This window comes from Streptomyces sp. NPDC059499, from assembly GCF_042749285.1.
In the GTDB taxonomy this organism is placed as follows: Bacteria; Actinomycetota; Actinomycetes; order Streptomycetales; family Streptomycetaceae; genus Streptomyces.
Genome location: NZ_JBHYTT010000013.1, coordinates 45,549 through 158,715, shown reverse-complemented (window position 1 = coordinate 158,715; position 113,167 = coordinate 45,549). Strand labels below are relative to the sequence as shown.

The 113,167-nt window shown below is 70.6% G+C and carries 99 protein-coding genes and 1 riboswitch (1 of these 100 running past the window's edge); of the genes, 30 read left to right on the top strand and 69 right to left on the bottom strand.

Annotated features, from left to right (window positions below):
* On the bottom strand, nucleotides 1–416 hold the 5' end (the start) of the coding sequence (locus ACFW9O_RS27190) for a peptidoglycan DD-metalloendopeptidase family protein (RefSeq protein WP_384612904.1). Its footprint begins 526 nt before the window's first position; only the first 416 of its 942 coding nucleotides appear in the window; its start codon is at nucleotides 414–416; its stop codon lies off the left edge, out of view.
* A 4-nt stretch (nucleotides 417–420) separates the two neighbouring features.
* Nucleotides 421–579, bottom strand: a riboswitch (cyclic di-AMP (ydaO/yuaA leader).
* Nucleotides 580–1,000: 421 nt separating this feature from the next.
* Between ACFW9O_RS27190 and ACFW9O_RS27185 the strand changes: the two genes are divergently transcribed.
* Nucleotides 1,001–1,813 (top strand): tyrosine-protein phosphatase, encoded by an 813-nt coding sequence (locus tag ACFW9O_RS27185; protein ID WP_384612902.1) that lies wholly within the window; start codon nucleotides 1,001–1,003, stop codon nucleotides 1,811–1,813.
* Nucleotides 1,814–1,822: 9 nt separating this feature from the next.
* On the opposite strand, the gene ACFW9O_RS27180 is transcribed toward ACFW9O_RS27185, so the two are convergent.
* From ACFW9O_RS27180 to ACFW9O_RS27090, 19 genes are all read right to left on the bottom strand, one after another.
* Nucleotides 1,823–1,996, bottom strand: coding sequence for a DUF6126 family protein (locus ACFW9O_RS27180; RefSeq protein ID WP_351181541.1), 174 nt, complete (start codon nucleotides 1,994–1,996; stop codon nucleotides 1,823–1,825).
* A 62-nt stretch (nucleotides 1,997–2,058) separates the two neighbouring features.
* On the bottom strand, nucleotides 2,059–2,739 hold the full coding sequence (locus ACFW9O_RS27175; protein WP_384612900.1) for a helix-turn-helix domain-containing protein: 681 nt from the start codon (nucleotides 2,737–2,739) through the stop codon (nucleotides 2,059–2,061).
* A gap of 59 nt (nucleotides 2,740–2,798) precedes the next feature.
* On the bottom strand, nucleotides 2,799–4,196 hold the full coding sequence (locus tag ACFW9O_RS27170) for an aspartate aminotransferase family protein (protein ID WP_384612898.1): 1,398 nt from the start codon (nucleotides 4,194–4,196) through the stop codon (nucleotides 2,799–2,801).
* Nucleotides 4,193–6,103, bottom strand: coding sequence for a 1-deoxy-D-xylulose-5-phosphate synthase (gene dxs / locus ACFW9O_RS27165; RefSeq protein ID WP_384612896.1), 1,911 nt, complete (start codon nucleotides 6,101–6,103; stop codon nucleotides 4,193–4,195). The genes ACFW9O_RS27170 and dxs overlap by 4 nt, the downstream gene beginning before the upstream one ends.
* 26 nt (nucleotides 6,104–6,129) lie before the next feature.
* A complete protein-coding gene (gene ispG / locus ACFW9O_RS27160; RefSeq protein WP_384612895.1) occupies nucleotides 6,130–7,296 on the bottom strand; it encodes a flavodoxin-dependent (E)-4-hydroxy-3-methylbut-2-enyl-diphosphate synthase in 1,167 nt (388 codons plus the stop codon).
* Nucleotides 7,297–7,300: 4 nt separating this feature from the next.
* Nucleotides 7,301–8,320, bottom strand: a complete 1,020-nt coding sequence (gene hpnH / locus ACFW9O_RS27155) for an adenosyl-hopene transferase HpnH (protein ID WP_351170352.1) — start codon at nucleotides 8,318–8,320, stop codon at nucleotides 7,301–7,303.
* Between the two features lie 6 nt (nucleotides 8,321–8,326).
* On the bottom strand, nucleotides 8,327–8,977 hold the full coding sequence (locus ACFW9O_RS27150) for a 1-hydroxy-2-methyl-2-butenyl 4-diphosphate reductase (protein WP_384612893.1): 651 nt from the start codon (nucleotides 8,975–8,977) through the stop codon (nucleotides 8,327–8,329).
* Nucleotides 8,977–10,989: a squalene--hopene cyclase gene (gene shc / locus ACFW9O_RS27145; RefSeq protein WP_384612891.1), complete on the bottom strand. Its 2,013-nt coding sequence runs from the start codon at nucleotides 10,987–10,989 to the stop codon at nucleotides 8,977–8,979. Before shc ends, ACFW9O_RS27150 begins: the two co-directional genes overlap by 1 nt.
* 104 nt (nucleotides 10,990–11,093) lie before the next feature.
* On the bottom strand, nucleotides 11,094–12,197 hold the full coding sequence (locus ACFW9O_RS27140; RefSeq protein ID WP_351170343.1) for a polyprenyl synthetase family protein: 1,104 nt from the start codon (nucleotides 12,195–12,197) through the stop codon (nucleotides 11,094–11,096).
* The gene (gene hpnE, locus ACFW9O_RS27135; protein WP_384612889.1) at nucleotides 12,194–13,576 is read right to left on the bottom strand and encodes a hydroxysqualene dehydroxylase HpnE; all 1,383 of its coding nucleotides are present in this window, start codon (nucleotides 13,574–13,576) and stop codon (nucleotides 12,194–12,196) included. The genes ACFW9O_RS27140 and hpnE overlap by 4 nt, the downstream gene beginning before the upstream one ends.
* Nucleotides 13,577–13,709: 133 nt before the next feature.
* A complete protein-coding gene (gene hpnD / locus ACFW9O_RS27130) occupies nucleotides 13,710–14,630 on the bottom strand; it encodes a presqualene diphosphate synthase HpnD (protein ID WP_351170337.1) in 921 nt (306 codons plus the stop codon).
* Nucleotides 14,631–14,659: 29 nt separating this feature from the next.
* A complete protein-coding gene (hpnC, locus tag ACFW9O_RS27125) occupies nucleotides 14,660–15,580 on the bottom strand; it encodes a squalene synthase HpnC (RefSeq protein ID WP_384612887.1) in 921 nt (306 codons plus the stop codon).
* Nucleotides 15,581–16,001: 421 nt separating this feature from the next.
* A complete protein-coding gene (locus ACFW9O_RS27120) occupies nucleotides 16,002–16,787 on the bottom strand; it encodes an ABC transporter ATP-binding protein (protein ID WP_351170331.1) in 786 nt (261 codons plus the stop codon).
* Nucleotides 16,780–17,709 (bottom strand): ABC transporter permease, encoded by a 930-nt coding sequence (locus ACFW9O_RS27115; RefSeq protein ID WP_351170328.1) that lies wholly within the window; start codon nucleotides 17,707–17,709, stop codon nucleotides 16,780–16,782. The genes ACFW9O_RS27120 and ACFW9O_RS27115 overlap by 8 nt, the downstream gene beginning before the upstream one ends.
* A 105-nt stretch (nucleotides 17,710–17,814) precedes the next feature.
* Nucleotides 17,815–18,687, bottom strand: coding sequence for a glycosyltransferase (locus ACFW9O_RS27110; RefSeq protein ID WP_351170325.1), 873 nt, complete (start codon nucleotides 18,685–18,687; stop codon nucleotides 17,815–17,817).
* 8 nt (nucleotides 18,688–18,695) lie between these two features.
* Nucleotides 18,696–19,475, bottom strand: a complete 780-nt coding sequence (locus ACFW9O_RS27105) for a CDP-alcohol phosphatidyltransferase family protein (RefSeq protein WP_384612884.1) — start codon at nucleotides 19,473–19,475, stop codon at nucleotides 18,696–18,698.
* Nucleotides 19,453–20,514, bottom strand: a complete 1,062-nt coding sequence (locus ACFW9O_RS27100) for an iron-containing alcohol dehydrogenase family protein (protein ID WP_351170319.1) — start codon at nucleotides 20,512–20,514, stop codon at nucleotides 19,453–19,455. The genes ACFW9O_RS27105 and ACFW9O_RS27100 overlap by 23 nt, the downstream gene beginning before the upstream one ends.
* Entirely contained in the window at nucleotides 20,502–21,239 is a 738-nt protein-coding gene (locus ACFW9O_RS27095) for a phosphocholine cytidylyltransferase family protein (protein ID WP_351170316.1), read from the bottom strand. The genes ACFW9O_RS27100 and ACFW9O_RS27095 overlap by 13 nt, the downstream gene beginning before the upstream one ends.
* Nucleotides 21,236–23,011 (bottom strand): DUF5941 domain-containing protein, encoded by a 1,776-nt coding sequence (locus ACFW9O_RS27090; RefSeq protein WP_384612993.1) that lies wholly within the window; start codon nucleotides 23,009–23,011, stop codon nucleotides 21,236–21,238. The genes ACFW9O_RS27095 and ACFW9O_RS27090 overlap by 4 nt, the downstream gene beginning before the upstream one ends.
* A 284-nt stretch (nucleotides 23,012–23,295) precedes the next feature.
* Between ACFW9O_RS27090 and galE the strand changes: the two genes are divergently transcribed.
* The 4 genes from galE to idi all read left to right on the top strand — a co-directional run bounded on the left by galE (nucleotide 23,296) and on the right by idi (nucleotide 27,585).
* Nucleotides 23,296–24,279, top strand: a complete 984-nt coding sequence (gene galE, locus ACFW9O_RS27085; protein WP_384612882.1) for a UDP-glucose 4-epimerase GalE — start codon at nucleotides 23,296–23,298, stop codon at nucleotides 24,277–24,279.
* 164 nt (nucleotides 24,280–24,443) lie between these two features.
* Nucleotides 24,444–25,385, top strand: a complete 942-nt coding sequence (locus tag ACFW9O_RS27080) for a cation diffusion facilitator family transporter (RefSeq protein ID WP_384612880.1) — start codon at nucleotides 24,444–24,446, stop codon at nucleotides 25,383–25,385.
* A gap of 205 nt (nucleotides 25,386–25,590) precedes the next feature.
* The gene (locus tag ACFW9O_RS27075; RefSeq protein WP_384612879.1) at nucleotides 25,591–26,844 is read left to right on the top strand and encodes a GNAT family N-acetyltransferase; all 1,254 of its coding nucleotides are present in this window, start codon (nucleotides 25,591–25,593) and stop codon (nucleotides 26,842–26,844) included.
* Between the two features lie 147 nt (nucleotides 26,845–26,991).
* Complete coding sequence (gene idi, locus ACFW9O_RS27070; RefSeq protein WP_351170304.1) at nucleotides 26,992–27,585, top strand: isopentenyl-diphosphate Delta-isomerase; 594 nt, start codon at nucleotides 26,992–26,994, stop codon at nucleotides 27,583–27,585.
* Between the two features lie 21 nt (nucleotides 27,586–27,606).
* On the opposite strand, the gene ACFW9O_RS27065 is transcribed toward idi, so the two are convergent.
* Together ACFW9O_RS27065 and ACFW9O_RS27060 are read right to left on the bottom strand one after the other, a co-directional pair.
* Nucleotides 27,607–28,062, bottom strand: a complete 456-nt coding sequence (locus tag ACFW9O_RS27065; RefSeq protein WP_351170301.1) for an ATP-binding protein — start codon at nucleotides 28,060–28,062, stop codon at nucleotides 27,607–27,609.
* A gap of 148 nt (nucleotides 28,063–28,210) precedes the next feature.
* Nucleotides 28,211–28,798: a DUF308 domain-containing protein gene (locus ACFW9O_RS27060; RefSeq protein WP_351170298.1), complete on the bottom strand. Its 588-nt coding sequence runs from the start codon at nucleotides 28,796–28,798 to the stop codon at nucleotides 28,211–28,213.
* Between the two features lie 80 nt (nucleotides 28,799–28,878).
* Here ACFW9O_RS27060 and ACFW9O_RS27055 point away from each other — a divergent pair, with 80 nt between their 5' ends.
* A complete protein-coding gene (locus ACFW9O_RS27055; RefSeq protein WP_384612877.1) occupies nucleotides 28,879–29,664 on the top strand; it encodes an enoyl-CoA hydratase/isomerase family protein in 786 nt (261 codons plus the stop codon).
* Here the strand turns inward: ACFW9O_RS27055 and ACFW9O_RS27050 are convergent.
* Complete coding sequence (locus tag ACFW9O_RS27050) at nucleotides 29,651–30,286, bottom strand: DJ-1/PfpI family protein (protein WP_384612876.1); 636 nt, start codon at nucleotides 30,284–30,286, stop codon at nucleotides 29,651–29,653. The genes ACFW9O_RS27055 and ACFW9O_RS27050 overlap by 14 nt on opposite strands.
* 48 nt (nucleotides 30,287–30,334) lie before the next feature.
* Entirely contained in the window at nucleotides 30,335–31,291 is a 957-nt protein-coding gene (locus ACFW9O_RS27045) for a GlxA family transcriptional regulator (protein ID WP_384612874.1), read from the bottom strand.
* 136 nt (nucleotides 31,292–31,427) lie between these two features.
* On the opposite strand from ACFW9O_RS27045, the gene ACFW9O_RS27040 reads away from it, so the two are divergent.
* The 5 genes from ACFW9O_RS27040 (at nucleotide 31,428) to ACFW9O_RS27020 (ending at nucleotide 38,139) form a co-directional block, all read left to right on the top strand.
* On the top strand, nucleotides 31,428–32,291 hold the full coding sequence (locus ACFW9O_RS27040; protein ID WP_384612873.1) for a hypothetical protein: 864 nt from the start codon (nucleotides 31,428–31,430) through the stop codon (nucleotides 32,289–32,291).
* A 75-nt stretch (nucleotides 32,292–32,366) separates the two neighbouring features.
* Nucleotides 32,367–32,495, top strand: coding sequence for an LPFR motif small protein (locus ACFW9O_RS27035; RefSeq protein WP_351170283.1), 129 nt, complete (start codon nucleotides 32,367–32,369; stop codon nucleotides 32,493–32,495).
* Nucleotides 32,496–32,644: 149 nt separating this feature from the next.
* Nucleotides 32,645–35,134: a Tex family protein gene (locus tag ACFW9O_RS27030; RefSeq protein WP_384612871.1), complete on the top strand. Its 2,490-nt coding sequence runs from the start codon at nucleotides 32,645–32,647 to the stop codon at nucleotides 35,132–35,134.
* A 520-nt stretch (nucleotides 35,135–35,654) separates the two neighbouring features.
* On the top strand, nucleotides 35,655–36,647 hold the full coding sequence (locus tag ACFW9O_RS27025; RefSeq protein WP_351170277.1) for a LacI family DNA-binding transcriptional regulator: 993 nt from the start codon (nucleotides 35,655–35,657) through the stop codon (nucleotides 36,645–36,647).
* 178 nt (nucleotides 36,648–36,825) lie between these two features.
* Nucleotides 36,826–38,139 (top strand): pectate lyase, encoded by a 1,314-nt coding sequence (locus ACFW9O_RS27020; protein ID WP_384612869.1) that lies wholly within the window; start codon nucleotides 36,826–36,828, stop codon nucleotides 38,137–38,139.
* A gap of 96 nt (nucleotides 38,140–38,235) precedes the next feature.
* On the opposite strand, the gene ACFW9O_RS27015 is transcribed toward ACFW9O_RS27020, so the two are convergent.
* On the bottom strand, nucleotides 38,236–39,876 hold the full coding sequence (locus tag ACFW9O_RS27015) for an ABC-F family ATP-binding cassette domain-containing protein (protein WP_384612868.1): 1,641 nt from the start codon (nucleotides 39,874–39,876) through the stop codon (nucleotides 38,236–38,238).
* An 84-nt stretch (nucleotides 39,877–39,960) separates the two neighbouring features.
* Nucleotides 39,961–41,007 (bottom strand): oxidoreductase, encoded by a 1,047-nt coding sequence (locus ACFW9O_RS27010; RefSeq protein ID WP_384612866.1) that lies wholly within the window; start codon nucleotides 41,005–41,007, stop codon nucleotides 39,961–39,963.
* A 111-nt stretch (nucleotides 41,008–41,118) separates the two neighbouring features.
* Here ACFW9O_RS27010 and ACFW9O_RS27005 point away from each other — a divergent pair, with 111 nt between their 5' ends.
* Nucleotides 41,119–42,042, top strand: a complete 924-nt coding sequence (locus tag ACFW9O_RS27005; protein WP_384612991.1) for an FAD-dependent oxidoreductase — start codon at nucleotides 41,119–41,121, stop codon at nucleotides 42,040–42,042.
* Nucleotides 42,043–42,055: 13 nt separating this feature from the next.
* Here the strand turns inward: ACFW9O_RS27005 and ACFW9O_RS27000 are convergent, their stop codons facing one another.
* Both ACFW9O_RS27000 and ACFW9O_RS26995 read right to left on the bottom strand, forming a co-directional pair.
* A complete protein-coding gene (locus ACFW9O_RS27000; RefSeq protein ID WP_351170262.1) occupies nucleotides 42,056–43,792 on the bottom strand; it encodes a BCCT family transporter in 1,737 nt (578 codons plus the stop codon).
* 73 nt (nucleotides 43,793–43,865) lie between these two features.
* Nucleotides 43,866–45,200, bottom strand: a complete 1,335-nt coding sequence (locus tag ACFW9O_RS26995; protein ID WP_384612864.1) for a M14 family metallocarboxypeptidase — start codon at nucleotides 45,198–45,200, stop codon at nucleotides 43,866–43,868.
* Between the two features lie 207 nt (nucleotides 45,201–45,407).
* Here ACFW9O_RS26995 and ACFW9O_RS26990 point away from each other — a divergent pair, with 207 nt between their 5' ends.
* Nucleotides 45,408–46,463 (top strand): LacI family DNA-binding transcriptional regulator, encoded by a 1,056-nt coding sequence (locus ACFW9O_RS26990; RefSeq protein ID WP_384612863.1) that lies wholly within the window; start codon nucleotides 45,408–45,410, stop codon nucleotides 46,461–46,463.
* Here the strand turns inward: ACFW9O_RS26990 and ACFW9O_RS26985 are convergent.
* Nucleotides 46,426–47,328 (bottom strand): oxygenase MpaB family protein, encoded by a 903-nt coding sequence (locus tag ACFW9O_RS26985; RefSeq protein WP_384612861.1) that lies wholly within the window; start codon nucleotides 47,326–47,328, stop codon nucleotides 46,426–46,428. The two genes, ACFW9O_RS26990 and ACFW9O_RS26985, sit on opposite strands and share 38 nt — an antisense overlap.
* The gene (locus tag ACFW9O_RS26980) at nucleotides 47,325–48,224 is read right to left on the bottom strand and encodes an oxygenase MpaB family protein (RefSeq protein ID WP_384612859.1); all 900 of its coding nucleotides are present in this window, start codon (nucleotides 48,222–48,224) and stop codon (nucleotides 47,325–47,327) included. The genes ACFW9O_RS26985 and ACFW9O_RS26980 overlap by 4 nt, the downstream gene beginning before the upstream one ends.
* A 102-nt stretch (nucleotides 48,225–48,326) precedes the next feature.
* On the opposite strand from ACFW9O_RS26980, the gene ACFW9O_RS26975 reads away from it, so the two are divergent.
* Genes ACFW9O_RS26975 through ACFW9O_RS26960 form a run of 4 tightly spaced genes read left to right on the top strand, consistent with a single transcriptional unit; the run spans nucleotide 48,327 to nucleotide 52,819 of the window.
* The gene (locus ACFW9O_RS26975) at nucleotides 48,327–48,947 is read left to right on the top strand and encodes a DUF6230 family protein (protein ID WP_384612856.1); all 621 of its coding nucleotides are present in this window, start codon (nucleotides 48,327–48,329) and stop codon (nucleotides 48,945–48,947) included.
* 13 nt (nucleotides 48,948–48,960) lie between these two features.
* Complete coding sequence (locus tag ACFW9O_RS26970) at nucleotides 48,961–50,472, top strand: DUF6114 domain-containing protein (RefSeq protein ID WP_384612855.1); 1,512 nt, start codon at nucleotides 48,961–48,963, stop codon at nucleotides 50,470–50,472.
* Between the two features lie 32 nt (nucleotides 50,473–50,504).
* Nucleotides 50,505–51,383: an oxygenase MpaB family protein gene (locus ACFW9O_RS26965; RefSeq protein ID WP_384612853.1), complete on the top strand. Its 879-nt coding sequence runs from the start codon at nucleotides 50,505–50,507 to the stop codon at nucleotides 51,381–51,383.
* A complete protein-coding gene (locus tag ACFW9O_RS26960) occupies nucleotides 51,380–52,819 on the top strand; it encodes an aldehyde dehydrogenase family protein (RefSeq protein WP_384612851.1) in 1,440 nt (479 codons plus the stop codon). The genes ACFW9O_RS26965 and ACFW9O_RS26960 overlap by 4 nt, the downstream gene beginning before the upstream one ends.
* 6 nt (nucleotides 52,820–52,825) lie before the next feature.
* Here ACFW9O_RS26960 and ACFW9O_RS26955 read toward each other — a convergent pair whose 3' ends face one another.
* On the bottom strand, nucleotides 52,826–53,458 hold the full coding sequence (locus tag ACFW9O_RS26955; protein ID WP_351170239.1) for a TetR/AcrR family transcriptional regulator: 633 nt from the start codon (nucleotides 53,456–53,458) through the stop codon (nucleotides 52,826–52,828).
* 101 nt (nucleotides 53,459–53,559) lie between these two features.
* Between ACFW9O_RS26955 and ACFW9O_RS26950 the strand changes: the two genes are divergently transcribed.
* Nucleotides 53,560–54,723: an acyl-CoA dehydrogenase family protein gene (locus tag ACFW9O_RS26950; RefSeq protein WP_384612849.1), complete on the top strand. Its 1,164-nt coding sequence runs from the start codon at nucleotides 53,560–53,562 to the stop codon at nucleotides 54,721–54,723.
* Between the two features lie 6 nt (nucleotides 54,724–54,729).
* On the opposite strand, the gene ACFW9O_RS26945 is transcribed toward ACFW9O_RS26950, so the two are convergent.
* Together ACFW9O_RS26945 and ACFW9O_RS26940 are read right to left on the bottom strand one after the other, a co-directional pair.
* Nucleotides 54,730–55,206 (bottom strand): macro domain-containing protein, encoded by a 477-nt coding sequence (locus tag ACFW9O_RS26945; protein WP_384612847.1) that lies wholly within the window; start codon nucleotides 55,204–55,206, stop codon nucleotides 54,730–54,732.
* A 42-nt stretch (nucleotides 55,207–55,248) separates the two neighbouring features.
* Complete coding sequence (locus ACFW9O_RS26940) at nucleotides 55,249–57,081, bottom strand: AMP-dependent synthetase/ligase (RefSeq protein ID WP_384612845.1); 1,833 nt, start codon at nucleotides 57,079–57,081, stop codon at nucleotides 55,249–55,251.
* Nucleotides 57,082–57,246: 165 nt separating this feature from the next.
* Here ACFW9O_RS26940 and ACFW9O_RS26935 point away from each other — a divergent pair, with 165 nt between their 5' ends.
* On the top strand, nucleotides 57,247–57,981 hold the full coding sequence (locus ACFW9O_RS26935; protein ID WP_384612844.1) for a MerR family transcriptional regulator: 735 nt from the start codon (nucleotides 57,247–57,249) through the stop codon (nucleotides 57,979–57,981).
* 19 nt (nucleotides 57,982–58,000) lie between these two features.
* Here ACFW9O_RS26935 and ACFW9O_RS26930 read toward each other — a convergent pair whose 3' ends face one another.
* The 5 genes from ACFW9O_RS26930 to ACFW9O_RS26910 are packed head-to-tail and all read right to left on the bottom strand — an operon-like array spanning nucleotide 58,001 to nucleotide 64,800.
* Complete coding sequence (locus ACFW9O_RS26930; protein WP_384612842.1) at nucleotides 58,001–60,172, bottom strand: 3-hydroxyacyl-CoA dehydrogenase NAD-binding domain-containing protein; 2,172 nt, start codon at nucleotides 60,170–60,172, stop codon at nucleotides 58,001–58,003.
* A gap of 39 nt (nucleotides 60,173–60,211) precedes the next feature.
* Entirely contained in the window at nucleotides 60,212–61,426 is a 1,215-nt protein-coding gene (locus ACFW9O_RS26925; protein ID WP_384612840.1) for an acetyl-CoA C-acetyltransferase, read from the bottom strand.
* A 50-nt stretch (nucleotides 61,427–61,476) separates the two neighbouring features.
* Entirely contained in the window at nucleotides 61,477–62,619 is a 1,143-nt protein-coding gene (locus ACFW9O_RS26920) for an acyl-CoA dehydrogenase family protein (RefSeq protein ID WP_384612838.1), read from the bottom strand.
* 1 nt (nucleotide 62,620) lies between these two features.
* Nucleotides 62,621–63,655, bottom strand: coding sequence for an LLM class F420-dependent oxidoreductase (locus ACFW9O_RS26915; protein WP_384612836.1), 1,035 nt, complete (start codon nucleotides 63,653–63,655; stop codon nucleotides 62,621–62,623).
* The gene (locus ACFW9O_RS26910) at nucleotides 63,655–64,800 is read right to left on the bottom strand and encodes a CaiB/BaiF CoA transferase family protein (RefSeq protein WP_384612834.1); all 1,146 of its coding nucleotides are present in this window, start codon (nucleotides 64,798–64,800) and stop codon (nucleotides 63,655–63,657) included. The genes ACFW9O_RS26915 and ACFW9O_RS26910 overlap by 1 nt, the downstream gene beginning before the upstream one ends.
* Nucleotides 64,801–65,005: 205 nt before the next feature.
* On the opposite strand from ACFW9O_RS26910, the gene ACFW9O_RS26905 reads away from it, so the two are divergent.
* Nucleotides 65,006–66,196, top strand: a complete 1,191-nt coding sequence (locus tag ACFW9O_RS26905) for a saccharopine dehydrogenase family protein (RefSeq protein ID WP_384612832.1) — start codon at nucleotides 65,006–65,008, stop codon at nucleotides 66,194–66,196.
* A 43-nt stretch (nucleotides 66,197–66,239) separates the two neighbouring features.
* On the opposite strand, the gene mmpA is transcribed toward ACFW9O_RS26905, so the two are convergent.
* Both mmpA and ACFW9O_RS26895 read right to left on the bottom strand, forming a co-directional pair.
* Entirely contained in the window at nucleotides 66,240–66,386 is a 147-nt protein-coding gene (gene mmpA, locus ACFW9O_RS26900) for a morphogenic membrane protein MmpA (protein ID WP_384612830.1), read from the bottom strand.
* A gap of 142 nt (nucleotides 66,387–66,528) precedes the next feature.
* Nucleotides 66,529–67,191 carry an endonuclease V gene (locus ACFW9O_RS26895; protein WP_384612989.1) on the bottom strand — a complete coding sequence of 221 codons (663 nt, stop codon included), beginning with the start codon at nucleotides 67,189–67,191 and terminating at the stop codon, nucleotides 66,529–66,531.
* A gap of 71 nt (nucleotides 67,192–67,262) precedes the next feature.
* Between ACFW9O_RS26895 and ACFW9O_RS26890 the strand changes: the two genes are divergently transcribed.
* Nucleotides 67,263–67,562, top strand: a complete 300-nt coding sequence (locus ACFW9O_RS26890) for a YciI family protein (protein ID WP_384612828.1) — start codon at nucleotides 67,263–67,265, stop codon at nucleotides 67,560–67,562.
* Nucleotides 67,563–67,568: 6 nt separating this feature from the next.
* Here the strand turns inward: ACFW9O_RS26890 and ACFW9O_RS26885 are convergent, their stop codons facing one another.
* On the bottom strand, nucleotides 67,569–68,660 hold the full coding sequence (locus ACFW9O_RS26885) for a WD40/YVTN/BNR-like repeat-containing protein (RefSeq protein WP_384612826.1): 1,092 nt from the start codon (nucleotides 68,658–68,660) through the stop codon (nucleotides 67,569–67,571).
* Between the two features lie 182 nt (nucleotides 68,661–68,842).
* On the opposite strand from ACFW9O_RS26885, the gene ACFW9O_RS26880 reads away from it, so the two are divergent.
* The 3 genes from ACFW9O_RS26880 (at nucleotide 68,843) to ACFW9O_RS26870 (ending at nucleotide 72,280) form a co-directional block, all read left to right on the top strand.
* On the top strand, nucleotides 68,843–69,256 hold the full coding sequence (locus ACFW9O_RS26880; RefSeq protein ID WP_384612824.1) for an SsgA family sporulation/cell division regulator: 414 nt from the start codon (nucleotides 68,843–68,845) through the stop codon (nucleotides 69,254–69,256).
* 248 nt (nucleotides 69,257–69,504) lie between these two features.
* On the top strand, nucleotides 69,505–71,151 hold the full coding sequence (locus tag ACFW9O_RS26875) for an ABC-F family ATP-binding cassette domain-containing protein (protein ID WP_384612822.1): 1,647 nt from the start codon (nucleotides 69,505–69,507) through the stop codon (nucleotides 71,149–71,151).
* Between the two features lie 154 nt (nucleotides 71,152–71,305).
* On the top strand, nucleotides 71,306–72,280 hold the full coding sequence (locus ACFW9O_RS26870; RefSeq protein WP_384612820.1) for an acyl-ACP desaturase: 975 nt from the start codon (nucleotides 71,306–71,308) through the stop codon (nucleotides 72,278–72,280).
* 22 nt (nucleotides 72,281–72,302) lie between these two features.
* On the opposite strand, the gene ACFW9O_RS26865 is transcribed toward ACFW9O_RS26870, so the two are convergent.
* Entirely contained in the window at nucleotides 72,303–75,689 is a 3,387-nt protein-coding gene (locus ACFW9O_RS26865; RefSeq protein WP_384612818.1) for a hypothetical protein, read from the bottom strand.
* Nucleotides 75,690–75,762: 73 nt separating this feature from the next.
* Here ACFW9O_RS26865 and ACFW9O_RS26860 point away from each other — a divergent pair, with 73 nt between their 5' ends.
* Entirely contained in the window at nucleotides 75,763–76,650 is an 888-nt protein-coding gene (locus tag ACFW9O_RS26860) for a chitosanase (protein ID WP_384612816.1), read from the top strand.
* A 79-nt stretch (nucleotides 76,651–76,729) separates the two neighbouring features.
* On the opposite strand, the gene ACFW9O_RS26855 is transcribed toward ACFW9O_RS26860, so the two are convergent.
* The 8 genes from ACFW9O_RS26855 to ACFW9O_RS26820 all read right to left on the bottom strand — a co-directional run bounded on the left by ACFW9O_RS26855 (nucleotide 76,730) and on the right by ACFW9O_RS26820 (nucleotide 83,741).
* A complete protein-coding gene (locus ACFW9O_RS26855) occupies nucleotides 76,730–76,987 on the bottom strand; it encodes a WhiB family transcriptional regulator (RefSeq protein WP_351169763.1) in 258 nt (85 codons plus the stop codon).
* 75 nt (nucleotides 76,988–77,062) lie between these two features.
* Nucleotides 77,063–77,860: a VOC family protein gene (locus ACFW9O_RS26850; RefSeq protein WP_384612814.1), complete on the bottom strand. Its 798-nt coding sequence runs from the start codon at nucleotides 77,858–77,860 to the stop codon at nucleotides 77,063–77,065.
* Nucleotides 77,861–78,081: 221 nt separating this feature from the next.
* On the bottom strand, nucleotides 78,082–79,155 hold the full coding sequence (locus tag ACFW9O_RS26845; protein WP_351169757.1) for an LLM class flavin-dependent oxidoreductase: 1,074 nt from the start codon (nucleotides 79,153–79,155) through the stop codon (nucleotides 78,082–78,084).
* Nucleotides 79,156–79,160: 5 nt separating this feature from the next.
* Nucleotides 79,161–80,078, bottom strand: a complete 918-nt coding sequence (locus tag ACFW9O_RS26840; protein ID WP_384612812.1) for an ABC transporter substrate-binding protein — start codon at nucleotides 80,076–80,078, stop codon at nucleotides 79,161–79,163.
* Nucleotides 80,079–80,855: an ABC transporter ATP-binding protein gene (locus ACFW9O_RS26835; RefSeq protein ID WP_351169751.1), complete on the bottom strand. Its 777-nt coding sequence runs from the start codon at nucleotides 80,853–80,855 to the stop codon at nucleotides 80,079–80,081. It abuts the gene before it with no gap.
* A complete protein-coding gene (locus ACFW9O_RS26830; protein ID WP_384612810.1) occupies nucleotides 80,852–81,691 on the bottom strand; it encodes an ABC transporter permease in 840 nt (279 codons plus the stop codon). Before ACFW9O_RS26830 ends, ACFW9O_RS26835 begins: the two co-directional genes overlap by 4 nt.
* On the bottom strand, nucleotides 81,688–82,701 hold the full coding sequence (locus tag ACFW9O_RS26825) for an NrtA/SsuA/CpmA family ABC transporter substrate-binding protein (RefSeq protein WP_384612808.1): 1,014 nt from the start codon (nucleotides 82,699–82,701) through the stop codon (nucleotides 81,688–81,690). The genes ACFW9O_RS26830 and ACFW9O_RS26825 overlap by 4 nt, the downstream gene beginning before the upstream one ends.
* Nucleotides 82,698–83,741: an ABC transporter substrate-binding protein gene (locus tag ACFW9O_RS26820; protein ID WP_384612806.1), complete on the bottom strand. Its 1,044-nt coding sequence runs from the start codon at nucleotides 83,739–83,741 to the stop codon at nucleotides 82,698–82,700. Before ACFW9O_RS26820 ends, ACFW9O_RS26825 begins: the two co-directional genes overlap by 4 nt.
* 492 nt (nucleotides 83,742–84,233) lie before the next feature.
* Between ACFW9O_RS26820 and ACFW9O_RS26815 the strand changes: the two genes are divergently transcribed.
* Together ACFW9O_RS26815 and ACFW9O_RS26810 are read left to right on the top strand one after the other, a co-directional pair.
* A complete protein-coding gene (locus ACFW9O_RS26815; RefSeq protein ID WP_384612804.1) occupies nucleotides 84,234–85,016 on the top strand; it encodes an IclR family transcriptional regulator in 783 nt (260 codons plus the stop codon).
* A gap of 97 nt (nucleotides 85,017–85,113) precedes the next feature.
* Nucleotides 85,114–87,291, top strand: a complete 2,178-nt coding sequence (locus tag ACFW9O_RS26810; RefSeq protein ID WP_384612803.1) for a DEAD/DEAH box helicase — start codon at nucleotides 85,114–85,116, stop codon at nucleotides 87,289–87,291.
* 25 nt (nucleotides 87,292–87,316) lie between these two features.
* On the opposite strand, the gene ACFW9O_RS26805 is transcribed toward ACFW9O_RS26810, so the two are convergent.
* Nucleotides 87,317–88,306, bottom strand: coding sequence for a multicopper oxidase domain-containing protein (locus tag ACFW9O_RS26805; RefSeq protein ID WP_351169736.1), 990 nt, complete (start codon nucleotides 88,304–88,306; stop codon nucleotides 87,317–87,319).
* 221 nt (nucleotides 88,307–88,527) lie between these two features.
* Between ACFW9O_RS26805 and ACFW9O_RS26800 the strand changes: the two genes are divergently transcribed.
* Nucleotides 88,528–91,026 carry a ThuA domain-containing protein gene (locus ACFW9O_RS26800; protein WP_384612801.1) on the top strand — a complete coding sequence of 833 codons (2,499 nt, stop codon included), beginning with the start codon at nucleotides 88,528–88,530 and terminating at the stop codon, nucleotides 91,024–91,026.
* Nucleotides 91,023–93,260: an OmpL47-type beta-barrel domain-containing protein gene (locus ACFW9O_RS26795; RefSeq protein ID WP_384612799.1), complete on the top strand. Its 2,238-nt coding sequence runs from the start codon at nucleotides 91,023–91,025 to the stop codon at nucleotides 93,258–93,260. The genes ACFW9O_RS26800 and ACFW9O_RS26795 overlap by 4 nt, the downstream gene beginning before the upstream one ends.
* Nucleotides 93,261–93,274: 14 nt before the next feature.
* Here ACFW9O_RS26795 and ACFW9O_RS26790 read toward each other — a convergent pair whose 3' ends face one another.
* A complete protein-coding gene (locus ACFW9O_RS26790; protein ID WP_384612797.1) occupies nucleotides 93,275–94,345 on the bottom strand; it encodes an ABC transporter permease in 1,071 nt (356 codons plus the stop codon).
* The gene (gene ligD, locus ACFW9O_RS26785) at nucleotides 94,342–95,352 is read right to left on the bottom strand and encodes a non-homologous end-joining DNA ligase (protein ID WP_384612987.1); all 1,011 of its coding nucleotides are present in this window, start codon (nucleotides 95,350–95,352) and stop codon (nucleotides 94,342–94,344) included. Before ligD ends, ACFW9O_RS26790 begins: the two co-directional genes overlap by 4 nt.
* Nucleotides 95,353–95,440: 88 nt before the next feature.
* On the opposite strand from ligD, the gene ACFW9O_RS26780 reads away from it, so the two are divergent.
* Nucleotides 95,441–96,502, top strand: coding sequence for an ATP-dependent DNA ligase (locus tag ACFW9O_RS26780; protein ID WP_384612795.1), 1,062 nt, complete (start codon nucleotides 95,441–95,443; stop codon nucleotides 96,500–96,502).
* A 3-nt stretch (nucleotides 96,503–96,505) separates the two neighbouring features.
* On the opposite strand, the gene ACFW9O_RS26775 is transcribed toward ACFW9O_RS26780, so the two are convergent.
* From ACFW9O_RS26775 to ACFW9O_RS26700, 16 genes are all read right to left on the bottom strand, one after another.
* The gene (locus tag ACFW9O_RS26775) at nucleotides 96,506–97,714 is read right to left on the bottom strand and encodes a lytic transglycosylase domain-containing protein (RefSeq protein WP_384612793.1); all 1,209 of its coding nucleotides are present in this window, start codon (nucleotides 97,712–97,714) and stop codon (nucleotides 96,506–96,508) included.
* Nucleotides 97,715–97,736: 22 nt separating this feature from the next.
* Nucleotides 97,737–98,486 carry a hypothetical protein gene (locus ACFW9O_RS26770; RefSeq protein ID WP_384612791.1) on the bottom strand — a complete coding sequence of 250 codons (750 nt, stop codon included), beginning with the start codon at nucleotides 98,484–98,486 and terminating at the stop codon, nucleotides 97,737–97,739.
* 44 nt (nucleotides 98,487–98,530) lie between these two features.
* The gene (locus tag ACFW9O_RS26765) at nucleotides 98,531–99,061 is read right to left on the bottom strand and encodes a nuclear transport factor 2 family protein (protein WP_384612789.1); all 531 of its coding nucleotides are present in this window, start codon (nucleotides 99,059–99,061) and stop codon (nucleotides 98,531–98,533) included.
* Nucleotides 99,062–99,075: 14 nt separating this feature from the next.
* Complete coding sequence (locus tag ACFW9O_RS26760; RefSeq protein WP_384612787.1) at nucleotides 99,076–99,678, bottom strand: hypothetical protein; 603 nt, start codon at nucleotides 99,676–99,678, stop codon at nucleotides 99,076–99,078.
* Entirely contained in the window at nucleotides 99,675–100,196 is a 522-nt protein-coding gene (locus ACFW9O_RS26755) for a hypothetical protein (RefSeq protein WP_384612785.1), read from the bottom strand. The genes ACFW9O_RS26760 and ACFW9O_RS26755 overlap by 4 nt, the downstream gene beginning before the upstream one ends.
* Nucleotides 100,193–101,452, bottom strand: a complete 1,260-nt coding sequence (locus tag ACFW9O_RS26750; RefSeq protein ID WP_384612783.1) for an MCE family protein — start codon at nucleotides 101,450–101,452, stop codon at nucleotides 100,193–100,195. Before ACFW9O_RS26750 ends, ACFW9O_RS26755 begins: the two co-directional genes overlap by 4 nt.
* Nucleotides 101,449–102,591 carry an MCE family protein gene (locus ACFW9O_RS26745; RefSeq protein WP_384612781.1) on the bottom strand — a complete coding sequence of 381 codons (1,143 nt, stop codon included), beginning with the start codon at nucleotides 102,589–102,591 and terminating at the stop codon, nucleotides 101,449–101,451. Before ACFW9O_RS26745 ends, ACFW9O_RS26750 begins: the two co-directional genes overlap by 4 nt.
* On the bottom strand, nucleotides 102,588–103,745 hold the full coding sequence (locus tag ACFW9O_RS26740) for an MCE family protein (RefSeq protein ID WP_384612779.1): 1,158 nt from the start codon (nucleotides 103,743–103,745) through the stop codon (nucleotides 102,588–102,590). Before ACFW9O_RS26740 ends, ACFW9O_RS26745 begins: the two co-directional genes overlap by 4 nt.
* Nucleotide 103,746: 1 nt before the next feature.
* Nucleotides 103,747–104,763 carry an MCE family protein gene (locus ACFW9O_RS26735; protein WP_351169697.1) on the bottom strand — a complete coding sequence of 339 codons (1,017 nt, stop codon included), beginning with the start codon at nucleotides 104,761–104,763 and terminating at the stop codon, nucleotides 103,747–103,749.
* Entirely contained in the window at nucleotides 104,760–105,791 is a 1,032-nt protein-coding gene (locus ACFW9O_RS26730; RefSeq protein ID WP_384612778.1) for an MCE family protein, read from the bottom strand. The genes ACFW9O_RS26735 and ACFW9O_RS26730 overlap by 4 nt, the downstream gene beginning before the upstream one ends.
* Nucleotides 105,788–107,089: an MCE family protein gene (locus ACFW9O_RS26725; RefSeq protein WP_384612776.1), complete on the bottom strand. Its 1,302-nt coding sequence runs from the start codon at nucleotides 107,087–107,089 to the stop codon at nucleotides 105,788–105,790. The genes ACFW9O_RS26730 and ACFW9O_RS26725 overlap by 4 nt, the downstream gene beginning before the upstream one ends.
* Nucleotides 107,089–107,886 (bottom strand): ABC transporter permease, encoded by a 798-nt coding sequence (locus tag ACFW9O_RS26720; RefSeq protein WP_329214935.1) that lies wholly within the window; start codon nucleotides 107,884–107,886, stop codon nucleotides 107,089–107,091. Before ACFW9O_RS26720 ends, ACFW9O_RS26725 begins: the two co-directional genes overlap by 1 nt.
* A 9-nt stretch (nucleotides 107,887–107,895) precedes the next feature.
* Nucleotides 107,896–108,750 carry an MlaE family ABC transporter permease gene (locus tag ACFW9O_RS26715; RefSeq protein ID WP_384612774.1) on the bottom strand — a complete coding sequence of 285 codons (855 nt, stop codon included), beginning with the start codon at nucleotides 108,748–108,750 and terminating at the stop codon, nucleotides 107,896–107,898.
* Nucleotides 108,747–109,730 (bottom strand): ABC transporter ATP-binding protein, encoded by a 984-nt coding sequence (locus tag ACFW9O_RS26710; protein ID WP_384612773.1) that lies wholly within the window; start codon nucleotides 109,728–109,730, stop codon nucleotides 108,747–108,749. Before ACFW9O_RS26710 ends, ACFW9O_RS26715 begins: the two co-directional genes overlap by 4 nt.
* Nucleotides 109,731–110,442: 712 nt before the next feature.
* Nucleotides 110,443–111,387: a hypothetical protein gene (locus ACFW9O_RS26705; RefSeq protein ID WP_384612771.1), complete on the bottom strand. Its 945-nt coding sequence runs from the start codon at nucleotides 111,385–111,387 to the stop codon at nucleotides 110,443–110,445.
* 84 nt (nucleotides 111,388–111,471) lie between these two features.
* Nucleotides 111,472–113,034, bottom strand: a complete 1,563-nt coding sequence (locus ACFW9O_RS26700) for a DUF6801 domain-containing protein (protein WP_384612770.1) — start codon at nucleotides 113,032–113,034, stop codon at nucleotides 111,472–111,474.
* Nucleotides 113,035–113,167: the final 133 nt, after the last annotated feature.

Below are 113,167 nucleotides of genomic sequence, written 5' to 3'. Positions count from 1 at the left end.
GCGGCCTTGGAAGGCGCGGACTCCGTGGTGGAGCCAGATGCCTTGACGCCGAGGGTCAGCTTCATGCCCGGGAAGATCAGGCTCGGGTTGTCGCCGACGACCTCACGGTTGTCCTTGTACAGCTTCTCCCAGCCGCCCTTGACCTTCTTCTCGGCCGCGATCTTCGCCAGATAGTCACCGGCGACCACGGAGTAGGTCTTGGTGGCGCCGTGCTTCTTCGCCACGGAGGCGGCAGGCGCGTGGTGGGCCGCACTGGCGGCCGCCGGCTTGGCGGCGGGCGCGGACTGCTCGGCGGCGAACGCGCCGGTGGCGCCGATCAGCGGAAGTGCGAGGACGGCGCCGCCGGTCCCTGCGGCGAGGACGCCGCGGGAGATCGGGCTGGCCTTCGTACGACGGTGCTTACCCTTTGCGGGCATGGGGAATTCCTCTCCGGCGCCTGCGAGGTGAGCTGTCGGGTTCGGACTGGAGATGCCCGGCCGCGCTGAGCGCGTCTTGACCCCAAGCCGTTCCGGATCACTCCGGTCGGCGGCTTACCTGGTTCCCCCGCTCCTGCCACACGTGAGTCGGTGCGGATTCCGGGCGGCGGCAGGATTTGGCGTTCCGTCCGGATTGACCGTGACCGTAAGCGAGTCAGGACGCCGGGAACAAGCCACCGGTTGCGTACCGGAATGGGCGATTCAATTCCGGTTCCGAATTCCGGTCACACTCCGTGGATTACGGATCTTGGCTTTCCGCACGGCGTAAGGATTACCTCTCGGCAGTTTCGCCACACACCGTCACGGATATGATCCCGCTCACCTGCCACACCCCATCTCCCGCGCAAGCGGGGCATGTTCTGCTAAATGCACTAATACGGACATGTCATGCTCGCGGGCCGCCGGTCACCCCGGCCGGGAAGGCATCGAAGGGCGAAACGATTGCCCGATGAATCCATGTCGTATCGTCGCGGGCGTGCCCCCGTCGGCGAGCGGCGCCGACGCCAGACACTCCAGGAGTCCTTGTGACGCAGCAGCTGCCAGAGGTTCCGTCGACAGACGTCGAGCTGACCGGGGTCCGCAACTTCCGCGACGTGGGCGGTCTGCCGACCACGGACGGCGGCAGGGTGCGCCACGGGCGCCTCTACCGCAGCGGCCACCTGGCGCACGCCACCGAGACGGACACGGCATTCCTGGCCGGACTCGGCCTCCACACCGTCTTCGACTTCCGCAACGCCGCCGACCACAAGCTCGACGGTCTCGACGTGGAACTGCCTGGTGTCCGGAATGTCAGCATTCCGCTCTCCGACCCGGCCGACGGCGCCGAGTTCTGGCGACTGGTGCGCGACGGCGACATCCAGCAGCTGCGCTCGATCCTCGCCGACGGCAAGGGGACGGCCCGCATGATCGCGTCGTACCGGTCGATCATCACCGACCGCACCGCGGAGCACAGCAGGGTGCTGCACGCGCTGGCCGAGGACAGCGTGCCGGCGCTGATGCACTGCGCGGCGGGCAAGGACCGGGCCGGCCTGTCGATCGCGGTATCGCTGCTTGCCGTCGGCGTCGAGAAGGAGGCCGTCGAGGCCGACTACCTCAAGTCCAACGACGCGCACCGCCGCTACAAGGTGCGGCGCAGCGACACGTCGTCGGCGGGGATGTCGGACGAGGTGTTGGAGCTCCTCAACCCGCTCTTCGGCGCGCATTCCGACTACCTCGCCGCCGCCTTCGCCGCGATCGAGGAGACCTGGGGCGGCACGGACCGCTACCTCAGCGAGGGGCTGAAGCTCGCGCCCGAGACCCGCGAGAGGCTGCGCGAGCGCCTCGTCGAGAAGGCGTAGCGCAGGCGGTCAGCCTTTGCCCGCCACGGTGAACAGGAGAAAGAGGAAGGCCGCGACGACGTGGCCGGCCACCAGATAGGCGACGAGCCGGATGACCACACCCCGGGGCATCTTCCGCTCCTGCGTGTCCTTGGTCTCCCGCGGGCGCGGGGTGAGCGGGTCGTAGTGCTCCGAATCGGACATGGCAGTCCTCTCTTTCGGCTCTCGGGCCGAGGTGTGCGGCAGGTGCGGTGGGGCGTGCGTGGTCAGCGAAGGTGCGTCCCGTTGCCCAGGCACAGCTCGGCCGAGGGGCTCTGCAGCAGGGTGTGGACGAAGAGCAGCTCGGCGCCCCCGCGGTCGAGCGCCGCGATCCGGTGCGGGGTGAGCGAGTCGAAGTGCGCGCTGTCCCCCGGCCCGAGGTCGTGCACGGTCTCCCCCAGACCCACCCTCAGCCGCCCGTCGAGGACATACAGCCATTCCTCGCCCGGGTGCACGCGTACGAGATCACTCTGGGCCCCGTGGGGGACCCGGACCCGCAACGCCTGCATCGCCCGGCCGGAGCCACCGGCCTGCTGGTACATCCAGCCGTCGGCCTCAGCACCACCCGAGGTACCACCCGGGCCGGCGCCCGGAGCTCTTCCCGGGGTCCCTCCGGGCGCGCCGCCCGGAGCGCCCGCGAACGGGCCGCCGCGGACGATGGCGTCACGCTCGGGCGGCATTTCTCCGAGGAGCTCGGAGACCGTCGTACCGTAGATACGTGCGAGCCCGAGCAGCATCGGCAGTGAGGGCTGCCTGCGGCCCGTCTCGAGCCGGGAGAGGTGCGCCGGGGAGAGATCGGCCCGCCGGGCGGCGGTCTCCAGGGTGAGACCCCGGTTGCGGCGCAGGTCGCGCAGGCGCGGCGCGATTCCGGGCAGCTCGTCGGCCGCCCCTCCGTCAGGAGGATTCATGACTCCATTGGGCCAGGATCTTTCCTCGGAGGCAAATTTCTTGCCTCCGAGGCAAAGCATCAACGGTTGGCGACAGCCTGCTTGACCAGCGTCCTGCCGAAGTCCCACATCAGCCCGCCCCCGCTGTGCGCGTCGTCCATGACGGCCGTGAAGGCGGCCACGAAGCGGTCCACCTCGCGCTCACCGATGACCAGCGGGGGGATCAGCTTGATCACTTCCAGGTGGTCGCCGGAGACCTGGGTGAGGATCCGGTGCTTCTGCAGCAGGGGCACGACCACCATCTGGGCGAAGAGGCCCTTCCTGGCCGCCTGCAGCATGGTCCAACGGCTGCGGAGTCTCAGCGAGGAGGGCCGGCCGAACTCGATCCCGATCATCAGCCCGCGCCCGCGCACCTCGTGCAGCAGCTCGTAGCGGCCGACGAGCGCGGCGAGCCGCTCACGCAGCAGGTCACCGGTGCGGCGGGCGTTCGCGACCGTCTCCTCGTCCTCCATCACCGCGAGGACCGCGAGCCCTGCCGCCATGGCCTGGGCGTTGGAGCCGAAGCTCGCCGAGTGCACGAGCACGCGGTCCATGGAGGAGTAGACGCGTTTGAAGATCCAGTCCTTGCCGAGCGTCGCGCCGACCGGCACGTATCCGCCGGAGAGCGCCTTCGCCACACAGACGAGATCGGGTTCGACACCCTCCTCGTGCTGGTACGCGTAGAAGTCGCCGGTCCTGCCCAGTCCGGTCTGCACCTCGTCGACGATGAGCACCGCCTTGTGCCGGTGCAGCAGCTCCTGCGCGGACCGCAGGAACCCCGGCGGCGAGGCGTGCACCCCCTTGCCCTGGATCGGCTCCACCACCAGGCCGGCCACGTCCCCGCGCTTGAGCTCGCGGCGCAGGGCATCCAGGTCGCCGAGGGCGATCGCCGTGTCGGGCAGCAGGGGTGCGAAGCCGTCCCGGAACCCCGCTTCGCCGTTGACCGAGAGCGAGCCGGTCGTCAGACCGTGGAAGGCATGGCTGCAGTAGAGGATCCGGGGCTTTCCGGTGGCGTAGCGGGCGAATTTCAGCGCGGTCTCGACGGCCTCGGTGCCGCTGTTGCCGAAGAACACCCTGTCCAGATGGGGGCTGTGCGCCAGCAGCCGCTCGGCCAGGAGTCCGGGCAGCGGCTGGCAGTCGAAGCGGGTGAGGTCGGCGAGCGAGGCGTCGAGGACGTCGTGCAGGGCCTTGCGTACGACGGGGTGGTGCCGGCCGAGCCCCATCACGCCGAAGCCGGCGAGCATGTCGAGGTAGTCGTTGCCTTCCGCGTCCCAGAAGTACGCGCCCTCGGCCCGCTCGTAGACCTTGTCGAAGCCGATGGTGCGGAGCATGCGCGGCAGTTGGTGGTTCAGATGCCTGGCATGCAGCTCGTAGCGCTCGGCACCGCGTTCCGCGAGGAGCCGCGCCAGATCGAAGCCCTTGGGTCCGTCGTCCTTCATGGCCTGTTCTCCCTCGGCACCACGTGTTCCGACCCTGGCTTCCGGCCGGCGAGCGCCGCACCGATCCGTCCGGCGATCTCCACGGGAGTGAGCCCGATATCGGCCAGCACCTCACCCCGCTTGGCGTGCGCCAGGAACTGCTCGGGGATGCCGAACGTCCGCAGCGGTACGTCGATTCCCGCATCCCGCAGTGCCTGCCCGACGGCCGAACCGACGCCGCCTGCCCGGCTGTTGTCCTCCACCACGGCCACCAGCCGGTGCTGCGCGGCCAGCGCGGGCAGTTGTGCGTCGACCGGTTTGACCCAGCGCGGGTCGACGACCGTGCACCGGATTCCGGCTCCCGCGAGCAGGTCGGCCGCGTGCAGACAGACCTGGGCGAGCACACCGACCGCCACCAGCAGGACGTCGGGGTCGTCGGCCCGGTGCAGGACGTCCATGCCGCCGATCCGGCCGATGGCCACGACCGGCTCCCCCACCGACTCCTTCGGGAAGCGGATCACGGTCGGCGCGTCATCCACGTCGAGGGCCTCGCGCAGTTCCTCACGCAGCCGGTCGGCATCGCGCGGTGCCGCGATCCGCAGGCCGGGAACCACCTGCAGCAGGGACATGTCCCACATGCCGTTGTGCGAGGGGCCGTCGACGCCGGTCACACCCGCCCGGTCGAGCACGAAGGTGACGCCGCACCTGTGCAGGGCGACATCCATCAGCAACTGGTCGAAGGCCCTGTTGAGGAAGGTGGCGTAGACGGCGACGACCGGATGCAGACCGCCGGTGGCAAGCCCCGCGGCGGACACGGCCGCGTGCTGCTCGGCGATCCCGACGTCCCAGACCCGGTCGGGGAACCTCTCGGCGAAGCGGGTCAGCCCGACGGGGTGCAGCATCGCCGCGGTGATCGCGACGACGTCCGGTCGTTCGGCCCCGATCCGTGCGATCTCCTCACCGAACACCGAGGTCCAGGAAGGCGCCGCGGGCACCACGAGCGGCTCGCAGGTCAGCGGGTCCATCGCGCCGACCGTATGGAAGCGGTCGGCGTCGTCGGCCAGCGCGGGCGGGTAGCCGCGGCCCTTCTCGGTGATGCAGTGCACCAGGACCGGACCGTGGAAGCGCTTCGCCCGGTTCAGTGCGGACTCGACCGCCGCGGTGTCATGTCCGTCGACAGGGCCCACGTACTTGAGCCCCAGATCCTCGAACATGCCCTGCGGGGCGAAGGTGTCCTTGAACCCCTTCTTCGCACCGTGCAGCGACCCGTACAGCGGCTGCCCGATGACCGGTGTCTGCTGGAGCACTCCCTTGCCCCAGTTCAGGAAACGCTCGTACCCGTCGGTCGTACGGAGGATGGCGAGGTGGTTGGCGAGGCCGCCGATGGTCGGGGCGTACGAGCGTTCGTTGTCGTTCACCACGATGATCAGCGGACGGTCCTTGGCCGCGGCGATGTTGTTGAGCGCCTCCCAGGCCATGCCGCCGGTGAGTGCCCCGTCGCCGATGACCGCGACGACGTGGCCGTGGCCGCCGAGCACCTCGTTGGCCTTGGCGAGTCCGTCGGCCCAGCCCAGCACGGTGGACGCGTGGGAGTTCTCGATGACGTCGTGCTCGGACTCCTCCCGGGAGGGATAGCCGGACAGCCCGCCCTTGCTCCGCAGCTTGGAGAAGTCCTGACGTCCCGTCAGCAGCTTGTGCACATAGCTCTGGTGCCCGGTGTCCCACAGGATGCGGTCGACAGGTGAGTCGAAGGCCCGGTGCAGGGCGATGGTGAGCTCGACCACCCCCAGGTTGGGCCCCAGATGGCCGCCCGTCCTTGTGACGGCCCGGACCAGGAACGTCCTGATGTCACCGGCGAGTTCGTCGAGCTCCGGTCCGCTCAAGTCCTTGAGATCCTGCGGCCCCTTGATGGATTCCAGCATCGTCACGCTCGGGCCCCCTCTCTGGTCCTGTTTCAGCTCACGGTCACGGCCGGAGCCCCTGAGGGGACTCCCGCCTCCTCCATACCGTCGGCGATCTTCATGGCTTCCTCGATGAGGGTCTCCACGATCTTCGACTCCGGCACGGTCTTGATGACCTCGCCCTTCACGAAGATCTGGCCCTTGCCGTTGCCGGACGCCACACCCAGGTCCGCCTCACGCGCCTCGCCGGGGCCGTTCACCACACAGCCCATCACCGCGACACGCAGCGGAACCTCCATGCCCTCCAGCCCCGCACTGACCTGGTCCGCCAGCTTGTACACATCCACCTGCGCACGCCCGCACGACGGACACGACACGATCTCCAGCCGCCGCTGCTTGAGGTTCAGCGCCTCGAGAATCTGCAGACCGACCTTGACCTCCTCGACCGGAGGAGCCGACAGCGACACCCGGATCGTGTCCCCGATCCCCTCCGAGAGCAGCGCGCCGAAGGCCACCGCGGACTTGATCGTGCCCTGGAACGCGGGACCGGCCTCGGTCACACCCAGGTGCAGCGGGTAGTCGGACTGCGCGGCCAGCTGACGGTAGGCGTTCACCATCACGACCGGGTCGTTGTGCTTCACCGAGATCTTGATGTCACCGAACCCGTGCTCCTCGAACAGTGACGCCTCCCACAGCGCCGACTCCACGAGAGCCTCCGGTGTCGCCTTCCCGTACTTCTTCAACAGCCGCGCGTCCAGCGAACCCGCGTTGACACCGATACGGATCGGCGTGCCGGTGTCACCGGCCGCCTTCGCGATCTCCTTGACCTTGTCGTCGAACTGCTTGATGTTCCCCGGATTCACCCGCACCGCCGCACAACCCGCGTCGATCGCCGCGAACACGTACTTCGGCTGGAAATGAATATCCGCGATCACCGGGATCTGCGACTTCCGGGCAATCGTCGACAGCGCGTCCGCGTCATCCTGCGTCGGACACGCCACCCGCACGATCTGACAACCCGACGCCGTCAGCTCCGCGATCTGCTGCAACGTCGCACCGATGTCCGACGTACGCGTCGTCGTCATCGACTGCACCGACACCGGTGCGTCCCCACCGACCGCCACCGACCCGACCTGGATGCGCCGCGAACGGCGGCGCACCGCGAGCGGCCGGGCCGGCAGCTCGGGGAGACCCAGTGCGACTGGCTCTCCAGTGGTCATGACGTCACCGGTTCCCGCCGACGGTCTCCCGCATCGCTCGCAGGGATTCCTTCAGGGACCCCATCGTGGCGAGTACGGCGGTGGGCTCGTAGCCGCAGTGCGCCATGCAGTTGGCGCAGCGCGGGTCCTTGCCCCGGCCGTACTTGTCCCAGTCGGTCTCCTCGATGAGCTCGCGGTACGTCGGCACGTACCCGTCGCTCATCAGATAGCAGGGCCGCTGCCACCCGAAGAGCGAGTAGTTGGGAATGGCCCAGGCCGTGCACGGGAAGTCCGCCTTGCCCTCCAGGAAGTCGAGGAAGAGCGGCGAGTGGTTCAGCCTCCAGCGGTTCCGGTTGCCACCGGCGAAGGACTTCTTGAAGAGCTGGCGGGTCTGTTCGACGCCCAGGAAGTGCTCCTGGTCGGGCGCCTTCTCGTACGCGTAGGCGGGCGAGATCATCATCTCGTCGACCTTCAGTTCGTCATTGAGGTAGTTGAGGACCTCGATGACGGTCTGCGGGGTGTCGGTGTTGAAGAAGGTGGAGTTGGTGGTGACCCGGAAGCCGAGTCGCTTGGCCTCCTTCATCGCCTCCACCGCCTCGTCGAACACACCTTCCTTGGCGACCGATTCGTCGTGGCGCTCGCGCAGTCCGTCGATGTGCACGGCGAAGGCGAAGTACGGCGACGGCGTGAACTTCTCGAGCTTCTTGCGCATCAGCATGGCGTTGGTGCAGAGGAACACGTACTTCTTCTTCGCCACCAACTGACGCACGATCTCGTCGATCTGAGGGTGCATCAGCGGCTCGCCGCCGGCGATGGACACCATCGGTGCACCTGATTCGAGCACCGCCCCGACCGCCTGGGCGACGGGCATGCGCTGCTTGAGCACCCCGGCCGGGTGCTGGATCTTGCCACATCCCTCGCACGCCAGATTGCAGGCGAACAAGGGCTCCAGCTCGACAATCAGCGGAAATTTGTCCCGCTTACGGATCTTCTGTTCGATGAGATACGTCGCAACCTTGATGGACTGACGGAGCGGCATGGCCATCTGGGCTCACCTCCTGGGGAGCAGCAAAGATCGGTGCCATTCATGGAAAGCCGGAAGGACAGCACGAAGAACGCGGAAAGCCGATATTCCACCGCGCACTGTGCCGATGCGGACGAGCTCATGCTCCGGAGCGTCCACGACCACCCGTACGGCCGCAACCGGGCGTGACCCGCTCCGCACAGCGGTGCGGAGCGTGACGGCGGATTCCATGTCGACCGCGATGGCGCCGGTGGCCCGGAGCGCCGCACGCTCCGGGCCCCGCACGACATGGCCGGAGCCGGTCAGCGGGCCCGTGTGGACCTTGCGTCCCGGCACGGCCCTGGCCAGGGCATCGACCAGGAGACCGGTGCCCGTGCAGGCCGTGGTGCCGCCGGGGTCCCGGGTCTCCTCGGCCACCACGAGGTCCCCGGGGTGCATTCCCGGGACAAGGCCGGCACAGAAGCCGGAGGCGATGACCGCGGCGCCTCCGGCTCCGTCCCGGCCCAGCGCACGCAGGACGGCGCTCTCGGCGGCCTTGGGGCCCATTCCCGTCCTGATGACGGTCACGGGCCCGGCGCCGCCGCCCCTGGCGCTGCGCAGGGCGAGGTGCTCGATGCCCAGTGCGCAGGCGATCAGCAGCGGCGTGACGGGGCCGGGCGGCCCCTGGGCATCGCCCATCAGGCCCCCTTGCCCGCACCGGCGCCGCCGATGGTGCCGTTCACGAACGGGTCTCCGTACACGTACCGCCCGAGTGCGGTGAGGGGGAAGACCTGCCGGTAGAGGTGGTAGTTGATGGAGAAGTCCCAGGGGAAACCGGTCCCGGTGAAGTACGGCTCGTCCCACGAGCCGTCCGCCTGCTGGGTCTCGGCCAGCCAGGCGATGCCGCGTTCCACGGACCTGCCCTCACGCTCCCCGGCGGCGAGGAGCGCCAGGAGCGCCCAGGCCGTCTGGGAGGCGGTCGACGTGCCGTGGCCGATCCACTTCTCCTCCTGGTAGGAGCGCAGGTCCTCGCCCCAGCCGCCGTCGTCGTTCTGGACCGACTCCAGCCACCCGACTGCCCGGCGGACCGATGGGTGGGCGGCCGGCAGCCCCGCCGCGACGAGGGCGGGCACCACGGACCCGGTGCCGTAGATGTAGTTGACGCCCCATCGGCCGAACCACGCGCCGCTCGCCTCCTGTTCGGCGAGCAGCCACTCGATGCCGCGCCGGGTCCGGGGGTGGCCGGAGCGTCCCTCGATGGCGAGCATCTCCACGACGTGCCCGGTGACGTCGGCGGACGGCGGGTCGATGACCTCGCCGAAGTCGCAGAACGGAAGCCGGTTCGGGAAGGGACTGGTGTTGTCCGCGTCGAAGGCGCCCCAGGCTCCGTTGCGGGACTGCATGCCGAGGCTCCAGCGGACCCCGCGTTCGATGGCGGCCTCGAGCCTGGCGGAGTCCGGGTGCCGGACGCGGCGCAGCGCCAGCACCACCTCCGCGGTGTCGTCGATGTCGGGGTAGTTGTCGTTGTGGAACTCGAACGCCCAGCCCCCCGGGGCGAGTTCGGGCTTGCGTACCGACCAGTCGCCGGGTCGTACGATCTCCTCGCCGAGCATCCAGTCGGCGGCCCTCACGAGCGCGGGATGGTCGGCGGGCAACCCGGCGTCGGCGAGCGCGATGGTGGCGAGGCAGGTGTCCCAGACCGGCGACTGGCAGGCCTCGATCATGCGGGCGCCGTCCTCGCGCCACACGGTGAACCGGTCGAGCGAGGCGAGTCCGGCCTTCATCACCGGGTGGTCGAGGTCGTAGCCCAGCAGATGCAGGGCGATGACGGAGTACACGGCGGGCGGCTGGATGCCGCCCCAGCAGCCGTCGTTCTCCTGGCGCTCGATGATCCAGCGGGCCGCGGCGTTCATGGCGACGCGGCGCAGCCTGCGCGGGGCGACCCGGTGATAGGCGTGCAGCGCCTTGTCGAGACGCTGGAAGACACCGTCCCAGCTGGCCACCGGCGCCATGCGCCCCGGCGGGTTCGGGTGCTCCGGGTCGCTGTGCAGCTCGTCGAGGGTGAACGGGGCGGGACGTACCGGCCGTTTCGCGGAGACGATGGTGAGCGGGACGATGGTCTGGCGGGCCCAGCAGCCGAAGTCGTAGATGTTGAGCGGGACCCACTTCGGGAAGAACATCAGCTCGGGCGGGAGCTCCGGCAGGTCGTCCCACTTCCACCAGCCGAAGAGGGCGAGCCAGATGCGCGTGAAGACCCGGGCCGCCGCGATGCCGCCCTGTTCCCGGACGAAGCGTGCCGCCCGGATCATGTGCGGGTCGTCGGTACGGTCTCCGGCCAGCCTGAGTGCGACGTACCCCTCGATGGTGGCCGAGAGGTCGCCGGGGCCGCCGTGGAATGTGGCCCAGGTTCCGTCGCCGAGCTGTTCGCCGCGGATGAAGCGGGCTGCCGCCTGCACCGTGGCCGGGTCCTGGATCCCCAGGAACTGACGGAGCAGCAGGTCCTCGGCGTCCATCGTGACGTTGGTGGCGAGGTCCCCCTTCCACCAGCCCTGCTCGTCCTGCCTGCCGAGGAGGTGCTCCACCGAGCGTTCCGCGGCCCGCCGCGCGGCGGCCAGTCCGTCGTCCGCGGCAGTGGTTGTGTCGGTCGGATCGCTGGCCGAGGCTGCGCGGAGGTTCGCGGCCCCGGTGCTTCCGTCGGTCGTCGCTGTCATGGCTTCCCCTTCGTGCAGTTGGTCCTCTGCTGTGCTGGGGTCTCCGTCGGCGGGCGTCCTGTGCGGACGCCCGCCGGCGACTGCGATTCATATGAGGATGGTGATCATCTCTTTCGGACGACAACGAAGTCGGCGAGTGCGGTGAGCTGCGCCCGCACACGTTCCGGCATGTCGACACCATGCAGTGCCTCGATGGCTACCGCATGCTGACGGCGGGCTTCCTGAGCGGTCCATTCGCGACCGCCCGCCTCCTCGATGAGTGCCGCTCGCGCGGCGAACTCCTCTTCGGAGAAGCTGTCGAAGTCGCTGCTCTTGGCGTCTGCGGCGAGGAGGTCGCCCAGCCGGGCGGACGCGGGTCCGCCCGCGGCGAGCGCGGCGACGACGGGCAGGGACTTCTTGCGCTGGCGCAGATCGCTCCACGTCTGCTTTCCGGTGGCCTCCGGGTCGCCCCAGATCCCGAGCAGGTCGTCGACCGCCTGGAAGGCGAGGCCGAGGTGGTAGCCGTACGCCTCCAGGGTGTCGGCGGTCCGGTCGTCCGCGCCGCCGAGCACGGCGCCGATGGAGACGGCGCAGGCGAGCAGGGCGCCTGTCTTGTTGCCCTCCATCTCCAGGCACTCCTCGACGGTGACCCGTTCGCGGTGCTCGTAGGAGATGTCCTGGGCCTGCCCGTCGATGAGCTTGCGGGAGGCGGTGGTCAGGCGGCGGGCCGCGCGGCCCGCCTCCACGGTACCGAGCTCCAGCAGGACCTCGTTGGCCAGCGCGAAGAGCGCGTCGCCGACGAGGATCGCCTGGGCCGGGCCGTACACCTTCCAGACGGTGTCCCGGTGGCGGCGCTGCTCGTCGCCGTCCATCAGGTCGTCGTGCAGCAGCGAGAAGTTGTGCACGAGTTCGACGGCGACCGCGCCGGGGATCCCGGCTTCGGCCGGGGCGCCGGCCGCTTCGGCGGACAGCAGGGCGAGTGCGGGGCGCACGGCCTTGCCGCCGTCGCCGTCGGCGGGCAGGCCCTGGGCGTCGATCCAGCCGAAGTGGTAGGCCGCGACGGTGTCCATGGGCGGCGCCAGCCGGTCCACGGCAGCTCGCAGCACCGGCGCTGACAGGGCCCTTCCGCGCTCCAGAAGCGCGGTGACGTCCGTGGTTTCCGCCACGGTGTCGTAAGCCGGATTCGCCGGGGTCACAGACTCTCCTCTTGTTCCGGTGGTACTGCTCATGCCGCCTCCTGCAGCGGATGTTCGTGGGGCCGCCCGAGAGCCTGGAGTACGCCGTCCGCGGCGCTGAAGCCGCTGCGGACAGCGCCCTCCATCGTGGCGGGCCAGCCGGTGGCGGTCCATGCCCCCGCCAGGTGGAGGCCGGGGGCGCGGGTGCCGGCGCCCGGCCTCAGGCGTCCCACTCCCGGGACGGGTGCGAAGGTCGCTGTGCGCTCCCGGGTGACGAAGAAGTCGCGGATCCCCGCGCCGCGGGCGGCCGGGAGCAGTCGCTCGAGCTCGGGCAGGTAGCGCTTGCGCAGTTCCGCGACGGGCAGGTCGATCTCGTCCTGGGCCGCGGACTGGGAGAGGGCGAGGTACTGCCCCTCACCCTGGAGTCCCGACTGCTCGGTACGGTCGAAGACCCATTGCACGGGCGAGCCGATGGCTGCGAAGAACGGCCGGCGCAGCACCTTTCGGTCGTAGACAACGTGAACGTTGAGGATCGGCGAATCGGCGATGTCCAGGAGACGCCCGGGAGAGTCGATCGCCCCGTCGGGCAGCAGCCCGTGGGCCTCGCCCTGGGGCACGGCGAGGACGACGGTCTCCGCCTCGATCACTTCGCTGTCCGTCCCGACGGACCATCGGCCGTCGTCGGTCCGGGTGAGCGAGCCGACCCGGGCGCGCAGTTGGGTCCTGACGCCGGCCGAGTCGAGCGCCTTGCGGGCGAGGGTGTCGTGCAGCTCGCCCAGCGGGACCGCTGCCCAGCCGATGTCCGCGGCGCCCGGCTCGGAGAGCAGCCCCGTCTTGAAGACCATGGCGGCCAGTGCCATGGAGGCGTTCGGCGCCGTCGCGTTGAGCGTGGCGACGCCCACGAGGTCCCAGAGCGCCTCGACGGCGCGCTCGGACTGTCCGTGCCGTCGCAGCCAGGTCGCGAAGTCGATGCCGTCGAGCGCGGGGTCGGCCGGGTCGAGGCGGCCGAGTGCCAGGGCGGCCCGCGCGACGCCGGCCTTCTCCGCGAGCGAAAGGTGCGGGTAGGCGGCGAGTCCGGCGGCGAGGTGCAGGGGTACGGGAAGTCCGGTGCGGCGCAGCCGTCCGAGCCGCGGCCCGGCCTTCCTTCCGACGTCGAGTACGGGCACGTCGAGGCGGTCCTGGAGCGGGGCGAGGTGGGCTCCTTCGACCCGGTCCAGGAACCAGCGGTAGCCGGTGCAGCAGCGCAGGTAGACGTGCTGGCCGTTGTCGACGGACAGCTCGCCGCGGCGGAAGGAGAAGGCCAGCCCGCCGAGCCTGGGACGGCCTTCGAGCAGGGTCACGTCAAGCCCGGCGTCGGCGAGGCGGAGGGCCGAGGTGACTCCGGCCAGGCCTCCGCCGACGACGACCGCACGTGAGCGGGTCGGGCCACTCATGCGTCCCCCTTTCGCCGGGCTGCGGAAGTCCGGGCCGTCCGGGCCCGGATCACGGAGATCGGAGACATCGCTTCGAGGGACGCAGCAGGCAGGCGGAGGGTTGCCCGCCGCCCGGTACCGCTCTCGGGGCACATCAGACCCGCCCCCTGGCCGTCCGACGGGAGATGTACCGCGCGTCGAGGCCCGACAGGCCGCGCACCGCGACGTAGGCCTTCTCGTGCCCGGGCAGTGAGACCCTGCCGCGCAGTACGGCCTCGGGATCGCGTTCGATCCGGTCGAGGAGCCGACGGTAGATGCCCGCCATGGCTGCTACACAGGCGCCGCTGCGCCGGTCCAGCATCGGCAGCAGCCGGTAGCCCTCGGCGAACAGGGCCCGGGCGCGCCGGACCTCGAAGTGCACCAGGCCGGCGAAGTCCGAGCCGGGCGGCGGGGTCGCCCGGTGGAATCCGGCGGAGCAGCCGAACTTGGCGAGATCATCCGCGGGCAGGTAGGTGCGCCCGTTGCCCGCGTCCTCGCGGACGTCGCGCAGGATGTTGGTGAGCTGGAGCGCCAGGCCCAGCGTGTCCGCGTACTCCGCGGCACGGTCCGCACCCGGTGCGCCCGGTTCCGTCCCGAAAACGCCCAGGCTGAGCCGCCCGATGGCACCCGCGACACACCGGCAGTAGGTCCTGAGGTCGTCCCAGGTCTCGTAGCTCGCGCCGCGCACGTCCATCAGCACGCCGTCGATGAGCTCGTCGAGCCCGCCGAGGGGCAGGGGGAACCGGCGCGCCGCGTCGGCGAGCGCGACGGCCACCGGGTCGGTGTCGTCCTCGTCGACCGCGCCGCTCCTGACCCGGTCGAGCAGCTCACGGGTGCCCTCCAGCCGGGACCGCTTGGTCTCCGGGGCCAGCTCTCCGTCGCCGATGTCGTCGACCCGACGGGAGAAGGCGTACAGCGCCGACATGGCCTGCCGCTTGTCGTACGGCAGCAGCCTGATGCCGTACGCGAAGTTACGGGCCTGCTGTCCGGTGACGGCCTCGCAGTAGCTGTATGCGGCCTGTACCGGTGCCGACATGTACGTCGTCTGTCCCTCCACGGTCCGGCTCACCCCTCTCTGTGCGCTCTTCGCAGGACAACTCCCACTTCGCGCAGCAGTCTGGGCGCGGTGGGCCTGGGCGGTCCGGGCAGTACGTCGAACCCGGCGGCCGAGATCGCGGTGAGGGCGGCTCGCCCTCCGGCGACGAATCCGGCGAGCAGCAGCTTGAGCCTGCCGTTGACACTACCCACCAGGGGAATGCCTTCGTCCAGCAGGTCATGAGCGCGTTGCGCCTCGAACGCGACCAGGGCGCGCAGCGATGCGCCCCCGGACGGTACGGCCAGGTCTGATTCACGGACATGGAAGCGGTCCATGTCGTCGGCGGGGAGGTAGATCCGGTCGCGGCCGAGGTCCTCGGCGACGTCCTGCAGGTGCTCGGCGATCTGCAGCGCGGTGCAGACGGCGTCCGAGCGCCGGATCCGTTCGGGGCTGGAAGTGCCGGTGATCTGCAGGACCAGGCGGCCGACGGGGTTGGCGGACAGCTCACAGTAGGCCTGGAGCTCCGCGTACGTTCCGTAGCGGCGGATCTTCTGGTCCTGCCGGTTGGCCTCGATGAGGCCGAGGAAGGGTTCGGGGGTGAGCGCGCAGCCTCGCACGGTGGGGCGCAGGGCGCGCAGCAGGGGGTGACGCGGCACTTCGGCCGAGCCTGCGAAGACCCGGTACAGATCGGCCTCGAGGGCGTCGAGCATGGCGAGCCGGTCCTCGGTCTGTCCGGGCTCGAGGCCGAGGTGGCGCGCGTCGGCGCCGCCAGGGGCGAGGTCGCCGTCACCGATGTCGTCGACGAGGCGGGCGAAGCCGTAGACCGCCATCAGATCGTCGCGCCAGGCGCGGGGCAGGAAGAAGGGGGCCACGGGGAAGTTCTCGTCCGCGGCCTTGTCGAGCGTGCCGGTTGCGGCGGCGTCGGTACGCGCCTGCTGGGTACGGATCACTGCGTACCGCCCGACGCGGGGACGGCGAAACCACGTCGGAGCTGGAGATTTTCCATCATTGCCGTCATATCTCCCGTTCTACACTGCCGACCCAAAACATCCCTTTTCGGACACGCCGCTCATTCTCCCGAGTGCGACGGGCTCACCAGGAGCGATGCGCAGGGGGCGTATCCCCCCACATTGCCGCGAATCAGCACCGGTACAGCTTACGTTGTACAGCGCACAAGCCCGCGCGGGGGTGCGACGCACCCCGGTACAACACATCGATCTCCGCCAACCTTCCCCGGATTCAGGGCAATTGACGTCATCCGCCGGGAGGAGATGGCCCCCGGAGCCGTAGTACGTCCCCGCTGCCCCGGAGCCGCACGCCGCAGTGGCCCCCGCCGCTGCGCTCGGGCGGGGGCCACTCGGTCGTGCGGGACTACTTGCCGGTCTCCCGCTCGTAGGCCTTGAGGACCTCGTCGGTGGCGCCGTCCATCAGGAGCTCGCCCTTCTCCAGCCACAGCACCCGGTCACAGGTGTCCCTGATGGTCTTGTTGTTGTGGCTGACCAGGAAGACGGTGCCCGCCTCCTTCCGCAGCTCGCGGATCCGTTCCTCGGAGCGGACCCGGAACTTGCGGTCACCGGTGGCCAGCGCCTCGTCGATCATGAGGACGTCGTGGTTCTTGGCCGCGGCGATGGAGAAACGCAGCCGTGCCGCCATCCCCGAGGAGTACGTCCGCATCGGCAGGGTGATGAAGTCGCCCTTCTCGTTGATCCCGGAGAACTCCACGATGTCCTCGTACCGCGCCCGGATCTCCTCGCGGCTCATGCCCATGGCGAGGCCGCCGAGCACGACGTTGCGCTCGCCGGTCAGGTCACTCATCAGCGCCGCGTTGACACCGAGCAGCGACGGCTGACCGTCCGTGTACACCTTGCCGTGCTCCGTGGGCAGGAGTCCGGCGATGGCACGCAGCAGGGTGGACTTGCCCGAGCCGTTGGTGCCGATGAGGCCGATCGCCTGGCCCCGGTACGCGGTGAAGGAGACACCCCGCACCGCGTGCACCTTGCGGACGCCGCGCGGCTCGCCCTTGCCCCGGCGCATGATCCGGCTCAGCGCCGCGGTGGCGCTGCCCTTGCCACCGCCCGTGCCGTTGACCCGGTACACGATGTGCACGTCGTCGGCGATGACGGTGGGGATGTGCCCCTGGGACGTTTCCTCAGCCACGGCCGTACCGTTCCTCTGCCTTCCAGAAGTACACGAAGCCCGCGACGCCCACCAGGAGCGACCAGGCGAGCCCGACGGCCCAGACGTGCTGCGGCAGGTTCTCGGAGCCGTAGCCGTCGATGAGCGCGAAGCGGACCAGGTCCATGTAGATGGCCGCCGGGTTGTACTGCAGCACGTCGGCGATCCACTGCGGCTTGTCCGCCAGCATGACCGGGATGGAGAACATGACGCCCGAGGCGTACATCCAGGTCCGCATGACGAACGGCATCAGCTGCGCCAGGTCGGGGGTCTTGCTGCCCAGCCGGGCCATGACCAGGGCCAGGCCCATGTTGAACAGGAACTGCATCGCGAGCGCCGGGATCACCAGCAGCCACGAGAGCGAGGGGTAACTGCCGAACCCCACCGTCACGGCCAGCAGCACGATCATCGAGTACATCAGCTGCTGAAGCTGCTGCAGCGAGAAGGAGATGGGCAGTGAGGCACGGGGGAAGTGCAGGGCGCGGACGAGACCGAGGTTGCCGGCGATGGACCGCACCCCCGCCATGACCGAGCTCTGGGTGAACGTGAAGACGAAGACCCCCGTCACCAGGAACGGGATGAAGACCTCCTGGCTCATCCCCCTCGCGGTGCCCAGGATGAGTCCGAAGATCAGGAAGTAGACCAGCGCGTTGAGCAGGGGCGTGGCCACCTGCCACAGCTGGCCGAGCTTGGCCTGGCTGTACTGCGCGGTCAGCTTCGCCCTGGAGAACGCCAGGATGAAGTGACGGCGGCCCCAGAGCTGACGGATGTACTCGAACAGCCCGGGCCGGGCGCCGCTCACAGTGAGGCCGTACTTGGCGGCCACCTGGGACGCGCTGAGCCCCTCGTCGGCGGACGGTGGGGTGCTCAACGCGACCCCACCGTCGTGGGTTGTCTCACTCACAAGTTGAAACTCTCGTCTTCACAATGCGCAGCCGGTCGCGGGCGCGGCCAAGGCGGACAGGGTCCCGTACGAAAAATACGCCTCATGGTCTCAGAGAAGAGCTTCTCAGATCACAGGTGGGCGGCCCAGTCTGGTCAGCCGCCAGACTGTACGCCATTTCATGGGGCGCCGGGGACCGCAGGGCTTCGCCCATCCTTCCCGGAAGCCGCCGAACCACGCCTTGAGCGCGGGCACGGACGGCCTGCGGACCAGGGTGAGCAGCAGCCAGACACCGACGTACACGGGCACGAGCGGCGCGGGCAGGTTCCGGCGGGCGAGCCAGACCCGGTTGCGGGCCACCATGCGGTGATACACCGCATGGCGCGAGGGAGCGGTCGTGGGGTGGTTGAGCACCATGTCCGCGCGGTAGTCGATCATCCAGCCGGCGTCCAGGGCACGCCAGGCCAGATCGGTCTCCTCGTGCGCGTAGAAGAACTCGTCCGGCAGTCCGCCGACCTCGGCGATCACCTGGGTGCGTACGGCGTTCGCACCGCCCAGGAACGTCGTCACCCGGGACGAGCGCATCGGGTCGGAGGCACGCAGTCGCGGCACGTGCCGGCGCTGCGTGACCCCGGTGTCCGGGTCGGCGATACGGAAGGTGACGATGCCGAGCTTCGGATCGGTCCCGAAGGCCTGCCGGCACAGCTCGGCGGTGTCGGTGTTCGGCAGCAGCCCGTCGTCGTCGAGGAAGAGCAGTGCGTCCACGTCGGCGCCGGAAGGGCCGAACGCCTCGATGCCGACGTTGCGGCCACCGGGAATGCCGAGGTTCTCGGGCAGCTCCACGGTCCGCACGCCCGCGGGGACGTCGGGGACCGAGGCGCCGTTGCCGACCACGACCACCTCGATCCGGTCGCCGTCCTGCTTGGCGACCGAGTCGAGGAGGGCGCGCAGCTCGTCCGGACGGTTGCCCATGGTGATGATGACCGCGCCGAGTTTCATGGGGGAGCTCACTTCAGCCTGCTGGACGCGAGGATCGACACGAGGTGCAGGACGGTCTGGAGAAGGGCGATGCCGGCCATGACGGCGACGGCGAGGCGGCTGAAGAAGAGGTCGTCCCTGACCGTGTCGAGGACGGCGACCACGAGGATGACCAGCGACGCCTCGATGCCGAGGATGAGCCGGTGGAACTTGAGCGCGCCGGCGGCCCGTCGGGCGAGCGCCATGCCGGAGGAGCGCGGCTCGGACGCGGACTCCTTGACGGGCGGCAGCCCGCCCTGGTGACGGGCGACCCCGACGAGGTCGGTCTCGGCCTTGATCAGGATGGCGCCGAGCGCGGCGAGCGTGCCCAGGAAGGCCCACAGCCAGTCGACGCGCCCCGGGCCCCACAGGTCGGCGGCACGCAGGCCGAAGCCGACCAGTACCGCCGCGTCGCACAGATAGGCGGCCACCCGGTCGAGGTAGACCCCGCCCAGCGAGAACTGCTTCTTCCAGCGGGCCACTTCGCCGTCGACACAGTCGAACAGGAGGTAGAGCTGGACGGCGAGCACGCCGAGCAGGGCCCCGGGGATGCCCGGGACCAGCAGGGCGGGTGCCGCGAGCACGCCGGCGACGGTCATCACGTAGGTCAGCTGGTTGGGCGTGACCTTGGTGGTCACCAGGCTCCGGGTGATGCGCAGCGAGATCTCGCGCATGTAGAGCCGACCTGCCCAGTGCTCGCCACTGCGCCGGTCCTTCACGCCCGGAGGGTGCACGACCGGGCGGAGTTCAGCTATGGATGGCTTTTGCATAGTCGGCGTACGCGTCCCTGATCTGGTCGGTGGACAGGTTGAGGTGTTCCAGGATCGTGAAGCGTCCCGGGCGCGTCTGGGGGGCGTACTCGACGGCCCGCACGAACTCTTCGGCGGTGAAGCCGATGTCGTCGGGCAGCACGGGCAGCCCGTGGCGCCGCAGTACGGACGCCATGTGCAGCGACTCCTCGCGTGCGCCCCGAAGGTGCATGGCGAAGCAGGCGCCGAGGCCGACCTGCTCGCCGTGGCTGGCCGCGCGCTTCGGGTACAGCAGGTCGAAGGCGTGGTTGATCTCGTGGCAGCCGCCCGAGGCGGGCCGGGAGTCCCCGGCGACCGACATCGAGATGCCGGTCAGGACGAGTCCCTCGGCCAACACCTTGAGGAAGGCGTCGTCGCCGACCGTGCCGGGGTGGCGCAGTACGGCTTCGCCCGCCTGACGTGCCATGGCCGCCGCGAGTCCGTCGATCTCCTCGCCCTGGATCTCGTGGGCGAGCTCCCAGTCGGCGACGCAGGAGATGTTGGAGACCGCGTCGCCGATGCCCGAGCGCACGTAGCGTGCGGGGGCCCGGCGGATCACGTCGAGGTCGATGACCACCGCGATCGGGGTGGGGACCCCGTAGGAGCCGCGCCCGTTGTCGTTGTCCAGGGTCGCGACCGGGGAGCAGAGCCCGTCGTGGGACAGGTTCGTCGCGACGGCGACCATGGGCATGCCGACCCGCGCCGCGGCGTACTTCGCCACGTCGATGATCTTGCCGCCGCCGAGGCCGACGACGGCGTCGTAGCGGTTGCCCTTGATGCCGTCGGCGAGCCGCACCGCGGAGTCGATCGTGCCGTCGGCGACCGGGTACCAGTCGGCCCCCGGCAGCACCGGAGCGAGCCGCTCGCGCAGGGCGCGCCCGGAACCGTCGCTGATCGCGATGGCGAGCTTGCCCGACGCGGAGATCCGCTGGTCGGCGAGGAGACCGGCCAGATCGTCCATCGCGCCGCGCCGGATGTCGACGACGACCGGGGACGGGATGAGGCGGGTCAGTACCGGCACGCGATCTCCCTGCCGCGGGCGAGGTCGTCGTGGTTGTCGATCTCGACCCAGGTGACCTCGCCGATGGGGGCCACGTCGACGGTGAAGCCGCGGTTCACGAGCTCCTGGTAGCCGTCCTCGTAGTAGAGGTCGGGGTCGCGCTCGAAGGTGACCTTCAGCGCGTCGGCGAGCTCCTCGGCGGCCTCGGGCTCGATCAGCGTGACGCCGATGTACTCGCCGGTCGCGGTGGCCGGGTCCATCAGCTTGGTGATCCGCCGCACACCCTTCTCGCCGTCCGTGATGACCTTCATCTCCTCGTCGGCGAGGTTCTTCACCGTGTCGAGGGCGAGGATGATCTTCTGGCCCTTGCCGCGGGCGTCCAGGAGGGTCTTCTCGACGGAGACCGGGTGCACGGTGTCGCCGTTGGCGAGGATGACGCCCTTCTTCAGGACGTCACGGGCGCACCAGAGGGAGTAGGCGTTGTTCCACTCCTCGGCCTTGTCGTTGTCGATGAGCGTCAGGGTCACGCCGTACGTCGCCTCGAACTCGGCCTTGCGGGCGTAGACGGCTTCCTTGCGGTAGCCGACGACGATCGCGACCTCGGTGAGTCCGACCTCGGCGAAGTTGGCCAGCGTCAGGTCCAGGACCGTCTTCTCGCCGTCCACGGGCACGAGTGCCTTGGGCAGCGTGTCCGTGTACGGACGCAGACGTCGTCCTGCACCGGCTGCCAGTACGAGGCCGATCATGCGAGTTCTCCTTCGTCGTGTACAGCGGGGGCCGAGGAGGACACCCAGAAGCGGATGGACTCCACGAGCACCACCAGAGCCACGGCCGCCGCGAGCGCGGTGAGAGCCGTGGTAAATCCTGAACTCCGGGTCAGTACGGCTGCGAGTACGGCCACGACCAGGGTCCGGCCCTCGTGCCCGCCGATGGTGCGCACCAGCCACCGGGGCGGTGCGCCGGTACCACCTCGGATGCGGTACACCGTGTCGTAGTGATGGTAGGCGACGGCCGAAACCAGGCCGAATGCCGCCGGAACCGCGTACGGCACGTCACTGCGGGCAGCCAGCACCAGGACGGTGCAGTACTCCGCGGCCCGGAAGACCGGGGGTACGAGCCAGTCGAGCGCGCCCTTGAGCGGCCGCGAGACCGCGAGGCCGGAGACGACCGCGTACACCGCGGCCGCGCCGACGGTCAGCCAGCTGCCGTAGGGAGCGAACAGGGCGGTGGTGACGATCACCACTGCGCCGACGAGGGCCAGCAGCGGGGCGGTGAAGCCCCCGCGAGGGCGGCGCACCGCGCCGGCCACGGCCTGCGCGAGCGGTCCCGAGTCGGCGAGGTCGGCCAGGGCGACCGCGGCCCGGTCGGTGCGCTGCGCCTTGCGGGTCAGCGAGCGCAGCAGTCGCCCTGCCGTGGTGTAGCAGGCGGCCAGCGCGCATCCGACGAGCAGGGCGTAGAAGACGATCCGGGGGGTGGTCACCGCGGTGAGCACGGCGATCATGGCCCAGCGTTCGCCGATGGGCAGGACTATCATCCGGCGCAGCCAGACGGTCCAGCCGACGCTGTCGAGCCGGTCCGAGAGCGCGGCGGTGGGGCTCGTGTTGGAGACCGCGTCGTGATTGGCCTCGTTGAACGAGAAGTCGACGACATGGCGGCATGCCTGGAGCACCATCGCGCCGAGCGCGAGGACCCATACGTCGTCGCCGCCGCGGGCGGCGCCGAGGGCGAGGCCCGCGTAGTACGCGTACTCCTTGGCCCGGTCGAAGGTGGCGTCCAGCCAGGCGCCCATCGTCGAGTACTGCAGTGAGTAGCGGGCGAGCTGCCCGTCGGTGCAGTCCAGGACGAAGGAGAGGAGCAGCAGCACCCCGGCCGCGACGTAGCCGCCGCGGGTGCCCGTCGCCGCGCTGCCGGCCGCGACGAGTGCGGTGATCAGCGAGGCGGTGGTGACCTGGTTCGGGGTGAAGCCCCGGCGGGCGCACCAGCGGGCGATGTAGCGCGAGTACGGGCTGATGAAGAACGTCGTGAAGAAGCCGTCGTGGGCCTTCACCGCGCTGCGCAGCCGTACGGCCTCGTCGTCGACGGCGTCGACGGCGGCCTGAGCGGCACTCCGGTCCTCGGGACCGGTGGGTACCTCGGCGGTGAGCGAACCGAGCTCGGGGCGCTGCACGGCGGTGCCCTCGGCGTCCAGGGCGACGGCGAGCCGGCCGGGGACCGTGCGGTCCTCGGCGACGGGTTCGGCGCCGGCGGGCGCGACGGGGCTTTCCGCGCCCACGGCTGCCACGGCCCTGCGCAGGGCTCGGAGCAGCGCGTCCCGTGCCTCGGGCTGCGCGGTGAGCGCTCCGGGGACGGTGGCGACGGCGAAGCGGGGGTCGGTCAGTCCGAGCCTGAGGGCATGGACGTGGCCGACGAAGCGTGGGTCCACGAGCGCGACGCGACGGCTCGCGGGGACCGCGGCGAGCAGCTCCGCGGCCTCGGAGGCGTCGGCGGCTGCCCTTACGTCAAAGCCGAGTGACCGCAGATCGTCCTCGAGCGACGATCCGGGTACCGGCGCACCGGTGAGGATGGCGGTCGACAGACGAACTCACTCCTTGGTGCTGACGGGAAAGGCGCGCGACAGTGCGGCCCTCGGGCGGGCCGGCGGCGCGTCGGCTGAGGCTATCGGATGAACGGAAGACCGAGTTCACCGCCCGTTTGTGCTCCGTTCGGGCGAACCGGCCATCATGCGGCGCTGTTCGCGATCATCATCGTCGATCAACACCTCGCCCCACAAACCGCGCAGGGTCAGCGCATAAGCTGACGCGTATGACGTGGTTGATCACAGGCGGGGCCGGTTACATCGGAGCACATGTGGCGAAGGCCATGACGGGAGCGGGAGAGTCAGTCGTGGTGCTCGACGACATCTCGACGGGTATCGAGGGGCGACTGCCCGCGGACATTCCCCTGGTGCGCGGCTCGGCCTCCGACCGTGCGCTGCTCGACCGGGTGCTGGCCGAGCACGAGGTGACCGGTGTGGTGCACCTCGCGGCGAAGAAGCAGGTCGGTGAGTCCGTCGAGAAGCCCCTCGTCTACTACCGGGAGAACGTGACCGGGCTCGCCGTGCTGCTGGAGGCCGTGGTCGCGGCCGGTGTGCGGCGCTTCCTCTTCTCCTCCTCGGCCGCTGTGTACGGGGTTCCCGACACGGACCTCATCACCGAGGAGACTCCGTGCGCCCCGATCAACCCCTACGGCGAGACCAAGCTGGCCGGTGAATGGCTGGTGCGGGCGACGGGCCGGGCGCACTCGGTCTCGACCGCCTGTCTGCGCTACTTCAACGTGGCCGGGGCCGCGGAGCCCGAACTGTCGGACACGGGCGTCTACAACGTCGTGCCCATGATCTTCGACCGGCTGACGCGCGGCGAGGCCCCGCGGATCTTCGGTGACGACTACCCGACGCCCGACGGCACCTGTGTCCGCGACTACATCCACGTCGCCGACCTCGCCGACGCGCACCTCGCGGTCGCCCGGAGACTGTCGGAGCCCGGCTTCGCCGGCGATCTGACCGTGAACATCGGCCGCGGCGAAGGCGTCTCGGTGCGTGAGCTCGCCCGTCTGGTGGGCGAGGTCAGCGGCCTGCCCACGGAGCCCGTGATCGAACCGCGCAGGCCCGGTGACGCGGCCAGGGCCGTCGCCTCCGCCGCACGGATGACCGAGGAACTGGGCTGGACGGCCCGGCGCGGGGTGCGCGAGATGGTCGAGTCGGCCTGGGAGGGCTGGTGCCTGCGCCACCCCGAGGCCCGCGCGAAGTAGCCCGCAGCACTCGGCCGACACCCTGACCTGCAAACGTTTACGCAGGTCAGGGCACATGACAACGGTGTTCAGTGCCGTGTTGCCCGGTACCCCCCGCCCGTAGTTCACTGGCCACATCGGGCGATCGCCGCCCGAGTGCTACGACGCGTTGCGGAGGCGTTCCCATGGGGGCTGGCCACGATCACGGGCACGCGCACGGAGGGCCGCCCCCGACGGGCACGGCCGCCGCCGCGTACAAGGGCCGGCTCAAGGTCGCCCTGGGCATCACGCTCGGCGTCATGGTCATGGAAATCGTGGGCGGGCTGCTCGCCGACTCGCTCGCGCTGATCGCGGACGCGGCCCACATGGCCACGGACGCACTCGGACTCGGCATGGCCCTGCTCGCGATCCACTTCGCCAACAGGCCCTCGGGACCCAATCGCACCTTCGGCTTCGCCCGGGCGGAGATCCTCGCTGCGCTGGCCAACTGCCTGCTGCTCCTGGGGGTCGGCGGCTACCTGGTCTTCGAGGCCGTGGACCGTTTCGTCACCCCGGCCGAGACCAGGGGCGGTCTGGCCATCGTGTTCGCCTCCGTCGGTCTGGTCGCCAACGTCGTCTCGCTGTCCCTGCTGATGCGCGGGCAGAAGGACAGCATCAATGTGCGGGGTGCCTATCTCGAGGTCGTCGCGGACACCCTCGGCTCGGTCACCGTCCTGGTGTCGGCGGGCATCATCATGGCCACGGGCTGGCAGGCCGCCGACCCGATCGCCTCGTTGCTGATCGGCCTCATGATCGTCCCCCGTACGGTGAAGCTCCTGCGCGAGACGCTCGACGTACTTCTGGAATCGGCGCCCAAGGGTGTCGACATGGCGGAGGTGCGCGCCCACATCACCGCCCTTCCCGGGGTGCTGGACGTCCACGACCTGCACGCCTGGACGATCACCTCCGGGATGCCGGTGCTCTCCGCGCACGTGGTCGTGCACCAGGAGATGCTGGACTCCATCGGCCACGAGAAGCTCCTGCACGACCTGCAGGGCTGTCTCGGTCATCACTTCGACGTGGAGCACTGCACCTTCCAGCTGGAGCCGAGCGGCCACGCGGAGCACGAGGCGAAGCTCTGCCACTGACCGGGACCTGGTGTTAATCTCTCCGGCGTACGTTCGAGTGCGAAGCCCGTAGGAGTGAAGGAGCTGAGGTTGATGACTGTCGCGACGACGGCTGCCCCGCGCAGCAATCCGTCCTTCCTCATCTCCCGGGTTCCGGGCTAGCGCCTCGGCTGTCTCCACGTCGTGCCGCGTCGGCCGGAGCCCTCTCACCCAAGGGTTTCCCACGTTGACCGACCACACATTCAACGCTTTCTTCGCACTGCACCACCGGCTGCCCCGGCAGAGTCCGGGCTCCGACGCGACCACCCGTCGGCTCCTCGCCCTCGCGGGCCCGCAGCCTGACCGTCCGCGCGTCCTGGACCTGGGCTGCGGTCCCGGCAGGGCCGCCCTGCTGCTCGCCGCCGAGGCGGGTGCCGAGGCGACCGCGGTCGATCTGCACCAGCCGTTCCTCGACGAACTGCGCGAGGCGGCCGAGGCGCGGGGCCTCGGTGACCGGATCCGTACCGTCCGGGCCGATATGGCGGACCTCGGCGGCCCCGAGTTCGCCGACGGCTCCTTCGACCTGGTCTGGGCCGAGGGTTCCGCGTACTTCATCGGGTTCGACACGGCGCTCCGCGACTGGCAGCGGCTGCTCGCTCCCGGCGGCTCGATGGTGATCACCGAGTGCGTCTGGACCACGGACGCGCCTTCCGAAGGGGCCCGTGCGTTCTGGGAGCGGCACGGCTCCCTGCGCCCGGTCGCGGCCAACACGGCCGCCGCCGTGGCGGCGGGCTGCCATGTGCTCGGGGTACTGGTGCAGCCCGAGAGCGACTGGGACGAGTACTACGTCCCGCTCGCCGAACGGGCCGCGGCCGCCGATCCCTCGGCTCCCGGCATGGCGCAGGCGCTCGCGGCCACGGCCGAGGAGCTGGCGATGCGTCGCGACCACGGCACGGAGTACGGCTACGCCGGCTACGTCCTGCGGCCCGCCGACTCCCGGTGGCGGACCCGTCCGGAGACCGCCGCGGACCGCGATGCCGTGCACGCCGTCAACTCGGCGGCGTTCCCGACGCGGGCCGAGGCCGATCTGGTCGATGCCCTGCGCCTGGATCCCGGCGCCTGGCTGCCCGGTCTCTCGTACGTGGCCGAGGCACCGGACGGTTCCGTCGCCGCACACGCGCTGCTGACCCGGTGCCGGGTCGGGGACGCGCCGGCGCTGGCGCTGGCCCCGGTGGCGACCGCGCCCGCGCATCAGGGCAGGGGTGCCGGCCGTGCGGTGGTGCGTGCCGTGCTGGACGCGGCCCGGCTGCTGGGTGAGCCGCTCGTGCTGGTGCTCGGCCATCCGCGGTACTACCCGGCGTTCGGCTTCGTACCGGCGTCGCGGTTCGGGATCGGGGTCGCCTTCGATGTTCCCGACGAGGCCCTGATGGCACTGCGTCTCGACGATTCCGCTTCGGTGCCCATGGGCAACATCCAGTATCCGGACGCCTTCGGGGTCTGACGCGGTGTCCGGTCCGCCGCGCCGTCAGCGTGCGTCGGACCGGACATGCCAGCACTCGAAGTACGGACAAGCGGCTTTTGTGCGGCAGACTTGTCCGGACTCGAGGGGTCCGGCGCACGAGGCCGGGAACCAAAGCGAAGGATGGGTATGCCGACCACACCAGCCACCGCGGCGCACAGCTCGTCGAACGGCACAGCAGAAGCGATCATGCTCGAACTGGTCGACGAGGACGGCACCACCATCGGCATCGCGGAGAAACTCGCCGCCCACCAGGCACCGGGCCAGCTGCACCGGGCGTTCTCCGTATTCCTCTTCGACGAACAGGGACGGTTGCTGCTGCAGCGCCGCGCGCTCGGCAAGTACCACTCCCCCGGCGTGTGGTCCAACACCTGCTGCGGTCATCCGTACCCCGGTGAGGCACCCTTCGCGGCCGCCGCCCGGCGTACGTACGAGGAGCTCGGCATCTCGCCCTCGCTGCTCGCGGCCGCGGGAACGGTCCGCTACAACCATCCGGACCCCGCCTCGGGCCTGGTGGAGCAGGAGTTCAACCACCTGTTCGTCGGGATGGCGCAGGAGCGGCTGCGGCCGGATCCGGAGGAGGTCGGCGAGACGGCCTTCGTGACCGCGGGTGAGCTCGCGGAGCGGCACGCCGCCGCGCCGTTCTCGGCCTGGTTCATGACGGTGCTGGACGCCGCGCGGCCCGCGATCAGGGAGCTGACGGGGCCGTCGGCGGGCTGGTGAGGGGCCGCCCGGCGGGGGCGGTCAGAACTGGGCCCTCAGCGGCAGTGCCGCCCAGATGATCTTTCCGCCACCCGCCGTGTGCTCCACGTCGCAGGTACCACCCGCCTCCGCCGTCACCTCGCGGACCAGCAGCAGTCCACGGCCGCCCGTCTGCGCGTAGTCGGTCACCAGGGCGGTGGGGCGGTAGGGGTGGTTGTCCTCGACGGACACCCTGATCCATTCCGCCCCGATGGCCACCTCGACCGAGAGCTCGGGCGAGAGCAGTGCGGCGTGCTTCACGGCGTTGGTGACCAGTTCCGAGACGATCAGCAGCAGGCCCTGGAGGACGTCGTCCTCCAGGGGCACGCCCTGCCGGTTCAGCAGGTCCCGCACCGCGTGCCGCGCCTGCGGCACCGAGACGTCGACGGCAGGGGCGGTGAAACGCCACACTCCCTCGTACGGCACGGGATGGGCCGGTACACTCCCGCGGCTCTCCATAGACCGGCACCCGCTCTCGACTCGCACGTCACTGACTATCGAGTAATGAGTGTCGGGAACAGTTTGGTCCGGACCGAGCTTCTGACCACAAGTAGTCGCCTATAGATGCAATGTGACCGAGTGGGTATGACAGCGTCAGGTGATTGGACTACTTCTCGTCTTCTTCGGGCGTCATCTGGTCTGTCACCAGGCTGACGATCCGTCGCCCGCCGATTCCGATCGCGATCAGCCCCAGCCCGTCGAACAGCAGGGCCAGCGAGAAGAAGCAGCCCAGCACATAGAGGCTGCTGTGCGGCCAGTCGAAGAGCACCAGCAGCCCCAGCAGCAGTCCGAAGGCGCCCTGCAGCAGCGTCCAGCCGAACTGGGGGCCCCGGACGACGACACTTCCGACCAGCCGGAACACTCCTCCGGTGAGGAAGAGCAGCGCGGCGAACATGGTCAGCGCCTCCGCCGTGCCGTGCGGGTGACGGATGACGACGACCCCGGCCGCGATGTTCAGCGCGGCGACGACCACGCCCAGCCAGAAGTACGGGGTACCACGGGCCTGGATCGCGTGGAGGAGGCCGACCAGGCCGCCGATCAGCAGCAGCCAGCCGAAGAGGATCATCGAGGTCAGTGTGGCCACGCCGGTGTAGACGAGCCCGACGAGACCCGCGATCACCAGCAGGAAGCCCAGCAGGGCGAGACCGCCGAAACTGCGGTGGAGTCTCTTGCCCTCGGTCGTGGGACCGGCCATCGACAGCTCCTCACGGTGCGTGCCCGCTTCGCGACCCCTTCTTGATCATAGGTACGGACCGTACGGATAGCATCCGGCGCATGGATCCCAGGGAGCAGGCGCGGCTGGAACACACCGTCACCGACGGCGTCGCCACCGTCGTCATCAGCAACTCCGCCAAGCGGAACGCCATGAGCGCCGACATGTGGCGGTCGCTGCCCGGACTCCTGGAACGGCTGGCCGCCGACCCGGTGGTGCGGGTGCTGGTGCTCACCGGCGCCGGGGACACCTTCTGCGCCGGCGCCGACATCACCTCGCTCCGGGAGCCGGGCAGCCGTGCGCAGGAGCTCGCCGTGCGGGCGGAGGAGGCGCTGGCCGCCTTTCCCCGGCCCACGCTGGCCGCCGTGCGCGGATACTGCGTGGGCGGCGGCAGCCAGCTCGCGGCCGCCTGTGATCTGCGGTTCGCCGAGGAGGGGGCGTCGTTCGGGGTGACACCGGCCAAGCTCGGGATCGTCTACCCCGCGTCGTCGACCCGGCGACTGGTCGCGCTGGTCGGTCCGGCCGCCGCGAAGTTCCTGCTCTTCTCCGGCGAGCTGATCGGTACGGAACGGGCCCTGCGCACGGGGCTGCTGGACGAGGTGCTGCCGGCGGGCGGACTGGACGCCCGGGTGCGGGCGTTCGCGCAGGTACTGGCGTCGCGTTCGCAGCTGACCCAGGCGGCGGCGAAGGAGTTCGCCGACGGGCGCGAGGACCGGGACGCGTACTGGTCGGAGCAGGCGCGCGGCAGCGGCGACACCGCTGAGGGTGTCGCCGCCTTCATGGAGCGCCGTACGCCCCGCTTCAGCTGGGTCACGGAACCTGGCCGGGCAGCTTCTACCGGAGGCTGAACCGGCTGCTCGTACGGAACTTCTCGACCAGGGGGGCCGGGGCCTTCTCGGGGGATCCGGCGTCGTAGGGCGGCTGGGGGTCGTACTCGGTGAGCAGCTGCACGGCCTGGGCGTGCTCGTCGCCGGCGATCCGGCCGAGCAGGGTGAGGCCCATGTCGATGCCGGACGACACCCCGGCGGCCGTGACGTACTTGCCGTCGAGAACGACGCGCTCACCGGTCGGCTCGGCACCGTACTTCTTGAGGATGTCGAGGGCGAGCCAGTGCGAGGTGGCTCGCCGGCCGTCGAGCAGTCCGGCCGCGGCGAGCAGCAGCGACCCGGTACACACCGAGGTCGTCCAGGTGCTGGTGGCATCGGCGGTGCGCAGCCATTCCAGCAGGGTCTCGTTCTCCATCTGGGCGCTCTGCCCGGGACCGCCGGGCACGATCACCAGGTCGGGGGCGGGGACTTCGGCGAGCGTACGGTCGGCGTGGAGCGCGAGGCTCCCGCTGTCGTTGCGTACGGCCCCGGTCCGCTCGGCGACGAAGACGGTCTCGGCGCCGGGGGTGCGGCTGAGGATCTCGTAGGGGCCCACGGCGTCGAGGGCGGTGAAGCGGTCGAAAAGCACGATGGCGATCTGCACGGTGTTCCTCACGTTGCGGGCGAATTGCGGGCGGGTCGCGGGCGTTGATCAGACGGGCTGGGAGTGGAAGCGGCGGCGGTATTCGGCGGGTGCCGTACCGAGCGCCTTGACGAAGGCGCGGCGCATGGCCTCCGGGGTGCCGTAGCCGCTGGCGCGGGAGATTCCCGCGACGCCGTCGGTGGTGTCCTCCAGGAGCCGGCGTGCCTGTTCGAGGCGGACACGCTCGACGTACCGGCCCGGGGTGAGGCCGGTCTCGGCCTGGAAGGCACGGGCGAAGTGACGGGGTGAGAGCCTGGCCCGGGCCGCCAGTGCCTCCACGCAGAGGTCGGCGTCCGGGTGCTCGGTGATCCAGTGCTGAACGGCCCGGAGGGGTTCGCGGACGGCCGTCTGGGCGGTGAGCTGGGCGCTGAACTGGGCCTGGTTACCCGGGCGCCGCAGGAACACGACGAGGTGGCGGGCCACCGCGAGCGCCACATCGCGGCCGTGGTCCTCCTCGACGAGGGCCAGGGCGAGATCGATGCCCGCGGTGACACCGGCCGAGGTGGCCAGCCGTCCGTCGCGCACGAAGATCGGGTCCGGGTCCACCTCGACCGCCGGATGGTCACGGGCGAGCGTCTCGCAGACGGACCAGTGGGTGGTCACGCGGTGGCCGTCGAGCTGCCCCGCCTCGGCGAGCAGCAGGGCACCGGAACAGACGGAGACCAACTGCCCGGCGCGCGGGGCGTTCTCACGCAGCCAGTCGACCAGCGCCGGGTCGGGGGTGCGGGTCCCGGAGCCGCCGGGGACGAGGAGCATGTCGGGCACGTCCTCGTCGGAGAGTGCGCCGTCGGGGACCAGGGTGAGGCCGTTGGAGCAGCGGACCGGCGCACCGGTCAGGGAGGCGGTGCGCAGCTCGTAGGAGACACCGGGGGCACGGGACGCCCCGGCGAAGACCTCCATCGGGCCGCTCACATCGAGGCTCAGGACGTCCTCGAAGAGGACGACGAGTACGGATCGCTGCTTCATGTCTGCCATCCTGGGCGGCCGGGCCCGATGGCCGCAATGACAAGTTCCCCACCTTTCCTGCCATACCGGGGGCGCGGGCCATGTCACCGCGTCGCCGGGGTTTCGCGACGTACTGACCAGTCGGTAACGTGCAGGCATGAGTACTCTTCCGCCCCGCGCCGGGCGTCGCTGCCACAACTCGGTCAACCCCCTGCACTCCTGCGTCTACTTCTCCCCCGACCTCGGTGCGGAGTTCGGCAAGCTCGGCATCGACGACCCGAGCGCGACCTACTTCGCCGCCCGCGCCGCCGCGCTGGGCGCCGTCGGGGCCGGAGCGGTGACGTCCACCTTCTACAACTTCAACCACGAGCTGGTGTCCCGCCATTTGCCCGCCGTGTGGTCCGTGGTCTCGCCCCAGGCGGCGCTCGACGCGCGGCTGCGCGCCGCCGACTCGACGCTGCGCCGGCTGCTCGGCGAGGAGGCCGTCGCCTCCCCCGAGATGGCGGAGGCCGCCGGGCTGGCCCTGCGCGCCGCGGAGGCCTGCACCCGCCACGCCCGGCCGCTGTACGCCGCGCACGCCGATCTGCCGGTGCCGGACGAACCGCACCTGGCGTTCTGGCACGCGGCGACGCTGCTGCGCGAGCACCGGGGCGACGCCCACCTCGCCGCCCTGCTCGCGGCCGGTCTCGACCCGGTCGAGGCCCTGGTCAGCCACACCGCCACCGGCAAGGGCATGGCGCCCCGCTGGATCCTCGGCACCCGCGGCTGGCGGCGCGCCGACTGGGACGCCGCGGTGGAGCGGCTGCGTGGACGCGGCCTGCTGGACGACGCGGGCGAGCTGACGGACGCGGGCACCGCCCTCAGGGCCGGCCTGGAGGAGGCGACGGACCGGATGGACGCCGCGCCGTACGAGCACCTGGGCGCGGAGGGCGTGGAGCGGCTGACCGAGCTGGGGCGCGGATACCTGTTCACCGCGGCAGCGGCCGGAGCGTTCCCGGACGACCTCGTCGGAAAGGGCTGAGTACCGAAACGTTTACGGGTCGTCGTCGGGGTCAGGCGCACAGCACACACAGACACCCCGACGAAGGAGAACATCATGCGCACGATCGCAGACGTCTTCCGCACCATCGGCTCCGCCGTGGGCACCGTGGTGACGCTCCCCTTCCGGCTGGTGGCCAAGGTCTTCGGCGGCGCGTCGCGCGGCGGCCGGACCCGGCGCGCCTGAGCGGGCGGTCCGCGGCACCGCCGACGAGGTCACGCGACACGGCACCCGGCCACCCGGCACAATGCAGGCGAAGGTGACCACACCGGATGTGGACCACTCCGTGGCACACAGCCAGCACAGCCAGTACGAGAAGGCGAGTCGGGAAAACCGTGACGACGTCCATCGAAGGCAGGATCGCCGAGGAGCTCGGCGTACGTGAGCGTCAGGTGAAGGCGGCCGTCGAGCTGCTCGACGGCGGGTCGACCGTGCCGTTCATCGCGCGCTACCGCAAGGAAGCGACCGAGATGCTCGACGATGCGCAGCTGCGCACGCTCGAGGAACGACTGCGGTATCTGCGGGAATTGGAGGACCGTCGTGCGGCGGTCCTCGATTCCGTACGCGAGCAGGGCAAGCTCGACGCCGCCCTGGAGGCGCAGATCCGCGCGGCCGACACCAAGGCGCGGCTGGAGGACATCTATCTGCCCTTCAAGCCGAAACGCCGTACGAAGGCGCAGATCGCGCGCGAAGCGGGTCTGGAGCCGCTGGCGGACGGACTGCTCGGTGACCCGTCGAAGGACCCGCTCGCCGCGGCCGCCGCGTTCGTCGACGCGGACAAGGGCGTGGCGGACCCGGCCGCGGCCCTGGACGGTGCCCGCTCGATCCTGACCGAGCGGTTCTCGGAGGACGCCGATCTGACCGGTGAGCTGCGCGAGCGCATGTGGTCCCGCGGCCGGCTGGCCGCGAAGGTCCGCGAGGGCAAGGAGGAGGCCGGTGCGAAGTTCGCCGACTACTTCGACTTCGCGGAGCCGTTCACCGCACTGCCCTCGCACCGGGTCCTCGCGATGCTCCGGGGCGAGAAGGAGGATGTGCTCGACCTGGTCCTCGAGCCGGAGGAGCCCGCGGGCACCGACCAGCCGGGCCCCTCGACGTACGAGAACATGGTCGCCCGCCGTTTCGGTGTCGCCGACCGCGGCAGGCCCGGTGACAAGTGGCTGGGCGACACGGTGCGCTGGGCCTGGCGGACGCGGATCCTCGTCCATCTCGGGATCGATCTGCGGCTGCGGCTGCGTACGGCGGCGGAGGACGAGGCGGTACGCGTGTTCGCGTCGAACCTGCGCGATCTGCTCCTCGCGGCGCCGGCCGGTACCCGGGCGACGCTGGGGCTCGACCCAGGCTTCCGCACGGGTGTGAAGGTCGCCGTGGTGGACGCGACCGGCAAGGTCGTCGCTACCGACGTCATCTACCCGCACGTTCCGGCGAACAAGTGGGACCAGTCGCTGGCCACGCTCGAACGGCTGGCCAAGAAGCACGACGTCGATCTGATCGCGATCGGAAACGGCACCGCGTCCCGCGAGACGGACAAGCTCGCCGGTGAACTGTGCGACAAGCACCCGGAGCTGAAGCTCACCAAGGTGATGGTGTCCGAGGCGGGCGCGTCGGTGTACTCGGCGTCGGCCTTCGCTTCGCAGGAACTCCCGGACATGGACGTGTCGTTGCGCGGCGCGGTCTCGATCGCGCGCCGTCTGCAGGACCCGCTCGCCGAGCTCGTGAAGATCGATCCGAAGTCGATCGGCGTCGGCCAGTACCAGCACGACCTGTCCGAGGTGAAGCTGTCGCGCTCGCTGGACGCGGTGGTCGAGGACTGCGTGAACGGTGTGGGTGTCGACGTCAACACCGCGTCGGCGCCGCTGCTCTCGCGGGTGTCGGGCATCGGCTCCGGGCTCGCCGAGAACATCGTGGCGCACCGGGACACCAACGGCCCGTTCCGGTCCCGCCGGGCGCTGAAGGACGTGGCACGGCTGGGCCCGAAGGCGTACGAGCAGTGCGCGGGCTTTCTCCGGATCCGGGGCGACGACCCCCTCGACGCGTCGAGTGTGCACCCGGAGGCCTACCCCGTGGTGCGGACGATGGCGAAGACGACGGGCGGGGACGTCGCCTCGCTCATCGGCAACACCGGTGTCCTGCGCTCGCTGCGGGCCGACGACTTCGTGGACGAGAAGTTCGGCCTGCCGACGGTCACGGACATCCTCAGGGAGCTGGAGAAGCCTGGCCGCGATCCGCGGCCCGCCTTCAAGACGGCCACGTTCAAGGAGGGCGTCGAGAAGATCGGCGATCTGGCCTCCGGCATGGTGCTGGAGGGTGTCGTCACGAATGTCGCGGCCTTCGGCGCGTTCGTGGACATCGGCGTCCACCAGGACGGCCTGGTACACGTGTCGGCGATGTCGCGGACGTTCGTCAAGGACCCGAGGGATGTCGTCAAGCCGGGCGACATCGTGAAGGTGAAGGTCATGGAGATCGACATCCCGCGCAAGCGGATCTCGCTGACGCTGCGGCTGGACGACGAGGCCGCGGACGCGCAGGGCGGCGGGCAGGGCCCGCGGCGCGAGAGGAACGGGCAGGGCGACGGCGAGCGGCCGCCGCGCCAGCGGCAGGGCAGCCCGGGGCAGCGCCAGGGCCAGGGCGGCCAGGGGCAGCGGCAGGCGCAGGGCGGCCGTCAGGGCGGTGGCGGCCAGGGCGGTGGCGGCCAGGGCCGCGACCGGCGTGGCGACGGCCAGGGCGCTGCCCCGCGTCCGGCCGCCGCACCGGCCAACAGCGCGATGGCCGACGCGTTGCGGCGTGCGGGGCTGACGGGTCCCGACCGGGGCGGCCGTAAGCGCTGAGGCGACGGAGCGGGCGGACAGGAGCGGGCGGCCAGGAGCTCTTCCTGTCCGCCCGTTTCCTTTGCCTTCGTCCGGGGTCGCCCGGCTGTCGGGAACAAGACCGTTACATCCGACGGGTGTTGCCCGAAGCATTGACATGTTCAGAACCCGCCGCCACGCTGATGGCCAAGCAGAATGCAACCGGTTGCATTCCGCGCAGCACGAGCCGCACCCCACAGGAGCGAGACACCGAGCCCAGCACCTCTCGCCCCCCACCGACTCCACCCGTTGAGAGGACTACTCATGTCCGGCACGCCACGCTCCCCCACCCGCTCCGGCGCCGCCCTCACCGTCAAGGCCGAGCCGATCCCTGACACCTGCCCAGTTGTGCAACCGGTTGCATAACTCGGGACCGCCCCCCAAGTCCGCACGGGCCGGACCGCGCGGACTAGGCTGAGGATCCTGGGGAGAAGTGTCGACCGGTACGCGACGGGTGACGGAGCGGCGGCGGCGCAGGGCGGGCAAGGGGAGAACCGTGGCCATGACCATCCGTGACGTCGCCCAGGCAGCCGGGGTCCATGTCTCGACCGTCTCCCGGGCCTTCTCGGCCTCCCACCTGGTCAAGCGGGAGACCCGGGACCGGGTGCTCGCCATCGCCGCGGAACTGGGTTACCAGCCCAACGAGACCGCACGCGCCCTGACCACGGGGCGCACCCGGAATCTGGGACTGATCGTCTCCGATATCGCCAACCCCTTCTACCCGCCGCTCATCAAGGCCGCGCAGGCGTACGCCCGGGTCCGCGGTTACCAGGTCTTCGTGGCCGACACCGACGAGGACGTGGCTGCCGAGGAGGAACTGATCCAGACCCTGGCCCGCCAGGTGGACGGAGTGGTCCTGGTCAGCCCCAGGCTGGCCAACGACGTCATCGGCCGACTGAGCGGGGAGCTGCCGTTCGTCCTGGTCAACCGGTCCGTGACGGGGCTGTCCGCCGTACTGATGGACGTGGCGCACGGCGCCACGCTCGCGGTGGAACACCTGGCCGGGCTGGGCCACGAGCACCTGGCCCTGGTCGGCGGCCCCCGTGGCTCGTGGACCAGTGCACAGATGCGCAGGGCAGCCGGCAGGGCGGCCGCGGACCAGGGGGTCAGGCTGGACGTACTCGGCCCCAACCGGCCGACGCAGCACGGCGGCATCGCGGCGACGCCCGCCGTCCTGAGGACGGGAGCCACCGGGGTGATCGCCTACAACGACCTGGTCGCCATCGGACTCATCGAAGGGTTCGACGACCGGAACGTACGGGTGCCGGAGGACATCAGCGTGATCGGCGTGGACGACACCGTGGCCGGCCGGCTGAACCGCCCCCGGCTCACCACGGTCGTCATGCCCACGGCCGCGGCGGGGCGCACGGCGGTCGATCTGCTCATCCAGACCGTGGAGACATCGGGCGGCGGACCGGCAACGGCGCAGACCACCCTGGCGACCTCCCTGGTCGTCCGGGACTCCACAGCAGCCCCGGCGCACCCTGCCGACTGATCCTTCGCACCAACTTCTTGACCGCGCGCAGTGGGTGACGTACCGTCACCTCAGTTCACATACACGAACCTGATTCACGTACTGAAATTCTTCCGGAATCGGGAACGGCCTTCACCACCGCACCACACCACCGACAGGTGCCTGCGGACGATGCCGCAGGCGGTGAAAGGAATACCTAGTGCGCACAAAGAATCAGCACGTCAGGAGACGTGGCGGCCGCGCGGCCGCCTCACTCGTGGCCACCGTCTCCGTGATCGCCGCAGGCCTCACCGCGCTGTTCGCCACGGGCTCGGCGACAGCCGCACCGGCAACCGGCTCGTACACACTGAAGAACGCGGCCAGCGGTTTGTGTCTGGGCGTGCCCGGATCCAGCACCTCCGCCGGCGTGCAGCTCGCACAGAGCGCCTGCAACGCGGCCACCACCCAGACCTGGAAGCTGACGGCTTCCGGGAGCGGCTACACGCTGGCCGCCGCGCACAGCTCCAAGTGCGCCGGGGTGAAGGATGCCTCCACCAGCGCCGGCAAGGCGGTGGAACAGCAGACCTGCGGCAGTGCTGCGACCCAGGTCTGGACGCTGACGGCGGTCAGCGGCAGCACCTACCGGGTGGTCAACAGCAACGGCGGCAAGTGCCTGAACGTGAAGGACAGTTCGACCGCGTCGGGCGCCCTGGTCCAGCAGAACTCCTGCGACTCGGTGACCAGCAAGAACTGGACCTTCACCGCTTCGGGCACGGTTCCCACGGACCCGCCCACCGACCCGACCGACCCGCCCACCGACCCGCCGACCGACCCGGACTCGCCGCCGTCGTGGCCGACGGCCAACGGCAGCCAGGCCGTCTCCGCGACCATCGAGGTCTCGGGTACGTACGACGGTGGTCTGAAGCGCCTCTACGGCACCGGTGACCTGGGCAGTGGCGGTCAGGACGAGGACCAGCCCCCGATGATCAAGCTGGCGGACGGCGCCACCCTGCAGAACGTCATCCTCGGCGCTCCGGCCGCGGACGGTGTGCACTGCGCCGGCACCTGCACCCTCAAGAACGTCTGGTGGGAGGACGTGGGTGAGGACGCGGCGACCTTCCGCGGCGGCTCCTCCTCGACGGTCCGCACGATCGACGGCGGCGGTGCGAAGCTGGCCGAGGACAAGGTCTTCCAGCACAACGGTGTCGGCACACTGGTCGTCAAGAACTTCCAGGTCGACGACTTCGGCAAGCTGGTCCGCTCCTGCGGCAACTGCTCCACGCAGAACGCCCGGCACATCCAGCTCCAGAACATCTGGGCGACGGCTCCGGGCACCAGCCTGGTCGGCATCAACACCAACTACGGTGACACGGCACGGATCTCGGGCGTCACGATCTACGACGACGGCGACCGTGACATGAAGATCTGCACCAAGTACAAGGGCACGACCAGCGGCGAGCCGAGCGAGATCGGCTCGGGAGCGGATGGCACGAACTGCATCTACTCCTCGTCCGAGATCACCTACGTCGACTGAGGCGGCCCGTTACGGGCCGATCGACGCCGCCCCTCCGCGGGCACATGACGGACCCGTCCTTCCCGGCAGCTGCCGGGAGGGGCGGGTCCCTCGCTGTCAGCCGACCTCGACGACCTTGCCGTCGGCGACCTCGACCCGCCGGGTCGTGTGGACGGCTTCGAGCATCCGCCGGTCGTGCGTGACCAGGAGCAGCGTTCCGGTGTACGCGTCGAGCGCCGACTCCAGCTGCTCGATCGCGGGCAGGTCGAGGTGGTTCGTCGGCTCGTCCAGGACCAGCAGGTTGACACCCCTGCCCTGGAGGAGGGCGAGAGCGGCACGGGTGCGTTCGCCCGGGGAGAGCGTCGTGGCCGGCCGCAGCACGTGGTCGGCGCGCAGGCCGAACTTGGCGAGCAGCGTACGGACCTCGGCCGGCTCCGTCTCGGGGACGGCCGCGCAGAAGGCGTCCAGCAGGCTCTCCGTACCGTGGAACAGCTTGCGCGCCTGGTCGACCTCGCCCACCACGACTCCCGAGCCGAGGGACGCGTGGCCGGAGCCGAGCGGGAGCCGGCCGAGCAGCGCGGCAAGCAGCGTCGACTTGCCCGCCCCGTTGGCGCCGGTGATGGCGACCCGGTCGGCCCAGTCGATCTGCAGGGTGGCGGGACCGAAGGAGAAGTCGCCGAGGACGGCCGTGGCGTCGCGGAGGGTGGCGACGACGGAGCCGGAGCGCGGGGCGGAGGCGATCTCCATCCGCAGCTCCCACTCCTTGCGCGGCTCGTCGACGACGTCGAGACGTTCGATCATGCGCTGTGTCTGGCGGGCCTTCGCGGCCTGCTTCTCGCTGGCCTCGCTGCGGAACTTGCGGCCGATCTTGTCGTTGTCGGTCGCCTTGCGGCGGGCGTTCTTGACGCCCTTGTCCATCCAGCCGCGCTGCATCTGTGCGCGGCCTTCGAGCGCGGAGCGCTTGTCCGCGTACTCCTCGAACTCCTCACGGGCGTGGGTACGGGCCCGCTCGCGCTCCTCCAGGTAGGAGGCGTAGCCGCCGCCGTAGAGGTTGATCTCCTGCTGGGCCAGGTCGAGCTCGAGGACCTTGGTCACCGTACGCATCAGGAACTCGCGGTCGTGGCTGACGACGACGGTGCCCGCGCGCAGGCCGGACACGAAGCGCTCGAGCCGCTCCAGGCCGTCGAGGTCCAGGTCGTTGGTGGGCTCGTCGAGCAGGAAGACGTCGTAGCGCGACAGCAGCAGCGAGGCCAGTCCGGCGCGGGCCGCCTGGCCGCCGGAGAGCGCCGTCATCGGAAGGTCGAGACCGATCCTCAGCCCGAGGTCGGCCGCCACTTCCTCCGCCCGTTCGTCGAGGTCGGCGCCGCCGAGGGCGAGCCAGCGCTCCAGGGTTTCGGAGTACGCGTCGTCCGCGCCGGGCGCGCCGTCCACGAGGGCCTGGGTCGCCGCGTCCATCGCGGTCTGCGCTTCGGCGACCCCGGTGCGGCGGGCGAGGAACTCCCGCACGGACTCGCCCGCGCGGCGCTCGGGCTCCTGCGGGAGGTGTCCGACGGTGGCGGTGGGCGGGGAGAGGCGCAGTTCGCCCTCCTCCGGGCGGTCCAGCCCGGCGAGCAGACGGAGCAGCGACGATTTTCCGGCGCCGTTGGCTCCGACGAGACCGATCACGTCGCCCGGCGCGACGACGAGGTCGAGTCCGGCGAAGAGTGTGCGGTCGCCGTGCCCGGCGGCGAGTTCCTTGGCGACGAGAGTGGCAGTCATCAGGATGCCGATCCTAACGAACCGTGGCGGGTGCGGTCCCGGCGGACGGCGGGTGCGGCTCCCCGTGCGGGGGTCGCGACGGCCTCAGGGATCGACGGTCGCGATCAGCACACTCCCGGCACTGCGCGCCACGAGGGCGGACCGCCCCTTCTTCAGCCGTGCCTGCAGGGGAATCCGGTGCTCGCCCGCGGCGAGGACCCCGTCGAAGACCTCCTCGGTCCGCGTGCGGTGCAGCAGGTCGAGGCGGTACGCGACCAGGCTCACGCGGCAGGTCGAGCTGACCTGCAGGCAGGCCGTGCCGTCCGTGGCGGTGAGCCCGAGGAGCCGCTTCCCGGAGGGTGGGGTGCGGTCCAGCGCGTTCTCGATCCGGGCGACGAGGAGCGGGATCACGGGGGCGGCGCCGTCCACGTACGCGACGTCCGCGCCCGCCCGGCCGAACGCCTCGCGCACCACGGTGCGCTCCGCGTCGGTGACCGCGCGGCCGAAGACCACGGCGCCGTACCCGCTCAGTTCGGCGGGCGGCGCCCCGGCGGCGTCCTGGGTGATGTCGGCGCCGATACCGATGGTGCGCAGGGCGGCCGCGAGCCTGGCGAGGACCGCGACGCGGGCCCCGATGAGCAGGACGCGACGCCGGGCGGCGGGCCCGTCCCGCTGTGCGTCCGTCGTGTCGTCCGTCGGGAGCAGCTGTTCGAGCTCGGTGCGGTACTGCTCGCCGTCGAAGCGGAACGGGCCGATCCCGTGGTAACCGCCCCGTTCCAGGTCGACGGTCCCGTACGTCTGCCAGGCGAAATCCCGCCACACGACATCCGTGCCGTCCCGTTCGATGACGGCGGTGACCGCCCCGCATGCGAGGCTCTCGCACTCGGGGCAGCCGTAGATCACATAGCGGTTGTCGGCCAGCGGGGCGTCGGCGTCGAGCAGCAGGCGCCGTACGTGCGTGGCGAATATCGCCGGCGGTACGTCGGAGGCGAGCGGCGAGACCGCGTCGAGGTCGGACAGCTGGAACAGCAGCGGTCTGCCGTCGACGATGAAGTCCATGAAATCGCGGTGCGCCTGGTAGCCACCGTCGGCCAGGACTCCCCCGGCCCGTATCGCCGGCGCGAGGCCGAACGTCGAGTACTGGGCTGACATGACGGGAGTATTCCCACCGTGAGGCCGATGTGAGCACGGCTCGGGGATTCCGTTAGCGTCCGCCCAGGAGCGCGGCCGCCCGGGGCCGCAGGAGTGGCAGGGGTGAGCGGTGTGACGGACGTGATCGTGGTGGGCGGCGGAGTCAGCGGGCTGACCACGGCAGTGGTGCTGGCGGAGCGCGGTCACCGGGTGCGGCTCTGGTCACGGGACGCGTCCTCGGCCACGACGTCGGCGGTGGCGGGCGCCCTGTGGTGGCCGTACCGGATCGAGCCGGAGGCACTGGTCGGCGACTGGTCGCTGCAGTCGCTTCGGGTGTACGAGGAACTGGCCGCCGCTCCGGACGAGACCGGCGTACGTCTGGTCCCCGGGGTGCACGGGGGTGAGCGGCTGACGGCGCTGGGACCCTGGGCGCGCGACCTGAGGAACGTGTCCGAGGTCGGCCAGGGGCTGCGGGTGACCCTCCCCCTGATCGATATGCCCGTCCACCTGGGCTGGCTGCAGGGACGGCTGTCCGAGGCCGGAGGTGTGACCGAGCGGCGCACGGTGCGCGGCTTCGACGAGGCCGCCGCCGAGGCCCCCGTCGTGGTCAACTGCACCGGCCTGGGCGCCCGCGGCCTGGTCCCGGATCCGGGGATGCGGCCGGTGCGGGGCCAGTTGGTGGTGGTGGAGAACCCGGGCATCGACGAGTGGTTCACCCTGGCGGACCCGGCTTCGAGCGCGACGACGTACTTCTTCCCCCAGCCGGGCGGACTGCTGCTGGGCGGGACCGCCGAGACGGACGACTGGCGCACGGAGCCCGACCTCCGGACGGCCGAGGAGATCGTGGCGCGCTGCGCGCGGGTACGGCCGGAGATCGCCGGGGCCCGGATCACGGGGCACCGGGTCGGGCTGCGGCCCGCCCGGGACGGCGGGGTGCGCATCGAGGCCGAGGAGCGGCCCGGAGGCCGTCTGCTGGTGCACAACTACGGGCACGGCGGCGCCGGGGTGACGGTGGCCTGGGGCTGCGCGCGGGCTGCGGCCCAGCTGGTGGGCTGAGCCGCAGCGCAGGTCAGGCGGACGGGTCGTCCTTGTGCCGTTCGTCGCTGATGACCTCGGAGCCGGGGCCGATCCGGATCTCGAAGTCTCCGTCGTACTTGGCGTGGCCCTCGATCACCGCGGACTCGACGGCTTCCACCCCGAACTCCTGGCGGACGATCTGCGGGTCCTCCCGCAGGTCCCGCATCAGGGCCACGCACATGCCGATCATCACGATGGTGAAGGGCGCGGCCACCAGGATGGTCAGGTTCTGCAGGCCGGCCAGGGCGTCGCCCTTGCCGTTGCCGATGAGCAGCATGACCGCGGCCACGGCGCCGGTGACGATGCCCCAGAAGATCACGACCCACTTGGCCGGTTCGCGCACGCCCTTCTGGGAGAGCGTGCCCATCACGATCGAGGCGGCGTCCGCGCCGGAGACGAAGAAGATGCCGACCAGGACCATCACCAGGATGCTCATCACCGTGGGGATCGGGAACTCCTGGAGGACGCCGAAGAGCTGCGCCTCCGGAGTGTCCCCGACGCCCTTGAGGCGCCCGGCCTCCTCCAGCCTGATCGCGGAACCGCCGAAGACGGCGAACCAGACCAGGCTGACCGTGCTCGGCACCAGGATGACTCCGCCGACGAACTGACGGATCGTCCGGCCCCGGCTGATCCTCGCGATGAACATGCCGACGAAGGGCGTCCACGAGATCCACCACGCCCAGTAGAAGACGGTCCAGCTCGAGAGCCAGTCGGCCACCTCGCCCTCGCCGGTCGCCTCCGTGCGCCCGGCGAGCTGGGCGAGGTCACCGAAGTACGCGGCGAGGGAGGTGGGCAGCAGGTCCAGCACGATGATGGTGGGGCCGGCGATGAAGACGAACACCACCAGGATCAGGGCCAGCACCATGTTGATGTTGGACAGCCACTGGATGCCCTTCTCGACGCCGGAGACGGCGGAGGCGACGAAGGCCGCCGTCAGGACGGCGATGATCGCCACGAGAAGGCCGGTGCCGGTCTTCTCCATCCAGTTGAGCTCCTGGAAACCGCTGCCGATCTGAAGGGTTCCGAGCCCGAGCGAGGCAGCCGAACCGAAGAGCGTCGCGAAGATGGCGAGAATGTCGATGAACCGGCCGCCGGCGCCATGGGCGTGATGCGCCCCGATGAGCGGCTCGAACACCGCGCTGATCGTCTGCCGCCTGCGCCGCCGGTAGGTGCTGTACGCGATGGCGAGACCGACCACCGCGTAGATCGCCCAGGGATGCAGTGTCCAGTGGAAGAGGGTCGTGGCCATGGCCGTCTGCATCGCCTCTGCGGCGTCGGCGGGGCGCGTCCCGGGAGGCGGATTGACGAAGTGGGCCAGTGGCTCACTCACCCCGTAGAACATCAGGCCGATTCCCATGCCGGCGCTGAACATCATCGCGACCCAGGAGACCGTGCGGAACTCGGGCTTCTCGCCCTCCTGGCCGAGCGAGATCTTCCCGTACCGGCTGATCGCGAGCCAGAGGGCGAAGACGACGAACCCCGAGGCGGCCAGCATGAAGGCCCAACCACCGTTGTGGATGAGTCCGTTGAGCAGTCTGCTGGAGACGTCCTCCAGCGAGTCGGTGGCCGTGGAGCCCCAGACCACGAAGGCTACGGTGAGCACCGCCGTGACGCCGAAGACCACCCTGTCGGTCGTGGGGCGCCGGCCGTCGTGCTGCTCAGCGGGAAGATCGGCTGTGACCGGGAGGTACTCCCCCCGCCCATCCGTTCTCTGCTCGTCGTGTGACACAAATGGCACCTTTCACGCAGTGCGAAATTTCGCTCTCCGTAGGCAGTACCACACGCAACGTGCATCCCTGGGGTCAACAAGCCGTATCGACTTGCCCCTTTACAAGGTGATATGCGGCCCGCTCGTCCAGCAGGAGCGGGATCAGTTTGCGGGCCGGCTGGCGCAGCGACACGTACGCTCCGTCACCGTCGCGGCGAGAAGCCACGCCGTGCAGGGCCAGTTCGTCGCCGACGTCCGCGTACTGGGCCGCGTCCAGCCGGTAGCCGCAGGGCGGGTCCTGGAGGGTCTCCCCCGGTTCCGGCGGGTCGTTGTCGGCGCCGCCGAGGAAGACGGGGCCCCGGTCGGCGAGACCCGCCAGGCGGGCCGCGGTGGTGACCGCGGTGATGCGCCCGTGGCGCTCCCCGGCGAACGAGAACAGACCACCGAGTGCCGCCTGCTGGGACTCGACCCTGCGCCGCTTGTTGAGTGCCGGGTCGGAGCGCTCCGCCTCGGTGAGCGCGTCGGTCCGCGACTCGATGAGCAGGCCGACCGCGTGCTTGATGCCCGCGGTGTTGCGCAGGATCCGCTCCTGGCCGTCGCCCGCGGTCTGCTTGATCGGGTCTCCGGTGACCGGGTCCGTCCAGATCCCGTAGAGGCCGCTGCTGTACCCCGATGCCGCGGCGGCGGGCCTGACGTACCGGTCGGCCAGGCTTCGGGCGGCGTCGTGCACCCCGCGCGCCGTGTTGGGATTGCGCGGCCACAGGACGAAGAGGTCCTTGTCGTAGTACGGCGGGGTGGCACCGTACTCGTGCAAGTCATAGATGACATCGGGCTGTTGATTTCGGACGACCCGCGCGACGGCCCGGCCCTCGGCCGTTCTCAGGGCGATGTGGTCACGGTTGATGTCGACGCCGTCGGAGTTGCCGCGGGTGTCCGCCGCACGTCCGTCGGGATTGGCGGTGGGCAGCACCAGGACGCGCGTACGGGACAGGAGCGCCCGGGTGGCCCGGTCCTCGGCCAGGGCGAGATCACGGACGGCGGACAGACAGGCCTCACGGCCGGCCGGCTCGTCACCGTGCTGGCTGCAGATCAGCAGTACGGTGCCCGCCGCCGGGGTGCGTGCTCCGATGTGGACGAGCCGCAGGGGGCGGCCCTCCTTCGTCGTGCCGATCCGTTCGACGAAGGTGCGGCCGCTCGCCCGGTCGACCTCGGCGAGGAAGGACTGCTCCTCCGCCTGCCCGGTCCACCGCTCACCCCCGCTGATCTCGAATCCGGTACGGGGCGCGAGGTGCGAGGCCTCCGCCGGCACGGTGGCGAACGGCACGGCCAGCGCGGCTGCCGCCACGATCACACCCACGTGACGCCGCAGCACGCGGCGGTCGAGGGAGCGGTGACGGAGTGCACGAGCGAGTCGGGGGATCACGAGCAACTGCCTCCCGGGTCCGGCCGGCAGGGCCGCAGCGGGCCCGCCCGCGTAGCGGCGTGTGCGGAAGGTACCCCGGTCAACTCCCGTGCAACAGGGGGCGATCATCTGTCCGGCCGAAACAGCCGTGCGGTTAGGGTGGCCGTCGTTCGTGTCCAGCCCGCCGGTTCCGGCCACTCCCCCGCCGGGGCGCGCGTGTACGAGGAGCTTGACGTGCCCGATCCGACCCACGATCCGCAGCGTGACGCCCGGCCCACCCTGGAGGCCGTGGCGGCCCGCGCCGGCGTGTCCCGGGCAACGGCGTCCCGTGTCGTCAACGGCGGTGCGGGAGTACGCCGGCCGCTGGTCGACCAGGTGCGCAAGGCGGTCGACGAGCTCGGCTACATCCCGAACCACGCCGCACGCACCCTCGTCACCCGGCGCAACGGTGCGGTCGCCGTGATCATCGACGAACCCGAGGTCAGGATCTTCTCCGACCCGTTCTTCTCCCGCCAGATCCGCGGGATCAGCCGCGAACTGACCGCGCACGACGCCCAGCTGGTGCTGCTCCTGGTGGAGGGCAGCGGCGACCTCGACCGCGTGACCCGCTATCTGGCCGGTGGCCATGTGGACGGCGCACTGGCCTTCTCACTGCACACGGACGACGAGCTGCCGTCGATCATCCGGCGGTTCGGCGTGCCGACGGTCTACGGTGGCCGCCCCGAGCGCCCGTCGCCGGGGACGGACGCCGCCGCGCCGCCCGTGCCGTACGTCGACTGCGACAACCGGGGCGGCGCCCGTGAGGCCGTACGTCATCTGGTCTCGCTCGGCCGGCGACGGATCGCGCACATCGCCGGACCGCGCGACCAGACCTCCGCGCTCGACCGGATCGCCGGCTACCACGACGTACTGCCCGACGCCGGTCCGGCGCTGGTGGCGGACGGCGACTTCACCGCTGAGGGCGGCGCGCGGGCGATGGAGGAACTGCTGGCCACCTGTCCGGATCTGGATGCCGTCTTCGCCTCCAACGACCTGATGGCTTCGGGGGCCCTGCGGGTGTTCCACGAGCGGGGGATCCGGGTGCCGGAGGACGTGGCACTCGTCGGTTTCGACGATCTGGAGTCGGTGGCGGACACCACCGAACCTCCCCTGACGACGGTCCGTCAGGACATCGAAGGAATGGGACGGTTGATGGTCCGGCTGCTCATGGAGCGGCTGAACAGCGGTACGGGCGAGTGGCCCGCGTCCGTGATCACCCCGACCGAACTGATCCGTCGCGCCTCGGCCTGAACCCTCTGCCCCCGCGCTCGGCGTGCCAGGCGGCACGCGCGGTCCGGGCACGGGGCAGATAGCGCAGCCGCTCGGGAAGCAGGGGCACCACCAGCCGGACCACGGCACACAGCCGCCGGAGGTGCCGCTCCTGGGCCGGGGTCCAGTCGAGGCCGATCGCCTCGCGGGCGTCCGGCGGCATGAGCCCCACGGTGATGAAGCTGCGGAACCGGGCGAGCGGCGGGAGAAGGACCGGCCACACCGCTGCCAGCAGCAGGCGCACGGCCCACGGACCGCGGTCGGGTGGCGGGACGGGGCTGTCGACGGCGACCAGTTCCCGTACGACAGTGGTCGCCTCGATCTCGTCGGCGAGCATCTTGCGGTAGTACGGCCAGAACTCCTCGATCGACTGCGGCATGTCCCGGTCATGGATGCCGAGGATCCGGCCGACCTGGAGCCACTCGCGGTACAGGGCCCGCTCCTGCGCCTCGGTGAGCGGGCGGACAAGGTAGCGCGCCGCGTGCTGGTAGACGGGGAAGCCGGTGGCGTGCACCCACGCGTAGTTCGCGGGCGTGAGCGCGTGGTAACGGCGGCCGCGGGTGTCGGTGCCCTGGATGGTGCGGTGCAGCTTCCTGAGCCTGCGCCCCTCCTCGGCCGCCTCCTGTCCCCCGTACACCCAGAGCTGGAGCGAGCGCAGGGACCGCTCGCCGCGCCCCCACGGGTCCGTACGGAAGACCGAGTGCTCGTCGACGCCCGCCCCGACCGCGGGGTGGGCGACCTGGAGGGTCAGGGCGGCGGGCAGCATCAGCAACCCGCGCACGTCGCCGGAGAGGCTCCACAGGACACCGCCCGGCGGGGGCGGGACGGGCTCTCCTGCGCTGCTCATGCGGGGGCTCCCAGGGGGCGGCGGGTGCTCGGATCGGTGCCCGGGCCGTGTGTGTTCCAGTATGCGATCGCGAGCGCCCCGGCGAGCCGCAGGGGTGGCGGGACCAGGGTCACCAGCGCCCTCACCAGCCGGGCGAACCGCCGCAGGGAGCGTTCCTGGCGGGGGGTCCAGTCCAGGCCGAGGCGCTCACGGAGCACCGGGGGCAGCGTGCCCACGGTGACCAGCAGGACATAGTGCGCGGCCTTGGTGCCCACCGGGCGCCAGAGGGCACCGGGAATCCACCGGACCGGGGGCTTCTGCGGACTCCGCAGTTCGTGCAGGACGTCCAGGACCGACCGGTTGAGCTCCAGCCGCTCGCCGACCATCTCGTCGTAGTACGCGCAGAAGGCTTCCCAGTCGGGCGGCAGGTGGTGGTCCCGCAGCCCCCAGATCCTGCCGACGTCGCGCATGTCGCGGTAGTACGCCTCGGTCTCCCCGGCGCTGAACCCCCTGCCGAAGATCCGGTGCCCGTCGTACGCGCCGCGGACCAGGGTGGCGTGGACCCAGTGGTACGCCTCCGGGTTGAGCGCGTGGTAGCGGCGGCCGAGGTGGTCGGTGCCCTTCATCGGCCGGTGGACGCGCAGGAGGCGCTCGCCCTCGGCCGTCGCCGCGGCCTGTCCCCCGTAGATCACGGTGTGGAGCGACGACACCGTGCGCCAGAGCCGTTGCCACGGCTCGGCACGGAAGTCGGAGTGGTCCTCGACGCCCGCACCCACGACGGGGTGGGCGACCTGGAGGAGCAGCAGCTGGGGAGCGACAAGGAGGTTGCGGATGTCCCCGAAGTAGCGCCACGCGGCGCTGCCCCGGAGCGGCGCCCTGGCTGCGGAGGGTGGCTCGGCACCCTGGTGCATGTCCATGCGGGTCCCTTCCTCGAATCTCTGTCAGCAGTGTTGACGCGCCTCGTGAAACAAGTCAATAGTATTTGTAACTTTGACTCTCAGGACGAGAGGGAACGTCAAATGACTGACGTAGTACGTGAGTTGAGCCCCGAGGGGCGCACTCACTGGAAGAGATCAGCGGTGATGTTCGTCCCCTCGGTGATCGCGGTGGGCGCGGTGGTCATCGCACTGGCACAGGGGGCGATGGCCGCGTCGTTCGCGGTGTCCGGAAAGAACTTCAAGGTGTCGGCCGAAGAGATCGACGGTTCGGGGATCGCGAGCTTCCCCTCCTCGATCGGCAGCAAGGACGGCACGGGGCACGCGGTCCTGCTGGCCGGGATCAAGAACGGGTCGGCCCAGGGCGTCTGTGTCTCCATGAAGCAGAAGCTGCCGCTGGTGGGGGAGGTCTCCCTGATCGTCCGGTCCGGCAACGACAGGCCGATCAAGGGCGAGAACCTCGTGGTGAACGCGGAGGCGCTGACCAGCTCGGGCGGCAGGATCACCGGGGTCCAGGCGGGTCGTGACGCCTCGACGCTCGACGCGGCACCGGGTGTCAGCGGGCCGGCCGGGATCTTCGGCGTACAGGCCGACACCGCCCTGGCACGGGACGTGAGGAGCACCGCCTGGGCCACCAACGGCGGCTCCCTGACGCTCGACAAGCTCGAGGTCGAGCTCAGCGACGACGGCACCGAGTGCTTCTGAGAGGGCGGGACCTGTGATCCCACTGGTACTCGGCTTCGGCGCCGAGCTGATGAAGGAGACCGGGAGCCGGCTCGACCGGGTACTGCCGGCTCCGGGGCTGCGACGGCCACTGCGTGCCTGGCGCAGGCGGCGGCCGTTCTGGGCCGGGGTGTGGACGGTGCTCGGCGGCCTGGAGATGATCTTCCTGCCGCTGGCTCCGCTGCCCCTGATGCTGAAGGTCGGCATCGGCGCGATGTCGGCGATCGGGGTGGGGCTCGTACTGATCGCGGGCGGCCTGTTCTTCGTCTTCGTGCCCGCCCAGCGGCTGTTCGTGTCCGTGGTGACGGCGATCGCCTCGCTGGTCTCCCTGGCGACGACGAACCTGGGCGGGTTCGGGATCGGGGTGGGGCTCGGCCTGCTGGGCTCCTCCATGGCGTTCGGCTGGATGCCGGACAGGACCTCACCTTCGGCACCGCACCGCACCGCACCGGCGGACCAGAACGTTTCGGATGTTCCGGACCCAAAAGCGTGTGAGAGCCGCGCCCCGCGCCCGTCCCGGGCAGCCTCCGCCGCCGGGGAGGGCCCGGCTCTCCGCACCCGTACGGCACACCGGGTGCCACGCCTCGCGGTGCTCCCCCTCTGCCTCGCCCTGACCGGGGCGCTCGTCGCTGCGGCACCGGGGCAGGGGGAGGCTCCGGCGGCGTGCGAGGACCCGGGAGGTGTCACTCTGCCCTGGCCGTTCGACAAGCTGCCCCTGCCCCGGGACCGGGACGAGGACGAATGCGATTCCGATCCCGCCCCGGCTCCCGCTCCGGACTCCTCGGAATCCGCGGGCACCGCGCCTTCCCCCTCCCCCTCCGTGTCCGGGACGCCCGGACCGTCCGCAAGCCCGCCGGCCCCGTCCGTGCCCTCCGAGCCCAGCGGCGAGCAGGTCACGCTCCCCTGCCTGACCGGGGTGGACACCGGCGGCCCGGACAATCCGCCGCCCGGGGGCGACCCGCCCTCCCGCGAGACCGCGAGGCCCGGCCCCGTCGAGGACCCCGACGATCTCACCGCCCTGACGCCGCCCCTGGCGATCGGGAACCGGCCCGGCCCCGGCCGGGCCACCTATCCCGTCGGTCCGCACCCTCCCGAGGTGGGGGCGGCCCGGCTCGACGCGTACGACGCGATCATCCACGGCGCCACGTATCTGCCGACGGTGGGAGGCGGCCGGGTCAAGGTGCTGTGGATCCACGCCGAACGCCTGGTCGCGAAGGACTACCGCTTCCAGGTCGAGGGCACCGACGGCACCCCGTCCACCATCGATGTGCAACTCGACATCCGCAATGTCGACGTCTACGCGACGGTGCTGACGGCGTCCATCCGGATCCCCGCCATCGGTGTCGACACCCCGCGCATCTGCGTCGGCGCCGACATCATTCCGGCGAACCTTCCCGTCGCCGTCCGGCTGCCCCGGCTCACCGCGACGTCCGTCGAGGCGGGCCAGGTCCTCGTCGATGCCGGTGACGTCCGCTTCACGGGCCTCACCGCAGGCCCCCGTACCTGAACCGGCTCCACCCACAGAGGAGGTTGCCCGCCATGGGCCGCTACAGCCGACTGCGCGAGATACGCCGTATGGATCCCGCCCGCGACTGCGCCGAGATACTCCGGCTGATGTCGCAGTACGAGTTCCCGTGGGACTACCGGCAGGGCATCAGCGTCGCCTTCCTGCGCGACTACGGCGTCCCGAGAATCTCCGTACTGCTCGACCGCACCCAGGAGTTCGAACGCCACGGCCAGAAGCGCTACGACGACACCGTCCTGTTCGGATACGAGATGGCGGCCGAAGGCTTCGACTCCGAGCGCGCCCGCGCCGCCGCCAGGCATCTCAACCGCATCCACGGCAAGTACCGCATCCCGAACGAGGACTACCTCTACGTGCTGGCCACGACCGTCGTCGGCCCCAAACGCTGGATCGACCGCTTCGGGTGGCGTCCCCTGTGCGCGCAGGAGGCCGGGGCGCTGGCGGAATCAGGACGGCGCATGGCCGCCATGATGGGCATCGAGGGCGCTCCCGACACGTACGAAGGGTTCGAGAAGCTGCTCGACTCCTACGAGGCCCGGATGTTCGCGTACGACCCGGCGAACCGCCGGGTCGCCAACGCCACCTTCCGGGTCATGGCCGCCTGGTACCCGGGCCCGCTGCGCCCCCTGGTGGCCAGGCTCTCGCTCGCCCTGCTGGACGAGCCGCTCCTGCGGGCGCTCGGTTTCCCGGTCCAGCCCCGGTGGTTACGGGCGACGGCCGTGCGGTTGGTGCGCATCCGGTCGCACGGGGTGCGTCTGCTGCCCGCCCGACCACGCCGGCTTCCCTCCCGTCCCAGGCCCCGCAGTTACCCGTTCGGATACCAGCTCGACGACCTCGGCCCGCACTGGGCACAGAGCCGCCCGCTGGAACCCCTGCCCATGGAGAAGACATGACGACCCCGAAGGACCATCACGTCCACGGCATCGAGGACATCCGCGCCGCTGTGGCACGGGCAAGGAACGCCGGCCGGAGCTGGGCCGCGCTCGGACCGCGTGAGCGGCGCTCGGCGCTGCTGCGCTGGAAGCGGACACTCGCCGAGCGCACCGACGAGTTCGCCGGACTGATCGCCTCCGAGACCGGCAAGCCGCAGCACGACGCCCGCGCCGAGGTGCTGCTGACACTGGTCCATCTGAACTGGGCTGCGCGCAACGCCCACCGGGTGCTGGGCCGGCGCCGGGTGCCGTCCGGTGTGCTGTCGGTCCATCAGCGGGCGCTGCTGGCCTACCGCCCGCTCGGGGTGATCGGGGTGATCGGGCCGTGGAACTACCCGCTCTACACGCCGATGGGTTCGATCGGCTACGCCCTCGCTGCGGGCAACGCCGTGGTCTTCAAACCGTCCGAACTCACTCCCGGGGTGGGGGTTCTGCTGGCCCGGAGCTTCGGGGAGGCCGTCCCGGACCACGCGGACCTGCTGCGGACGGTCACCGGCCCGGCTTCCACCGGCGCCGCCCTGGCCGGCGCGGACGGTCCGGCCGGTGTGGACAAGATCGCCTTCACGGGATCGCCCGGCACCGCCCGCAAGGTCGCGGCGGCCTGTGCGACCACGCTCACGCCGCTGCTCGCCGAGTGCGGGGGCAAGGACGCGGTACTGGTCGCGGCCGACGCCGATCTGGACGCGGCGGCCGATGCGATCGTCTGGGGTGCGATGGGCAACGCCGGCCAGACCTGCGCGGGTGTGGAGCGGGTGTACGCGGTGGCGTCGGTGCACGAGGAACTGTGCGCGCGCATCGTGCGCAGGGCGCGGGCGCTGACTCCCGGCGAGGCGTACGGACCGCTCACCCTGCCCTCACAGCTGGGCGTGGTGGAACGCCACGTGAAGCAGGCACTGGTGGACGGGGGCCGGGCCGTGCTCGGCGGCCCCGACGCGCCGCCGACGCGAACGGTGGGACCGGTGGTCCTGACCGGCGTACCGGAGGATTCCCCGGCCGTGACGGAGGAGACCTTCGGCCCGGTCGTCGTGGTGAATCCGGTGCGCGACATGGACGAGGCCGTCGAGCGGGCCAACGCGTCGGCCTACTCGCTGGGGGCCGCCGTCTTCACCCGCTCCCGGGCGGCCGGGCTCGCGGTGGCCGGTCGCCTCGACTCCGGTGCGGTGTCGGTCAATTCGGTGCTCGGCTTCGCCGCGATTCCCGCACTGCCGTTCGGCGGCGCGGGCGAGTCGGGGTACGGACGGATCCATGGCGAGGAGGGGCTGCGGGCCTTCGCGGCGCCGCACTCCGTCACCGTACGGCGGTTCGCACCGGCGGTGGACCTGACCTCGTTCGCGACGCCCCGGGCGAAGGCCGCACGGGCGGTCGAGCTCGGCAGGAGACTGCACGCCCGGTTCTGAGGTCGGTCACCCGGTGCTGAGCAGCGGCACCAGATAGCGGCGGGCGAAGGCACGCACCTGCTCGTCGTCGTCGAGCTCGAAGCAGCTGACCGGGTTGAGGAGGAAGGAGACGGTGATCCGCACCATGAGCTCGGCGACCGGTGTCGGATCCGTCTCCGGCCGGCCCTCCGCGCGCTGCGCACGGCGCAGCCGGTCGGTGAGGTATCCGCGCATCGCGAGGAAGGCCGGACCGCTCTCCAGGGTGAGGAAGGGGAGCATGATCTCCGGCTCCAGCTTCAACAGCCCTCCCACCAGAGGGTGTTCGCGAATGTGCTGGAGGACGGCGACGAAGCCGGCGACGAGCCGGTCCTCCATGGTGGGCAGGGCGGCCACGGCGTCGTCGACGTCCATGACGAAGCGGCGGTATTCGCGCAGCAGGCAGGCCGAGACCAGGCTGTCCTTGTTGCCGATCCTCCGGTACACCGTCACCCGCGAGACCTTGGCCCGCTTGGCCACGTCGTCGACGGTCGAGCGGCGCAGCCCGAAGGTCATGAACTGCTCGCGTGCCGCGTCGAGGATCTGCTCGCTCAGCGCGTCCGACGGCGGCGACTCGATCAGCGCGCGGGCCAGCAGTGCCTCGTTCGTGCTCCGTGCCGACATGGGCCCTCCCCGTTCCACCGTGACCACTCAACCACAACGGCGACAGAACACAGATACCCAGAACGTCGCTTTGTAACTTTCTCCCCTTCAGGAGGTACTCCGTGTCCATCGACCACGCACTCCCCCGCTCCCTTTCCGCCGAACAGCGGGCTTTCGTCGCCGCGTTGCGGGACTTCGCCCGGCGCGAATGCGGTACGCGCGAGCAGCGCGACGCCCTGACGGCCGAGACGGGCGGGCCGCACGCCCCGTCGCTCTACGCCCGGCTGGCGGAGCTCGGCTGGCTCGGTGTGTGCCTGCCGGAGGCGTACGGGGGCGCGGGCGGCGGGATGACCGACGCCTGCCTCTTCCTGCGGGAGACGGCGCGGGGACTCGTCCCGGCCGGCGGGTTCGTCACCTCGGTGATCACCGCGAAGGCCTACGAGCGGTTCGGCAGCGAGGAGCAGCGCAAGGCGGCGCTCGGGGGTGCGGTGTCCGGGCAGGTCCTCTCCATCGCGATGTCGGAGCCGGATGCCGGATCGGATGTCGCCGCGCTGCGGTGCCGGGCCGAACGGACCCCGGAGGGCGGCTGGCTGATCAACGGCCACAAGACCTGGATCTCCAACGCCCATCTGGCCGAGCACATCCTGCTGGTGGCCCGCACGGACAGCGGCGGGGCGAAGCACGCGGGGCTGACCATGTTCCATGTGCCGGCCCGCACGCCGGGGATCGGGATCCGGCCCATCGAGACGATGGGCGGACGCGAGGTCAACGACGTGTACTTCACCGACGTCCGGCTGCCGGCCGACGCCGTGGTCGGCACGGTCGACCGGGCCTGGACCCAGCTGATGGCGGGCCTCAACGCGGAGCGGCTCTTCCTCGCGGCGAACATGCTGGGGCTGGCGGAGCGGGTGCTCGACGACACGGTCGCGTACGTGCGGGGGCGCGAGCAGTTCGGCCGCCCGGTCGGCTCCTTCCAGGCGCTGCGGCACCGGCTCGCCGACCTGGCGACCGAGATCGAGTGCGCGCGGTTGCTGGTCTTCGACGTGGCGGCGGCCTGCGATGCCGAGCCGGAGCAGCTGTTCCCGCGCGAGGCGTCCATGGCGAAGCTCAAGGCGACCGAGACCGCGAAGCTCGCGGCGCTGGAGGGCATGCAGATGATGGGTGGCTACGGCTACGCGACCGAGTACGACATGCAGCGCCATCTCCGGGCTGCGGTCGTGTCGACGGTGTACGGCGGGACCAGCGAGATCCAGCGCGACATCATCGGCAGGAGCTACGGGCTGTAGATCCGGCTATCCGTGGTCGTACACCGTCACGGCGATGCCTCGGTCCGTGAGCCGCGCGGCGACGAGGGGTTCGACCCTCGCCCACGTGCCGCCCGCCAGCCCGCAGCCGATGCGGGGCATATGGACCGAGGCCCCCAGCTCGCGGGCCTCGGCGGCGACCTTCTCCAGCCCGGCGTCGATCGCCGCGTAACGCACCGGCACCCCCTTGCTGCCGGTGCGTATCCCCCGCTGCCCGACCAGGTTCGCCACCCAGGTGTACGGGTCGGCCTGGACGAACTGGACGGCGCCCAGGCCGAAGTCGTTGCCCGCGCGCTCGCGGTGCCAGCGGCGGTACGCGGCTTCCGGCTCGGGCCAGCGGCGGGAGAGGGCCAGCACGAAGCCCTTCCCCCAGCCGCCCAGGTCGTTGCAGCAGTGCACGATCAGCTTCACGCCCTTGCCATGGGGTGTGGTCGCGTCGCCCTGTACGTAAGTGATCCCCGACATGACCTCACCGTACGGACCAGCACTGACAGTCCACCCGGAGGCTCAGTTCTCGCCCTCCTCGTACAGTGCGTCGAGCACGTCGCCGTACTGCTCGCGGATCACCCGGCGGCGCAGCTTCAGCGACGGGGTCAGTTCGCCGGTCTCCGGGCTCCACTCCTGCGACAGCAGCCGGTAGCGCTTGATCTGTTCGGTACGGTTCAGCCGGGCGTTGGCCGCCTCGACGGCCCGGGCGATCTCCTCGCGCACCGCGGGGTTGTCGGCGTACGCGGCCGGACTCCCGTCGATGCCGCGGGCCGCCGCCCAGGCCGGGGCCATCTCCGGGTCGAGGACGAGCAGGGCCACCAGGTAGGAGTGTCCGTCGCCGTGGACGAGGGCCTGTCCGATCAGCGGGTGCTCCTTGAGCGTGTTCTCGACGAGTGCCGGGGAGACGTTCTTGCCCGTCGACGTGATGATCATTTCCTTCTTGCGGTCGGTCAGCCACAGATAGCCGTCGTCGTCGATCCGGCCGATGTCCCCGGTGGGGAACCATCCGTCGGCGTCCAGCGCCCCGTCCACCGTGCCGTCCTCACGCAGATAGCCCGCGAAGACGGTTCCGCCCCGGACCAGGATCTCGCCGTCGTCCGCGATCCGGAGTTCGAGCCCCTCCAGCGGCCGGCCCACCGATCCGAGCCGGAACGCCGACGGGCTGTTGGTGGTGAACACCCCCACGGTCTCGGTGAGCCCCCAGGCGTCCATGACGACGATGCCGAAGCCCGCCCAGAAGCGGACCACGTCCAGCGGCATCGGCGCGGAGGCGCTGGCCGTCCAGACCAGCCGGTCGAAGCCCGCGAGGGCGAGGATCGGGTCCAGGACCTCCGCCTTGGCCCGCCGGTAGGCGGCCTCCAGCCCCGCGGGCGGCTCCTCGCCCCGCTCCCGGTACGAGACGTGTTCACGCGCCGTCCCGCCCGCGGCCTCGATCACCGCCCGCCGGTCCGCCGGCAGTCCGGCCAGGGCGGCCCGTACGCTTGCGGCGAGCTTCTCCCACACCCTCGGTACCCCGAAGAACTGGGCCGGCCGCAGGGCACCCGCGGTGGCCGCCACCGCCGCCGTGTCCGCGCACAGATGGACGTGCGAGGCCCGGAAGACCGGCAGGTAGATGCCGAGCATCCGCTCGGCGATATGGGCGAACGGGAGGTAGCAGATGTGCTCGACGTGGTCGGGGAGCTCCACCACCTGGTCCAGGGCCAGCGCGTTGACCACGACGCTGCGGTGCGTGATCGGGACGGCCTTCGGGTCACCGGTGGTGCCCGAGGTGTAGACGACCGTCAGGGGATCGTCCGCGCGTGACTCCCGCCAGGCCTTCTCGAAGGCATCGGCCGTGTGCAGCCGCGCTCCGGTGGCGTGCAGGGACGTGTAGGTCGTGTGCGCACCGGCCCCGTCCGGCTCCACCACGACAAGCTGCTCCAGCGGTACCGCCGGGTCCGCCAGCAGGGGCTCCCAGCGACCACGCTCCCGTGCGCCCTCGATGACCGCGAACCGGGCCCGGCTGTGCCGGGCGATGTGCGCGACCTGTTCGGGGGCGGCGGTGCCGTACACCGTCACGGGGACGGCTCCGAGGTGGGTGAGGGCCAGGTCGCTCAGCCAGTGTTCGGGCCGGTTGCCCATCATCATGAGGACCTGCTCGCCGCGCTCCACCCCGAGGGCGGCATAACCGGCGGCGAGCACCGCGGTCTCCTGGCGCACCTCCTGCCAGCTGAGGGTGGTCCATCCGCCGTCGTCGCCCGCGGCGCGCCAGGACAGGGCGGGAAGCCCGCCGTGGTCCTCGGCGTTGCGCAGCAGCAGGGCCGGGAGGGTGAGTTGATCGGGTTCGGTGGGAAGTCGCAGGATCGTGGTCACGGCCGCCTCCTGTCGCCATCGGCCGGACCGCACGGTCCGTACCGGGGGGTGAGACTGTGCTTCGATGGTGCCGGACACTTTCACAACAGTGGTGAGACAGCAATACTGTTGCACCTGATTGGTGCGCAGGCACCGCAGCCCAGCGGCCGGCGACAAGGAGCAGACATGGCGACCGGGACCGATGAGCCGACGCTCACCGTCGATGAACTGGCTGCGCGCGCGGGGGTCACCGTACGCACCGTGCGTTTCTACAGCACCAGAGGGCTGCTGCCGCCCCCGGAGATCGGGCCGCGCCGGGTCGGGCACTACGGACCCGGTCATCTCTCACGGCTCGCCCTGATCGAGGAGCTCCAGCACCAGGGCATGACACTCGCCGCGATCGAGCGGTATCTGGAGCAGCTGCCGCCGGATCTGAGCGCGCACGACCTGGCCATCCACCGGGCCCTGGTGGCCTCCTGGGCGCCGGACTCCGCGGAGGACATGCCGCGGGCGGAGCTGGAGCGGCGCGCCGGCCGGGCGCTCAGCGGCTCGGACGTGGACCGGCTGTCGGCGATGGGGGTGCTCGAGCGCCCCGGCGGTCCCGATGACGACACCTGCCGGGTGGATGTCGGGCTGCTGCGGCTCGGGGTGGAGCTTCTGGACGTGCCGATCGCGCACGAGACGATCCTGGCCGCGCGCACGGTCCTGCTGGAGCACACCCGGTCGGCCGCCCATGAGCTGTCACGGCTGTTCCGGGACGAGGTGTGGAATCCGTACCGGGAGCGGGAGCAGGACCCGGAACACCTGAAGGCGATGAAGTCGCTGTCCGCCCATATGCAGCCGATGGTGCTGCAGGCGCTGGTGACGGCGTTCCAGAGGTCGTTGAAGGAGGAGCTGCGGGCCGCGTTCACCGCGGAGTGAACGCGGCCCGTGCCGGGGGTCAGTCGTGGAAGGTCTCGCCCTTCTCCGCCTTCTCCAGGAGCAGGGCGGGCGGAAGGAAGCGGTCGCCGTAGCGCTCGGCGAGCTGCCGGGCGCGTGCCACGAAGCCGGGCAGGCCGCCCTCGTACCCGTTGATGTACTGGAGCACCCCGCCGGTCCAGGCCGGGAAGCCGATGCCCATGATGGAGCCGATGTTGGCGTCGGCGACGGTGATCAGGACGTTCTCCTCCAGGCAGCGGACACTGTCCAGGGCCTCGGAGAAGAGCATCCGCTCCTGCATGTCGGCGAACGGGACGTCCGTGTCCGCCTTCACGAAGTGCTCGCGCAGACCCGGCCAGAGGCGCGCGCGCCTGCCGTCCTCGTCGTACTCGTAGAAGCCCGCGCCACCGCTGCGTCCGGGGCGCTCGAACTCGTCGACCATCCGGTCGATGACGGCGTCCGACGGGTGCGGGGTCCACGTACCGCCCGCCTCCTCGACGGCGCGCCGGGTCTCGTTGCGGATCTTGCGGGGCAGGGTGAGCGTCAGCTCGTCCATCAGTGAGAGGACCTTGGCCGGGTAGCCGGCCTGGGCGGCCGCCTGTTCGACGGACGCGGGCTCGACGCCCTCGCCGACCATGGCGACGCCCTCGTTGATGAAGTGACCGATGACGCGCGAGGTGAAGAAGCCGCGTGAGTCGTTGACGACGATCGGGGTCTTCTTGATCCGGCGCACCAGGTCGAAGGCACGGGCCAGTGCCTCGTCGCCGGTCTTCTCGCCCTTGATGATCTCGACGAGCGGCATCTTGTCGACGGGTGAGAAGAAGTGCAGACCGATGAAGTCGACCGGCCGGGTGACGCCCTCGGCGAGCACGGTGATGGGCAGGGTCGAGGTGTTGGAGCAGAGGAGCGCGTCGGGCTCGACGATGTCCTGGATCTCCTGGAACACCTTGTGCTTGAGCGCGGTGTCCTCGAAGACGGCCTCGATCACGGCGTCGCAGCCCGCGAGGTCGGCCGGGTCGCCGGTCGGGGTGATGCGGGCCAGCAGCTCGTCGCGCTTCGCCTCGGTCGTGCGGCCCCGGGAGAGCGCCTTGTCGAGCAGCTTCTCGCTGTACGCCTTGCCCTTGGCGGCGGCCTCGGTGGAGACGTCCTTGAGGACGACGTCGATGCCCGCGCGGGCGCAGGAGTACGCGATGCCCGCGCCCATCATCCCGGCGCCGAGGACGGCGACCTTGCGGATCGGACGCTCCGCGATGCCCTTGGGGCGGCTGGCACCGGAGTTGACGGCCTGGAGGTCGAAGAAGAACGCCTGGATCATGTTCTTCGAGACCTGGCCGGTGACCAGCTCGGTGAAGTAGCGCGCCTCGATGGTCAGCGCGGTCTCGAAGTCGACCTGCGAACCCTCGACGGCCGCGGCGAGGATGTTGCGGGGCGCGGGCATGGGTGCGCCCGCGAGCTGCTTCTTCAGGTTGGCCGGGAAGGCGGGCAGGTTGGCCGCGAACTTCGGGTTGGACGGGGTGCCGCCGGGGATCCGGTAGCCCTTGACGTCCCAGGGCTGCTGCGACTCGGGGTGGGCGTCGATGAAGGCGCGGGCCTTGTCGAGCATCTCCTCGGGTGTGGCGGCGACCTCGTGGATCAGGCCGTTCTCCAGGGCACGCTGCGGGGTGTACTGGGTGCCCTGGAGGAGGACCTTGAGCAGCGCGTCGGCGATGCCCATCAGCCGTACGGTGCGGGTGACACCGCCGCCCGCGGGCAGCAGGCCGAGGGTGACCTCGGGCAGGCCGATCCGGGAGCCGGGGGCGTCCAGGGCGATGCGGTGGTGGGCGGAGAGTGCGATCTCGTAACCGCCGCCGAGCGCGGCACCGTTGATCGCGGCGACGACGGGCTTGCCGAGGGTCTCGATGCGGCGCAGGGACCTCTTGATCGCGGTGCCCGCGTCGAACGCGTCCTGCGCGTTCTCGGGACCGATCTTGATCATGTCCTTGAGGTCACCGCCGGCGAAGAAGGTCTTCTTCGCGGAGGCGTAGATGATGCCCCGGATGGAGTCCTTCTCGGCCTCGGCCCGGTCGGCGACGGCCTCGATGGAGTCCCTGAAGGCCCGGTTCATCGTGTTCGCCGACTGGTTGGGGTCGTCGAGTACGAGGGTGACGACGCCGGTCTCGTCCTGTTCCCAGCGGATGGTCGTGCTCTCGGTCATGTCTGTTCTTCTCCGTAAGCAGGGGTGGCCGGGGGACGGTCAGAGACGCTCGACGACGGTGGCGACACCCATGCCGCCGCCGACGCAGAGGGTGACGAGGCCGTAGCGCTTGTCACGCCGCTCCAGTTCGTCGATGAGCGTGCCCAGGATCATCGCGCCGGTCGCGCCGAGCGGGTGGCCCAGCGCGATGGCGCCGCCGTTGACGTTGACCTTGTCGAGGGAGAGGCCCATGTCCCGCACGAAGCGCAGGACGACACCGGCGAACGCCTCGTTGATCTCGACGAGGTCGATGTCGTCGATGGTGAGACCGGCCTTGGCCAGCGCCTTGCGGGTGGCCGGTGCGGGCCCGGTCAGCATGATGGTGGGCTCGGATCCGGAGACGGCCGCGGAGACGATCCGGGCGCGCGGGGTGAGGCCGTAGCGCTCGCCGACCTCCTTCGAGCCGATGGCGACGAGGGCGGCACCGTCCACGATGCCGGAGGAGTTGCCCGCGTGGTGGACGTGGTCGATCTTCTCGACCCAGTGGTACTTCTGGAGGGCGACGGCGTCGAAGCCGCCCATCTCGCCGATCGCGGCGAAGGACGGCTTGAGGGAGGCGAGCGAGTCGGCGGTGGTGCCGGGCCTCATGTGCTCGTCGTGGTCGAGGACGAGCAGGCCGTTGCGGTCCCTGACGGGTACGACGGAGCGGGCGAAGCGCTCGTCCTTCCAGGCCGCGGCGGCGCGCTCCTGGGACAGCGCGGCGTACTCGTCGACGTCCCTGCGGGAGAAGCCCTCGACGGTGGCGATGAGGTCGGCGCCGATGCCCTGCGGGGCGAAGCCGGTCTCGAAGCTGGTCATGGGGTCCATGGCCCAGGCGCCGCCGTCGGAGCCCATCGGCACGCGGGACATCGACTCGACGCCACCGGCCAGGACGAGGTCCTCCCAGCCCGAACGGACCTTCGCGGCGGCGAGGTTGACGGCTTCCAGGCCCGATGCGCAGAAGCGGTTCTCCTGGACGCCCGCGACGGAGTCCGGGAGTCCCGCCGCGATCGCGGCGATACGGGCGATGTCGGAGCCCTGGTCGCCGAGCGGGCTGACCACGCCGAGGACGATGTCGTCGATGGCCGCGGGGTCGAGGTCCGGGAAGCGGGCCCGGATCTCGTGGATGAGGCCGACGACGAGGTCGATCGGCTTGGTTCCGTGCAGGGCGCCATTGGCCTTGCCGCGACCGCGCGGGGTGCGGATCGCGTCGTAGACGAACGCTTCGGTACTCAAGACAGCAGCCTTTCGAGGGTGGTTGCGCAACAGGGTCGGCGGGAGCCGGGTCAGCCGAGCAGCGAGCGGCCGATGATCTCCTTCATGATCTCGGTCGTACCGCCGTAGATGGTCTGGATGCGGCCGTCGGTGAACGCCTTCGCGACCCGGTACTCGGTCATGTAGCCGTATCCGCCGTGGAGTTGGAGACAGCGGTCGGCGACGCGCTTCTGCAGTTCGGTGGCCCACCACTTGGCCATCGAGGCGTGTACGGCGTCGAGCGTCCCGGCCGAGTGGTCGACGATGCACCGGTCGAGGAAGGCCCGGGTGACGGCGCACTCGGTGGCCATCTCGGCGATCTCGAACCTGATGTGCTGGAGCTTGGAGAGCGGGCGCCCGAAGGCTTCGCGCTCCTTGACGTACTGGGTGGTGATCTCCAGGAGGTACTCGGCCGCGGCGATTCCGGCGACCGCTATGCCCATCCGTTCCTGGGCCAGGTTGGTCATGAGGTGGATGAAGGCGCCGTCGAGCTCACCGAGGAGGTTCTCCTTGGGCACGCGCACGTCGTTGAAGAACAACTCGGCGGTGTCCTGGGACTTCTGGCCGATCTTGTCGAGGTTGCGGCCGCGCTCGAAGCCTTCCGTCCCGCGTTCGACGACGAGCAGCGAGAGGCCCTTCGCGCCGCCCTCCGGCGAGGTCTTGGCGACGACGATCACCAGGTCGGCGAGGATGCCGTTGGAGATGAAGGTCTTCGAGCCGTTGAGCAGCCAGTGGTCGCCCTTGTCCTCGGCGGTGGTGCGGATGCCCTGGAGGTCGGATCCCGCACCGGGTTCGGTCATGGCGATGGCCGTGATGATCTCGCCGGAACAGAAGCCGGGCAGCCAGCGCCGCTTCTGCTCCTCCGTGCCGAGTCCGGTGAGGTAGGGGCCGATGATGTCGTTGTGCAGGCCGAGCGCCAGCCCCGCGACTCCGGCCCGGGTGAACTCCTCGGCCAGCACGGCGCTGTAGCGGAAGTCGGCATTGCCGCCGCCCCCGTACTCCTCGGGTACGGCGAGGCCGAGCAGCCCCTGCCGGCCGGCCGCGAGCCATGCCTCGCGCGAGACGATGCCGTCCTTCTCCCACTGTTCGTAGTACGGGAGCGCCTCCTTCGTCAGGAAGGTGCGGACGGTCTCGCGGAACGCGTCGTGCTCTTCGGTGAAGATCTGCCGCTGCACTTCAAGCCCCCTGGAGCCAGTTCTTGACGGTGGAGATCAGGCGGGCCGGCTCGGGGCCGACGGGCGTGACGTTGAGCATGGTGACGCCGGCCTCGCGGAAGGCCTCGATGCGGTCGCGTACGTACCCCTCGGGCCCGCAGAGCGACATGAGCTCGCAGAATTCGTCCGGGACGGCGGCCTCGGCCTCCTTCTTCTTCCCCGAGAGGTAGAGCTCCTGGATCGTGGCGGCCTCCTTCCCGTACCCGTAGGCGACGGCGAGGTCGTTGTAGAAGTTCTTGCCGGGTGCGCCCATGCCTCCTACGTACAGCGCGATCTGCGGGCGGGCGAGGTCCCTGAGGGCCGCGGCGTCGTCACCGATGGCGAGCAGGCCGCCCGCGACGGTCTGCAGCGGGCCGAGTGCCGGGTCACGCTTCGCCGCGCCTTCGGCCAGGGCGCCGCCCCAGACCTGGTGGGCCTTCTCCGGGATGTAGAGGGTGGGCAGCCAGCCGTCGGCGATCTCGGCGGTCAGTGCCACGTTGGCGGGGCCGAGGGAGGCGATGTAGAGCGGAATGTTCTCGCGGACCGGCCGGGTGAGGATTTTCAGCGGCTTGCCGAGCCTGCCGCCCTTCTCCTTGGGCAGCGGCATGTCGGTGATGCCGTGGTGGTCGATGACCTCACGGCGCCAGATCCGCCGGCAGAGCTCGACGGTCTCGCGGGTCCGGCCGAGCGGCTTGTCGTACGGCTTGCCGTGCCAGCCCTCCACGACCTGCGGGCCGGACGCGCCGAGCCCGAGAAGGGCCCGGCCGCCGGAGACCGCGTCGAGTCCGGCTCCGGTCTGGGCGATGAGGGCGGGGGTGCGGGAGTAGACGTTGAGGATCGCCGCGCCGATCTTCATGCGCTCGGTGCGGGCGGCCAGATATCCCATGATCGAGGGCGAGTCGAAGCCGTACGCCTCGGCGACCCAGACGGCGTCCAGTCCGGCGGATTCCAGTGCGGCGACCTGGTCGCAGGCGGCGCGCGGGTCGCCCGCGTAGTTCAGCGGGAGGGAGAGTTCCATCAGTCGGTGCCGTCCTTCTTCGGGAGGGCCCGCAGGCTCGTCACGTCCCAGTCGCGGGCCACGTCCTCGGTGTCCGCGCCGGGCCGGGCGGGCCCGCTGCGCACACGGGAGGGGGTGGCGGAGAACCGGGGAGCGGGCGCGGGCTGGGTGAGGCCGCCGTGCTCGACGTAGGTGGAACGGGCGGCGAGGTGCGGGTGGTGAGGCGCCTCGCGGAGCGAGAGGACCGGGGCGACGCAGGCGTCCGTGCCTTCGAAGGTCTCGGTCCACTCGGCGCGGGTACGGACCCTGAAGCGGTCGGCGACGAGGGTGCGCAGATCCGCCCAGCGGCTGAAGTCGTTACGGTCGGGGGCCTCGTCGGCGATCCCGAGCAGCTTGGCGAACTGCTCGTAGAACTGCGGCTCCAGTGGTCCGACCGCCATGTACTCGCCGTCGGACGTCTCGTAGCAGCCGTAGAAGGGGCAGCCGCCGTCGAGGAGGTTGGAGCCGCGCCGGTCCTGCCAGCTGCCGGCCGCCAGCATCCCGTGGATCATCGTGGCGAGGTGGGCGGCACCGTCGACGATGGCGGCGTCCACCACCTGGCCCGTGCCGCCGGGCGTGCGGGCGTGCTGGAGGGCGGCGAGCACACCGACGACGAGGTAGAGCGAACCGCCCGCGTAGTCGCCGACCAGGTTGGCGGGCACCGTGGGTGGCTCTCCGGGTCTGCCGATCATGGAGAGGGTGCCGCTGAGCGCGATGTAGGCGATGTCGTGGCCGGCCCGTTCGGCCAGTGGTCCGTCCTGGCCCCAGCCGGTCATCCGCCCGTAGACGAGCTGCGGATTGCGGTCCAGACATGCGGCCGGCCCCACGCCGAGGCGTTCGGCGACGCCCGGGCGGTAGCCCTCGATCAGGATGTCGGCGCGCGACACGAGGTCCAGTACCTGCCCCGCACCGCCGTCGGCCTTGAGGTCGACGAGGACCGAGCGCTTGTTGCGGTTGGTGAGGTCGTACGCGGGATCGATCCCGAGCGCCGCGCCGCCGGGCCGGTCGACGCGCACCACATCGGCGCCGAGGTCGGCCAGGAGCATCGCGGCGAACGGTCCCGGGCCGATGCCCGCCAGTTCGACGACGCGCACCCCGGCCAGTGGACCCTGCCCTGTCGTTGCCATCAAGCCCCCAGCAGTGTGACACAACTGATGTAACATCGATGATGTTAAGAAGGCTCCGCGCTCCGCACAACCCTTTTGGCCGAGCAAGCGCTTAGTTCCTTCTCAGGGATCCTCTCGCACCGAGGCCCTCCCGGCTGCACAGCGCCACGAACCCCTCCGCTACCCTCTGCCTGCTACATCGGCGCCGGCCCCTGCGGAGGCACTCATGAACAGGCAGAACGGGGCAGAACGCCCCTATGACGTCATCCTTTTCGGCGCCACCGGCTTCGTGGGGACACTCACCGCCGCGTACCTGGCGGAGCACGCACCGGACGGCTTCCGCTGGGCCGCGGCGGGGCGCAGCCGCGCCAAGCTCGAAAAGCTGCGCGAGAACCTCACCGCGATCGACCCGCGCTGCGCGGAGCTGCCCCTGCTGACAGCCGATGCCGGCGACCCCGCCACGCTGCGCGAACTCGCCGAGTCCGCACATGTGGTGGCGTCGACGGTGGGCCCGTACGTCTGGTACGGCGAGGGGCTGGTCGCGGCCTGCGCCGAGGCGGGGACGGATTACGCCGACCTCACCGGCGAGGCGGAGTTCGTCGACCGGATGTTCCTGGAGCACGACACGAGGGCCCGCGAGACGGGTGCCCGGATCGTGCACGCCTGCGGCTTCGACTCCGTACCGCACGACCTCGGCGTCTACTTCACCGTCAAGCAGCTCCCCGAGGACGTTCCGCTGACCGTCGACGGCTACGTCCGCAGCAACGCCGTCTTCTCGGGCGGCACGTTCGCCTCGGCGCTCACCGCGATCGGCCGCGGCCCGCAGATGATCCGGGCCGCGAAGGAACGCCGTCTGCACGAGCCGCGCCTGGTCGGCCGGCGGGCTCGCGCCCCGCAGGGCTCACCCCACTTCAGTCCGGCGACCGGAACGTGGGCACTGCCGCTGCCGACCCTCGACCCTCGTGTCGTGGAGCGGTCGGCGCGGGCGCTGGAGCGCTACGGCCCCGACTTCCGCTACCGGCACTTCGCCTCCGTGAAGCACCTTCCGGTGGCGCTCGGCGGCACCGCGGCTCTGGGGGTGCTCACGGCGGCCGCCCAGATCCCCGCCGTTCGCGGCTGGCTGATGGACCGCTACGAACCCGGCACCGGCCCCGGCAAGGAGCGCAGGGACCGCAGCTGGTTCACGGTGCGCTTCGTCGGCGAGGGCGGTGGCCGCCGGGTCTTCACCGAGGTCTCGGGCGGCGACCCGGGCTACGACGAGACCGCGAAGATGCTCGCCGAGGCCGCCGTCTGCCTCGCGCTCGACGACCTGCCGAAGACATCGGGGCAGGTCACGACCGCCGTGGCGATGGGCGACGCGCTCCTGGAACGGCTGACGACGGCGGGGCTGGGCTTCCGCGTCGCGGCGGTGCTCTGAGCGGGGCGCGGTTCCCTGGGCGTACGGGAGGGCACCGGCCGGGTCAGAGCATCCAGGAGGCGAGGGTGCAGACCATGGAAACGGTCCAGGCCGCTCCCGCGACAACGCCCAGGGTCATACCCACGGCAACGCCGCGCTGGGACAGACGTACGGTTCCTGCGTTCATGGGAGGTGCGTGGTGGTCGATCATGTGTACCAGCCTGCCCCCTATGTTCGACGAACAACATCCGCTCATGTACTCAGATGGAAACAGTTCCGGCGGCCGGGATCGGGACGGCCGGGCCTTGCGGCCGTGCCTTGGCGGCCGTGCCGGGACGGACCTGCGACGGCGGTCAGGCGACGGCCTCCCGCAGGGCCGCCCGGCACAGGGCGTCGGCCCGGCGCGTGGTCTCCGGCTGACGGAAGTCGCGCGCCAGCAGCAGTGTGTGGGCGCAGGCGTTGTCCAGGCCGGTGCGGTGCCCGACGGAGACGAAGACGGGCTTGGTGTCGTCCTGGGTGCGCAACGCCCGGCCGACCACCTCGTCCCCGTCCATGAGCGGGGTGGAGTCCCCGCGCCGGGGCCCCGGTTGCTCGTAGCGGAAGGTGAACGGGTTCTTGGCGACGCCGATGACCGCGAGGCCGGTGAGGACGCCCAGATGGCTGGCGAGTCCGAACCTGCGCGGGTGCGCCCGGCCGTAGCCGTCGCAGACGACGAGCCCGGGGTCGACGGGCAGCGCCTCCAGCGCGGCGAGCACGGTCGGGATCTCCCGGAAGGCCAGGAGCCCGGGGACGTACGGGAAGGTCACCCGGCCCCGCGCGGTCGACTCCGCCACCACCTCCAGGGTCGCCGCGTCCAGGACCACGGCGGCCGCCACGACGACGTCCCGCTCGTCGTCGTAGGCGACGTCGACACCGGTCACCCGGCCGGTACCGGGCCGCGGCCCCGGTTCGTCGAGCACCACCCGGGTGCGCAGAGTGTCCTGGACTGCGCGTGCTTCGGCCTCGTCGGCGGGCATGGTGAAAGTCGTCATGGTGCGGTTGAGTCTAGGGACCCCCGGGTTCCCGTCGGTCCCGTAGCCTGGCGATCATGTTCGTACTCGAGTTGACCTACACCGCACCGGTCGAGCGCGTCGACGCACTCATGCAGGAACATGTCGCCTGGCTCGACACCCATTACACGGCCGGGGTGTTCATCGCGTCCGGGCGCAAGAACCCGCGTGACGGCGGCGTGATTCTCGCGGTCGGGGACGATCGCGCGCGGATCGAGGAGATCGCGGCGACCGACCCGTTCGCGGCGCACAAGGTGTGCGCGTACCGGATCACGGAGTTCCTCGCGACGAAGACGTCCGAGGGACTGGCCCCCTACCGGCAGCAACTGCCCGGATAGGCGCGGCTATCCGAGCCGGGCGACGCGTCCCTTCTCGCCCGCTGCCCAGCAACCGCCGTCGGCCGCGCAGTTCACCGTGTCGTACGAACCGGTGTCGACCGTCCTCCAGGTGCGTCCGCCGTCCAGCGTCAGATCCGTGCCGGTCGGGCCGACCGCCAGCGCCACCGACCTGCTGTGCGGGAGCCAGGCGACGCCCGAACGGTAGGCCGGTGGCGCAGTGGTGGCGGTCCGCCAGGTACGACCGCCGTTGCCGGTGACGGCCGCGGCGTCCGGCGAGGCCTGGTCCGCGCGGTAGTCGCCGCCGACCGCGATGCCGTGCGTGCGGTCGCGGAAGGCGAGGCCGAAGACTCCGCGCGCGGGGTCCCCGGCCGGGATGGGCGACGCGGTCTCGGACCAGGTCAGCCCGCGGTCACCGGAGTGCAGCACCCGGGCGGTGTCCGCACCGCCGGTGGCGAGCCACACATCCTTGGCTCCCGAGCTGACGAGACACTGACCGCTCGCCGCGAAACCGGCCTCGCCGGGGCGGGCGGCAGGCATGCCCGCGTCGGGCAGCACCTTCCAGTTCCGCCCCCCGTCGGAGGTCGACAGGATGCGGAACTTCCCGTCCACCGGGTCGCTCATCGCCAGCCCGTTGCGGCTGTCGAAGAAGGTCAGGCAGTCGTAGAAGGCACGGGAGTCGCTGTTGCGGAAGGACTCGGTCCAGGTCGCGCCGCCGTCATCGGTGCGCAGGACCCTGGACGCCTCGCCCTCACCGATGGCCAGGACCACCGCCCGCCGCCGGTCGAAGGCCTCGATGTCGCGGAACTCCAGGTCCGCCGCTCCGGGCGGCGAGACGTCGCGCCAGTGCCGGCCACCGTCGGCCGTACGCAGCACCGTGCCCTTGGACCCCGCGGCCCAGGCGTCGTCGCGGCTGACCGCGGCGAGGCCACGGAAGCGCGCGTCCGTGCCTGTGTCGGTGAGTTCCCAGGCCGGCCGGTGGCCCCGTTCACGCTGCTCCGCGGGTGCGGCCTGCGCCGACGGTACGGCCAGAGCGGCGGTCACGGCCGCACCGCACAGGACCAGTGACATCAGTCGTCTCGTCTTCCCCATGGCCATCATGGCGCTGGAAGCTAGTCCACGGGCGGACCGCCGTCCAGGGCGCATCGGACGAAACGGGGCAGGAGGACAGAAGCCGGCAGGCGGTGACGCAGCTCACGCCCCCTGCCAGTGCACGGATCGTGGAGTTCCGTCGTCTACTCCATTGCCGGGAACCGTTCATCCGACGCGAGAGGGAGCAGGTCTTGTCCAGCGTTATCGAGCAGTCCGTGCAGGCCCGCATGGTCGCATCCGCTCCGCGGATGGAAACCCTGCCCGCCACCCTGAGTTACGACCGCAAGGACCCTTTCGCCGTCCGCATGGCCTTCCCGGCCCCTGCGACCCTCGAGGGCACCGAGGTGTCCTGGGAGTTCTCCCGTGAGCTGCTCATGGCCGGGATGGACGGACCGGCCGGCGTCGGTGACGTAAGGGTGCGGCCTTTCGGCTACGACCGCACGGTCCTGGAGTTCCACGCCGTGGAGGGCATCGCCATGGTGCACGTCCGCACGTCGGAACTGCGCCGCTTCCTGAAGCGGGCCCAGGTGCTGGTCCCGGTGGGGGACGAATACCGCTTCCTCGACCTCGACCGCGATCTGACGGATCTGCTCGACGGGTCCTGACCCACGCGGCAGAGGTGGGTCCTGACCCATCGGGCCGCGGGGTCCCGGAAAATGCGGTTGCAGAGCCGCACGACCCGCTCGTAGCGTGAGTGCTGCCCTGTTGTCGTCGGATCGGAGAAGGACGTTGCTCCACATCTGAGGTGTCCGTACACCGTGCCGCGCGCGTGCTGTTCCGTGCGCGGGCCCGAGTGCGACCTCATGTGTCCGAGCCGTTCTCCGAGATTCTCCGACGCAGCCGGGAGACCTTCGTGCCTGCACCCACAACTCACCTCACCTGTTCGTCCCTCTCCTTCGCCTGGCCCGACGGCGGCGACGTCTTCGAGGACTTCCACCTGGCCGTCGGTCCCGGACGGACCGGGCTCATCGGCCTCAACGGCTGTGGCAAATCGACCCTGTTGCGCCTGATCGCCGGTGAACTCACCCCTACGGGCGGCCACATCACAACGGCCGGCGACATCGGCTACCTCCCGCAGAACCGCGCCCTGGACACCGCCCTGCGCGTCGACGCGGTGCTGGGCATCGCCGGGAAGCGGAACGCTCTGAAAGCCATCGAGTCGGGCGATGTCCGCGAGGAGCACTTCACCGTGGTCGGTGACGACTGGGACGTGGAGGAGCGCGCCCGTGCCACGCTCGACCAACTGGGCCTCGCAGGTGTCGGGCTCGACCGGACCATCGGCGAGATGTCGGGCGGCGAGTGCGTGCTGCTGCGGCTGGCCGCGCTGCTGCTGGCACGTCCGCCGGTCCTGCTGCTGGACGAGCCGACGAACGACCTCGACCTGCACGCCCGTGGGCGGCTGTACGACGCGGTCGACGCATGGACCGGTGTCCTGGTCGTCGTCAGTCACGACCGGGAGCTGCTGGAGCGGGTGGACCGGATCGCCGATCTGAGGGACGGCACGGTCACCTGGTACGGCGGCAGCCTGACGGCGTACGAGGAGGCGCTCGCCGTGGAGCAGGAGGCCGCCGAGCGGATGGTGCGGGCCGCGGAGGCCGATGTGCGGCGGCAGAAGCGCGAACTGTCCTACGCACACATCAAGTTGGCCCGTCGCAAACGGTACGGGCAGAAGATGTGGGACACCAAGCGCGAGCCGAAGGCCGTCATGGGCCAGCGCAAGCAGACGGCGCAGGAGTCGGCCGGCAAGCACCGCGTCCTGCATGCGGAGCGCCTGGCGGACGCGGAGGAGCGGCTCGAGGAAGCCGTCGAGGCCGTGCGGGACGACGACGCGATCCGGATCGAACTCCCGCACACCCAGGTGCATCCGGGTGGCGGTGTCCTGGTGCTGCGCGATCTCGAACTGGCCCACGGCGCCCGGGTGCGCGGGGAGTTCGACCTGCGCGGCCCGGAGCGGATCGCGTTGGTGGGCCGCAACGGCTCGGGCAAGACGACGTTGCTGCGCACGATCGCCGGCGAGCTGGCGCCACGGTCCGGAGAGGCGGTCGTCCATGTGCCGGTGGGCTTTCTGCCCCAGCGTCTGGACGTGCTCGACGACGGGCTGTCCCTCGTGGACAACGTGGCGCGGTACGCGCCGGGCGCCTCGGCCAACCGGATCCGGGCGAAGCTCGCGCACTTCCTGTTCAAGGGGGCGCGGGCGGACCTGCCCGCGGCGACGCTGTCGGGCGGTGAGCGGCTCCGGGCGACCCTGGCCGCCCTGCTGCTCGCCGATCCGGCACCCCGGCTGCTGATGCTGGACGAACCGACGAACAGTCTCGACCTGTCCGGCGTGCGCCGCCTCACCGCCGCGCTGGCGGGTTACGAGGGTGCGCTGATCGTGGCGAGCCACGACCTGCCGTTCCTGCAGTCGCTGGGGATCACCCGGTGGCTGCTGCTGGAGGCGGGCGAGCTGCACGGAATCTCCCCCGCAGACCTAGCCCGGGTCCTGGGCCGTGAGGTATGACTTACCCCTCGACATCCGGCCCCGACCTGCGGATATAACGGTACGTAAACGGGCACCGCGAGGACCGGGCTTGGCTACGGCCTTACTGCCGCCTTAACCTACGGTCACGTAACCTACGAAGCCGTAGGTAATTCTCCCGTCCCCAGGAGCCCCCGTGACGATCACCTCTCCCCAACTCGGCAGTTCGAAGGCGTGGACCGACGCCCAGCTGCTGTACGCGCTGGAAGAGGTGGTGGAGAAGGAACTCAACCGCCATCTCAAGGTCGCCAAGGACTGGATGCCCCACGAGTACGTACCGTTCTCCGACGGCCGGAACTTCACCGGCGTCTTCGAGGACGGCGAAGCATGGGAGACCAGCCAGTCCAAGGTCACCGACATCGGCAGGATCGCGCTCGTCGTGAACCTGCTGACCGAGGACAACCTCCCCAGCTACCACCACGAGATCGCCTCCCTCTTCGGCCGCGACGGCGCCTGGGGCACCTGGGTGCACCGCTGGACCGCGGAGGAGGGCCGCCACGGCATCGTGATGCGCGATTACCTCCTCACCTCGCGCGCGGTCGACCCGGACAAGCTCGAGCAGTTCCGCATGGCGCACATGGCGGAGGGCTTCGAGTCCGACAACCGCCACTCCATGCTGCACTCCGTGGCCTACGTCGCCTTCCAGGAGCTCGCGACCCGCGTCTCGCACCGCAACACCGGCCACCAGTCGGGCGACCCCGTCTGCGACCGGATGCTGGCCCGGATCGCGACCGACGAGAACCTGCACATGGTCTTCTACCGCAACCTGCTGGGTGCCGCCTTCGAGCTCGCCCCGGACCTCACGATGCAGTCCGTGCGCGACGTGGTCGTCAACTTCCGGATGCCCGGTCACGGCATGCCCGGCTTCGAGCGCGCCGCCGCGCAGATGGCCATCGGCGAGATCTACAACATGCGCATCCACCACGACGACGTGATCCAGCCCGTGCTGCGCTACCTCAAGGTCCTCGACATCGACGGACTCGGCCCGGAGGGCCTCCAGGCGCAGGAGGAGCTGGGCCTGTACATGAGCGGGCTGGACAGGGAGGCGTCGAAGTTCGACGAGAAGCTGGCCCTGCGCAAGGCGCGGATGGCGGCCCGCGCGAACGCCTGATCCCGCAGGACGGTGGCGGCGCTCACTCGGGCGCCGTCACTTCCGCGTAAGCGGCGTCACGCACATCGGCCACCGGGTGCTGGCGCAGGGCGCGCAGCTGGGTCCGCCAGGGCCCGGTCCAGTCGGTGCGCCGTCCCGCCGCCGCGGTGATCGCGGCGGCGAACAGCCCTTCGGCCGGACCGCCGCTCCCGGTGAGCCGGCCGGCGACGGCGAGCAGGACGTCCGTGTCACCCGCCCCGGAGCGGTTCACATCGCCGATGCGGGCGCCGAGCGTCCGTGCGATCCGGGCGGCCTGGACCGGGCGCCCTTCGAGCAGCCCGGCCAGCCGGACGAGCTCCGCGTGCAGGGCTTCGGGGCCGGTGTCCAGGTCGACGGCGCAGACCAGCAGCCGGGCCGCCTGCGGTACGAAGTCCCGGTGGTGCGCGAGGGTCTCCCCTGCCGCCGCGAGGAGAGGGCGTTCCGAGGCCCGCCGGGTCACGGCCGACGCCGTGAGAGCGTCCACCGCGCGGACGATCCGCTGCCGTGCGGGCCGGTCCCGCTCGGCTCCCGCGTCGTCCGCGGTGTCGTTGGTGGACAGGGCCAGGAGCGCGCAGTTCAGCGCGGCGGCGGCCTCCCCTCCTGCCATGGCGGCTCCGACGAGCGCGTCGGTGGCCGACTGCCAGGTGCCGCGCCGGCCGAGGTCGCTCACCGCGTCCACCAGCACATCGCACGCCCCGGGCGCCCAGGGCACCCACTGGGCCAGCGCCCGGTGAGCGAGGGCGGCCAGCTCCTCGTCGTCGGTCGCACACACCTCCTGCACCAGCCGGGCGTAGCGCGGCCGGTGCCGCTCGGGCAGCAGGACCGGGTGGGCCCGCAGGACGGCGTTCCGCAGGCGCCGCTCGCCGCGCGCCGCATCGGCCATCACCTCCCACATCGCCTCGTTCCCGAGCAGGTCCGTGCCGAACGCGACGCAGACGGCCCGCACGTCGGGGTGCTGGTCCGGCATCGCGTAGGCCTCGGCGAGGACCTGTGCGGCCTGGGCGGAGGGCAGCCGGATCGCGGCGAGCCGGACCATCTCCTTGCGGCTGGTCACCTTGCCGGTACCGGGCGCCGTACGCTCGCGCAGCAGTGCGGCGAGCCGCGAGGGGCGCACGTGCCGGGAGGCGCGGCTCGCCGCGAAGACCGCGACCCTCGCCTCGTCGCCGCCCAGGCGTGCGAGCAGATCGGGCAGTACGTCAGCGGGGCGGTCCGTGCGGGCCAGTGCCGCCAGCGCGGCCTCGGCGAGCACGACCTCCGAAGACGCCAGCCAGCCCCGTACCGCGTCGGCCCCGGTCTGCGGAATGCGGGCCAGTTGCCCGATCGCCGCCTGCCGGGCGTACAGGGGAAGCTTCTCGTCCTGTGCGGTCCGCTCCAGTCCGCGCGCCGCGGCGCTCTGCTGCTCGGGAGTCCAGCGGACGACGTCCGCGCCGACAGGCACGTGCCACGGCGCTCCCGGGGTGAGGAACCTTCCGTACGGCGGGCTGTCGCCGAGCACCCGGCCCAGGAGGTCCGTGCGCCGCCGGGTGAGCACGCCCATCACCGCGGGCAGCGCGGCTGCCGAAGGTTCGCGTGCCAGGATCCGCTCGACGCGCTCGTCACGGTGGGCGGCCGGCTCCAGCCACAGGCCGATCGCGGTGCGTGCGGTGCCCGCGCTTCCGTAGCGGACCGCCTGCCACAAGAGTTCCTGGAGCTCCGGCATGTCCGCGGCACGGCGTCCGACGGCCCGGGTCAGTGCGAAGACGAGGGCGTAGTCGGCCTTCTCCGCGCCCGCTTCCAGCCAGGGCCGCAGGGCCTCGAACACCGTGTGTTCCTGTCCCCGGCGCAGGGTGCGGTCGAGCCTCCCCAGGCCGGCGTCACCGGCGTTCCCGTACAGCCGGACGAGGGTGCGGAGCGCCCAGTTGAGCAGGGCGCGCCTGCCGGTGGTGGCGTGCTCGCGCAGGACACCCAGGGCGAGTTGGCTCAGATTGCCCCGCGTGGACGCGGAGGAGTCGCGGGCCTCGACGGCGTCGGTGGCGATCCGGTCCAGCAGGGGTTCCACCTCGTCGGTGAAGAGCGCGGGCGGAGTTCCGAGGAGTGCGAACAGTGCGGCGGCCCTGACCGGATCCTGTTCCGAGCGCAGCCGGAGCATGTCCTCCAGGACGGTGGCGACGGCTGCCGGGTCGCCGGAGCGGCCCGCGTTGCCTATCAGCAGCGGCCAGGCTTCGGCGCGGTCCTCGGCGGCGGGCCGGTGGGTCGCCGCCAGCAGGCGCTCCCGTACCTCGGCGACCGGCAGGAACGACTCCGCGAGCAGGACGGTGCTCCAGTGCCCGCCGCGGGTCCTCGCCCGGTCGGCCATGCGACGGGCCGGACCCGCCACGTGGCTTCGGGGCAGTGCGCCGAGGAGTACGGCGTCCACGGTGATGACGGAGCCCTCTCCCTGTCCGGCGACGACGGCGTCGTGGAACGCGCCGCGACGGGACGGCGGGAGGGCGCGGACGAGGCGGTCGAGGATGCCGTGATCCAGCACGTGCCGGCCGTACTCGGTGAGAAGCGCATCGGGAGCCGTGACGGCCAGGCGCCGCAGGAGCGTCCCGCTGAGCGCGCCGCTGCGGGCGATCGCGAAACTGTCCGGTCCACGGAGCAGCTTGAGCGTCCGGGCCGGGTCGGCCGAGGCGAGGACGCCCAGCCTCATGCGCAGCGGCGGCGGGAGGTTCGTCGGGCCGTGGCGCTCGAGCAGGTCGAGTACGCGGTGGGGCAGCCTCGCCGCGGCCGTGGCGACCGCGCGTTCGTGCCCGCAGCCCTGCCACCAGGCGTCGCGCATCGACTCGGGCCGGCCGGCGAGGTCCCGTTCCGCAGCGTCGAGGAACGGGCCGGGGTGGTGGCGTCCGAGCGCGGCCCAGCCGGTCACCGCGGGGAAGAGGCCGGGCAGGAGCCTGCTCACGGTCGCGGTGGAACAGCCCCGGAGCAGCCGGGCCGCCTCCGCGTCGCCCCACCTCTCGCGCAGTGGCTCGATCAGCCGGTCGGCGAGCTCGGTGCGGCCGTCGCTGACGACGGCCTGCAGGAGCCGGCGGCGTACGACGGCCGGGGCGTCGGCCAGCGCCGTCTCGTACGCCGTGTCCGGTACGCCCGCGGAGAGTGCCGCCCGCAGGGCGTGGCCCCGCACGAAGGAGTCCTCGTCGCCGATGCGGGCGGCCAGCCAGTCGCGGTCGCCGCCCACGGACGCGGCGACGACAGCGAGCCCGCGTTCGTAGGGGCCCCCGGTCTCCAGCTCCTCCAGGACGGGACGCAGCACCCCGTCCGCGGTGAACCTCCGGGCGTGTGCCGCCACTTCTCTCATGCGCTGTGGATGGGCGAGGCAATCCACGGCGTCGAGGAGTGCGCAGACGAGGGCGACTGGCCGGGCGTCGGTCATGCGGCGATTCTGCCGTGCGAGGCCGGGCTGACCCCACAGGTTTACGGAACGTACTCTGTGCCGGGTGAAGCCAGTGACGCGTCTTGTTCTTTTCGGTGCACCTATCGCCATCGCCGTTTCGATTCTGTTCAGCAGCAGCGACTCCGAGCTGCCCGCGAGCTCCCCGCAGCCGACCGAGGCCGCCGAGGCAGCCGCACAGGCGGAGAGCCCCGGCCAGAGCGCCGAGAACGACGAGAAGATAGCCGGGCTGCCGCCCGGGCTGGCCGCTCCGGCCATGAAGGAGATCGCCTCCCAGCTGGTGGGCAGCGCGGAGGCCTCGACCCTGGACTGGCGCAGCCAGTACGGAGCGATCGAGGACGTCGGCGACGGAACCGGCTACACCGCGGGGATCATCGGATTCTGCTCCGGTACGAACGACATGCTGCAGCTGGTCGAGGCGTACACGAAGGACCATCCGGACAACCCGCTCGCCCCGTTCCTCGCGGCGCTGCGCGAGGTGGACGGCACGGACTCGCACGAGGGTCTGGACCCCGGCTTCACCGACGCGTGGAAGGCGGCCGCCGAGGACCCGGCGTTCCGCACGGCTCAGAACACGATGCGGGACACGCTCTACTTCGAACCCGCGGTGCGACTGGCGAAGCTGGACGGTCTCGGCACCCTGGGCCAGTTCGTCTACTACGACGCGATGGTGCTCCACGGACCCGGCATCGAGGCGGACGGTTTCTACGGCATCCGGGACGCCGCGATGGCCTCGGCGGACACGGCGGCGGAGGGCGGCGACGAGGCGGAGTACCTCGGCGCGTTCCTCGACGAGAGCCGGTCCGCGATCCTGACGCGGAAGGTCCAGCGCGACACCACCCGGATCGACACCGCGCAGCGGGTGTTCCTGCGGAAGGGCAACCTCGAGCTGAAGAAGCCGCTCGTGTGGCAGGTGTACGGCGAGACGTTCCGCATCCCGTAGGCGCACGGGCTCCGCACAACCGCACGCGCGTCAGCGGCTGTCCGGCCGGTGCCGTAAGCCGCCGCTTCGCGCCGGGATGTCAGCCCTCGGCGCGGCGGCCTCTGCGGAGCCGGTCCCGCTCCTTCTCCGAGAGCCCGCCCCACACGCCGAAACGCTCGTCATGGGCGAGGGCGTACTCCAGACACGCCAGCCGTCCCTCGCAGGCGTTGCACAACTGCTTGGCCTCGCGGGTCGAGCTGCCGGGAGCCGGAAAGAAGAACTCGGGTCCGGCCTGGGCGCACAGTGCCGTCTCCTGCCAGGCGAGTGCGTCGTCGGTCATCATGGTGTTGATCGGCATGGGGCACACGGTGCCCCATGGCGATAAACAAGTGATCAACGAACCGTCAACGCAGTCCGCGCCGGTCGTGCCCGATCAGCCCGGCGGCATCGGCGCGGGCTTGATCACCGCGAACGCCGCGCCCGCGGGATCGGCGACATTGGCCATCCTGCCGACGTTCTCCACGTCCATGGGGGCCAGGGTCACACGGCCGCCCAGCCGTTTCGCGTCGGCGAGCGTCGCGTCGACGTCCTCCACCGCGAAGTACGGAAGCCAGTGCGGCCCGGCAGCCGCCTCGCTGGGCACCTCGTCCATCTGCACGAGCCCGCCGAAGGAGGAGTCGGCGCCCTCACTGCCCGCGGGGCGCACCATCGTGTACCTGCCCCCGGGGTACGTCATGTCCTCGGTCTCCCAGCCGAAGACCGTCTTGAAGAACGCGGCGGCCGCGGGCACGTCCGGGGTGTAGAGCTCGGACCAGATCAGCGAACCCGGCTCCATGATCATGCCCAGGCCCGTGTTCGTGCCCGGCTGCCACACGCCGAAGTACGCGTCGGCGTTGTCCTTGAAGCCGCCCATGCGGCCGTAGTCGAGCACATCCATCGGAGGGAACGCCGCGGACCCGCCGGCCTTCTCCACCGTCCGCGCGGTGGCATCCGCGTCGGGAGTCTGGAAGTAGACGGACCAGGAGGGCTTGCCCTGGTCCTCGGGCACCGTCATGACGCCGGCGACCGCCTTGCCCCGCAGCTGGTACGTCCCGTACCCGCCGGTCTCGGGGCCGCCGGGCACCAGCTCCCAGCCGAAGAGGCCCTGGTAGAAGGCCGTGGCCGCTTCGAGGTCGGGTGTGCCGAGGTCGGTCCAGTTGGGGGCGCCGGTGACGAAACTCGGGTCGAGCATGGTGTGCTCCTCGGGCGAGTCGTAGGTCTCGCTCGCTCATCGTGCGGGCATTTCCCTGACCCACCGAGTCTTGCACCGGGCTCCGACAACCGCAGCCCGCGCAGGGCGACCGGGTTCCCGCCCCCGTGTCCCCCGACCTGTTGTGTGCCCGGCCGGACCAGCCGTGTGCGCCTTCGGGTGAGGCCGGGCACGCCTTCGGGTCCGGCCGGGCGTGGTGGGCGTCAGCGTGTGACGCCGAGTGCCGGAAGCACCGTTTCCGCCACCCGGTAGGCCTCCTCCAGCAGCGGGTTCCCGGACAGGATGAAGGTGTCGACGCCGAGGTCCTCGAACTCCTTGAGGCGTTCGACGACCTGGGCCGTCGAACCGACCACCGCCGTGCCGGGGCCCGGCCGGAACAGGCTCATGCCCGGCCACATGTTGGGGTACGTCTCCAGTTCCCGCGCCCTCGCCGGGACCTTGCCGCCGTGCTGGCGGAACTGGCGCTGCCAGCCCACCCCGTCCTCGCCCGCCCGGTCGCCGAGCTGGCGGGCGTACGTCGCCTCGCTCGTGACGTCCAGCAGGCGGTCGGCCGCCGCCCACGCCTGGTCCTCCGTATCGCGGACGATCAGGTGGAGACGCAGACCGATGCGGAGGGTGCGGCCGTACGCGGCCGCCCGCGCCCGGACCCGCTCCAGCTTCTCCTTCAGCAGGTGCGGCGGTTCGCCCCAGGTGAGGAAGACGTCGACGTGCTCGGCCGCCATCTCGATGCCGGGTGCCGACGAGCCGCCGAACCAGAGCGGGATGTGCGGGTCCTGGACGGGCTTCAGCTCACGGAACGAGGCGCCCGCGTTCTTCAGGTCGTAGAAGCGGCCCTTGTGGTCGAAGACCTCTCCGGCCGTCAGCCGCTTGACGATCGACCAGTACTCGGCGCTGAGTTCGTAGCGTTCGTCGTGCTCGACGTGGAGTCCGTACTCCTGGAGCGATTTCGTGGAGCCGTTGACGACGTTGAAGCGCAGCCGGCCGCCGAAGAGCTGGTCGAAACTCAGCGCCATCTTGGCCAGCAGCGTGGGCGAGATGAGGCCGGGGTGAACCGCGAGCAGCGGTTTGAAGCGGGTGCTGGTGGAGGCGGCGAGGGCGCTGCCCAGGGGCCAGACGTCGTACAGGTCGGTGGCGAGCAGGGCACCGCTGTAGCCGAGCTGCTCCACGGTTCCGGCGAGCCGGCTGAGGTAGCCGAGGTCGGCGGTCCGCCGCCCCTCCGGCTCCCAGGGGTAGGCGCCTTCGCGCGGGATGATGTACCAGAGGACTTCGGTCGCCATGCCGCTCAGGCCGCCTTCGGGCCGGAGGCGGAAAGGGTGCCGGCGGCCGCGGTGCCCGCGTGCGCCCGGGCGGTGGCGACCTCGACCGGCCGGTCGATGAATCCGGTGCGGTGGAAGATGTCCGCGGCTTCCTGCTGTTCGGCGATGAACGCGTCGCTGACGGACTCGATCTTCCACGGCAGGGCGCGCAGGGCGGTCTCCCAGTCGTCGGCGCTCCCGCCCAGGTCGGCGGCGGCGATCTCGGCGGCGGCACGGGGGTTGGCGGCCGCCCAGTCGTCGGCGCGCTGGAGGGCGCGGGTGAGCGCCTCGATGATCTCCGGCCGGTTCTCCGCGAGTTCGCGCCGGGTGAAGAAGACGGACCGGTCGGTGATCACGTCGCCGGTGGCGACGAGGGTGCGCAGCCCGCCGGTCCTGCGCGCGGCCGCCAGCTGCGGTCCCTGGGCGACCCATGCGGCGATGTCCCCGGAACGCAGCAGCTGCTCGCTGTCGTCGGTGCTGCGGACCGCGGTGATGTCGTCGGCGTACGAGAGTCCGGCGTCGTCCAGGGCCTTGGCGATCAGATGGGTCTGCCAGGACCCGATGGCGAGGTGGACGGTGGTGCCCTTGAGGTCGGCGACCGTGCGGACGGGGCTGTCCTCCGGGACGAGGAGCGCGCCGTGCTCGGGGCGCGGGGCGGACACGGCGGTGTAGACGAGGTCGTGGCCGGCCGCCTGGGCGGTGACCGGCGGGGTGGATCCGGTGCCGCCGAAGTCGATGACGCCCTGCGTGAGGAGCTCACCGGTGCGCACCCCGTTGGTGTACGGGTGGAAGGCGACCGTCTCACCGAGAGCGGCCAGCTCCTCCTGGGCGATGCCGAGGCGGGAGAGGTGGTACAGGTGGAAGAGGGACGGGTTGCTGCTGTGGACACCGATGGTGATGGTCATTCAGATCACTCCGACTTCGGCAGTTTCGACGGGGGCGGGGGCAGGGGACGGCAAGGGGGCAGGGGCGGGGGAGGCATCGACGCCGAGGTCCTTCAGCAGCCGGCGGCGCAGTGCCGCGAACGCGGGATCGCCGGGATCCCTCGGCCGGTCGACGGCGACGGTCTCGTCGGTGACGAGCTTCCCGTCGCGCAGCACGGCGACGCGGTCCGCGAGCCGTACCGCCTCGTCGACGTCGTGGGTGACCAGGAGGACGGCAGGGCGGTGCTTGCGGCACAGCTCCCCCACCAGGTCCTGCATCTTCAGCCGGGTCAGGGCGTCCAGGGCGGCGAACGGCTCGTCCAGCAGGAGCAGTTCGGGCTCACGCACCAGCGCCCGGGCGAGTGCCACGCGCTGCGCCTCGCCGCCGGAGAGCGTGGCGGGCCAGGCGTCGGCGTGCCGTTCCAGGCCCACTTCGGCGAGGGCCCGGAGCCCGTGGGCGGAGCGACTGCGCGGCAGGGCGACGGTCACATTGGCGAGGACCTTCTTGGACGGTACGAGGCGGGGCTCCTGGAAGACGATGGTGCGGGCCTCGGGGACGAGCACCTCTCCCCCGTCGGCGCCGTCCAGTGCTCCCAGGATGCGGAGCAGGGTGGTCTTGCCGCTGCCGCTGGCACCCAGCAGGGCGACGAACTCGCCCCGGGCGATGTCGAGCCGGAGACCGTCGAGCACGGCCCGGGTGCCGAAGACCCGGCGCAGTCCGCGTACCCGTACGGCGGGCCGCTGCGTTCGGTCGGTCATCGTGTCCCTCCTTGCGGGGACCGCCAGGGCATCAGGACGCGCTCCAGCAGGCGTACGAGGATGTCGGCGGCCAGGCCCAGGAGGCCGTAGATCAGGATGCAGACGGCGAGGATGTCGGTGCGCGCGTAGCTCTGCGCCTGCGACATCAGATAGCCGATGCCCGCGGTGGCGTTGATCTCCTCGGCGGCGATGAGGGCGATCACGCTGAGCGTCATGGACAGCCGCAGGCCGGCCAGGAGGGACGGCAGGGCTCCAGGCAGGACGACCTCCCGCACGATGGCGAGCCTGCTCATCCCGAAGCTGCGCATGGCCTCGACGAGCTTGGGGTCGGTGTTGCGTACGCCGCTCGACGTGGACACGTACATGGGGAAGGTGGTGGCGACTGCGATGAGCAGGATCTTGGCCGTCTCGTTGATCCCGAACCAGACCATGAACAGGGGGACCAGCGCGAGGAAGGGGATGGTGCGCAGGGTCTGGAGCGAGGAGTCGAGGAGCTCGTCGCCGATCCGGGTGAATCCGGTGGTGATACCGAGGACCAGCCCGGCGGCGAGCCCGAAGAGCAGGCCGATCCCGGACCGGGTCAGGGAGGTGGTGAGCGCGTCGGGCAGCTGCCCGTTCCCCCACAGCTCCCCCACGGCCCGCAGGACCTCCGCGGGCGACGCCAGCACATCGGGGGTGAGCAGCCCGGTGGCGGAGGCCGTCCACCACAGGAGGAGCAGGGCCACCGGGCCCAGCGCGCGGACGGTCAGGGCGAACGGACGGCCGCGCGGCTTGCGGAGTTGGGGCCGGGGGGTGACGAGGCCCTCCGTGGCGGCCCCTTCGGAGACCGCGCTCATGTCAGCTTCTCGATGTCGAGGAGGTGGGCCGCGACATCGACCTGTCCCTTGGTGACCTTCTGCTCCGCGTAGAAGGCGGCGACGGCCTCGAAGCGTTCGATGTCCTCGGGGCCGATCGGGTCGACCGTGCCGCCCTTGGCGATGATCGCGGTCTGCGCCTCCAGGGCCTTGCCGCTGACGGCGGTGGGGCCGACGTCGGTGAAGACGTTCAGGTAGGCGGCGGGATCCTTCTTCTCCCGGACGCTGGCGTCGTGGAGGTATTGGTACAGCGCCTTGACGATCTCGGGGTGCTTGTCGGCGAAGCCCGTACGCACCGCGTTCAGGCTGTAGTTGTCGGAGCCGATGGCGGCGCCGTCGGCGACGAAGTGCGCCTTGCCGCTGCCGATCTCGGCCACGGCGTAGGTGGCCCAGACGGCCCAGGCGTCGACCTTGCCCGCGTTGAACACGGCGGCGGTCTGGTCGGGGCGCAGATAGACCCGCTCGACCTGGTCCGCCGGGATGCCGGCCTTGGCGAGCGCCTTGAGCAGGAGGTACTCCCCGGTACCGCCCTGGTTGACGGCGACCTTCTTCCCCACGAGACCGGCGACGGAGTCGATGCCCGAACCGTTGCGGACCAGGATTCCCTCGCCCGTCGCGTCGGGGTCGACCGCGGTGAAGAACTTGAAGCCGGGGCGCTGGGCGAGGGAGGTGACGCCCGAGGTGATGGAGCCGGTGGCGAAGTCGAGCTGGTCGGCGTTCATGGCCTGTGCGGCCGGCGCGAAGGGGCCCGCGCTGCCGGTCCACTCCACCTTGGCACCGGCCTTGCCGAGGGCCTTGTCGAGGCTGCCGTCCTTCTTGCCGACGGCGAGGACTCCGGAGTTGCCGGGGTCGGGGATGCGCACGGTGACGGTGCTCGCGGCGCCCGTTCCGCTGTCGGCCTCGGACGTACCGCAGGCGCTGAGGGCAAGGAGCGCGGTGACGGTGAGGAGTGCGGGTGCGAGGGCCGTACGGCCCGGTCGGTGCGGGTTCATGGTGACAGTGGTCCTCGGGGTTCGGGGATGGACGAGGGGACGGGGTGGAGCCGGGCGAGGGCGGCTGCCCTGCGCAGTGGCGCGGGGTCGGCCCACGCCGCGACGTCCACGGGCTCCGGGAGGAAGCCGTGGGCGCGCAGCGCGGTCTCCTGCTCGGCGAGCAGGCCGAGCCGCTCGGCCGACAGGTCCGGGTGCAGGGTGAGATGGGTGCCGGGACGGTAGGCGCCCGCGACTCCGTCGGCGCCGGCTCCGGTCTCGGCCCCGAGGATGCGGTCGACCTCGGCGGGCTGTCCGGTGGCCCAGTCGGCCGCTCGGAGCAGGACGGCGAGGAAGCGGTCGACCAGCCCGGGGTGGTCGTCCAGCAACTGCTGGTGGACGGTGATGGGACGGGGCGTTCCGTTGTTGACGCGGAACCGGCGGTCGGGCAGCTCGTCCAGTTCCACGGCGACCTCGGCCCCAGTCCTGCGGGCCGCTTCGACGGCGAGGGCGCCCTTGACGTACACCGCGTCGACGTCGCCGCGCCGCAGCGCTTCGAGTTCGGCGGCCCACTGGCCGTGGTGCTCGTCGGCGGGCACGTCGACGAGTGCCGCGTCGTCCAGGGTCAGACCGGCGGACCCGAGAGCGCCCTCGAATCCGCGCAGCGCCATGGCCCGCCAGAAGTCGATGGCCAGGGTGTGGGAGGGCACCGCGAGCCGCAGTCCGCGCAGGGCGTCGGCGCCCCTGATCCCGGATCCGGGGGCGACCAGTACGGCCTGGCGTTCCTCGATCCAGGTCAGACCGATCAGCCGGGTCCGCTCACCACGCGAACGGGCCCACAGGGCGGGCACGTTGCCGCCCTCCCGGAACAGCCCCGGCAGGGCGTGGGTGAAGTGGGCGCCGCGGTCGGCGTCGGGGTCGGCGTCCTGGAGGGAGCGCACGGCGATGCCGTCGGAGGCGAACTCGTCACTGAGCCACTGCCGGTCGGCGGCGATGCCGGTCGCGGTGGGTACGGGACAGCGGGTGAACCAGAGGGTCCTGGGCAGGACGGCGGAACGCGTCATGGAGTCTTCCCGAAGGGTCGGCGAAGCAGGGAGGGGCGCACGGGCGCGGCGTCCGGCACCGGAACGGGCCGCGACCCGCGGGGACGCTCCGGAGGGATCACCGGATGCGGCGGGGCGGGAGAGCGGCCGGCCCGGTAGGCGGGAGCGTCGGCGCGGAGGTGAAGGGGCTGCGGGGTTCAGCGACAGGAGGCGCTGGAAACGCGTGCCAGGTCGATGTGGCGGCGCAGCGTGAGGGCGAGCCGGACCGGAGCTGTGGTGCCCGGGGTCGTGGCGCGGGGACCTGCCATGGCACTGCTCCTTTCCGTTCGCCGGTGGTGAGGGCTGAAGCCTGCCACGGGCCGAGCCCTGCTCACAACTGGCTTCCCACCATGTGGGATTGACTGTGAACGGAGTGTTTCACAGTCCCGTTCAGGCCCTTCCTCCCTCCCGTAATGTGGCAACCATGGGAGCCTCGTGGATCCCGTCCCCCACGCGAGCGGAGAGTGGAACGACATGACCCAGGCCGCGGCGGTGCCCGCACCCGGCGGAGCCCAGGCAGTGCTGCGCGCGCTGGACGTCCTGCACTGCTTCCACGACAACGGCCCCGACCTGAGCGCCTCCGACCTCGCCCGGCGGCTGGAGCTCTCCGTCTCCACGGCCCACCGCCTGGCCCGCACCCTCCTCGGCGCGGGCTTCCTGGAGCAGGACGCGCGCACATCGCGCTACCGGCTCGGCCCCGCGGTGACCGAACTGGGCCGGCTCTCGTACCACCAGCGGGGGCTCCATCTGGCCGCCCCCGAGCTGACCGACCTGGCGGAGCGCACGAACGCGACGGCCGACCTGGCGCTGCGCAGCGGCCCGCACGCGGTGATCGTCGCCGGCGGCTCGGTCACCCCGCACACGGGGCTGCGCAGGCCGCTGCACTCCACGGCCCTGGGCAAGGTCCTGCTGGCCTGGGCCCGGCCCGGCGAGGGCGGACCGGCCGCGCTCCCGCCCCTGCGCGCCTTCACCGACCGCACGATCGTGGAACCCGCCCTGCTGCAGGCCGAGTTGGCGCGCGTACGGGCCGAGGCGTACGCGCTCAACGACGGCGAGTCGGCGCTCGGGGTGCGCACCCTGGCCGTCCCCGTGCTGGACGGCTCCGGCTACGCGCGCTTCGCGCTCGCCGTGCGCGCCACCCCGTCCGTGATCACCGACGAGCGGACCGGCTGGTTCCTCGAACAGGCCCGGTCCTGTGCCCGCGCCCTGGAGGTGCTGCTGCTGACTCCGGCCGAACGCCGCCCGCCCGCCCCGTGATGGACGGCTCCGGCGCGTGCCCGTGCGACGATGTACCCCGCCCGGGAAGGTGACGGGCGCTCGGTCACCGAGAGGGCTGCGGGACAGAAGGACGTACATGACACAGGCCGGACCCTCGGGCGCGGACGCGCCCACGGGGAGAGCCGCCCGTGAGCTGCTCGAGGAAGCGGACCGGCTCGTCACGACCGCCCGCGCCGTCCTGGACGACCACGTCCGCGCCGTCGACGGCGCACGCACCGCGCTGGCCCCCCTCCTCGACTCCCTCGTCGGCCGGGAGCTGGCCGCCATCCCCCTCGCCAGGCTCGGGGACGTCACCGAGGGCCGGCTGCGGATCGGCGCGCTGGAACAGGCCGGTTACCTGACGGTGGGCCAGGTCCACGACACCGGGCGCTACGAGCTCCGCCAGATCCCCGGCGTCGGGGCACAGACGGCGGACCGGGCACTGGCGGCCACCCGGCAGATCGCGCACGCGGTCCGCGACACCGTCGCCGTACGGATAGACGTGGACGCCTCGGACGCTGCCACGACCGCGCTGCTCATCGCCCTGCACCGGCTCGTCGAGGCGGGTCCCGACGCCCGGCGGGCCACGACCCTCGCCCGGCGGCTCGTCACGGAGCTGGAACCGCCGCTCGCCGCCGCCGCACCGGCCCGCAGCCGGCTGCGCATGCTGTTCGCGGGACGGGCGGCGCGTGCGCAGGTGCTGGCCGCCGTCGCCTCCGTACGGTCCGCCGTCGAGGCGGCGGCCGCGCGGGAACTGCGGCTGCTGTTCGGCCAGGTGTCCGTCGATCTGCTGCGGGGAGCCGCGTCCGAGGCGGAGGCGTGGGTCGATTTCGAGCTGCGGTCGGCCGAGTACTACAGCCTGCTCGCGGAGTTGTCCGCCGCCGGACCCGACCGGGACGCCGCCGAGGGTTTCCTGCCCGCCGGGATCGCGGACCGGGTGCGTGGACTGCGGCTCGACGACACGCACCTGAGGGTGTCGCTGCGCGGTTACCAGTCCTTCGGCGCACGCTTCGCCCTCGCCCAGAAACGGGTGATCCTCGGGGACGAGATGGGGCTCGGCAAGACCGTCCAGGCCATCGCCGCGCTGGCCCACCTCGCGGCACGGGACGAGACCCACTTCCTGGTGGTGTGCCCGGCGAGCGTACTGATCAACTGGGGCCGGGAGATCCGTGCCCGCTCCACTCTGCGCGCCGTGCCGGTGCACGGACCCGAGCGGCAGGAAGCCTTCGCCGAGTGGCGCGAGAAGGGCGGCGTCGCCCTGACCACGTTCGACGCGCTGTCCACCCTGCCCGAGGGGCCGGCCTGCCGGATCCGGCCCGGCATGGTGGTGGTCGACGAGGCGCACTTCGTGAAGAACCCCGCCACCCGGCGCTCCCGTGCGGTGACCGGCTGGACGGGCCACGCCGAACGGGTTCTCTTCCTCACCGGTACCCCGATGGAGAACCGGGTGGAGGAGTTCCGGAGCCTCGTGCGCCAGCTGCGGCCCGAACTGGCGCCGTCCGTCACCACCACGCACGGCGTCGCCGGCTCGCACGCCTTCCGCAGGGCCGTCGCTCCCGCCTACCTGCGGCGGAACCAGGAGGATGTCCTGAGCGAACTCCCCGCGGTGGTCCAGGCGGACGAGTGGGAGGAGTTCTCGGCAGGTGATCTCGAGGCCTACCGCGAGGCGGTCGCCGCCGGGCACTTCATGCGGATGCGCCGGGCCGCGTACGCGCGTCCCGAGACCTCGGCGAAGCTGAACAGGCTGTGCGAGCTGGTCACGGAGGCCGAGGACAACGGGCTCAAGGTCGTCGTGTTCTCGTACTTCCGCGAAGTGCTCCGGACCGTCGGGGAGGCTCTGGGCGACGGTGTGTTCGGTCCGGTCTCCGGAAGTCTCCCTGCCGCGCGCCGGCAGGGGATGGTCGACGCGTTCGGCGCGGCCGACGGGCACGCCGTCCTGCTGAGTCAGATCCAGGCCGGCGGCATCGGGCTGAACATGCAGGCGGCCTCGGTGGTCATCCTGTGCGAACCGCAGATCAAGCCCACGATGGAGCACCAGGCGGTGGCCCGGGCCCATCGCATGGGGCAGATACGGACGGTCCAGGTGCACCGGCTGCTCGCTGCCGACAGCGTCGACCAGCGCATGCTGGAGATCCTCGCGCGCAAGGACCGCCTCTTCGACGCGTACGCGCGGCGCAGCGATGTCGCCGAGGCGACGCCCGATGCCGTCGACGTGTCGGACGGGGCGCTCGCCCGGCTCGTCGTCGAGGAGGAGCAGCGGCGGCTGACGGCCTGAGAGGCTGTCGGGTGACGTGCGTGGCTCAGTGCTCGTGGGCGTCCGCCGCACCGGCCGCGTGGTGCGGCGGGTCGTAGCCGGGGACCGTGCCGTCGGCCTTGGCGACCAGGAACAGTCCGGCCATGCCCATGTCGGAGTGGCTCTGGACGTGGCAGTGGTACATCCAGGCGCCGGCACCCACGTGTTCGCCTGCGATGACCTGGAAACCGAACGAGTCGGCGGGTCCGCAGATCTTCGTGTCGACGACCCTGCTGGGGTCCTCGGGGCCGGTGAGCAGCCCGGTCCTGTTGTCCGCCCAGCGATGACCGTGGATGTGGAACGTGTGGTAGTACTCGCCGTGCGTGATCATCACGACCTCGACCCGGTCTCCCACCGTGGCCTCGAAGTTCGGGCTCTCGTGGGCGGCCTTGTTGTTGATCGTCATGTCGTTGAAGACGATCGTGAGCGTCTTGTCCGGCAGGATGTCGCCCTTGCGCCGGACGACGAGGGGCCCGTAGAGCCCCTTGCGGATGCCGCCCGTGCCGTGGTCCGTGCCGACGACATGGTCGTGGTAGTGCCAGTAGCCCGCGCTGCCCGCCTGCCAGGTGCCGTCCTTCCGGCGGCCCGGGGCGTGGGTGCGCCAGGTGTACGTGCGGGTGCCGCCCGGTTCGACGTGGCTCCGGTTCATGCGGGTGCCGTCGCTCGCGATGTCGTAGTCGACGCCGTGGACATGGAGGCTGGCGTCGACGTCCGTGGTGTTCTCGAACTCGATGTGCAGGGTGTCGCCCTCGGTGATCTCGATGAGCGGCCCCGGAATCGACGCCTTGCCCTTCTCGAAGCCGTAGCCCATCGAGCCGTTCGCCAGCTTCTCGGCGTACAGCTTGAGGTGGCGGACGGCTCCTCCTGCCGGGGCGGTCCTCGGCGGGTTCTCCGCCGAGCTCGCCTCCACCGCGCCGAGTGACATCGATGTCACCCCGGTCGCCGCCGCCACACCGCCGCCCACCAGCATCCGCCGGTTGAAGGTCCTTCGGTCCATGTCGAACTCCCCACTGCGATACGGAAACTGACGTGCTGTTCCCCGGGACGGCCCACACCGTAGCTGTGGGAACCATGTTTATCCACACTCAGGACAAAGTTCGTCCGATTGCTGCCGTAGCTATTGGCGAGTCGCGAAAAGAGGTCTAGCTTCGTGCGCTGTTGCAGTGACCACACAGTTGCAGTGACCAGAGCAGTGACCAAAGAGGGGTGGGTGACCACATGCAGCGCACACCACATCACAGGTCCAGATCGCGTCGGGGCCTCGCGGCAGCGGTGGCGGCCGGCGCGCTGACCGCGTCCCTGCTGGGCGGCAACGCGGCCAGCGCCAGACCCTATCCGGATCCAGGACTCGGGGAACGGGTGGCGACAACGTTGTCTCTCCCCTCGCCGCCGGGTGGTGCCGACGTCAAGGTGCTGGTCTTCCACGCCTCGGCGGGCGAGGAGTCGCCGACCGTGGATGCGGGAATCGCGGCCATCGAGAAGATCGGGCTCAGCGGCCCGGAGGCCGGACGCTTCAGGACCGTCGCCACCGACGACGCCGGGGTCTTCACCAAGGGCAAGCAGCTCGGCACGTACAACGCGGTCGTCTTCCTGACCGGCGGCGGCGACGTCCTCGACCCGGAGCAGGAGGCGGGCCTCGAGGCGTACATGGAGGCGGGCGGCGGATTCCTCGGCATCCATGACGCGGCGCGAACCGAGCCGTACTCCGACTGGTTCACCGGCTTGGTGGGCGCCCGCCCCTCGGCGGACAGCCCGGCGAACGTCCAGCGCGCCACGGTCGAGATCGGTGACCGCCGGCACCCGGCGACGAAGAACCTCCCGCTGGAGTGGAAGCGTCCCGACAAGTGGCTGAACTGGAAGGACAATCCGTCCGGCGACGTGCACACCGTGGCCCGCGTCCGCGAGATCACGTACGCGCCGGGAGCGAGCGCCAACGGCTGGGACCACCCGGTCTCCTGGTGCCGTGACTACGACGGCGGCCGGTCCTTCTACACGGGCATGGGCGGTACGGTCAGCAGTTTCGCGGAGACGGACTTCCGCGACCATCTGCGGGGCGCGCTGGCCTGGACGAGCCGCATCTCCCAGGCCGACTGCAAGGCGACCATCGACGCCAACTACACGGCCGAGCGTCTCACCCAGCCCAACCAGCCAGGCCAGAACGACCAGATCGGCGAGCCGCACGGCCTGGTCACGGCGAAGGACGGGCGGGTCTTCTACATCGGGCGCGGCGGCGCCGACGGTGACCAGCCGGTCGTCACGGACTGGAACAACCCTGACATCGGCAAGGGCCAGGGCGAGATCCACGTCTACGACCCGGCGACCAAGAAGGTCATTCTCGCCGGCAAGCTGACCGTCTTCGGCAACAAGGGCGGCGGCGACGAACTGGTCAAGGTGGAGGAGGGCCTGCTCGGCATCGAGCTGGACCCGGACTTCGCCACCAACGGCTGGGTGTACCTGCACTACACACCGCACGCGAAGATCGACCGCGACAAGCAGATGGCGGTGCGTCAGGTCTCCCGGTTCACCTTCGACCGGGCCACCAACAAGCTGGACCTTGCGTCCGAGAAGGTGCTGCTGCACTGGCCGGTCCAGATCCACAGCTGCTGCCACGCGGGCGGCGGCCTGGCCTGGGACTCGAAGGAGAACCTCTACATCGCCACCGGGGACAACAACTCCTCCGGTTTCAGCGACGGTTACTCCGGTAACAACCCCCAGCCGAACTACAAGGGCGTGTCGTTCGCCGATGCCCGCCGTACCGCGGGCAACACCAACAACCTCAACGGGAAGATCCTGCGGATCCACCCCGAGGACGACGGCACCTACACCCTGCCGGAGGGCAACCTCTTCACGGGCGAGGAGCCGGACGAGGGCGGCGGCAAGACCCGCGGCGAGATCTATGTGATGGGTGTACGCAACCCGGCCAGGATCTCCGTCGACAAGGCCACCGACACGCTCTACGCGGGCTGGGTCGGCCCGGACGCCGGCTCCCCCAGCACCACGTGGGGTCCCGCCAAGTACGACACGTTCGCCGCCATCACCAAGGCCGGCAACCACGGCTGGCCGTACTGCATGGGCAACAAGCAGCCCTACCGGGACCGCAATCTGCCGGATCCCACCAAGCCGCTGGGCTGGTACGACTGCGACGCCCCCAGGAACGAGTCGCCGAACAACGACGGCCTCGTGAAGCTGCCGCCGATCACGTCCAACACCATCTGGTACTCGCCCCAGGGCGGCGGCGTGGACTACCCGCGCGACGCCAACGGCATCCCGAGCTACAAGGTGGCCGACCAGAAGCAGCTCCTGCCCTGGCTCAAGGGCGGCGGCCAGGCAACGATGAACGGCCCGGTGTACCGCTACGACGCGGCGAGCACGAGCGAGGCCAAGTGGCCCTCGTACTGGGACGGCAAGTGGTTCGTCGGTGACTTCTACGACGACACCCAGCCGCGGCACGCCGTGCTCACCGACCCGAAGACGGTCGGCAAGGGCGGCACGCCCACGCACGCCGAGTCCCTGAAGAAGATCATTCCGGTCGGTGCGGAAGGCATCCGCAACCTCATGGACTGGAAGTTCGCCCCCGACGGTTCGCTGTACGTCCTGGACTACGGGCGCGGCTTCTTCACCTCCGACTCCAAGTCCGCGCTGTGGCGCGTGACGTACAAGGGCGGCGGCCCGACCCCGGCCGCCTCCGACCTGGCCAGGAAGGCGGCAGCGCAGTGAGACACCGTTCACTCCTCGCGCGACAGCGGTACGGACCGGCCCGGTTGTGGCTGGCCCTGCTCGGCTCGTTCCTGATGGTCCTGGGGCTGACGTCGACGGCCGCGTACGGTCGCGACGACGACCGTCCCGCGGCCGCGACCGACCAGGTACTCAACTGGACCGCGGGCGATCCCATCGACCACTATCTGTCGGCGCCCAAGACCGCGGTGGCCGGCCCGGCGACCATCGTCTTCGAGAACAGCACGGCCACGGGCAACACGACGGGCATGCCGCACACCCTGACCTTCAGCGTGTCCGACGTGGAGTTCAACAACGACGTCCCGTTGAACATCCTGGCCAACCCGAGCGACAGCGCGGGCGGCAAGCACAGCGTCGAGGTCACCCTCACGCCCGGCCGGTACTTCTACCACTGCACCATCCCCGGCCACGGCTCGATGCAGGGCATTCTCACCGTGACCGAGGGCGGCGGCGGTGAGGACACCACCGCACCCGAGACCTCCGCGACCGTGGACGGCGACAAGAACGCCGACGGCGCGTACATCGGTCAGGCCACCGTCACCGTGGCGGCGACCGACGCCGGTTCGGGCGTGGACACCGTCGAGTACGCGATCGGGGCCGACGGCGCCTGGCAGCCGTACACGACCCCCGTCGTGGTGAACGAGGTGGGAACGCACAAAGTCCGCTACCGCGCCACCGACAAGTCCGGCAACGCGGCCGCCGAGAAGTCCGTCGACTTCGCGGTCGCGGCACCGCCCACGGACGACGAGACACCGCCGGAGACCTCGGCGACCGTATCGGGCGAGAAGGACGACGCGGACGCCTACCTGGGCATGGCCACGGTCACCGTGACCGCGTCCGACACCGGCTCCGGCGTCAACACCATCGAGTACGCGATCGGGGCCGACGGCGCCTGGCAGCCGTACACCGCCCCCGTGATGGTGCACGAAGTGGGAACGCACAAGGTCCGCTACCGCGCCACCGACAAGTCCGGCAACGCGGCCGCCGAGAAGTCCGTCGACTTCACGGTCGTCGAGCCCCCGTCGCAGGACCGGACACCGCCGGTGACCTCCGTGGCGGTGGAGGGCGACAAGAACTCGGACGGCGCGTTCATCACCAGCGCCAAGGCCACGGTGACCGCCACCGACGCCGACTCGGGCGTGGAGAAGGCCGAGTACTCGCTGGACGGGGGCCCGTACCTCGCGTACACCGCGCCCGTCATCGTGGACCGGGTCGGCTACCACACCTTCGCCCACCGGGCGACGGACAAGGCGGGCAACACCTCGGAGGCGAAACAGGCGTCGTTCACGATCGCCGAGAGCGGCGGGGTGCCTGCGCCCAACTGCCCCGAGTTCGACGAACGGCTCACCGTCATCGTCGGCACGGTCGACACGGGTGTCCCCAACCGGGTCACCGGGAACCGCTGCACGATCAACGAGCTGATCGAGGACGAGAAGGACTGGTCCTCGCACGCGCTGTTCCTCAAGCACGTCGACAAGGTCCTCGACAAGCTGCTCGCCGACGGGGCGATCGATGCCCGTGAGCACAAGAAGATCTACCGGGCGGCCAAGCAGTCCGGCATCGGCAGGCCGGGCCAGGACGAGGGCTACCGCAAGCTGTTCGACGGCACCGCGGAGTCCCTCTCCAAGTGGCAGCACGTCGGCGGCGGGAAGTTCGGGCTCAACGCGGAGGAGGGGTCCATCACCAGCTCCACCTCGGTGGACGGGATGGGGATGCTGTGGTTCCCGGCACGCCAGTACGGCGACTTCTCGCTGAAGCTCCAGTGGCGTGACGACGCGCCCGGGGCGGGCAACGCCAACGGCGGGGTCTTCGTACGCTTCCCGGACGTCCACGACCACCCGGAGGAGTCGCGCCCGGAGTGGGTCGCCATCAAGTACGGCCATGAGATCCAGGTCAACGACCGGCCCGACGGCGACATGTACAAGACCGGCTCCGTCTACGGCTTCGACCGCGTGGGCCTCGGCGGCGCCGGAGTCACGCCCAAGGGCACCTGGAACGACTACGAGATCCGGGTGGTGGACCAGCACTACTCGGTCTACCGCAACGGTGTCCTGCTGAACGAGTTCGACAACACCGGCGGTCAGCTCTTCGAGCCGCCGCGGGGCGACGACCCGGGTACCGACGGCCGGCGGTTCAGCACCGGCTACATCGGACTCCAGGTCCACAGCACCACGGACGTCATCTCCTACCGCGACATCCGCATCCAGGAGCTGTAGCACCGGGACGGTACTCAGGAGGCCGCGGCCGCGTGCTCAGGCATGTGGCCGCGGCCTCCGGGGTGCCGGTGGCGCCACACCCAGAACACCGTGCAGGACACCAACGACCAGGCCGCGAGCACCAGGTACGGGAAGACGAACTGGTGGCCCTGGTAGTAGACCGCCGTGTGCTGGGCGTTGACCGAGGCACCCGGCGGCAGCCAGCGGCCGATGTGCCCGAGCAGTGAGGGCAGCAGCGGCCAGGACACCGCGCCGCCCGACGAGGGGTTGCCGATCAGCACCATGACGCCCCAGGTGGGGATCATCGCCCAGCGCCCCATGAGGGTGTTGAACATGGTGAAGACCATGCCCGAGGTGAACATCGTGAGCGAAAGGATCAGCCAGGACTGGACGAACGGCAGGTCCACCGCCCCGAGTCCCCAGTCGACGACGGACGCGATGGCGAAGCCGCCCAGGAGCGAGTAGCCCAGGGTGAACGCGATCCGCTCCAGCGGGAGCAGTTCGCGGGCGTGCACGCTGAGCTGGATCGCCCCGAGGAAGCCGATGATGACGGCGGCGAGCGAGATGTAGAAGAGTGCCAGACCGCGCGGGTCACCCCTCTGCAGGGGCTTGACGTCCGTGACCGCGAGCGGGATGCCGAGGGTGTCCGCGACCTTCGCCCCCGTCTCGGCGAGCAGTTCCGCGACAGTGGCGCCGGACGCCGCGGCGACGTCCATCGCCACCCCGTCACCGACCGTCCGAAGGATCACGAAGACCCTCTGTTCGTCCAGCGCCTGGCGTGCCTCGGCCCGGGTCCCGTACCTGTGCAGTTCCAGGGAGGTGTCGAGCGCCTTCTCCATGCCGTCGACGAACGCCCTGCCGCGCGCCACGTCGGCACCGCTGAGCACGGCGGCCGGAATCCGGTGCGGCGTGGGGTTGGCCATCGCATAGGTGTACGAGCCGGCGAAGAGCCCGGCCGCGGCGGCCAGGATGAAGAGCAGGACCACCGCCGGGAAGTACGGCGACTTCTTGTACGCCTCCCACTTCTCGCGCCGTGTCGGGGGCCTGCCGTGCGCTCCGTGCTCAGTCGTCTGTCCGGCGTTCATGCCTCGTTGCCGTCGTCGTGCCGGGCCCGGCTGGGCTGCACCCGCTTCGGTTCACCGGGCATCTTCGGGTACTCCGGCGGATAGGGCAGATCGCCGAGCTTGTGCTCCTGCTCGTCACGCGTGGCCAGCTCCAGGAGCAGGTCCAGCCGGAAGGCGTGGTCGTCCATGTCGGCGTGCAGGTCGCCCACCTCGGCGTACCGCACGGGCATGGTCCGGATGTCGAAGTCGCGCGGCTCGGCGTCGTCGATCTCCTCCCAGCGCAGCGGAGCCGATACCGGGGCGTGCGGACGGGGGCGTACGGAGTAGGCCGAGGCGATGGTCCGGTCGCGGGCGGTCTGGTTGTAGTCGACGAAGATCCGCTCGCCGCGCTCCTCCTTCCACCACGCGGTGGTGACCCGGTCCGGCATTCGGCGTTCGAGTTCCCGCCCCACGGCGATCGCGGCACGCCGGACCTGGGTGAAGGTCCACTCGGGCACGATGGGTACGAAGACGTGGATGCCGCGCCCGCCCGAGGTCTTGGGCCAGCCGCGCAGCCCGTGGTCGTCCAGGACGGACCGCAGTTCGTGGGCGGCCCTCACCGCATCGGCGTAGTCGGTGCCGGGTTGCGGATCGAGGTCGATGCGCAGCTCGTCGGGGTGGTCGGTGTCGGCCCTGCGCACCGGCCAGGGGTGGAAGGTCAGAGTGCCCAGGTTGGCCGCCCAGAGGACGGCGCCTAGCTCTGTGGGGCACATCTCGTCGGCGTGACGGCCGCTCGGGAACTCGATGCGGGCGGTGGGGGTCCAGTCGGGGAGGTTCTTCGGCGCACGCTTCTGGTAGAAGAAGTCGCCCTCCACACCGTCCACGAAGCGCTGGAGGGTGGTCGGCCGCTCGCGCAGGGCGCGGAGGATGCCGGGCCCCACGGCCAGGAAGTACTCGGCCACGTCCCTCTTGGTGTAGCCCTTCTCGGGGAAGTACACCTTGTCCGGATTGGACAGCCGCACGGGCCGTCCGTCCGCTTCCAGCTCCACCGCTGCTCCCATGTCGGCCACCGTAGGCCGGGCCCACATATGCCGCATATCGGGAGACGTGGTTCGCGGGACGGTCCAGAATCGGTGCATGGACCTGCCCGTGATGCCTCCGGTGAAACCGATGCTCGCCAAGTCCGTGTCCGCCATTCCCCCGGGGATGCAGTACGAGGCGAAGTGGGACGGCTTCCGGGCGATCGTGCACCGGGACGGCGACGAGGTGGTGATCGGCAGCCGGACCGGAAAGCCGCTCACCCGCTACTTCCCGGAGCTGGTCACGGCGTTGCGGGAGAACCTCCCGCCCCGCTGTGTGATCGACGGGGAGATCGTGGTCGCGCACGGGGGGCGGCTTGACTTCGACCGGCTGAGCGAACGCATTCATCCGGCGGATTCACGGGTGCGGATGCTGGCCGAGCAGACTCCGTCCAGCCTGGTGGCCTTCGACATCCTCGCGCTGGACGACCGGTCCCTGCTGAGCACGGTGCAGACCGAACGGCGGGCCCTGCTGGAGACCGCGCTCTCCGGGGCGTCCGCTCCCGTCCACCTCGCTCCGGCGACGACGGATCCCGTCGTCGCCCAGGAGTGGTTCGAACGATACGAGGGCGCGGGGCTCGACGGGGTGGTCGCCAAACCGCTCGACCTGCCCTACCGGCCCGACGTCCGCGCGATGTACAAGATCAAGCACGCGCGGACCGCCGACTGCGTCGTGGCCGGCTATCGCTTCCACAAGAGCGGCCCGGTGGTGGGATCCCTGCTGCTGGGGCTGTACGACCCCGAGGGCGTGCTCCAGCACGTCGGGGTCTGCGCGGCCTTCCCGATGAAGCGGCGCGCCGAACTCGTCGAGGAGCTGGAGCCCTTGCGGATCGCTCCCGCCGAGCACCCCTGGGCGGCCTGGGCGGACGCGTCCGCGCACGAGGGGTCACGGCTGCCGGGGGCACCCAGCCGCTGGTCGGGAAAGAAGGACCTGTCCTGGGTGGCGCTCCGCCCCGAGCGGGTCTGCGAGGTGGCCTACGACCACATGGAGGGCGACCGCTTCCGCCACACCACCCAGTTCCGGCGGTGGCGGCCGGACCGCACCCCCGCCGGCTGCACCTACGGGCAACTGGAGGAAGTGGTGCGGTACGACCTGTCCGAGGTGCTCCCGGCGGGCTGACGCTCAGGCGACGGGGGTGGCGCAGGGGTCGTCCGTGGGTGCGTCGGAGGGCGTCGTGGTGGGCGAAGGGCCGGGCTCCGCGGACTCGGTCGGGCAGCCCGGCTGGGAGGTGCTGGGATCCGGGTCCGGTGACGTGCCGGGGTCCGTGGTCGGGTCGGGCGACGTGCTGGGATCCGGATCGGTGGTCGGGTCCGTGGGCCCGGTGTCGGTCGGGTCGGGGCTGGGGCCCGGGTCCGTCGGGGAGCCGCTGGGGTCGGGGCTGCCCGAGTCCGAGGGTGAGGGGCCGGGCGAGGTCGAGGGACCGGGTGTCCGGGTGGGCTGGGGGCCGACGATGATGCCGTCGTCGTCCGGGCGGCCGGGGCCGCCGACGGGGGCCTCGGGCGGGGTCCGGCCTCCCGCACCGGGGCTCCCCGGGATCACAGCGCTGCCGTCGGCGACGGGGTGGGTGCCCTTGCGGTAGAACTCCAGCCAGGACAGCACCGTGCGCAGGTAGGTGTCCGAGTGGTTGTAGCTGAGGATCGCCCGGTCGAGGTCGCCCCGCACCGACAGGTTGCGCGTCCCCGCACAGAGGTAGTGCCCGGCGGCGAGTGCGGCGTCGAAGATGTTGTTGGGGTCCTTGCGCCCGTCGCCGTTGCCGTCCTTCCCCCAGTGCGCCCAGGTGGAGGGGATGAACTGCATCGGTCCGACGGCACGGTCGTAGCGGGTGTCGCCGTCGTACGCACCGCCGTCGGTGTCAGGGATGTGGGCGAAGCCCGCACCGTTGAGGACGGGGCCGAGGATCGGGGAGAGTGTGGTGCCCCGGGCGTCGACCCGCCCCCCGCGCGCCTGCCCCGACTCGACCTTGCCGATCGCCGCGAGCAACTGCCAGGGGAGCCGGCAGCCGGGGTCGGTACGGCCCACCGAGTTCTCGGCCTTGCGGTACGCGGAGAAGACCGTCGCCGGAATGCCCGCTTCGGCCCAGGCCAGTGCGACGACGGGGTTCGGCTTCGCGCCGGACTTCGGCGGCTCGGGTGTCCTCAGCGGCGGCAGCTCCGTGTGGTAGCTGTCGTCGTTGGGCACCTGCGTCCAGACCACGTCGTCCGCTGCCGCGGCCTTCTCCTCGTCGGACCTGCCGACGAGCCCGGGTGCCTGGGACGCGGTGAGCGCGGCCATGGCGGCAACGGCCGTGGCCGTGCCGGTGAGTCCGCGGCGCATCGTTCCGTTGAACCTCATGCGTGCTCCCTCTCCCGCCCGGTCACCGGGTGAACGTGTCGATGGCGGAGATCCGCCAGGTGTCGCCGCGGCGCACGGCGTCCACGGCGAACATGGCCGCCGCGTAGGTCGTCTCCTCCGCCTTGCCCGTACGGGTGTTGCTCTGGTCGGCGAAGACCAGGAGCCGGGCCCGGTCGCCGTCGAGCCGTTCGACGCCGCTCTGGGTGACGGTCGTGGTGAGCACGAGCTTCTGCTTCGGCGCCTGCGCGCGTACCTCGGCGAGCATGTCCTTGTGCTGTTGCACCGCCGGGCCGACCAGATGGGTCCGTGCCGCCCGGTCGGACTTCGCGGGCGAGGCGTAGTCGTACGAGAACACGGCACCGACCGCTTCGGTGATCTGGCCCTTCACCTCGCTGGTCCGGCTGATGTCGGTGAGTGCGGTGTTCTGCCGGCTCGGGTCGTCGCGCAGGGTGCCGGCGGAGGCGAACGCCCATGCCGCGAAGGCGCCGAGGAGCACGGTGGCGGCGCAGAGGACGGCGGGGAGCCGGATGCGGAGCCGGGGCGGGCGCTCGCGCCGGGTCCCGGGGTCCTCTTCCGCGGACTCCTGCGCCGCGTCCGGATCTTCAACGGTCTCTTCTTCCGGCACCGTTGGGCCTACGGCTGTGTCGTCCGTGTCCGGCCCGTTCCCCACGGCCGGACGGTCGGGGGCGGCACGCCCGCGGGGCGGAGCGCTCGTCGTCACGGCCGAGGCCAACCGGCGCCGGCGGTTCACGAGGTGACGGGTCGTCGACATCTGGGGGGATCCTCTCGAAGGCGGTGCGTTCCGGGGCGGCGGTGTCAGCCTGCGGTGTTGCCGACGGGCGCCTGGCCGAGGGCGCTGAGTTTCCACCCCTCGGAGGTACGGGTGAGCTGCCCGAGCATCCGGCTCTCCTTCACCGCGGGCTTGCCTTCCGGCGCGGTCACGGTGACCCGCAGCGCGACCATCACCCCGGCCTTACCGGCCCGTTCGTCCAGCTCGGTCACCGCCCCCGACAGCACCTCGGCCGTACTGACGGTCCGGGCCGCCTCGATCTGCTCGGCGAACCCGTCGCGGCCGTCCACGAGTTGCTTGTGGAGGTCGCCCGTCGTCGAGTCCTCCCAGCTGTCGAGACCCTGGTCGAGCTTCGCGTGGTCGAGCGTGTTCATGTTCTGCACGGCCTGCTCCCCCGCGGCCAGCGCGTCGTCGCGGGCCTGTGCGTAGGCCGCCGAGTCGTCGTGAGCGGCGTCGTACCGGGACCAGCCGCCCCAGCCCGCCGCGACCGCCGCCACGGCGGTCAGCGCGATCGCTGCCGTCACCAGCGGATTCCTCGTCGTCCGTACCCGTGCCATCGGTGCCTCTCCCCTTACCTGGAGGTGATCTCGACGATCTGCCAGCGTCCGTCCCGCAGTTCGGCGGTGACGGACAGCTGGGCTGCCGCGGTGGTGGCGGCCTTCCCCTCGCGCTCGTACACCTGGTCGAGAAAGACGAGCAGGTGGGCGCTGCTGCCACTGAGCCGGGTCACTCCCGCGCGTACGACGTGGGTGGTGAGCGTCAGCTTCTGGTCGGCGGCCTGCTTCTCGACCTGGCCGAACAGTGCCGCGTACTGCTGGAGCGCCTTGCCCGCCAGCAGTTGCTTCGCCGACTCCTTCGTCACGGCGGTGGCCTGCGGGCTGTACGAGAAGACCTTGCCCAGAGCGTTGCTGACATCGCCCGCGACCCGGGTGGTCGCCGCCGTGTCGGTCAGCGCGCGGTTGGATGTGGCGGGGGTGTCGCGGAGTTGCCGGCCGGCGACGAAGAACGCGCCGCCGGACACGAGCAGGACGACGACCAGGAACGCGGCGACGGTTCGGGCCGGGCGTCGGCGGTTCGGTGCCGCCTTCTCGTCGGCCCGGGGCTCCGCCGTCCCCGCATCCGGGCCGGTGTCGATCGTGGTGCTCGGCACGGTGGTCCCTCCGGGCTGCCTCATGTGCCGCTCCCGACGGGTATCGCCTCGAGTGCCTTGACCTTCCAGCCGTCGCCGGTCCGGGCGAGGCTCACCTCGAAGCGTTTGCGCTCCGTGCCGCCCTTTCCGGTGCGCGGGGTGACCTCGACGTCGACGGTCGCGATCATCGCGGCGGTCCCGGCGCGTTCGTCCAGCGCGGTGAGCGCGGCGTCGGTGACCTTCCCGCGTGCCGTGGCCCCGGATTTCGTGAGCTCGCTCGCATCCTTCGTGCGGCTGCTCCTCAGCCCGTCGTGCAGCGGACCCGTCGAGGAGGCGAGCCAGGCGTCGAGCCCCGCCGCGACGGTCGTGCCGTCCTTGCCGTCCATGGTGTTCAGCCGGGCGAGGTGCCGCTTCCCTTCGCCGAGTGCGGCGTCGCGGCTCTTCGCGTACGACAGGGTGTCGTCGCCGCGCGCCTGCGCGTACGACCAGCCGCCGAGCGCGCAGATCAGTACGGCGGCGACAAGCACGGCCCAGCCGCTCAGGCGCTTCGTCCGGGCGTTCACAGACCACCTCCGAGGCCCAGCAGTCCGGCCATGCCCCGAGGCGCCGACGACGTGTCGCCGGCGGTGCCGAACGCGCCCGGGAGCCGGTCCCCGTCGGTGCCGGTGCCGGTGAGGAGCGGGCCGGGCACGGCCGGTGCGGGTACGGGCCCGCCCCTGGGGGCGTTGGCGCTGCCGCGGACGTTGATCCCGGTGCCGGGCGAGGAGGCGCAGCGGGCCTTGGTGTTGACGGCGGGCGCCGGTGAGAGGTCGGTGCCCTCGCGGTAGGTCGTGGAGCCGTATCCGGCGGTGCAGGGCAGTGGTTCGAAGAAGGTGACCGACATACCGAACCGGGCACCGTCCTCGTCGACCGCACTCGCTCCCGCTGCGGCGACCGCGGGGACCTTCACCAGGAGTTCCTCCAGTCCACGCTGCCGGGTGACGGCTACCTCGGAGGTGGTGAGGAGGTTGGCGACGACGACGCCGAAGCCTGGTTCCACGTCACGCAGCAGCCCGCTGATCTGTGCGGTCGCGTCGGGGGCGGCGGAGATCAGCCGGCGCAGGTCGCCGTCCGATCCCTTGAGTTCGGCGGCGAGTTCCTCGGCACCGGAGGCGAAGCCCTTGAGGGCGTCGCCCTGTTCGGCCTGGGTACGCAGCACGGTCTCGCCGTCGGCCATGAGCTTCGTGGTGGTCGGCAGTGCCTCGTCCGCCGCTTCGACGAACTCGCTGCCGGTGTCGAGCAGGACCTGGAGGTCGTCACCGCGCCCGTCGAAGGCCGCACCGAATTCCTCGACGACGGTGCGCAGCGCTTCCGCGTCGACGGACGCCGTCAGGTCGTTGACGCTGGTGAGGACGTTGGTGACGGGGGCGGGGATCGTGGTGTCGGCCTGGTCGATGACCGAGCCGTTCTCCAGGAAGGGCCCGTCCGCACGGGTGGGCCGCAGGTCGATGTACTGCTCGCCGACGGCGGAGAGGTTGGCGACGACTGCCTCCAGGCTGTCAGGGATGCGCGGTGCGTCGTTCTCGATGCGCAGCTCGGCCTCGACACCGTCGTCGGTGAGTTCGATCGGGCCGACCCTGCCGACGGACACGCCCCGGTAGGAGACGTTGGAGTGGGTGTACAGGCCGCCGGTCTGCGGCAGTTGGACGGTCACGGTGTAGTAGCTGCGCAGGCCGACGTAGTGGCCGAGGTCGGCGTACCGCACACCGAGGTAGCCGAGTACGAGCACGGCGATGACGAGGAAGGCGATGTTCTTGAGCCGGGTGGCGAGCGTGATCATCGGCTGCTGCCCTCCGTGCCCGGTGTCGTGATCGAGGGAAGGGGCAGGGGAAGCGCCGCCTTCTGCCGGGCAGACGGCGTGGTGCCGCCCGGCGTGAGTGCCGGGATGATCTGGGTACCGGGCACGGCCGTCACATCCAGGTAGACGTTGAGGTAGTCGCCCTTCACCCCGCGCAGCACCTCGTCGGTGAACGGGTAGGTGAGCAGCACCTGGAGGGAGTCGGGCAGGTCCTGGCCCGAGTCGGCGAGGGCCCGGAGCGTGGGGGCGATCGCCTTGAGGTCCGCGATCGTGTCGGCCTTGCTCTTGTTGATCGTCCCGACGGCGACGGTGGAGAGCGTGTCGAGCGAGCGCAGCATGGTCAGGAGCGAACCGCGTTGCTTCTCCAGGACCTTCATTCCGGGGCTCAGCCCGGTGAGTACGGTGCCGACGTCCTGTTTGCGGGTGGCGAGGGTGGCGGAGAGGCGGTTGACGCCGTCGAGCGCCTCGGTGATGTCTTCCTTGTGGTCGTCCAGGTTGGTGACGAGCGTGTCGACGCGGCTGAGCATCGAACGGATCTGGGGTTCCTGTCCGGCCAGTGCCTTGTTGAGTTCGGTGGTGATGGTCTTGAGCTGGTTGATGCCCCCGCCGTTGAGGAGCATCGACAGGGCGCCGAAGACCTCTTCGACCTCGGGGTTGCGGTTGGTGCGCGTGAGCGGGATCCGGTCGCCGTCCGCGAGGTCGCCCTCGGCCGTGCCGGCGGCGGGCGGTGAGAGCTGGACGTACTTCTCGCCGAGGAGGCTGGACTGTTCGAGGTGGGCGTACGCGTTACCGGGCAGCTTGATCTTCCCGTTGACCCGCATGGTGACCTTCGCGGTCCAGCCGCCGGGGGTGAGGGAGATCTTGGTGACCCTGCCGACCGCGACGTCGTTGACCTTGACCGAGGACTGCGGAGCGAGGCTGAGGACGTCCCCGAACTCGGCGGTGATCTCGTACGGGTGGTCGCCGAGGTCGGCGCCGCCGGGCAGCGGCACCTGGTCGATGCCGGTGAAGGAGGGCATGCCGACGCCGGTGGCGACGAGTGCGAGGCCGACGCCGACGGCGAGCAGGGCGGCGAGGCCCGTGGTCGCGCGGGCTCCGGGTCTGCGCAGGACACGGCTCATCGGTTCGCCTCCGTCTTCCTGTCCGTCCCGGTCTTCCCGGGGGTGCCGGTCTTCCCGGGAGTGGCGGTCTTCCCGGGGGTGCCGTAGACGGTGCCGATCGCGGGCAGCGGCAGCACGGGCAGCGCCTTCTGCCGGGTGGCGTCCACCGGCGCCAGCCCTTCCAGTCTTGCGGCGTCGGCCTCGGTGAGCGGTCCGCCCATGGACAGCTCGTTGAGGTTCGTACGGCCGTTGAGGGTGCGGTTCGCCGGGTCGTAGGCGTTGAGTACGTTGGTTGCCGCGAGCGGCAGCGTGTCGAGGGACTCCGCGAGCGAGGCGCGCTGGTCGACCAGGGTCTGGGTGAGCGGCACCAGGAGGTCCACGTTCTCCTTGAGTGCGCCGCGGTGCTTCTGGATGAAGCCCTTGACCTGCCCGAGCGCCTTGCCGAGCTCCTTCAGGGCCGCGCTGAGGTTCTTCTTGTCGTCGGCGAGGAATCCGGTGACGGAGTTGAGCTGCTGCTCGGCGGCGCGCACATTGCCGTCGTTCTCCTTCAGCATCGTCGTGAAGGTCTGCAGGTAGGAGAGGGTGTCGAAGAGGTTTCCGCTGCTCCTGTCGAGCGTCTTCGTCGCCTTTCCGAACTGCTCGATGGAGTCCCCGATGGCCTTTCCGTTGCCGTCGAGGTTCTTCGCGCCGGTTTCCAGCAGTCCGGCCAGGGCTCCGTCGGCGTTGGCCCCGTCCGGGCCGAGCGCCGTGGAGAGCTCCGTGATCGACTCGTACAGCTGGTCGACCTCGATGGGTGTCGCGTTGTTCGCGGCGGGCAGCACGGCGTGGTCCTCGATCTGCGCCCCTCCGCTGTACGCGGGCGCGAGCTGGACGTAGCGGTCGGCGACCAGGCTGGGGGCGACGACCACGGCGTGGGCCTCCTTGGGCACCTTGACGCCCTCGTCGAGCCGCAGGGTGACCGCGACCTCCTTGCCCCTCGGCTCCACGGATTCGACGGTGCCGACCTTCACGCCCAGGATCCGCAGGTCCGAGCCGGCGTACACCCCGGTGGCCCGGTCGAAGTAGGCGGTGACCGTCGTCCTTCCGGCGTCGTCCATGGCCATCACACCGGAGGTGGCGGCCACGGCGACGACGGCGAGTCCGGCGCCGATACCGATGATGCGTGCGGGTCTCATGTCAGCGGCCCCCTTGCTTCGGCGGCATGCAGTCGTCCTCGGGAAGGGTGCCCCCGGGCAGGTAGTCCTTCGGGACGACGCCGCACACGTAGTTGTCGAACCAGCGGCCGTTGCCGAGTGTGTTGCCGACGAGCCGGTTGTAGGCGCCGGCCATCGAGAGCACCTTGTCGAGGCTCTTCCGGTTCTTCACCAGGACGGCGGTGACCCGGCCGAGCGAGTCCAGGGTGGGTTTCAGCTGCTTGTCGTTGTCCGTGACGAGCCCGGTGAGCTGGGTGCCGAGATTCCGGGTTCCGGTGAGCAGCAGATGGATGGAGTCGCGACGGGCCTGGATCTCGCCGAGGAGCAGGTTGCCGTCCTCCAGCAGGGTTTCGAAGCTGCTCTTCTTGTTGGCGAGTGTCTTGGTGAGCTGCTTGCTGCCTTTGAGCAGGGTGGCGAGCTGGGCGTCGCGTTCGGAGACGGTCCTGGAGAGTGCGGAGAGACCGTTCGCCGCGCTGCGCACGTCGGGCGGGGAGTCCTTGAAGGTCTCGGAGATCGTCTCGAAGCTCCGGGCGAGCTGGGCGGTGTCGATCTCCCCGATGGTCTCGCCGAGTCCGTCGAACGCCTGGGTGACGTCGTACGGGGAGGTCGTGCGGCTCGCGGTGATGCGGGTGCCGGGGTCCTGCGGGGCGTCGCCGAGCGGGTCGACTGCGAGGTACTTCTCACCGAGGAGGGTCTTGATGGCGATGCCGACGGTGGAGGAGTTGCCGATCCAGGCGTCCTTCACCTTGAAGTCGACCTTCACCTTGGCGCCGTCGAGCGAGACGCCGGTGACTTCTCCGACCTTCACGCCGGCGATCCGCACCTCGTCGCCGCTGTCGAGTCCGGCCGACTCGGTGAAGTCGGCGCTGTAGGTGGTTCCGCCGCCGATGAAGGGCAGCGCGTCGGCGCGGTAGGCGGCCAGGCCCAGGAGAGTCAGAACGAGGAGTCCGACGATGCCGACGGCCACGGGGTTGCGTTCCCGTACGGGCTTGATTCTCATGCCAGGCACCTCGGTCGGGTGATCGCGATGCCGGTGGGTGGGGCGCTGCCGTCCTCGGTGCTCACTCCGGAGACCTTGGCCTCGCACAGGTAGAGGTTGAGCCACGATCCGTACGAGGTGAGGCGGGTGATCGCCTCCATCTTGGCGGGGGTCTTCGCGAGGAAGCTCTCGATCTGCGGCGTTCCCTTCTCCAACTGGACTGTGAGACGTCCCAGTTGCTTGATGTCCTCCTTGAGCGGCTTGCGTCCGTCCTCGAGGAGGCCGGCGGTGACCGTCGTGAGCGCGCCCATGGCCGTGACCGCCTCGCCGAGGGGCTTGCGGTCGCCGGAGAACCCGGTGACGAGCTTCTGGAGGGTGACGACGAGGTCGTTGAAGCCCGCCTCACGGTCGTTGACGGTCTTCAGGACCGTGTTGAGGTTCTTGATCACCTCTCCGATCACCTTGTCCTTGGCCGCGACGGTGCCGGTCAGCGATCCGACGTGGGAGAGGATGCTGTCGACGGTGCCGCCCTCGCCCTGGAGCACCTGGACGATGGAGCCCGCGAGCTGGTTGACGTCCGGTGGGGACAGCCCTTCGAAGAGCGGCTGGAATCCGTTGAAGAGCTGGGTGAGGTCGAGCGCCGGGGTCGTACGGGAGAGCGGGATGGTCGCCCCCGCGGCAAAGCTCCTGCCGACGGGCCCGGCGCCTTGGTCCAGGTCGATGTAGCGCTGGCCGACCATGTTGAGGTACTTGATCGACGCGGTCACCGAGGCGGGCAGCTTGCGGCCCTTGCGGACGGCGAAGGCGACCTCGGCCAGCCGTCTGTCGGCCACCTCGATCGATTCGACCTGTCCGACCTCGACTCCGGCGATCCGGACGCTGTCACCGACGACGAGCCCGGTGGCGTCCGTGAACCTCGCCTTGTACGTCGTCGTGTCGCCGACCCCCGTGTTGGCGATGGAGAGGGCCAGGACGGTGGTGGCCAGGACGGTCACCACGACGAAGACGATGGATTTCGCGAGCGGTCCCGCGAGGGAGCGGCGCTTCACTTGAGCTTCACCTCCGCACCGCGGAAGGCCGGACCGATGAGCACGCTGCTCCAGTCGGGCAGGGACTGCGGCTGCACTTTCAGTGAGGGGGCGATGAGTTCGTTGACGAGCCGGCTCTCCTGGGGGGAGTTGGGGATGCCCAGCGCGCTGTCGGTGGCGGCGGGCGCTGCGGCCTCCTCCCCCGCCGCCGGGGCGGTTTCGTTGCCGACGCCGCGGGCGTCGGCGGTCGGGACCGTGCTGCCCACGTAGGGAACCGAGTAGCAGTGCGGGCCGCCGGTCGCGCTGTAGACCGGGGTGTCCTTGCCCGCCACGTACTTGCCCTTCGACTTCACGGCCTTGAGGGTGACGTGGAGGCCGGGCTGACCGGTGCCCTTGCCCAGCGCCTTGTCCATGGCGGGGACGAATCCCGCCATCGTGCGCAGGGTGCAGGGGAACGCGTCCGCGTACTCGGCGAGGAGTTCCAGCGTCGGCCGGCCCGTCGCGGAGAGCCGGATGAGGTTGTCCTTGTTCCGCCGCAGGAACGACGTGACGTCCTGGGCGGACGCGGTGGTGGAGCCGTACAGATCGGCGAGTTCCGCCTGTTGCTCGGCGATGGTGCCGCTGGTGGTCGTGAAGTCGGTGAGCGCGTCCAGGACGTCGGGGGCGGCGTCCGCGTAGAGGGTGCTCACCTTGACGAGCTCCTTGATGTCCGCGTTGAGCGTGGGGAGCTGGGGGTTGAACTCCTTGAGGTGGGCGTCGAGGGTGACCAGCGTGTCGCCGAGTTTGTCGCCGCGTCCCTCCAGGGCCTGGGAGACGGCGTTGAGGGTGGCGGCGAGCTTCTCCGGTTTGACCGCGGTCAGCATCGGCAGGACGTTGTCGAGGACTTCCTCCAGCTCGATGGCGTTGCTGGAGCGGTCCTGGGGGATCACGGAGCCCGCTCGCAGGGTCTGTGCGGACGGGACGGGCGGCGGTACGAGAGCGACGAACCGCTCCCCGAAGAGGGTGGTCGGCAGCATCTGCGCGGTGACGTCGGCCGGTATCTGCCCGAGCCTGTCGGGCTTGATGGCGAGGGTCAGGCGCGCCCCGTCGCCGTCGGCCGCGATGTCGCGCACCTGCCCGATGACGACACCGCGCAGCTTCACGTCGGCGTTGTCGTGCATCTCGTTGCCGACGCTCCCGGTGCGTACGGTCACGGTGGCGTCGTCGCTGAAGTCCTTCTCGTACACCGAGACCGACACCCACACGAGCACGGCGGGCACGAGCACGAAGGCCACGCCGGCGGTTCTGCGGCGCACCGTCTGCGCCTTGGACGAGGGCATCAGCCGGCCACCTTCACCGTTGTCGTCGCGCCCCAGATGGCGAGCGAGAGGAAGAAGTCGGTGACGCTGATGAGCACGATGGCGTTGCGTACCGACCGGCCCACGGCCACGCCGACGCCGGCGGGGCCGCCGGTGGCGTGGAAGCCGTAGTAGCAGTGGGCGAGGATCACCAGCACGCTGAAGATCAGCACTTTGAGCACCGACAGGAGCACGTCGTCCGGGGAGAGGAAGAGATTGAAGTAGTGGTCGTAGGTGCCCGCGGACTGACCGTTGAACAGGACCGTGATGTAGCGGGAGGCGAGGTAGGAGGAGAGCAGCCCGATCGCGTACAGGGGGATGATCGCGACGACGCCGGCGATGATCCGGGTGGTGACGAGGTAGGGCATGGACCGCACACCCATCGCTTCGAGCGCGTCGACCTCCTCGTTGATCCGCATCGCGCCGAGTTGGGCGGTGAAGCCCGCGCCGACGGTCGCGGAGAGGGCCAGCCCGGCCACGAGAGGGGCGATCTCACGGGTGTTGAAGTACGCGGAGATGAAGCCGGTGAACGCGGAGGTGCCGATCTGGTCGAGCGCCGCATAGCCCTGGAGGCCGACGACCGAACCGGTGGCGAGGGTCATCGCGATCATCACGCCGATGGTTCCGCCGATGACGCCCAGGCCGCCGCTACCGAAGGCGACCTCGGCGAGGAGCCGCTGGACCTCCTTGAGATAGCGGCGCAGGGTCCTGGGGATCCAGATGAGGGCCCGCACGTAGAAGGTGAGCTGGTCGCCCGACCGATCGAGCCAACTGAGCATCGACACCGGTCAGCCCCCCTTCGGGGGGACGATCTGGAGGTAGATCGCCGTGAGGACCATGTTCACGAAGAACAGGAGCATGAAGGTGATGACGACGGACTGGTTGACCGCGTCGCCCACGCCTTTGGGGCCGCCGCGCGGGTTCAGCCCGCGGTGGGCGGCGACGATGCCGGCGATGAAGCCGAAGATCAGCGCCTTGAGTTCGCCGATGTACAGGTCGGGCAGCTGCGCGAGGGCGGAGAAACTGGCGAGGTAGGCGCCCGGCGTGCCGTCCTGCATGATCACGTTGAAGAAGTAGCCGCCGAGCGTGCCGACCACGGATACCAGGCCGTTGAGCAGGACGGCGACGAGCATGGTGGCCAGGACCCGCGGGACGACGAGCCGCTGGATGGGCGAGACGCCCATGACCTCCATCGCGTCGAGCTCTTCGCGGATCTTCCGCGATCCGAGGTCGGCGCAGATGGCCGAGCCGGCGGCTCCGGAGATCAGCAGCGCCACGATGAGCGGGCTGGCCTGCTGGATGACGGCGAGGACGCTGGCGCCGCCGGTGAAGGACTGTGCGCCGAGCTGCTCGGTGAGCGAGCCGACCTGGAGGGCGATGACGGCGCCGAACGGGATGGACACGAGAGCGGCGGGCAGGATCGTGACGCTGGCGACGAACCAGAACTGTTCGATGAACTCCCGCACCTGGAAGGGCCTGCGGAAGATCGCTCGGGATACGGCGGCGGCGAGCGCGAACAGCTTCCCGGTCTCGCGCAGCGGTGCGAGCAGCCGTGAGGGCTGCCGCTGCCGCGGCGCGGTGTCCTCGGGTACCGGTGTCGTCGGGGGCGGCTCGGACGGCCGCACGGGCAGCGGTGCCGTCATGGGCGCGCACCGCCCGCTGTCGGCGTGTAGCTGTTCATGATGGCCGTGCGGGCCGCCTCCGGCAGCTGGCCCATCATGGAGACGACCCGCTCCCGGCGGCGCAACGCGCCCTGCCGGACGGGCATTCCGGGTGAGGGTTCCAGCTGCGGAACGACGGTGCGCGGCACCGGGGCGTAGCCGTATCCGTTCACCTGTTCCGCGGCGAGGGTGGCCGCGTCCTTCTCCTCGGACATGCCGATGGGGCCTTCGCGGCGTCCGGAGAGGAACTGGGAGACGACGGGCGTGTCACTGGTGAGCAGGACCTCGCGTGGACCGAAGGTGACGAGGTTGCGGCAGAAGAGCATGCCCATGTTGTCGGGGACGGTGGCCGCGATGTCGAGGTTGTGGGTGACGATCAGCATCGTGGCGTCGATCTGCGCGTTGAGATCGATGAGGAGCTGGGAGAGGAACGCGGTGCGGACCGGGTCGAGTCCGGAGTCCGGTTCGTCGCAGAGGATGATCTGCGGGTCCAGGACGAGGGCCCGGGCGAGGCCGGCGCGCTTGCGCATGCCGCCGGATATCTCGCCGGGGAGCTTTTCCTCCGCGCCGAGCAGTCCGACGATATCGATCCGCTCCATGACGATGCGGCGGATTTCGGATTCCTTCTTGCGAGTGTGTTCACGCAGGGGGAAAGCGATGTTGTCGAAGAGCGACATGGACCCGAAGAGAGCGCCGTCCTGGAACATGAGGCCGAAGAGTTTCCGGGTCTCCATGATCTCGCGCTCGGGGCTGTTGACCATGTCGACGCCGTTGATGAGCACACGGCCCCGTTCCGGCTTGAGCAGACCGATGATGGATTTGAGGAAGACGGTCTTTCCCGTTCCGGACGGACCGAGCATCACGCTCACCTCACCGGCCGGGAGCGTGAGGGTGACGTCCTGCCAGATGTTCTGCTTGCCGAAGGATTTCGTCAGGCCCTCGACGACTACTTCGATTCCCATCGGCCCTCCTTCGACATGTCGGTGAACGAAGTCATCTGTCATCGCTCCGGCTCTGAGAAATCCAATGGCGGCTCGTCACGCATGCACCAGGAGGCGCACGTTATGTCCGCCGAAACCGCCGGGACAAGCCGTTGAACAGCGGAAATCGTCGGACTTCGATCTCTGGATGGATCACTTGTCACCAGGTGACAAACCCGCTTCCCGGGTTTGTCGGATTCTGAGCAAGCTCTCCGGGTGCACCGGGACCCCGCGGCTCCGGGGGGCCGGAACCACGAGACCCCGATGGCGGGAGAACCTCGTCCCGTCGGGACGGTCCGCTGCCGGAGGAACTCCCGGAGGAGTCCCGGTCAAGGGGGGCGCGACCAGGACTCCACGTACGCCGAACAAGCAGGTACGGACGCGTTCCCGAGCCGCTCAGATGGGACGCTACGGGCCAGTAACCTGACTGCGCAATAGGAGTTCATGAAGTTTCTGCACCCTGAATTCATATCGCTGATTTCTTGTTGACGACTGAGTAGTCGGCCTGCCAAACCTGTCGAAAAGTGAGGCCTTCCGTATGCGGCGCCGGCATCGGTATCGGTGTTGTCGGCATGCCGAAGCCCGCCCCGATCAGGAATGATCCGACCGGAGCGGGCGTGGGGAAGCGTCGTGCGGCAATTACGCGGGAACTGACAAAAGCGGGGTGCTGCGGTCCGGGCGCCGGGGTGATCTACTACTTGACCGCCGAGTGCCAGTTCTGCGCGAGCACCTTGCCGGCGTTGGGCAGGAACAGGCCGGGGGCGGTGAGAGCGGCACTGTGGGTCGACGCGTTGTTCAGCACCAGGCTGTTGTTCCCCGTGGCGGACGGCAGGCCGGTCTTCAGGTTCACGGCCCAGCTGAGACTCCCGGCCAGACCACAGCCGGTCGCCTTCGGCACGGAGAAGGTGCTGTCGCCCTGCTGGTTCCCGGTGAGGGCGAACCTGAGCATGTCACCCTCCTCGTTGCGCGTACCGTTCCCGTCGAACCGCTGTACGGCGACGTTCGGGGCGGAGATGTTCTGCGGGCGCAGGACGATCGGGTCGGCAGCCGATCCGATGTAGCAGTTGGAGCCGAGGAGCGGGTTCTGCAGGTGGATCCGGATCGGCAGCTTCACGATCTGCATGTCCGTGGTGAGTCCCGCCATGAGGTTGAACTCCGTGGGCGTGCCTGCCGACTCGACCGTCGCCGTGATCCTGTTCAGGCTCGCGTTCGTGATCTGGCCGCAGATGATGGAGATCACCGGGGTGTCGTCACACATCAGCCCGAGCAGACCACCGGGGATCTCCGCCGGGGCACCCACCAGCGCGCCGCCCGCCGGCGGGACGACGGTGAAGGTCTCGGCCCCCGTGTTCTGGACGACTCCGAACTGCAGGTCGTTGAAGCCGGTGGTGACCTCGGTCTTGCCGAGCTTGATGGAACCGCCGGGCGAGTAGGAGGACACACAGGAGGCGACCAGGTCCTGCCCGTCGGCCGCGAGCATGGCGGGAGCGTCGACCGGACAGCGGGAGAAGGGTGCCCAGTCCCCGTTGAGAGTCGCCGTGGCGGACGCCGCCGAGGCGGGTGTGGTACTCAGCGGAAGGGCGACCGCGATGGCGGTGACGGCAAGTCCGGCGCGCCATCTCTTCGGGACAGATCTCATTGCTTCCTCAATTCTTGGTCAGCTTCACGGAATTTCTTGAATCGGCATGAGGGCCGGGTGAAGTGCTGTACGGCGGAGGAACTGTCAGCGTTCCGCCACAGGAATCTTCAGAGGCTGCCGGTCTTCGGTGCACACGCTCTCGTCGTACACCTGGGCCGCGCAGGGCGGACCCTGGATCTGCTTCACATATCCGGATTCCCCGGAAATGGAGGCGGTGAAGAGATCGTCGAGGTCTTCCCCGACTCCACAGCCGGAGAAAGGCGGCACGGTGACCGATGAGGTGAGTGGGCCCCCTCCCGTGAGGGTGTACCCGGTGAATATGAAGTCCTTCATGAACACCTTCCCCAACAGAGTGAGCCGGAACGGCTTACTCGTACGGCAGTTGGGGCCGACGTCCAATCCCACTCCGTTGACCTTGACGTCGAAGAGGCGAAGCGAGAAGTCCATGGTGATGACGGTCGACCCGAAGGTGTCGAGGCCGTTGAGGGTCAAATCCGAATGCACGTTGTAGATCGGGTTACCGTCGGCATCTTTCTCCACCGGCTGTTGCGTCATTTCCATCGTGGCCGTGGTGGGCATGAAGCCGAAGGTCAGGAAGGTCGCGGTGGCGGGCGGCAGCTGCGGTCGGCCGAAGTGGTCGACCACGGCGGTGGAGTCCTGGATCAGATGCGCCAGTCCGTCCGCGGTCTCCTCGGGTGGCACGATTCTCTGCGGCCCCTGCAGGATCTTCGCGCAGGCCACCGGGAACTTCGCCGCACCCTTGAGCTTGGTGACGTTCGCGTACCCCGTGATGTAGGCGACCAGATGAGCCCAGTTCTCCCTGTCACCCACGCACTCCGGTGCCTCGGCGGCGGGCACGGCCTCTCGGGCCCCTACCCTCGGCGCCGCCGGATCGGTTCCGTCGCCGTCCTCGCCCTCTTCCTGACCCGGCTCCGACGGCCAGGGCGTGGTCTCCTCGGCGCCGGCGCCTATCGCCACGCTCGCCAACAGCTGATCCTGGTCGGCCACCGGGGTGCAGGTCAGGTCCAGAGGCAGAGGCCTGGCCAGGGCTCCGTCCGCACCGACCGGAGTCAGTTTCACGGCCAACCGCTCGGCGGTGAACGTCAGACCTCCGGCGGCGGAAGCCGTCACCGAGGGGACCGCGCCGGAGGCGGGGAGCGTGAGGTCCCCCGTCGCGGGGACGGCGACCAGGCCCTCGGTGGTGCCGATCCACACGGCCTCCGCGGAATGGTCCTCCTGCGTCACGTCGACCGTCAGTCGGGTCTCCGCCGCGACGCTCTCCACCCCGTCGGCGACCACGTCACCAACCGGGGGTTCGGCCCCGGGCGTGGAATCGGTACTTTCGGCAGCCGTCATCAGATCCGCCACGGCGTCGGCGGGCAGGGTCAACTCCGTGGTCACTTCACTGATCTGCACGGCTTCGCCGGCACGGCCTTTCTCGGGGGCGACGGCCGAGATCCGCGCCTCGATCGTCCTCTCCCCTGAGGGAAAGGCACAGGCATAGGCCAGCTCGACATCGATCTCGCGGTTGCCCGCGGATGCCTGCGCACCCGGGATCATCCCCGCGACGAGGACCCCGGCCAGAACGGCCCCGCCCCGCGCGGCCGCTCGCCCGTGACCCCGCCTCCATCTGCCGCGCGTCGTCATCCTTCGTGGATCCCTTCCATCGGTGGTGCGGTTGCACGGCGGGGGGCCCCCCCGGGAAAACCGCCCGGAATATCTGTGCCCCCCCCGCCGCCGGGTCCGAAGGTTCGGGGGGTTGCGGTCAAACAGGAGGAGG

Excerpts from the sequence above, each read along its gene's own strand:
- ACFW9O_RS27010 (WP_384612866.1), bottom strand. The coding sequence starts at position 41,007 with ATGTCAGCCCAGTACTCGACGTTCGGCCTCGCGCCGGCGATACGGGCC.
- ACFW9O_RS26760 (WP_384612787.1), bottom strand. The coding sequence starts at position 99,678 with ATGAGGCAGCCCGGAGGGACCACCGTGCCGAGCACCACGATCGACACC.
- hpnE (WP_384612889.1), bottom strand. The coding sequence starts at position 13,576 with ATGAGTGGCCCGACCCGCTCACGTGCGGTCGTCGTCGGCGGAGGCCTG.
- ACFW9O_RS26820 (WP_384612806.1), bottom strand. The coding sequence starts at position 83,741 with ATGACGCGTTCCGCCGTCCTGCCCAGGACCCTCTGGTTCACCCGCTGT.
- ACFW9O_RS26810 (WP_384612803.1), top strand. The coding sequence starts at position 85,114 with ATGACACAGGCCGGACCCTCGGGCGCGGACGCGCCCACGGGGAGAGCC.
- ACFW9O_RS27095 (WP_351170316.1), bottom strand. The coding sequence starts at position 21,239 with ATGATCGGCCTCGTACTGGCAGCCGGTGCAGGACGACGTCTGCGTCCG.
- ACFW9O_RS26850 (WP_384612814.1), bottom strand. The coding sequence starts at position 77,860 with ATGCTCGACCCGAGTTTCGTCACCGGCGCCCCCAACTGGACCGACCTC.
- ACFW9O_RS27060 (WP_351170298.1), bottom strand. The coding sequence starts at position 28,798 with ATGGCCGGTCCCACGACCGAGGGCAAGAGACTCCACCGCAGTTTCGGC.
- ACFW9O_RS26765 (WP_384612789.1), bottom strand. The coding sequence starts at position 99,061 with ATGGCACGGGTACGGACGACGAGGAATCCGCTGGTGACGGCAGCGATC.
- shc (WP_384612891.1), bottom strand. The coding sequence starts at position 10,989 with ATGACAGCGACGACCGACGGAAGCACCGGGGCCGCGAACCTCCGCGCA.
- ACFW9O_RS26975 (WP_384612856.1), top strand. The coding sequence starts at position 48,327 with ATGACTGACGTAGTACGTGAGTTGAGCCCCGAGGGGCGCACTCACTGG.
- ACFW9O_RS26985 (WP_384612861.1), bottom strand. The coding sequence starts at position 47,328 with ATGAGCAGCGCAGGAGAGCCCGTCCCGCCCCCGCCGGGCGGTGTCCTG.
- ACFW9O_RS26890 (WP_384612828.1), top strand. The coding sequence starts at position 67,263 with ATGTTCGTACTCGAGTTGACCTACACCGCACCGGTCGAGCGCGTCGAC.
- ACFW9O_RS26750 (WP_384612783.1), bottom strand. The coding sequence starts at position 101,452 with ATGATCACGCTCGCCACCCGGCTCAAGAACATCGCCTTCCTCGTCATC.
- ACFW9O_RS26955 (WP_351170239.1), bottom strand. The coding sequence starts at position 53,458 with ATGTCGGCACGGAGCACGAACGAGGCACTGCTGGCCCGCGCGCTGATC.
- ACFW9O_RS27045 (WP_384612874.1), bottom strand. The coding sequence starts at position 31,291 with ATGAAGCAGCGATCCGTACTCGTCGTCCTCTTCGAGGACGTCCTGAGC.
- ACFW9O_RS27035 (WP_351170283.1), top strand. The coding sequence starts at position 32,367 with ATGCGCACGATCGCAGACGTCTTCCGCACCATCGGCTCCGCCGTGGGC.
- ACFW9O_RS27105 (WP_384612884.1), bottom strand. The coding sequence starts at position 19,475 with ATGCAAAAGCCATCCATAGCTGAACTCCGCCCGGTCGTGCACCCTCCG.
- ACFW9O_RS26825 (WP_384612808.1), bottom strand. The coding sequence starts at position 82,701 with ATGAACCCGCACCGACCGGGCCGTACGGCCCTCGCACCCGCACTCCTC.
- ACFW9O_RS27040 (WP_384612873.1), top strand. The coding sequence starts at position 31,428 with ATGAGTACTCTTCCGCCCCGCGCCGGGCGTCGCTGCCACAACTCGGTC.
- ACFW9O_RS26885 (WP_384612826.1), bottom strand. The coding sequence starts at position 68,660 with ATGATGGCCATGGGGAAGACGAGACGACTGATGTCACTGGTCCTGTGC.
- ACFW9O_RS26745 (WP_384612781.1), bottom strand. The coding sequence starts at position 102,591 with ATGAGCCGTGTCCTGCGCAGACCCGGAGCCCGCGCGACCACGGGCCTC.
- ACFW9O_RS26835 (WP_351169751.1), bottom strand. The coding sequence starts at position 80,855 with ATGACCGACCGAACGCAGCGGCCCGCCGTACGGGTACGCGGACTGCGC.
- ACFW9O_RS27175 (WP_384612900.1), bottom strand. The coding sequence starts at position 2,739 with ATGAATCCTCCTGACGGAGGGGCGGCCGACGAGCTGCCCGGAATCGCG.
- ACFW9O_RS26865 (WP_384612818.1), bottom strand. The coding sequence starts at position 75,689 with ATGACCGACGCCCGGCCAGTCGCCCTCGTCTGCGCACTCCTCGACGCC.
- ACFW9O_RS26960 (WP_384612851.1), top strand. The coding sequence starts at position 51,380 with ATGACGACCCCGAAGGACCATCACGTCCACGGCATCGAGGACATCCGC.
- ACFW9O_RS26780 (WP_384612795.1), top strand. The coding sequence starts at position 95,441 with ATGGACCTGCCCGTGATGCCTCCGGTGAAACCGATGCTCGCCAAGTCC.
- ACFW9O_RS26720 (WP_329214935.1), bottom strand. The coding sequence starts at position 107,886 with ATGCTCAGTTGGCTCGATCGGTCGGGCGACCAGCTCACCTTCTACGTG.
- ACFW9O_RS26710 (WP_384612773.1), bottom strand. The coding sequence starts at position 109,730 with ATGGGAATCGAAGTAGTCGTCGAGGGCCTGACGAAATCCTTCGGCAAG.
- galE (WP_384612882.1), top strand. The coding sequence starts at position 23,296 with ATGACGTGGTTGATCACAGGCGGGGCCGGTTACATCGGAGCACATGTG.
- ACFW9O_RS26775 (WP_384612793.1), bottom strand. The coding sequence starts at position 97,714 with ATGAGGTTCAACGGAACGATGCGCCGCGGACTCACCGGCACGGCCACG.
- ispG (WP_384612895.1), bottom strand. The coding sequence starts at position 7,296 with ATGACCACTGGAGAGCCAGTCGCACTGGGTCTCCCCGAGCTGCCGGCC.
- ACFW9O_RS27025 (WP_351170277.1), top strand. The coding sequence starts at position 35,655 with ATGACCATCCGTGACGTCGCCCAGGCAGCCGGGGTCCATGTCTCGACC.
- ACFW9O_RS26895 (WP_384612989.1), bottom strand. The coding sequence starts at position 67,191 with ATGCCCGCCGACGAGGCCGAAGCACGCGCAGTCCAGGACACTCTGCGC.
- ACFW9O_RS26800 (WP_384612801.1), top strand. The coding sequence starts at position 88,528 with ATGCAGCGCACACCACATCACAGGTCCAGATCGCGTCGGGGCCTCGCG.
- hpnD (WP_351170337.1), bottom strand. The coding sequence starts at position 14,630 with ATGTCGGCACCGGTACAGGCCGCATACAGCTACTGCGAGGCCGTCACC.
- ACFW9O_RS26980 (WP_384612859.1), bottom strand. The coding sequence starts at position 48,224 with ATGGACATGCACCAGGGTGCCGAGCCACCCTCCGCAGCCAGGGCGCCG.
- ACFW9O_RS26945 (WP_384612847.1), bottom strand. The coding sequence starts at position 55,206 with ATGTCGGGGATCACTTACGTACAGGGCGACGCGACCACACCCCATGGC.
- ACFW9O_RS26930 (WP_384612842.1), bottom strand. The coding sequence starts at position 60,172 with ATGACCGAGAGCACGACCATCCGCTGGGAACAGGACGAGACCGGCGTC.
- ACFW9O_RS26855 (WP_351169763.1), bottom strand. The coding sequence starts at position 76,987 with ATGCCGATCAACACCATGATGACCGACGACGCACTCGCCTGGCAGGAG.
- ACFW9O_RS26840 (WP_384612812.1), bottom strand. The coding sequence starts at position 80,078 with ATGACCATCACCATCGGTGTCCACAGCAGCAACCCGTCCCTCTTCCAC.
- ACFW9O_RS26700 (WP_384612770.1), bottom strand. The coding sequence starts at position 113,034 with ATGACGACGCGCGGCAGATGGAGGCGGGGTCACGGGCGAGCGGCCGCG.
- ACFW9O_RS26935 (WP_384612844.1), top strand. The coding sequence starts at position 57,247 with ATGGCGACCGGGACCGATGAGCCGACGCTCACCGTCGATGAACTGGCT.
- ACFW9O_RS27015 (WP_384612868.1), bottom strand. The coding sequence starts at position 39,876 with ATGACTGCCACTCTCGTCGCCAAGGAACTCGCCGCCGGGCACGGCGAC.
- ACFW9O_RS27140 (WP_351170343.1), bottom strand. The coding sequence starts at position 12,197 with ATGAGCAGTACCACCGGAACAAGAGGAGAGTCTGTGACCCCGGCGAAT.
- ACFW9O_RS27150 (WP_384612893.1), bottom strand. The coding sequence starts at position 8,977 with ATGGGCGATGCCCAGGGGCCGCCCGGCCCCGTCACGCCGCTGCTGATC.
- ACFW9O_RS26830 (WP_384612810.1), bottom strand. The coding sequence starts at position 81,691 with ATGAGCGCGGTCTCCGAAGGGGCCGCCACGGAGGGCCTCGTCACCCCC.
- ACFW9O_RS26815 (WP_384612804.1), top strand. The coding sequence starts at position 84,234 with ATGACCCAGGCCGCGGCGGTGCCCGCACCCGGCGGAGCCCAGGCAGTG.
- ACFW9O_RS27080 (WP_384612880.1), top strand. The coding sequence starts at position 24,444 with ATGGGGGCTGGCCACGATCACGGGCACGCGCACGGAGGGCCGCCCCCG.
- ACFW9O_RS27065 (WP_351170301.1), bottom strand. The coding sequence starts at position 28,062 with ATGGAGAGCCGCGGGAGTGTACCGGCCCATCCCGTGCCGTACGAGGGA.
- ACFW9O_RS27055 (WP_384612877.1), top strand. The coding sequence starts at position 28,879 with ATGGATCCCAGGGAGCAGGCGCGGCTGGAACACACCGTCACCGACGGC.
- ACFW9O_RS26915 (WP_384612836.1), bottom strand. The coding sequence starts at position 63,655 with ATGGAACTCTCCCTCCCGCTGAACTACGCGGGCGACCCGCGCGCCGCC.
- ACFW9O_RS26905 (WP_384612832.1), top strand. The coding sequence starts at position 65,006 with ATGAACAGGCAGAACGGGGCAGAACGCCCCTATGACGTCATCCTTTTC.
- idi (WP_351170304.1), top strand. The coding sequence starts at position 26,992 with ATGCCGACCACACCAGCCACCGCGGCGCACAGCTCGTCGAACGGCACA.
- ACFW9O_RS26705 (WP_384612771.1), bottom strand. The coding sequence starts at position 111,387 with ATGAGATCTGTCCCGAAGAGATGGCGCGCCGGACTTGCCGTCACCGCC.
- ACFW9O_RS26770 (WP_384612791.1), bottom strand. The coding sequence starts at position 98,486 with ATGTCGACGACCCGTCACCTCGTGAACCGCCGGCGCCGGTTGGCCTCG.
- ACFW9O_RS26965 (WP_384612853.1), top strand. The coding sequence starts at position 50,505 with ATGGGCCGCTACAGCCGACTGCGCGAGATACGCCGTATGGATCCCGCC.
- ACFW9O_RS27180 (WP_351181541.1), bottom strand. The coding sequence starts at position 1,996 with ATGTCCGATTCGGAGCACTACGACCCGCTCACCCCGCGCCCGCGGGAG.
- ACFW9O_RS26735 (WP_351169697.1), bottom strand. The coding sequence starts at position 104,763 with ATGAGAATCAAGCCCGTACGGGAACGCAACCCCGTGGCCGTCGGCATC.
- ACFW9O_RS26715 (WP_384612774.1), bottom strand. The coding sequence starts at position 108,750 with ATGACGGCACCGCTGCCCGTGCGGCCGTCCGAGCCGCCCCCGACGACA.
- ACFW9O_RS26910 (WP_384612834.1), bottom strand. The coding sequence starts at position 64,800 with ATGGCAACGACAGGGCAGGGTCCACTGGCCGGGGTGCGCGTCGTCGAA.
- ACFW9O_RS27110 (WP_351170325.1), bottom strand. The coding sequence starts at position 18,687 with ATGAAACTCGGCGCGGTCATCATCACCATGGGCAACCGTCCGGACGAG.
- ACFW9O_RS26805 (WP_351169736.1), bottom strand. The coding sequence starts at position 88,306 with ATGGACCGAAGGACCTTCAACCGGCGGATGCTGGTGGGCGGCGGTGTG.
- ACFW9O_RS26725 (WP_384612776.1), bottom strand. The coding sequence starts at position 107,089 with ATGCCCTCGTCCAAGGCGCAGACGGTGCGCCGCAGAACCGCCGGCGTG.
- mmpA (WP_384612830.1), bottom strand. The coding sequence starts at position 66,386 with ATGATCGACCACCACGCACCTCCCATGAACGCAGGAACCGTACGTCTG.
- ACFW9O_RS27170 (WP_384612898.1), bottom strand. The coding sequence starts at position 4,196 with ATGAAGGACGACGGACCCAAGGGCTTCGATCTGGCGCGGCTCCTCGCG.
- ACFW9O_RS26845 (WP_351169757.1), bottom strand. The coding sequence starts at position 79,155 with ATGGCGACCGAAGTCCTCTGGTACATCATCCCGCGCGAAGGCGCCTAC.
- ACFW9O_RS26740 (WP_384612779.1), bottom strand. The coding sequence starts at position 103,745 with ATGAGACCCGCACGCATCATCGGTATCGGCGCCGGACTCGCCGTCGTC.
- hpnH (WP_351170352.1), bottom strand. The coding sequence starts at position 8,320 with ATGGCCATGCCGCTCCGTCAGTCCATCAAGGTTGCGACGTATCTCATC.
- ACFW9O_RS26790 (WP_384612797.1), bottom strand. The coding sequence starts at position 94,345 with ATGAACGCCGGACAGACGACTGAGCACGGAGCGCACGGCAGGCCCCCG.